At 38.3% G+C, this 115,343-nt stretch carries 103 protein-coding genes, 2 pseudogenes and 1 riboswitch (2 of these 106 running past the window's edge); of the genes and pseudogenes, 65 read left to right on the top strand and 40 right to left on the bottom strand.

From position 1 onward, the window contains the following. The 3 genes in view from H4J54_RS03395 to H4J54_RS03385 are tightly spaced (at most 11 nt apart) and all read left to right on the top strand, a layout consistent with a single transcriptional unit that may run on beyond the window. Positions 1 to 3,211: the 3' portion of an ATP-binding protein gene (locus H4J54_RS03395; RefSeq protein ID WP_182189546.1), read on the top strand. Its footprint begins 461 nt before the window's first position; the window shows 3,211 of its 3,672 coding nt (coding positions 462-3,672); its start codon lies beyond the left edge, outside the window; the stop codon is at positions 3,209 to 3,211. Further along, entirely contained in the window at positions 3,208 to 3,843 is a 636-nt protein-coding gene (locus H4J54_RS03390) for a condensin complex protein MksE (RefSeq protein ID WP_182189545.1), read from the top strand. Before H4J54_RS03395 ends, H4J54_RS03390 begins: the two co-directional genes overlap by 4 nt. Before the next feature lie 11 nt (positions 3,844 to 3,854). After that, positions 3,855 to 5,063 (top strand): hypothetical protein, encoded by a 1,209-nt coding sequence (locus tag H4J54_RS03385; RefSeq protein ID WP_182189544.1) that lies wholly within the window; start codon positions 3,855 to 3,857, stop codon positions 5,061 to 5,063. Between the two features lie 104 nt (positions 5,064 to 5,167). Here the strand turns inward: H4J54_RS03385 and H4J54_RS03380 are convergent, their stop codons facing one another. After that, a complete protein-coding gene (locus H4J54_RS03380) occupies positions 5,168 to 6,067 on the bottom strand; it encodes a LysR family transcriptional regulator (RefSeq protein WP_182189543.1) in 900 nt (299 codons plus the stop codon). 107 nt (positions 6,068 to 6,174) lie between these two features. Between H4J54_RS03380 and H4J54_RS03375 the strand changes: the two genes are divergently transcribed. The 15 genes and pseudogenes from H4J54_RS03375 to H4J54_RS19655 all read left to right on the top strand — a co-directional run. Then, a complete protein-coding gene (locus H4J54_RS03375; RefSeq protein WP_182189542.1) occupies positions 6,175 to 7,008 on the top strand; it encodes a CmcJ/NvfI family oxidoreductase in 834 nt (277 codons plus the stop codon). A gap of 193 nt (positions 7,009 to 7,201) precedes the next feature. Next, positions 7,202 to 7,453, top strand: a pseudogene (locus H4J54_RS03370) (alkene reductase); the annotation flags it as partial. Between the two features lie 195 nt (positions 7,454 to 7,648). Next, positions 7,649 to 8,818, top strand: coding sequence for an iron-containing alcohol dehydrogenase (locus H4J54_RS03365; protein WP_182189541.1), 1,170 nt, complete (start codon positions 7,649 to 7,651; stop codon positions 8,816 to 8,818). A gap of 152 nt (positions 8,819 to 8,970) precedes the next feature. Beyond that, entirely contained in the window at positions 8,971 to 10,302 is a 1,332-nt protein-coding gene (locus H4J54_RS03360; RefSeq protein ID WP_182189540.1) for an aldehyde dehydrogenase, read from the top strand. 35 nt (positions 10,303 to 10,337) lie between these two features. Continuing rightward, positions 10,338 to 11,123, top strand: a complete 786-nt coding sequence (locus tag H4J54_RS03355) for a 2OG-Fe(II) oxygenase (protein ID WP_182189539.1) — start codon at positions 10,338 to 10,340, stop codon at positions 11,121 to 11,123. 415 nt (positions 11,124 to 11,538) lie between these two features. Beyond that, positions 11,539 to 11,628: riboswitch (cyclic di-GMP riboswitch) on the top strand. A gap of 306 nt (positions 11,629 to 11,934) precedes the next feature. Beyond that, on the top strand, positions 11,935 to 13,494 hold the full coding sequence (locus H4J54_RS03350; protein ID WP_182189538.1) for a methyl-accepting chemotaxis protein: 1,560 nt from the start codon (positions 11,935 to 11,937) through the stop codon (positions 13,492 to 13,494). Positions 13,495 to 14,145: 651 nt separating this feature from the next. Continuing rightward, positions 14,146 to 14,517, top strand: a complete 372-nt coding sequence (locus tag H4J54_RS03345) for a hypothetical protein (protein WP_182189537.1) — start codon at positions 14,146 to 14,148, stop codon at positions 14,515 to 14,517. Between the two features lie 82 nt (positions 14,518 to 14,599). Next, positions 14,600 to 15,466 (top strand): hypothetical protein, encoded by an 867-nt coding sequence (locus H4J54_RS03340; protein WP_182189536.1) that lies wholly within the window; start codon positions 14,600 to 14,602, stop codon positions 15,464 to 15,466. After that, positions 15,447 to 15,890: a hypothetical protein gene (locus H4J54_RS03335; RefSeq protein ID WP_182189535.1), complete on the top strand. Its 444-nt coding sequence runs from the start codon at positions 15,447 to 15,449 to the stop codon at positions 15,888 to 15,890. Before H4J54_RS03340 ends, H4J54_RS03335 begins: the two co-directional genes overlap by 20 nt. Before the next feature lie 134 nt (positions 15,891 to 16,024). Beyond that, on the top strand, positions 16,025 to 16,480 hold the full coding sequence (locus H4J54_RS03330; RefSeq protein WP_182189534.1) for a hypothetical protein: 456 nt from the start codon (positions 16,025 to 16,027) through the stop codon (positions 16,478 to 16,480). 250 nt (positions 16,481 to 16,730) lie between these two features. Next, complete coding sequence (locus H4J54_RS03325; RefSeq protein WP_182189533.1) at positions 16,731 to 17,399, top strand: uracil-DNA glycosylase family protein; 669 nt, start codon at positions 16,731 to 16,733, stop codon at positions 17,397 to 17,399. A 208-nt stretch (positions 17,400 to 17,607) separates the two neighbouring features. Further along, on the top strand, positions 17,608 to 18,060 hold the full coding sequence (locus tag H4J54_RS03320) for a hypothetical protein (RefSeq protein ID WP_182189532.1): 453 nt from the start codon (positions 17,608 to 17,610) through the stop codon (positions 18,058 to 18,060). 427 nt (positions 18,061 to 18,487) lie between these two features. After that, positions 18,488 to 19,405, top strand: coding sequence for a hypothetical protein (locus tag H4J54_RS03315; protein WP_182189531.1), 918 nt, complete (start codon positions 18,488 to 18,490; stop codon positions 19,403 to 19,405). A 216-nt stretch (positions 19,406 to 19,621) separates the two neighbouring features. Further along, entirely contained in the window at positions 19,622 to 19,921 is a 300-nt protein-coding gene (locus H4J54_RS19660; RefSeq protein WP_182189530.1) for a hypothetical protein, read from the top strand. Continuing rightward, positions 19,840 to 20,124, top strand: a pseudogene (locus H4J54_RS19655) (methyl-accepting chemotaxis protein); the annotation flags it as partial. The gene H4J54_RS19660 and the pseudogene H4J54_RS19655, both read left to right, overlap by 82 nt. A gap of 84 nt (positions 20,125 to 20,208) precedes the next feature. Here H4J54_RS19655 and asnS read toward each other — a convergent pair. After that, positions 20,209 to 21,609: an asparagine--tRNA ligase gene (gene asnS / locus H4J54_RS03300; RefSeq protein WP_182189529.1), complete on the bottom strand. Its 1,401-nt coding sequence runs from the start codon at positions 21,607 to 21,609 to the stop codon at positions 20,209 to 20,211. A 139-nt stretch (positions 21,610 to 21,748) separates the two neighbouring features. Between asnS and H4J54_RS03295 the strand changes: the two genes are divergently transcribed. Further along, positions 21,749 to 22,117, top strand: a complete 369-nt coding sequence (locus tag H4J54_RS03295; protein ID WP_259367034.1) for a hypothetical protein — start codon at positions 21,749 to 21,751, stop codon at positions 22,115 to 22,117. Positions 22,118 to 22,157: 40 nt separating this feature from the next. Here the strand turns inward: H4J54_RS03295 and bioA are convergent, their stop codons facing one another. Further along, positions 22,158 to 23,462, bottom strand: a complete 1,305-nt coding sequence (gene bioA, locus H4J54_RS03290) for an adenosylmethionine--8-amino-7-oxononanoate transaminase (RefSeq protein WP_259367035.1) — start codon at positions 23,460 to 23,462, stop codon at positions 22,158 to 22,160. A gap of 99 nt (positions 23,463 to 23,561) precedes the next feature. On the opposite strand from bioA, the gene bioB reads away from it, so the two are divergent. The 6 genes from bioB (at position 23,562) to H4J54_RS03260 (ending at position 29,328) form a co-directional block, all read left to right on the top strand. Beyond that, complete coding sequence (gene bioB / locus H4J54_RS03285) at positions 23,562 to 24,689, top strand: biotin synthase BioB (protein ID WP_182189526.1); 1,128 nt, start codon at positions 23,562 to 23,564, stop codon at positions 24,687 to 24,689. A 5-nt stretch (positions 24,690 to 24,694) separates the two neighbouring features. Beyond that, positions 24,695 to 25,858, top strand: coding sequence for an 8-amino-7-oxononanoate synthase (locus H4J54_RS03280; protein WP_182189525.1), 1,164 nt, complete (start codon positions 24,695 to 24,697; stop codon positions 25,856 to 25,858). Next, positions 25,858 to 26,643, top strand: a complete 786-nt coding sequence (gene bioC / locus H4J54_RS03275) for a malonyl-ACP O-methyltransferase BioC (RefSeq protein WP_182189524.1) — start codon at positions 25,858 to 25,860, stop codon at positions 26,641 to 26,643. The genes H4J54_RS03280 and bioC overlap by 1 nt, the downstream gene beginning before the upstream one ends. Positions 26,644 to 26,727: 84 nt before the next feature. Further along, complete coding sequence (gene bioD / locus H4J54_RS03270) at positions 26,728 to 27,405, top strand: dethiobiotin synthase (protein WP_182189523.1); 678 nt, start codon at positions 26,728 to 26,730, stop codon at positions 27,403 to 27,405. A gap of 50 nt (positions 27,406 to 27,455) precedes the next feature. After that, the gene (locus tag H4J54_RS03265; protein WP_182189522.1) at positions 27,456 to 28,019 is read left to right on the top strand and encodes a YSC84-related protein; all 564 of its coding nucleotides are present in this window, start codon (positions 27,456 to 27,458) and stop codon (positions 28,017 to 28,019) included. An 817-nt stretch (positions 28,020 to 28,836) separates the two neighbouring features. After that, positions 28,837 to 29,328 carry a hypothetical protein gene (locus tag H4J54_RS03260; RefSeq protein ID WP_182189521.1) on the top strand — a complete coding sequence of 164 codons (492 nt, stop codon included), beginning with the start codon at positions 28,837 to 28,839 and terminating at the stop codon, positions 29,326 to 29,328. Positions 29,329 to 29,531: 203 nt separating this feature from the next. On the opposite strand, the gene H4J54_RS03255 is transcribed toward H4J54_RS03260, so the two are convergent. Next, positions 29,532 to 31,046: a diguanylate cyclase gene (locus H4J54_RS03255; protein ID WP_182189520.1), complete on the bottom strand. Its 1,515-nt coding sequence runs from the start codon at positions 31,044 to 31,046 to the stop codon at positions 29,532 to 29,534. 287 nt (positions 31,047 to 31,333) lie between these two features. On the opposite strand from H4J54_RS03255, the gene H4J54_RS03250 reads away from it, so the two are divergent. Further along, positions 31,334 to 32,035 (top strand): transposase, encoded by a 702-nt coding sequence (locus H4J54_RS03250; protein ID WP_182189519.1) that lies wholly within the window; start codon positions 31,334 to 31,336, stop codon positions 32,033 to 32,035. Positions 32,036 to 32,171: 136 nt separating this feature from the next. On the opposite strand, the gene H4J54_RS03245 is transcribed toward H4J54_RS03250, so the two are convergent. The 4 genes from H4J54_RS03245 to H4J54_RS03230 form a co-directional block, all read right to left on the bottom strand. Continuing rightward, on the bottom strand, positions 32,172 to 33,314 hold the full coding sequence (locus H4J54_RS03245) for an amidohydrolase (protein WP_182189518.1): 1,143 nt from the start codon (positions 33,312 to 33,314) through the stop codon (positions 32,172 to 32,174). A gap of 495 nt (positions 33,315 to 33,809) precedes the next feature. After that, positions 33,810 to 34,547: a dipeptidase PepE gene (gene pepE, locus H4J54_RS03240; RefSeq protein ID WP_404851886.1), complete on the bottom strand. Its 738-nt coding sequence runs from the start codon at positions 34,545 to 34,547 to the stop codon at positions 33,810 to 33,812. 138 nt (positions 34,548 to 34,685) lie between these two features. Beyond that, entirely contained in the window at positions 34,686 to 35,102 is a 417-nt protein-coding gene (locus tag H4J54_RS03235) for a type II toxin-antitoxin system HicB family antitoxin (protein ID WP_182189515.1), read from the bottom strand. Between the two features lie 859 nt (positions 35,103 to 35,961). Beyond that, positions 35,962 to 36,858 (bottom strand): hypothetical protein, encoded by an 897-nt coding sequence (locus H4J54_RS03230; RefSeq protein WP_182189513.1) that lies wholly within the window; start codon positions 36,856 to 36,858, stop codon positions 35,962 to 35,964. 229 nt (positions 36,859 to 37,087) lie between these two features. Here H4J54_RS03230 and H4J54_RS03225 point away from each other — a divergent pair, with 229 nt between their 5' ends. From H4J54_RS03225 to H4J54_RS03205, 5 genes are all read left to right on the top strand, one after another. Beyond that, positions 37,088 to 38,266, top strand: coding sequence for a tetratricopeptide repeat protein (locus H4J54_RS03225; RefSeq protein ID WP_182189511.1), 1,179 nt, complete (start codon positions 37,088 to 37,090; stop codon positions 38,264 to 38,266). A gap of 502 nt (positions 38,267 to 38,768) precedes the next feature. Beyond that, positions 38,769 to 39,326 (top strand): phosphoribosyltransferase, encoded by a 558-nt coding sequence (locus tag H4J54_RS03220; RefSeq protein ID WP_182189509.1) that lies wholly within the window; start codon positions 38,769 to 38,771, stop codon positions 39,324 to 39,326. Between the two features lie 196 nt (positions 39,327 to 39,522). Continuing rightward, positions 39,523 to 40,734, top strand: coding sequence for an alkaline phosphatase family protein (locus H4J54_RS03215; protein ID WP_182189507.1), 1,212 nt, complete (start codon positions 39,523 to 39,525; stop codon positions 40,732 to 40,734). A 90-nt stretch (positions 40,735 to 40,824) separates the two neighbouring features. Continuing rightward, the gene (locus H4J54_RS03210; RefSeq protein WP_182189505.1) at positions 40,825 to 41,280 is read left to right on the top strand and encodes a hypothetical protein; all 456 of its coding nucleotides are present in this window, start codon (positions 40,825 to 40,827) and stop codon (positions 41,278 to 41,280) included. A 124-nt stretch (positions 41,281 to 41,404) separates the two neighbouring features. After that, positions 41,405 to 42,619: an EAL and HDOD domain-containing protein gene (locus H4J54_RS03205; RefSeq protein WP_182189504.1), complete on the top strand. Its 1,215-nt coding sequence runs from the start codon at positions 41,405 to 41,407 to the stop codon at positions 42,617 to 42,619. A gap of 55 nt (positions 42,620 to 42,674) precedes the next feature. Here the strand turns inward: H4J54_RS03205 and yghU are convergent, their stop codons facing one another. Continuing rightward, positions 42,675 to 43,541: a glutathione-dependent disulfide-bond oxidoreductase gene (yghU, locus tag H4J54_RS03200; protein WP_182189502.1), complete on the bottom strand. Its 867-nt coding sequence runs from the start codon at positions 43,539 to 43,541 to the stop codon at positions 42,675 to 42,677. A 249-nt stretch (positions 43,542 to 43,790) separates the two neighbouring features. Between yghU and H4J54_RS03195 the strand changes: the two genes are divergently transcribed. Continuing rightward, positions 43,791 to 44,369: a hypothetical protein gene (locus H4J54_RS03195; protein ID WP_182189499.1), complete on the top strand. Its 579-nt coding sequence runs from the start codon at positions 43,791 to 43,793 to the stop codon at positions 44,367 to 44,369. A gap of 27 nt (positions 44,370 to 44,396) precedes the next feature. Here H4J54_RS03195 and H4J54_RS03190 read toward each other — a convergent pair whose 3' ends face one another. The 7 genes from H4J54_RS03190 to H4J54_RS03160 form a co-directional block, all read right to left on the bottom strand. Beyond that, positions 44,397 to 45,704: a site-specific integrase gene (locus H4J54_RS03190; RefSeq protein ID WP_182189497.1), complete on the bottom strand. Its 1,308-nt coding sequence runs from the start codon at positions 45,702 to 45,704 to the stop codon at positions 44,397 to 44,399. A 793-nt stretch (positions 45,705 to 46,497) separates the two neighbouring features. Then, the gene (locus tag H4J54_RS03185) at positions 46,498 to 47,058 is read right to left on the bottom strand and encodes a cold shock domain-containing protein (protein ID WP_182189494.1); all 561 of its coding nucleotides are present in this window, start codon (positions 47,056 to 47,058) and stop codon (positions 46,498 to 46,500) included. A 1,302-nt stretch (positions 47,059 to 48,360) separates the two neighbouring features. Beyond that, positions 48,361 to 49,290, bottom strand: coding sequence for a hypothetical protein (locus H4J54_RS03180; protein WP_182189493.1), 930 nt, complete (start codon positions 49,288 to 49,290; stop codon positions 48,361 to 48,363). A 471-nt stretch (positions 49,291 to 49,761) separates the two neighbouring features. Then, positions 49,762 to 49,998 carry a thioredoxin family protein gene (locus tag H4J54_RS03175; RefSeq protein ID WP_182189492.1) on the bottom strand — a complete coding sequence of 79 codons (237 nt, stop codon included), beginning with the start codon at positions 49,996 to 49,998 and terminating at the stop codon, positions 49,762 to 49,764. A 51-nt stretch (positions 49,999 to 50,049) separates the two neighbouring features. Then, positions 50,050 to 51,039 carry a permease gene (locus H4J54_RS03170; RefSeq protein ID WP_182189491.1) on the bottom strand — a complete coding sequence of 330 codons (990 nt, stop codon included), beginning with the start codon at positions 51,037 to 51,039 and terminating at the stop codon, positions 50,050 to 50,052. Between the two features lie 306 nt (positions 51,040 to 51,345). Further along, positions 51,346 to 51,966: a response regulator transcription factor gene (locus H4J54_RS03165; protein WP_182189488.1), complete on the bottom strand. Its 621-nt coding sequence runs from the start codon at positions 51,964 to 51,966 to the stop codon at positions 51,346 to 51,348. 1 nt (position 51,967) lies between these two features. Continuing rightward, positions 51,968 to 53,110 (bottom strand): sensor histidine kinase, encoded by a 1,143-nt coding sequence (locus tag H4J54_RS03160; RefSeq protein WP_182189485.1) that lies wholly within the window; start codon positions 53,108 to 53,110, stop codon positions 51,968 to 51,970. Positions 53,111 to 53,450: 340 nt separating this feature from the next. Here H4J54_RS03160 and H4J54_RS03155 point away from each other — a divergent pair, with 340 nt between their 5' ends. Genes H4J54_RS03155 through H4J54_RS03140 form a run of 4 tightly spaced genes read left to right on the top strand, consistent with a single transcriptional unit; the run spans position 53,451 to position 58,560 of the window. Then, a complete protein-coding gene (locus H4J54_RS03155) occupies positions 53,451 to 55,184 on the top strand; it encodes an alpha/beta fold hydrolase (protein ID WP_310650109.1) in 1,734 nt (577 codons plus the stop codon). Between the two features lie 19 nt (positions 55,185 to 55,203). Next, positions 55,204 to 55,968 (top strand): enoyl-ACP reductase FabI, encoded by a 765-nt coding sequence (gene fabI, locus H4J54_RS03150; RefSeq protein WP_182189483.1) that lies wholly within the window; start codon positions 55,204 to 55,206, stop codon positions 55,966 to 55,968. A gap of 13 nt (positions 55,969 to 55,981) precedes the next feature. Further along, a complete protein-coding gene (locus tag H4J54_RS03145; RefSeq protein WP_182189481.1) occupies positions 55,982 to 57,376 on the top strand; it encodes a bifunctional enoyl-CoA hydratase/phosphate acetyltransferase in 1,395 nt (464 codons plus the stop codon). After that, positions 57,373 to 58,560 (top strand): acetate/propionate family kinase, encoded by a 1,188-nt coding sequence (locus H4J54_RS03140; protein ID WP_182189478.1) that lies wholly within the window; start codon positions 57,373 to 57,375, stop codon positions 58,558 to 58,560. The genes H4J54_RS03145 and H4J54_RS03140 overlap by 4 nt, the downstream gene beginning before the upstream one ends. Before the next feature lie 5 nt (positions 58,561 to 58,565). Here the strand turns inward: H4J54_RS03140 and H4J54_RS03135 are convergent, their stop codons facing one another. After that, positions 58,566 to 59,093, bottom strand: coding sequence for a GNAT family N-acetyltransferase (locus H4J54_RS03135; RefSeq protein WP_182189476.1), 528 nt, complete (start codon positions 59,091 to 59,093; stop codon positions 58,566 to 58,568). A 299-nt stretch (positions 59,094 to 59,392) separates the two neighbouring features. On the opposite strand from H4J54_RS03135, the gene H4J54_RS03130 reads away from it, so the two are divergent. The 10 genes from H4J54_RS03130 to H4J54_RS03090 all read left to right on the top strand — a co-directional run bounded on the left by H4J54_RS03130 (position 59,393) and on the right by H4J54_RS03090 (position 65,660). Continuing rightward, positions 59,393 to 59,593 carry a hypothetical protein gene (locus H4J54_RS03130; protein WP_182189473.1) on the top strand — a complete coding sequence of 67 codons (201 nt, stop codon included), beginning with the start codon at positions 59,393 to 59,395 and terminating at the stop codon, positions 59,591 to 59,593. A gap of 230 nt (positions 59,594 to 59,823) precedes the next feature. Next, positions 59,824 to 59,955: a hypothetical protein gene (locus tag H4J54_RS19340; RefSeq protein WP_259367036.1), complete on the top strand. Its 132-nt coding sequence runs from the start codon at positions 59,824 to 59,826 to the stop codon at positions 59,953 to 59,955. 88 nt (positions 59,956 to 60,043) lie between these two features. After that, positions 60,044 to 60,151 carry an ATP-binding cassette domain-containing protein gene (locus H4J54_RS19650; protein WP_310650765.1) on the top strand — a complete coding sequence of 36 codons (108 nt, stop codon included), beginning with the start codon at positions 60,044 to 60,046 and terminating at the stop codon, positions 60,149 to 60,151. Between the two features lie 288 nt (positions 60,152 to 60,439). Next, on the top strand, positions 60,440 to 60,583 hold the full coding sequence (locus H4J54_RS03120; RefSeq protein ID WP_182189470.1) for a hypothetical protein: 144 nt from the start codon (positions 60,440 to 60,442) through the stop codon (positions 60,581 to 60,583). Positions 60,584 to 60,747: 164 nt separating this feature from the next. Beyond that, positions 60,748 to 61,203 (top strand): hypothetical protein, encoded by a 456-nt coding sequence (locus H4J54_RS03115; protein ID WP_182189468.1) that lies wholly within the window; start codon positions 60,748 to 60,750, stop codon positions 61,201 to 61,203. Positions 61,204 to 61,398: 195 nt separating this feature from the next. Then, on the top strand, positions 61,399 to 62,343 hold the full coding sequence (locus tag H4J54_RS03110) for a DnaJ C-terminal domain-containing protein (RefSeq protein ID WP_182189465.1): 945 nt from the start codon (positions 61,399 to 61,401) through the stop codon (positions 62,341 to 62,343). A 5-nt stretch (positions 62,344 to 62,348) separates the two neighbouring features. Continuing rightward, entirely contained in the window at positions 62,349 to 62,648 is a 300-nt protein-coding gene (locus H4J54_RS03105; RefSeq protein ID WP_182189463.1) for a chaperone modulator CbpM, read from the top strand. A 60-nt stretch (positions 62,649 to 62,708) separates the two neighbouring features. Continuing rightward, positions 62,709 to 63,170 (top strand): hypothetical protein, encoded by a 462-nt coding sequence (locus H4J54_RS03100; RefSeq protein WP_182189461.1) that lies wholly within the window; start codon positions 62,709 to 62,711, stop codon positions 63,168 to 63,170. A gap of 346 nt (positions 63,171 to 63,516) precedes the next feature. Then, positions 63,517 to 64,296 carry a zinc ribbon-containing protein gene (locus tag H4J54_RS03095; protein ID WP_182189458.1) on the top strand — a complete coding sequence of 260 codons (780 nt, stop codon included), beginning with the start codon at positions 63,517 to 63,519 and terminating at the stop codon, positions 64,294 to 64,296. Between the two features lie 503 nt (positions 64,297 to 64,799). Then, on the top strand, positions 64,800 to 65,660 hold the full coding sequence (locus tag H4J54_RS03090) for a cation diffusion facilitator family transporter (RefSeq protein WP_182189456.1): 861 nt from the start codon (positions 64,800 to 64,802) through the stop codon (positions 65,658 to 65,660). Here H4J54_RS03090 and H4J54_RS03085 read toward each other — a convergent pair. The 11 genes from H4J54_RS03085 to H4J54_RS03035 form a co-directional block, all read right to left on the bottom strand. Further along, a complete protein-coding gene (locus tag H4J54_RS03085; protein WP_182189454.1) occupies positions 65,651 to 68,104 on the bottom strand; it encodes a PAS domain S-box protein in 2,454 nt (817 codons plus the stop codon). The two genes, H4J54_RS03090 and H4J54_RS03085, sit on opposite strands and share 10 nt — an antisense overlap. 337 nt (positions 68,105 to 68,441) lie before the next feature. After that, on the bottom strand, positions 68,442 to 69,356 hold the full coding sequence (locus H4J54_RS03080; protein WP_182189452.1) for a F0F1 ATP synthase subunit gamma: 915 nt from the start codon (positions 69,354 to 69,356) through the stop codon (positions 68,442 to 68,444). A gap of 122 nt (positions 69,357 to 69,478) precedes the next feature. Continuing rightward, entirely contained in the window at positions 69,479 to 71,149 is a 1,671-nt protein-coding gene (locus H4J54_RS03075) for an alternate F1F0 ATPase, F1 subunit alpha (protein ID WP_182189450.1), read from the bottom strand. Beyond that, positions 71,133 to 72,083 (bottom strand): F0F1 ATP synthase subunit B, encoded by a 951-nt coding sequence (locus tag H4J54_RS03070; RefSeq protein ID WP_182189448.1) that lies wholly within the window; start codon positions 72,081 to 72,083, stop codon positions 71,133 to 71,135. The genes H4J54_RS03075 and H4J54_RS03070 overlap by 17 nt, the downstream gene beginning before the upstream one ends. A gap of 3 nt (positions 72,084 to 72,086) precedes the next feature. Next, positions 72,087 to 72,371 (bottom strand): F0F1 ATP synthase subunit C, encoded by a 285-nt coding sequence (locus H4J54_RS03065; protein WP_182137951.1) that lies wholly within the window; start codon positions 72,369 to 72,371, stop codon positions 72,087 to 72,089. A gap of 38 nt (positions 72,372 to 72,409) precedes the next feature. Beyond that, a complete protein-coding gene (locus H4J54_RS03060; protein WP_182189446.1) occupies positions 72,410 to 73,096 on the bottom strand; it encodes a F0F1 ATP synthase subunit A in 687 nt (228 codons plus the stop codon). Then, positions 73,093 to 73,461 carry an ATP synthase subunit I gene (locus H4J54_RS03055; protein WP_259367037.1) on the bottom strand — a complete coding sequence of 123 codons (369 nt, stop codon included), beginning with the start codon at positions 73,459 to 73,461 and terminating at the stop codon, positions 73,093 to 73,095. The genes H4J54_RS03060 and H4J54_RS03055 overlap by 4 nt, the downstream gene beginning before the upstream one ends. After that, positions 73,451 to 73,858, bottom strand: coding sequence for an AtpZ/AtpI family protein (locus H4J54_RS03050; RefSeq protein ID WP_182189441.1), 408 nt, complete (start codon positions 73,856 to 73,858; stop codon positions 73,451 to 73,453). Before H4J54_RS03050 ends, H4J54_RS03055 begins: the two co-directional genes overlap by 11 nt. 5 nt (positions 73,859 to 73,863) lie before the next feature. Continuing rightward, on the bottom strand, positions 73,864 to 74,271 hold the full coding sequence (locus H4J54_RS03045; RefSeq protein WP_182189439.1) for a F0F1 ATP synthase subunit epsilon: 408 nt from the start codon (positions 74,269 to 74,271) through the stop codon (positions 73,864 to 73,866). Then, positions 74,246 to 75,838 (bottom strand): F0F1 ATP synthase subunit beta, encoded by a 1,593-nt coding sequence (atpD, locus tag H4J54_RS03040; protein ID WP_182189438.1) that lies wholly within the window; start codon positions 75,836 to 75,838, stop codon positions 74,246 to 74,248. The genes H4J54_RS03045 and atpD overlap by 26 nt, the downstream gene beginning before the upstream one ends. A gap of 542 nt (positions 75,839 to 76,380) precedes the next feature. Next, positions 76,381 to 76,884 carry a hypothetical protein gene (locus H4J54_RS03035; protein WP_182189644.1) on the bottom strand — a complete coding sequence of 168 codons (504 nt, stop codon included), beginning with the start codon at positions 76,882 to 76,884 and terminating at the stop codon, positions 76,381 to 76,383. A 61-nt stretch (positions 76,885 to 76,945) separates the two neighbouring features. Here H4J54_RS03035 and cls point away from each other — a divergent pair, with 61 nt between their 5' ends. The 3 genes from cls to acnA all read left to right on the top strand — a co-directional run bounded on the left by cls (position 76,946) and on the right by acnA (position 82,191). Next, positions 76,946 to 78,400: a cardiolipin synthase gene (gene cls / locus H4J54_RS03030; RefSeq protein WP_182189437.1), complete on the top strand. Its 1,455-nt coding sequence runs from the start codon at positions 76,946 to 76,948 to the stop codon at positions 78,398 to 78,400. 54 nt (positions 78,401 to 78,454) lie between these two features. Continuing rightward, on the top strand, positions 78,455 to 79,207 hold the full coding sequence (locus H4J54_RS03025; RefSeq protein WP_182189436.1) for an endonuclease/exonuclease/phosphatase family protein: 753 nt from the start codon (positions 78,455 to 78,457) through the stop codon (positions 79,205 to 79,207). 245 nt (positions 79,208 to 79,452) lie between these two features. Beyond that, positions 79,453 to 82,191 carry an aconitate hydratase AcnA gene (acnA, locus tag H4J54_RS03020; RefSeq protein WP_182189435.1) on the top strand — a complete coding sequence of 913 codons (2,739 nt, stop codon included), beginning with the start codon at positions 79,453 to 79,455 and terminating at the stop codon, positions 82,189 to 82,191. A 285-nt stretch (positions 82,192 to 82,476) separates the two neighbouring features. On the opposite strand, the gene corA is transcribed toward acnA, so the two are convergent. After that, positions 82,477 to 83,697 (bottom strand): magnesium/cobalt transporter CorA, encoded by a 1,221-nt coding sequence (gene corA / locus H4J54_RS03015; protein WP_182189434.1) that lies wholly within the window; start codon positions 83,695 to 83,697, stop codon positions 82,477 to 82,479. 1,382 nt (positions 83,698 to 85,079) lie between these two features. Here corA and H4J54_RS03010 point away from each other — a divergent pair. The 5 genes from H4J54_RS03010 to H4J54_RS02990 all read left to right on the top strand — a co-directional run bounded on the left by H4J54_RS03010 (position 85,080) and on the right by H4J54_RS02990 (position 90,283). After that, positions 85,080 to 85,550 carry a c-type cytochrome gene (locus tag H4J54_RS03010; protein WP_182189432.1) on the top strand — a complete coding sequence of 157 codons (471 nt, stop codon included), beginning with the start codon at positions 85,080 to 85,082 and terminating at the stop codon, positions 85,548 to 85,550. Positions 85,551 to 85,568: 18 nt separating this feature from the next. Next, the gene (locus H4J54_RS03005) at positions 85,569 to 86,957 is read left to right on the top strand and encodes an MBL fold metallo-hydrolase RNA specificity domain-containing protein (RefSeq protein WP_182189431.1); all 1,389 of its coding nucleotides are present in this window, start codon (positions 85,569 to 85,571) and stop codon (positions 86,955 to 86,957) included. Positions 86,958 to 86,972: 15 nt separating this feature from the next. Then, on the top strand, positions 86,973 to 87,425 hold the full coding sequence (locus H4J54_RS03000; protein WP_182189430.1) for a universal stress protein: 453 nt from the start codon (positions 86,973 to 86,975) through the stop codon (positions 87,423 to 87,425). 395 nt (positions 87,426 to 87,820) lie between these two features. Further along, the gene (locus H4J54_RS02995; protein WP_182189429.1) at positions 87,821 to 89,350 is read left to right on the top strand and encodes a thymidine phosphorylase family protein; all 1,530 of its coding nucleotides are present in this window, start codon (positions 87,821 to 87,823) and stop codon (positions 89,348 to 89,350) included. Between the two features lie 21 nt (positions 89,351 to 89,371). Then, positions 89,372 to 90,283 carry a ribose-phosphate diphosphokinase gene (locus H4J54_RS02990; RefSeq protein WP_182189428.1) on the top strand — a complete coding sequence of 304 codons (912 nt, stop codon included), beginning with the start codon at positions 89,372 to 89,374 and terminating at the stop codon, positions 90,281 to 90,283. Between the two features lie 269 nt (positions 90,284 to 90,552). Here H4J54_RS02990 and H4J54_RS02985 read toward each other — a convergent pair whose 3' ends face one another. From H4J54_RS02985 to H4J54_RS02970, 4 genes are all read right to left on the bottom strand, one after another. Next, entirely contained in the window at positions 90,553 to 91,587 is a 1,035-nt protein-coding gene (locus tag H4J54_RS02985) for an endonuclease/exonuclease/phosphatase family protein (RefSeq protein ID WP_310650110.1), read from the bottom strand. A gap of 218 nt (positions 91,588 to 91,805) precedes the next feature. Beyond that, positions 91,806 to 92,387: a DUF3365 domain-containing protein gene (locus H4J54_RS02980; protein WP_182189426.1), complete on the bottom strand. Its 582-nt coding sequence runs from the start codon at positions 92,385 to 92,387 to the stop codon at positions 91,806 to 91,808. 111 nt (positions 92,388 to 92,498) lie between these two features. Continuing rightward, positions 92,499 to 93,272 carry a sulfite exporter TauE/SafE family protein gene (locus tag H4J54_RS02975; RefSeq protein ID WP_220464218.1) on the bottom strand — a complete coding sequence of 258 codons (774 nt, stop codon included), beginning with the start codon at positions 93,270 to 93,272 and terminating at the stop codon, positions 92,499 to 92,501. A gap of 6 nt (positions 93,273 to 93,278) precedes the next feature. Beyond that, a complete protein-coding gene (locus tag H4J54_RS02970) occupies positions 93,279 to 94,148 on the bottom strand; it encodes an MBL fold metallo-hydrolase (protein WP_182189424.1) in 870 nt (289 codons plus the stop codon). A gap of 292 nt (positions 94,149 to 94,440) precedes the next feature. Between H4J54_RS02970 and H4J54_RS02965 the strand changes: the two genes are divergently transcribed. Then, a complete protein-coding gene (locus tag H4J54_RS02965; protein ID WP_310650111.1) occupies positions 94,441 to 95,340 on the top strand; it encodes a DMT family transporter in 900 nt (299 codons plus the stop codon). 254 nt (positions 95,341 to 95,594) lie between these two features. Here H4J54_RS02965 and H4J54_RS02960 read toward each other — a convergent pair whose 3' ends face one another. The 7 genes from H4J54_RS02960 to H4J54_RS02930 all read right to left on the bottom strand — a co-directional run bounded on the left by H4J54_RS02960 (position 95,595) and on the right by H4J54_RS02930 (position 104,390). Further along, the gene (locus H4J54_RS02960) at positions 95,595 to 95,792 is read right to left on the bottom strand and encodes a CPXCG motif-containing cysteine-rich protein (RefSeq protein ID WP_182189421.1); all 198 of its coding nucleotides are present in this window, start codon (positions 95,790 to 95,792) and stop codon (positions 95,595 to 95,597) included. Between the two features lie 131 nt (positions 95,793 to 95,923). Further along, positions 95,924 to 97,759, bottom strand: coding sequence for a nitrilase-related carbon-nitrogen hydrolase (locus H4J54_RS02955; RefSeq protein ID WP_182189419.1), 1,836 nt, complete (start codon positions 97,757 to 97,759; stop codon positions 95,924 to 95,926). A gap of 383 nt (positions 97,760 to 98,142) precedes the next feature. After that, entirely contained in the window at positions 98,143 to 100,557 is a 2,415-nt protein-coding gene (locus tag H4J54_RS02950; protein ID WP_220464219.1) for an RND family transporter, read from the bottom strand. Next, positions 100,554 to 101,483, bottom strand: a complete 930-nt coding sequence (locus tag H4J54_RS02945; RefSeq protein WP_182189416.1) for a VacJ family lipoprotein — start codon at positions 101,481 to 101,483, stop codon at positions 100,554 to 100,556. Before H4J54_RS02945 ends, H4J54_RS02950 begins: the two co-directional genes overlap by 4 nt. Before the next feature lie 525 nt (positions 101,484 to 102,008). Continuing rightward, on the bottom strand, positions 102,009 to 102,500 hold the full coding sequence (locus tag H4J54_RS02940; protein WP_182189415.1) for a gamma-glutamylcyclotransferase family protein: 492 nt from the start codon (positions 102,498 to 102,500) through the stop codon (positions 102,009 to 102,011). A 307-nt stretch (positions 102,501 to 102,807) separates the two neighbouring features. Beyond that, positions 102,808 to 103,389: a carbonic anhydrase gene (locus H4J54_RS02935; RefSeq protein WP_182189414.1), complete on the bottom strand. Its 582-nt coding sequence runs from the start codon at positions 103,387 to 103,389 to the stop codon at positions 102,808 to 102,810. A 335-nt stretch (positions 103,390 to 103,724) separates the two neighbouring features. Then, positions 103,725 to 104,390 (bottom strand): DUF3047 domain-containing protein, encoded by a 666-nt coding sequence (locus tag H4J54_RS02930; RefSeq protein ID WP_182189413.1) that lies wholly within the window; start codon positions 104,388 to 104,390, stop codon positions 103,725 to 103,727. 343 nt (positions 104,391 to 104,733) lie between these two features. On the opposite strand from H4J54_RS02930, the gene H4J54_RS02925 reads away from it, so the two are divergent. From H4J54_RS02925 to H4J54_RS02880, 10 genes are all read left to right on the top strand, one after another. Further along, the gene (locus H4J54_RS02925) at positions 104,734 to 105,201 is read left to right on the top strand and encodes a hypothetical protein (RefSeq protein ID WP_182189412.1); all 468 of its coding nucleotides are present in this window, start codon (positions 104,734 to 104,736) and stop codon (positions 105,199 to 105,201) included. Beyond that, entirely contained in the window at positions 105,191 to 106,309 is a 1,119-nt protein-coding gene (locus tag H4J54_RS02920) for a PQQ-dependent sugar dehydrogenase (protein ID WP_182189411.1), read from the top strand. Before H4J54_RS02925 ends, H4J54_RS02920 begins: the two co-directional genes overlap by 11 nt. A 763-nt stretch (positions 106,310 to 107,072) precedes the next feature. After that, on the top strand, positions 107,073 to 107,675 hold the full coding sequence (locus H4J54_RS02915) for an ECF-type sigma factor (protein WP_182189410.1): 603 nt from the start codon (positions 107,073 to 107,075) through the stop codon (positions 107,673 to 107,675). Positions 107,676 to 107,709: 34 nt separating this feature from the next. Next, positions 107,710 to 110,529, top strand: coding sequence for a serine/threonine-protein kinase (locus tag H4J54_RS02910; protein WP_182189409.1), 2,820 nt, complete (start codon positions 107,710 to 107,712; stop codon positions 110,527 to 110,529). 271 nt (positions 110,530 to 110,800) lie between these two features. Next, a complete protein-coding gene (locus tag H4J54_RS02905) occupies positions 110,801 to 111,226 on the top strand; it encodes a hypothetical protein (protein ID WP_182189407.1) in 426 nt (141 codons plus the stop codon). A gap of 11 nt (positions 111,227 to 111,237) precedes the next feature. Then, positions 111,238 to 112,104 (top strand): hypothetical protein, encoded by an 867-nt coding sequence (locus tag H4J54_RS02900; RefSeq protein ID WP_182189405.1) that lies wholly within the window; start codon positions 111,238 to 111,240, stop codon positions 112,102 to 112,104. 10 nt (positions 112,105 to 112,114) lie between these two features. Further along, positions 112,115 to 112,489, top strand: coding sequence for a hypothetical protein (locus H4J54_RS02895; RefSeq protein WP_182189402.1), 375 nt, complete (start codon positions 112,115 to 112,117; stop codon positions 112,487 to 112,489). Positions 112,490 to 112,502: 13 nt separating this feature from the next. Continuing rightward, entirely contained in the window at positions 112,503 to 112,895 is a 393-nt protein-coding gene (locus H4J54_RS02890) for a hypothetical protein (RefSeq protein ID WP_182189400.1), read from the top strand. A gap of 105 nt (positions 112,896 to 113,000) precedes the next feature. Beyond that, positions 113,001 to 114,854, top strand: coding sequence for a hypothetical protein (locus H4J54_RS02885; protein WP_182189398.1), 1,854 nt, complete (start codon positions 113,001 to 113,003; stop codon positions 114,852 to 114,854). Between the two features lie 10 nt (positions 114,855 to 114,864). Next, a protein-coding gene (locus H4J54_RS02880; protein WP_182189396.1) for a S8 family serine peptidase crosses the window boundary here: on the top strand, positions 114,865 to 115,343 show its start. 1,642 nt of this gene lie beyond the right edge of the window; only the first 479 of its 2,121 coding nucleotides appear in the window; its start codon is at positions 114,865 to 114,867; its stop codon lies beyond the right edge, outside the window.

The raw sequence follows: 115,343 nt of genomic DNA, 5'->3' as shown, positions 1-115,343 counted from the left end.
TTCGCCATCACATTATCAAAAAATTATTCTTGGTACGGCAGTATTTAGTGACAAGGATCTGACAGAAGCAAAGCATAGGTTTTCTCTTGCCGCACCGGGCAAAAATTTATCAATGCTCAATACCGTGGTGGGTGCTGCATTAGAGCGCAACACGGACTTTAAACGTATTAAAGAACTGCTATCGTCTATTATGCTCAATGGCGGTAAAAATGAACTTGAGTTTACTATGGACGTAGCGAGTCTATCTATCTGGAAAACCGATTATAACGCGCTTCGGACTTATGATGATTTAGCCAGTAGCATATTACCCAAATTATCCAAATCTCTTTATACGGCAGAAAATTCTGAAGCCATCTTGGCTGAATATAAACATAACTTGTTAGCCTATACTGAACAATTCGATTATTCACTTAAAGCGCTAACGCTTGAGCTTGCGGCATTAAATACTGAAAACTCGACTGCAAACTTAAAAACTTCAGATGAAAAAAATAGCTTAGCCGATCAAATAAGTGAAAATAATCGTATAGTTGACGGCGCCAAAAGGCAAATAGAGACCATTGAAGCTGAAAAAATTTCCTGGGAAGATAAAGATGTTGGCAGCTTAAAAAGTGACTATGCCAATATTGATCATTATCAAGCACAACTTGACAATGCCAGTGTTGAAAAAGCAAATTTACTTGACGAAGCTCAAAACATTACCGCGAAATTCGACAAACTTAAATCTAAACGACAAGCACAGTTTTATAACTTAAAAGATCAACTGAGTAGCCAGCTTAGCGTCGCCAATGCTGAATATAGCGAGATTAGAGTAAAACAAAACAGGGTAATGAGCGAAGCGGGATATGATCTAAAAACTGCCATCTCAGAGAATGAAAATCAATTACAGCAACTTTCTGCCGATTATGAAAATAAACTCAGCCATTGTCATTTTAAATTACAAAGTGTTGACGTCAGTAAGGAAGCAAGGGCACAAATTAATTTAGCACAACAGGAATTGCAACGGGCAAACGAAGCGCTTAACGCAGACTCAAGGCAAGCAATCGACTTTGAGCGACAAGCGCAAAATAGTGCGATACAAACGGATAAAATACTGAGCGAAATGGCCGATACCGCCAACAAAATAAAAACTAAGGTATCAGCAAAAAATGACTTAGAGCACTTACTCAATCCGGCAAAAAATTCGCTGCATGAGTTCTTAGTGAACAATGTCGATGACTGGTCTGAAAGTATAGGTAAGTTTCTTGCACCAGCGGTATTAGCGTCAACCCATCTTAACCCTGATTTTAGCGCTGAAGGCTCAAAAAATAACTTCAAAGGCTTAACGCTAGATTGGGACCGTGTTTATAATGATTTTGCCAAAACAAGTGACACTATTAGCGCCGAAATTGAACAAATTGACCAGCATATTTTGCAATTAAATGAGACAAAAGAAAAACTGTCAGGCAAAGTTAAAGCCATTGCCAACGAGCAAAGTGCGCTGCAACAAGACCTTATTAAGATTAAAGCTAAAATAGCGTTAAAGCAGCAATTACTTGAATCTATTAATGCCAATATCAATCAGCTTAACATTGAACAAAAAAATGCCATTGAACAAGCCAAGTTAGTTTTAGAGACTGAAGCTAAAGCGCTTAACAATGCCCTGAGTAAACTGGGTCGAGAAAATAAAGACAAGCTAAGTCAGATTAATCAACAGCACTTAGACCGTATTCGAAGTTTACAAGAACAACATATGGGGCAAAATGTTGAACTAGAAGGTTATATCAAGCAGACAGAAGAAAAATCAAGCCAAAACACTACTGAATATAGCTTAGCGATTAGCCGCTTAGCCGCGGATGAAAAAAATCAATTAAATGATAAAAATATTGATACTGAATCGCTAAACAAACTTGATAATGAAATAGTCACGTTAGAAAAACAACTTAGCCGATTAAAAAATGCTCCAGGTATCATTAGTAGTTACAACGCTTTTATGAGCAACAGCTATAGCCAACTTGACAGCCTTAATGATAAATCATTTAAGGCTTCGCAAGGGGTAACAAACCTGACTCAATCACTTACTGAACTTACTGACAGGATTAAAGCCCGTAAAGCGGCTTTTATCCTCAACCGAGACGCGATTACGGTTAAGCTGTCAAAGGTTAGTCAACAGCACGAAATGGCCTTACGCTTAACCAACCGATTAGGCGAATTTGAGCAAGCTTTTGACACGGCACAACCCCATTCATTTGAAACCATTTGCGGTGAATTAGATAACATATTAAAAAGTCATCGTAAGGCATTAAAAAGCATTAAAGGTTATGCCGAACAAGTTATCTCCCAAATGAATATCCACTTGAATAGTGCGATAAAAAAATCCATCGATATGAAAAGTAATGCCTTGGAGATAGATCCTAATCTCAGGCTTATTTCAGATTATATTGTCAAAGAGTTACCCTTAGTCATTAATGAAGTACGTGATTTAATTATCGAGAATGCGGCGCTACGGGGGATGGAATTATCTGGTTTTTATGATCAGCTCAAACGTTATGAATCTGATATTAATGCTTTTAGCTTAAGAGTTAATAGCTACTTAGAGAAAAAAACTGTTTTTAGCGCCTTAGGTAAAATATCAATTAACCTGACACCTTTACTCGAATCTCACGAAGTATTTTCGGCCTTAAAATCATTTAAAAAAACCTATGAAGCTTGGAGTAAAAACAATCAACAAAGCCTACCTCCTGAAAGTTATGGCGTTGCTATGTCAGAAGTTTTGACGAAATTTACCCATAACAAATTGGTAGAGAGGCACTCTAATTTATACGATATTTCTTTTGAAGCGGTCGTCAACAATGAAAAAAAAATCGCGCGTTCAGGTAATGATTTAAAAGACATATCTTCTAATGGCATGAGTTACTTAATTCTGCTGGCGTTTACCACTTCATTAGGCTCTATGATCAAAGGGACACAAAATGTTGATATTTTATATGGCGTTGATGAATTAGGTGAAATCTCAGTTGAAAACGTCGACTCACTATTCGCGATGTTTGATAAAGAAAAAGATACCATTTTTACCGCTATTCCTAATGCAGATAATAACTTCATGGGGGTTTATCACAAGCGCTACTTTATTAATAAACCGAAAAATAGGTTTGAACAAATCACCGCTAACGATGATCCTTTGCTTAAAGCAATAAGTGCCGCACAAACCAGTGCAGTAGGTACCCCATCATGATTTTTGATGAAGTGTTCACAAACACAGTAGAGTCACTTTTAGCCGGTAAATTTATTTGCCCGATAACCTGTGCTACAAGTTACGACTTTCTAAGCTCAGATATCAACAGAGAGCGTGTACAGACTTACTTGTATCAAACCGGCAAAACATTATCTCATATCGACCACGAATTTTATTATGCCTCCTACGAGTCTATGACCCCGGATAGAAGGCGAGCGTCAAGAGCAGTATTTAAGCAAACTCAGCAAGAAATAAGGCCAGTGGTTGAGTTTCTAAGTTTAATGATGCGCGTGAGTAATGACGAACATTCACTCTATACCGGTGATGAAATTCACCTAGCTCAAATTGTCAGTAAAATTGAAAACGATAAATCACTGTTAAAATCATTAGACCGGATCATTATCCAGATAAAAGGTCAGTTAAAAGGCAGTGTTTTTGATAAAACCAAACAATTGATTAATAGCCTAGTTAAAACTGAAATTTTAAAGCAAATTGAACCCAAGATAGATATCTATCTTTGTACGGGTAAGCTTGCCTACTACATTAACTTGATGGAATTTATTATGACTTATCAAGCTGAGAAATTTGATGACATCGACTTAGATGAGCCAGCACAGGATGATTTGATATAATGTCGGGTGCCATGAAAAAAATGTTTCGTATGTTAGCAAAGCATGCGGCAACCATCGATACCATTATAACCGAGGGAGTACTTCCGCCTACTGAAGAAGCCCTGAAAGGTTTTGATGAACTTCACAATTATAATCTGGCTTTTGAAACCGCCTCAGGCAGTATAAGACTTAGCAGTGCCTTTCAAAATTTCTTAGAAAATGCGCTTAAAACAGAAAGAACACTGGCTATTAATTTGGATGTGGGTGGCTATTGGCGCAGTATTTTATTTAATATAAATCAATTAAACCACTCAAATACCCTGGGCGCTTACAGTGACAGCGATATGTATAAAAGACTGGTCATTGACGCTATCTATCAATTACTCGATGGTATAAACAACAACATACAAGAATTAAGAAACCGTATTGAAAATCAATTTGGTTATGTACATTCAATATCGGCAAAGCGTAAAGAAAACGAGCAAGCCATTGCAGAAGCAAGAACTCTTAGACAAGCGTTAAATATTATTGATGAAGCAGAACTATTGGAAAGGCCTATCACAGATTTACGACTGCGTTCCATTATTAATAACGACTTATTTGGTGGTAAACAAAGTGCGATTAAAGAACTCATTAATGCACTGACACTGATGCAAGCCTTGTTGATTGGCTTTAGAAAACTGGAAGGTAGAAGTAAACTTGTTAGGCAATTTAAACAATACTTCGACACAAAAACCGATCATGACTTTAGTGATCTTATCAGTGTTGAAGACATTAGCATGCCGCCAAACATCACCAACTTAGTTAAAGCAATGAACATCGATGTTTATCCTGACGAGTCGAGTTTACTAACCCGCAATGATTTAATCGATCTGGCACAATCGCTTAACTTAGAGGAAGGTGAACGCTTTAAAAAAGAAAGGGACAATAATTCTTCTCTTGATATGACACAAGACAATGTTGAAAAAGCAGTTGAAACACCCATAGGCGCAAAGTGGCTAGAAGATATACTGTTAGCGTTAATCAAAACACCAGGCGATAAAGTCTTAGTGAATAACATTTACCAACAACTACAACCTGAATGTAAACCGCAATTATTTTTAGATGCTATCTATACTGAAATTTTAAGATTACCCGCAGAAAAAAGTAAGTTTTTCATCTTTAAACCCCTGGGTAACTATTCAAAATCATTTAACGGTAACTTTGATATTAAAGATATTTCAATACACTTCAATCATTAACAAAATAAGGCTTCAGCATGCTTGTCGCCTAATTTACCAACACTATAAATCATAATTAATGAGTCAAGCTAATAGTATAGCGTCTTAAATTTCTGTTGATCTATTTATTCAGCAGAGCAGAAAATATTATCCAGTAAGCCCAATAACCACAGGTGTAACGGATTATTATTTGAGCGTTGATGCCAGGCAACAATAACGTCAAATTTTGGTGGGTTTTGTTCAATTTCTATCACGTCTAACTTAGGATCTGGTAATAGTCTCGATGGTAAAAATGCAATGGTGTTGGTCGCTTCAATAATGGTTGATGCAGCAGAGAAGCTAGGCACTGACATAAGTATATGTCTTTTTAATCCTTTTTTAGCAAACCAAGAGTCATGTGAGCCTTTTAAATTAGGTCTTGAAGGTGAGATAACAATTTGTGGCAGCTGCGCTAGTTCTAACAAGCTATATTTTTTCCCGCGATAAATTGAATTATTCCCTGTTACGCATACATGATGATCTTCAAATAAACGCTTGTTCGGGTAGTTGTCAGGAATAAACTCAGGAAAAGTAAACACAAGATCAAGCTCACCCGTCACCATCAGTTGATTTAAATTATCCGACTCAAAATCCCTGATGATCACTTTTAGGTTTGGCGCTAACGCATTCACTTGCGTTAATAACATGGGAAGAATGGTGACTAGAGCATAGTCCGATGAACTTATTTGTAATATTCCTGAAAGCTCAGCCGGGTTAAATTTTTCGCCGGTAATTAAGTTGTCGATATCCGCCAATATCTGATTTACCCGATGTTCCATCTTTTCTGCAACTTGCGTTGGAATTACGCCATTACTGGTGCGTATAAACATTTCATCATCAAAGGTATGTCTAATTTTTTTCAGTTGCTCACTAATCGCTTGTTGAGTTAAGCCCATAATATGAGCCACTTTTGACAAATTTCTTTCCTGAAGTAATAGCTGTAATACGCGCAGTTGTTTAATGTCTAGTCTATTAATACCACTCATTTTTGTATCTCTAACAAGTTTATATTGTTTTTATTTGTATTAAAGGAAGGTTAGCATACATCCCATCAAGTTAATTCGTTATTTACTGAACTTAATTGGACCTTATTATGCTATTGAATGCCGCAAATCAACATCAGCCGACCATTGCCGCTGAAATTAATTATATCAAGCCAAATATTGAAGCGATGTTTGATTTATCAACAGGAAAAAAAAGTGCCAACACACTTACCGAACAAGTGGATAAACGCGTGGTTAACATTGCGGATGCTCGTTTATTAACGAAAACTGCGACACTGAAAGAAGATGGTTTTGGTTTAGTTGCCAATAAATATCATGTGGCTGATTATTTTGATGACGCTGTGGTTAGCAGTGAACTTTATCCACAAATCGTCAAACACCTTATGCGCTTAACCAATGCCAGCAAAGGCGTGGTATTTGACCATACCATTCGTTCGGTTGAAGACAAGCTGCATCGCGCTGAAAAACGCTCTCCTATTCATACGGTACATAACGATTATGTCGCTAGCTCGGCACAAAATCGTTTAGATATTGAACTTGAAAAAAAGGGCTTAAAAGCGAGTGATTATCGTCGCTATCAATTTATTAATACTTGGATACCGTTAGTTGATGTGGTGTTAGACAGCCCACTTGCATTTGTGGATGCGCGCAGTATTACTTCAGAGCAATCACATTTACTTCAGGTTGCCTATCCTGATCGTGTTGGGGAAATTGAAGGTTTTAGTTATAACCCAAACAATCGTTGGTTTTATTTCTCTCGAATGACATCGAAAGAACAACTTAATTTTAAAGTATTTGATAGCGACGAAAGCAATGCAGTTAATCGAACTCCACATAGTGCTTTTTCACTGCCTTCGGTGGCTAAAAACGCGCAAAGTCGCGTCAGTATTGAGTTGAGAACTATTTTGTTATTCAACAAATAAATCAACTGAAATCATATTAACAATAGGCTGTGTGGAAATAACAAACTCTAGCCACGTACCTAGCAAATAGCACAAGAAATTTATAAATTAAGCACTTAGTGGTGCTAGTGATGTTGAAGAACAGTGACAGCATTGGAACTCATTTATTAATTACCGCTACGATTATATTAACTTTATTTTGGATTAGTAACGCATGACATTTTTACCTTTATTTAAAACAACAGAGCTTGGCCCTTATACCCTTAAGAATCGTATTGTTTTGCCACCATTAACACGTTCTAGAAGCTCTCAACCGGGAAATATTCCTAACCAGTTGATGGCTAATTACTATTCGCAACGTGCTGGCGCTGGCTTTATGGTCACTGAAGGCACTCAAATTGAACCAAGAGGGCAAGGTTATGCGTGGACACCCGGTATTCATAGTGCAGAGCAAATCAGAGCGTATTAAGAACGAATGGTCGTTAAACGACGTTGACCCAACAAGCATGTATGGCGGCACTGATAAAGGTTATACCGATTACCCTGTGTACGCTTTATAAGCCGTTTTTATAAAAGCGGGGCATGGATTAATGAGTCATTAACTGCTGGTTAAACTAACCCATTTATAAATTACTTTCTTGAAAAATTTTAGGATATAACAATGTTAAATTTCAGTTTTCAAAACCCAACCCGTATTCACTTTGGTGAAGGGCAAATTACCGCCATTTCACATGAGATCCCACTAGATGCAAGAGTTTTACTGGTTTATGGTGGTGGTTCAATTAAAAGTAATGGCGTATATCAACAAGTGAGTAATGCGCTTACAGAGCATACTTGGTTTGAATTTTCAGGTATCGAACCAAATCCAACCTATGACACTTTGATGCAAGCGCAAGCAATAATTAAAGCAGAGAGCATTGATTATTTACTCGCTGTTGGTGGCGGTTCAGTTGTTGATGGCGCTAAATTTATTGCCGCAGCTGCACTTTATGAAGGTAATAGTGAAGGTAATGACCCTTGGGATATTCTGGCGAAACAGCAAGCGTTGACAAAAGCATTGCCTATTGGCGCGGTATTAACGCTACCAGCTACCGGCTCTGAAAGTAACGGTAACTCTGTGGTAACACGTGATGGTAATAAGCTACCTTTCTCTAGTCCGTTAGTTCGTCCATTATTTGCTGTGTTAGACCCAAGTGTGACTTTGTCATTATCGGACCGTCAAATCAGCAATGGTGTGGTTGATGCTTTTATTCATACTATCGAGCAGTACTTAACTTACAGCGTAAATGGCAAGGTACAAGACCGTTTTAGTGAAGGTTTATTACAAACATTGATTGAAGAAGGACCAAAAGCGTTATCGCCAGCGACTAAAGGAGACTTAGCAGTTCGAGCTAATATCATGTGGTCGGCAACCATGGCGTTAAATGGTCTTATAGGAGCAGGTGTACCACAAGATTGGTCAACGCATATGATAGGTCATGAACTTACCGGTGCTTTTGGTATCGACCATGCGCGTACCCTCTCTATTGTATTGCCTGCGGTAATGAAAGTGCGTAAAGAGCAAAAACGTGAAAAGTTACTACAATATGCAGCACGCGTTTGGCAGATAACGGATGGTGATGACAACGCGCGTATCGATAAAGCGATTAGTTTAACTGAGGCATTTTTCGAAACAATGCAAGTACCCACACGTTTATCCCACGTTGATCTTGGTAGCAAAGATATCGACTTACTGATTGAACGATTAGAGCAACATGGTATGACGGCATTGGGCGAAAATGACGATATTACCTTAGCAATAAGCCGTGATATTTTAACTCAAGCATTGTAATGATTCATCATAATTAAGACAGGTATAAGTGGCGTGTGTATTACCTTAAAAGTTTCACACGCAGACTTTTTTAATACCTCTTAAAATTAGAACATAAAATTAGAACATAAAATTTAACAGATTACAGCTAATGTAATTTTAGGAAACCTTTCATGCCAACACTTACCTCCTATAACCCAATTAATCGATCGCCTTTGGGTGATGTACCTATTTGCGAGCCTGCAGATATTCCGGCTATCGTTCTACGTGCGAAGCAGGCGCAAAAATCTTGGGCAGCATTATCCCTTGATGAGCGTCAACAAATAGTCGTTCAGGCTTATGAGTGCCTTACTGCAATAGAAGATCAGTTAACATTATTGATCGGTAAAGAAATGGGTAAAGATCACCGTAGAGCAAGTTATGAAGTGGCTGGAACCGTTCAAAATGCCGCTTATTTTACCCAGGAAATAGCGCAAGCGCTAAAGACTGAATCAATGGGACCTAATGCTGAAATACAATATCGACCATTAGGCGTTGTTGCTGTGATCTCACCTTGGAATTATCCATTAGCTATGGCGAATAACTTGTTGTTGCCTGCACTCGTTGCTGGTAATAGTGTGGTATTAAAGCCGTCTGAAGAAACGCCTCTGGTTGCCGAGCTTTTTGTTAAAACGTTAAATAAAGTGTTACCTGAAGGTGTGTTACAAATCGCACAGGGTAATGCAGAAACCGGTAAGGCGTTAGTTAATAGCGAGATCAATATGGTCGCGTTCACCGGCTCATTAGCTGCAGGCAAACATATTATGGCCAGTGCGGCATCAGGACTAAAACGTTTAGTCATGGAGTTAGGAGGTAATGACCCTCTTATTGTAATGGCAAGTGCTGATATTGATGAGGCAGTTCAGTTTGCGGTGGCAAGCTCTTTTGAAAATACGGGGCAAATGTGTACCTCTACTGAGCGCATTTATGTTGATGAACGTATAGCTGATGAGTTTGAGCAAAAAGTCGTCGCTTTAGCTCGCCGATATCGAGCGGGTGCTTGGGATCAAAGCCATGCCAATATTGGACCTATGGTTAACCCTCAGCAGCATGAAAATGTACTCTCTCAACTAAAAGATGCTCATGTTAAAGGGGCAACATTCTTATTAGGAACGCATCATTATGAACTACCTTTTATACAGCCTACAGTCGTGACAAATATCACACCCGATATGCAGCTAGAGAAAGATGAAACCTTTGGTCCTGTTGTTGCCATAAGTCGTTTTAAGCAATTATCTGAAGCGGTTGAACGTGCCAATGCCAGTGCTTACGGCTTAGGTGCTGTGGTTTTTGGTGGCGCTGGAGCAGATAAAGTTGCGCAACAAATGGAAGCTGGCATGGTAGGAGTCAACCAAGGTGCTGGCGGCATTGGACCTTGGGTCGGTGCAAAACAAAGTGGTTTTGGTTTTCATGGTACTGCGGCTGGACATCGTCAGTTTGCGCAAGTACGCGTTATTAGTAAATAAGTCAGTAAATAAGTCAGTATTTAATGGAGTAAACAATGAATACAAAAAAAGATACAGTCGCCGATTTTTTTGTCGCTGCTTTAGAACCCGGTGCCGAGCATCTCGCTTTACCTGCATGGGGTAACCGCCATATGAATGCGGCACACTTAGATGAACATTATGACGTCAGTCATATTAAACGACACGAGTTGGATAAAGTGCCGGGTGCATTTCAGTTGTTAAATGTTTTGGCAAAAGATGAATGTAAACGATTGATCGCGATTAGTGAAGCGTTAGGTTATCTGCCCGATGCTGCGGTTTCTTTACCGCGCAGTGTTCGACATAACGACAGCTTGACTTGGATTGTTGATGAACAAACCGATGGGATTATTTGGCAACGCATCTCGCATTTAATGGATGACCGACAAGCTATTTTTTCTGGCAATAAAGCCTTGGGTATCAATGCGCGTTTTCGATTTTATCGTTATAACCCTGAGGATTATTTTAAACCGCATTCTGATGGTTCTTGGCCGGGTAGTCGTATTATTAATAATGAGCTAGTCGCTAATGCTTATCCTGACCGTTATAGCCAAATGAGCTTTTTAATACTATTAAGTGAAGGCTTCGAAGGTGGTGAAACACGTTTCATGGTCAATGCGGATGATCCTACTAAACCGACAACAGCGGGGGGTAAGGTTAGTCATGTTGATATTCGAACCCCTGCTGGCAGTATATTGTGCTTTCCGCATGGCATGCATCCTTTAAGTTACATACACAGTTCAGTGCCGATTAGTGAGGGAGTTAAATATATAATCCGTAGTGATGTTTTATTTGAGTTGTGAAGTCACATAGTTAATTTGGTCATCTACTAGCAAGTGGGGTAGCAGCTTAGAGAAGAACGTAGAGGGCTCAAACCCAAGGCTGCACCGCTGACTGCCGAACAAATATTAGCTAAAATGGGTAGCTGACCATTATACGCGTTAAGCGCAAGCTAGCTATTGGCCGCTCTTTAGGTCAACTGATCGCTAAAATTTAACATGAGGTTTGTAATGGTCAACTAACACTGGAAAGATTTTAAGCTATAAATTATTCCAGTTTCATTAAACCATTACAGCCCGCACTATCCTATCAAAATAAGAGTCGTTCAGAGCCAGTGAACTTACGATCAAAAACAATTATATATATCCATACAGCAAGTATTAAGCCAATAGTATTGACTTGCCTAGCAAGGAACAATAGAATTAATTTATTGTATGGTTTTAATAAGGGCAACGTCTACCTAAAACTTTAAAACGCAAAAAACTACCGGTCTAAAGCGTTTAACGTTATGGCAGCGGAGTTACCTAAACCGGCAAAGGTACCTGACAATACTAGTTTCTTGAACAAGACAATTCAAATTATCCACATTATTCAAATTATTCTGGAACCAACAATATATGCCATTTCATTGTATAAAATATCATGCCCTTGTGTTTTTTATCTTACTAGTGTCAACGCCAAATCATGCTGTGGTTAGTGACAAATTAACCCGCGCTATATAGTTCAGCTTAAGTCAGTCCCTCTGTTAAAATGTTCTTCACACCATGGTTAAATGTTTTAGGATCAGTTTGATTTTAAACCTTGATTGTTATCGATTTCCCAAGGATATTCACAATGAAAAAAATGATATTAATTACAGTTTGTATCATGTTTGCTATAGCAGCAGTAACGAGTATAACCGCGACCTATTTTATCTCAAATCAAGAGATAGATAATATTATCTTAAAAAAATCCCAAGCGCAGGCTGCTTTAATCGCAAACAATGTTGCGTATGTGTTGCGCACATCTTCGAAACCCTTGCATGATTTACAAGCATTAATGACCTCTCTCAAAGAACGGCCAGATATTTCCTACGCAGTGGTTATTGATAAAAACATTACAGCCATCGCACATAGCGATAAACAAAAATTAGGTAAAATTTATAAAGACAGTTATACCCTCGAGGGGGCAAGCAAAGGAAAGTCACAATTTTCGAAATGGTATGCAGAAATACAGCAAGTTTGGGTCTACGATATTATGGTTCCTGTTCATGTTGATGGTGAGCTCTTTGGTGCTTTTGATATAGGTATTCCTATCACAGAAGTAAGTGAAGCGGTTGAGGATATTATGTTGACTCTGTTGATCTCAATCCTAGTCATCTTTGTAATATGTGTATGCGTACTTGTTTTGTTATTGGCTAGATTTGTTAAACCACTTTCGGGCTTGCAAAAAGCATTACAAGACATCTCTAAAGGAGATGGTGATCTTACCGTTAGATTACCCGTACAAGGCTCAGATGAGATAGCCAAGATCGCTTCTGATTTTAATATATTTGTAAATAACATCAATAAGATAATTTCTAAAACAGTCCAAACAGGTATAGATTTAGCTCGCTCAGCGACAGAAATTCGCAGTCAATCTTTGCAAGCGCTATCAAGAGGTGAAGAGCAAAGTGGTCAATCTTTAGTCGTCGTAACCTCTATGTCTCAAATGATAGCGACTATTAATGACATATCTCACAATGCCACTAGTGCGGTAGATTCAGCACAAAAAGCGAATAACGGGATCCAGAGGGGGCGACAAACGCTACAAGAATCTATTATGACGATTAATAATCTTGGCGATGAGATGACAGATATGTCATTGGTGATCACCTCGCTAGCGAAAAAAACGCAGTCTATAGGTTCTATACTGGACGTTATTAGAAGCATTTCAGCACAAACTAATCTTCTTGCACTCAATGCTGCGATTGAGGCCGCTCGAGCAGGGGATGCTGGACGAGGGTTTAGTGTGGTGGCCGATGAAGTAAGAAGTCTTGCGAGTAAAACAGCATCGTCTACAGATGAAATCCAAACAATGATCGACCAGTTACAAAATGAAGCAAAAAATGCAGTAATTGCGATGGATAGTAGTAAGTCTCTCGCAGTCGACAGCGCTAAAACAACGCAAAATGCTCAGGAAATGCTTGACGATATATCAGAACAAGTATCAATGATACTTGATGTGAATACGCAAGTTGCAACCGCCACTGGCCAGCAGTCAAGTGTTGCCAATGAAATTAATGTCAATATGGATACCGTTGACAGCTCTGTTAAAGAAGGCTTAAATGCGAGCTATGAGTTAGAAAAAACCAGCAAACAATTAGAGGAGCTTGCGCTCGCTTTAGATCACCATGTTGGATCTTTCAAAATATAATATTACCCTCATGACCTACATGAAGCACGCTCTTACGCACGTATGAATGGATGCGTAAGAGCAGTGATTTAGCCCCTTTGTTATTTCAGTCCTAGTTGGTGTCTGTCCCTCAAAAATGGGCTTTTGCAATAGCACAGCTTAGTAAAAAACTCACTTCTATCAAAGAGTATTTCTTCAGGTATTCAAGGTAGGAGTTTGGGTATAACTATTCCGAAGTGTTAAGTCTCTTTAAAAGCTAATGTCTCGAATGTGCCTTCCTGACATTCCAGCTAAAAATCTTGCCATATATTTTCTAATGAATTAACTACTGCCTAAACGCTGTGACGCCCTGTTATATGGAAGTCAGTATGATTTTTCGAGGTGTGTTACTAAGACGTCTTATTAACACAGTATTTATTATAATAAACACTAAGAAAATCCACTTAACCATCTGAATTTAATGGTTTTTATTTATTTTTTTTGTTCAGGTTGTATTACTGAGAGGTCTTAGTAACACGCCTTAATATACATGTGATTTAGCATTACTAGTTTCTAATACTTTGAAAGTATGGGACATTAATGTTAATTTAATGTTATTTATGATGCGTATGTTACTAAGACGTATACATAATAAGTTGTTATATGCTTTTCTAACATTGGAGTATCATTTACATGGAATCTCATTTAAAAATTATAGAAGCTTTAGCTAACGGAATTGATCCGTTAACAGGTGAGGTACTTCCTAGTGATTCGCTTCATAATAACCCTGAAATAATAAGGTCTCTTTTTGCTATAATCGATCATATAAAGAGTTCTTCAATTAAACAGCCTAAAATAAAGAAAACGCTTGGGCAAAAGCGAGATGAAAATATTAAAAAAGGCTTACCTGAAAATGCAGGGCTACCTTGGAACGACGACCAACGAGATAATCTAACTGAGCAATTCAAATCTGACGTTTCTCGTGAAGAGCTCGCTGAATTGCATGGTCGTACAAAGGGAGCTATTACCTCAGAGCTTAAAAAACTTGGTCTAATTGAAGATTAACAAGCATATAACAAGCTGTTCAAGCGGGACAAATTACAGGGCGTTATACGCTAGGTGAAAATCAACCATATGGAGGTGCTCTTTGAAACCTGAGTTAAGTATTAAGCTGGATTACCTACAAGATCGTAAAAATCCGGCAGAAATATTCGATGCTATGTCTCTCTATATAAATGCATATAGAGACTTTGGGCAGCTGATGACCAATTCTATTGGTATTAAAGGCGACTTTGACTTTCAGTTAAACGCAATTGAGAGTGGTTCTACCTTAAGTAAACTATCTTCATTACCTGGCAAGTTAGATGCAATATTTGAAGCTGCATGCTACAAGTCAGGAAATAGTACTTTTGAAGAACTAATAAGTATCGATGAAACTGAAACCGAGCAACAAGTTGAGGAATTAGCCCTTAATATTGAAACCTCATTAGCTACTAATATCCCTAATCAAATTGCAGACCCTCATATAGATAGGCAAAATTTAGCTCATGTATTGAAAGCATTTTCTTCTGCAAATGAAAAAATAAAAAGTGGCGAAAGTGTTATTTTTAAATCATCAAATGATTCGCAAAAAGAATGTAGGATGAATACTAGTTGGCGATTTACTGGAAATCCTAAAGAGATGTTTCAAGGTTCTACTGAAAGTCATGATAGTAGGCTTAAGCTGATTGCAAAGATCTCGGTAAATGAGGGGAATTCTGTTTGGACATTTAGGTGCGAAAGGATTAAACAACCATTTTCAGCGAGAATAATCCATAAAGAATGGCTTGAAAAATATCAAAGAGGTTTAATCCAACCTGTTGGACCTAAAGATATTATGGATGCACATGTCTCTTATGACATATACACTCCTCCTAAAGGAAAGGGTGAGCCTGTAATTCGTAACGCCAAAATAAAAGAAGTAACTGAAATCAAAAGGAATACGGTTTATCAGCATGAACTCAGCTCTTTCTAAAAATCAGAGAAAAGTAATTTATGCTGATTTAAAAACAGAATTTCTATATATAGCTATTCCATTCTGCCTGCTAATTGGGGTGAAAAGTTATATGGGAGATTGGCGAGATATATTTATGGTTGCAGACTGGGCTCTAGCTTCATGTATTATTTTTGGTCAAATCACTTCAAAAGTATCTAAGGCTGTAGCGAACTCTAAATTAACTACAAGCCAAGAACATTTTGGCCTTTATACAGCTAAAAGGTTCTTTTTGGTTGTGATAGCATCAGCAGTATATTTCGGTATGTTGGTCTTGCCGAGCTTCAAGTTAGGGATATTTCAAATATTTTTATTCTTTGTTGCTAGCTATTTTCATTTTTCTGATGGCTTTACTACTGCGATGTTGCAAAAAGCGTATAACAAGCAAATCAACAAGGACACGTAACAGTTGGCTACGTTTCGCTTCGCTACACAATGATAGCCCACTATTACTTAGCCTGTTATTTGGGCGTTAAATTTACTCAAAAATTTAGCTCACTTAATAAGGTGAGTATTATGTTTACTAAAAGGATATTTAGGATGTTAAACAAAAGCTCTATTTTACTAATTTCAACTCTTTTAATTACTGGTGGTTGTGCCTCACCAGGTCCAATGCAAACTATGATGGGCCCAATGAAGACACCTGCTTTTGATCCTGTGATTTTAGATACGGTAAAGGATAGCTCAGAAAAAGTTCACTTTAAGGAGTGGACAACTATGTATGAAAATAAAGAGCTACAGCAGTGGGGTGTTTTTTTTATTACAGATAATGGTGCCTATATGGCTGAATGGGATGTTAGGGGTTATGAATATAATCTCAGATATAAACTTCCTGCCAAAGAACTTAATACTGTTTCAGATGATATGGTTGTTCGGGATATGTGGCCAGATTCAAACCTTTTAATTCTTAAAGACAAAAGTGGCCATGAAGTTGGTTTTGCATTAAATGGAAAAAATGCGGCACGTGCTATTCTCAAGGAAATCAGTGCTAAGTAAATATAAGTCACTTAAAAGGACAAGTAATACTCCTGCGTCGCTTAATTTTAACCAACTATCATTTGCCTCTTAGTGGGACGTTGAGGCTGTAGAATAACTAATCTAGCCAAAATCACTAATTTTTTGTGTTCCTGTATCACGCTGTAGACGATTTATTCGATATAGGTAATGCATTTGGTACCCCGATTTTTAGGGGGAATTCATAATAAACGAGTTATTCTACAAGCTCGTTAGACAGGGAGTAATATAGATGATTGAAAGATTCGTAGAAAAAATCCCTTCGAACCTTAAGAAAAGGTCTGGTTCTGTTTTCTATTCAGGTGTAGATGCTTTTACAGGAAATAAAGATCTTTATATATTAGGCCTAAACCCAGGTGGTTCGCCTGAAGAACAGTCCGATGAAACTGTAGATAGCAGCATTCAGCATATCATGGAAAATGAAACCAATAATTGGTCTGCTTATAGGGATCAATCATGGCAAGGAGCGAAGCCAGGGACTTGGAAAATGCAACCAAGAGTCCTCCACTTGCTTGATAATTTGAATCTTAATCCTGGTGAGGTTCCTTCTAGTAATGTTATTTTTGTTCGCTCAGCGCGTGAAAGTAATATCAGTAATGAAGTTAGTGATTTAATAGAGCAATGCTGGCCATTTCATTCTGCTGTAATAGAAGAATTAGGCCCAAAGGCAATTCTCTGTTTTGGTAAAACTGCTGGGCAGCATCTTAAAAAGAAACTTGGTGCTAATAAACTAATTGATGAATTTGTTGAGACAAATAATAGAAAATGGAAAAGTCAGACTTTTATTAATAATGATGGTGTAAAAGTTATAGTCGCAACTCATCCTAGTATTGCCGATTGGACCGCTCCTGATACAGACCCATCAAATATGATACGGCGAGTCATAGCAAGTAATGCCTAAAAATACCTGCAATATGACAGCTAAAACTGTCATATTTTTTCGTTGAGGTGGGCGTTCAGGCATTAGAGTAAGTAATTCAGCCAAAATCACTAAATTTTTGTGTTCCTGTATCGCGCTGTAGATGATTTACTCGATATAGGTAATGCACAATTCATCATAAACGAGTTATTCTACAAGCTCGTTATACATTCAAGGATAGATCGGCGTAATGAAAAATTGTTTTCTTTTATTATCGTTATTATTAGTGTCGTGCACAGATACTATAGGTGACCAAGTTATTGAGTCAGAATGCTTCCCTAGTTTTAAAGTAACTCCGTTAGACTTATTCTCATCATTACCTAATGATCAAGATGCTTTTGTTTGGCTATTAACTGGAGAAGGGAATGGCGATGACTATAAGATGGATAATGGAATTGTTGGTTACCTCATGCCTGAAAATATTACCATGTCCATGAAAAATATAGATAACAGTCATGAATTTACTGTTACAGGCAGAGTACTAAAAAACTGGCCTAATTGGGGGGAGTCTAATATCGGTGGAAGTAAAAGGGATATAAGTTTAGAGTTATCCGATGGTAAAAATAAATACCTGTTAATGGAAATGTTCATTAATCCAGAGCTTAAAGATAATCTTCCAGAGCGTTGTTCTTTTAGTACGTAGAATGTATAAACTGTTAAACAAGGACAAAAACAGTTGGTTGTTTTCAACATTTTAACCAACTATTTTATTGCCTGTTAACAAGGCGTCTAGCAGTGTTCTTATGACACGACCCGAGTGAGATACATAGGTAAAAAAACACACAGGACACACGCGGCTCAAAAAGCCTGAAAAGTTTAAAATGTGGAGTGGGAGTCCTCCAAAATGTCATGACTGGTGTCCTCCAATGTCATCAGCAAAATTTTTATCTTGTTGTTTATGAGTTGGTAATTTTTCATTACACTTATGGCGTTGACGAGGAAAAATTAAAAATTAAAATAAAGGTGATTTGTCCTCAGCTCTCCTAAATTTCTTGATTTTGTTAAATATTGATTGCATGAGCGGTTTGATTTGAGGCATTCTAGGCTAAAAAATACATAAGGGAGGTATAGTGAAAACACTGATAGTTGTAATTTTATGGGTACTTTCGCCTTTGGCAATAGCATCAATTCCTCCCTATGATGCAAATGATGACATTCATCACGCTTGCAAAAAATCACCTACTCTCTGTTTAGAAAAAATAAGTAAACATTTAAATAATACCTCACCCAAAAGCCGCGTCTGGTTTGAATACAAGCTGTATCAAATGGAATCGCTATTTCAATTGGTTCGCATGGCCGAATTAAAAGAGCAAACAGCTCCTTGGGTTGATCGGGACGATGTGCCACTTAAGTTCAAAATCAAGGTTTATATCTATTATGCGAAGGCGGTCTGGGCGGAAGGGCAAAAAGAACGGGCACATCACTACTTAAATAGCGCGATAGAGACATTGTCTTTGGTGCATCAAACTTTGTCAGACCCTATGTTGGTTGTTCAAATAGCAAATGCTCTGAATAGTTTAGGAGAATATCAACAAGGCTATGACATGTTGCAGGCGCTAGATAAGCAATATTTAAAACGTAACAATGCGCTATTTAAACTGGAACTGTATGAAAATATTGGTCATTTTTCATTATCTTTGGGGAAATTGGACGAGCATATTTTGTATCGCAAAAAATCTGTATTTTGGGCCAAGTTAAACTCCAATCAACAACGACTTGCTGTTGCAATCTACAATTTGGCGCGCGCTCATCAAAAAATCCAAGCTTATCCTCAGGCGATCGAATACTTTGATCAAGCCGAAAAAATTGCGCACTCTGTGTCAGATCATTATGTAGTGGAAATGACAAAATATCGCAAGGTTGAAATGGCATTAGAGCGTGGTGATATCAGCCAAGCCAAACACTATTTTCAATTAGTTGATGTAAATGTTATTGGGGCTGATTTTTCTGCTCAGTTAAGTGAGATGTTGATAAAAATAAATCAGTAGTATGCCAGTAAAAATTTAACTAATTACAGTACAGTCCCTAGAATAAAAAGTTCACATGATAAGGAAAAATAAAATTAAGGCCGTTATTGTTAGTTCATTGCTGGCAGCGGTTCCTAGTATCCATGCGTCAGAAATACCCCCCTTATTGCTAAGGATTATAAAGAATATTTAGCTCCACTTTGGGATTATTTTCTTAGAAACCCTGAACTATCTTTGATGGAACATCAGACGGCTAAACGACTGGCAGAAGAAATTCGCTCCGTGGGGTTTGAAGTAACGGAAGGTGTTGGTGGTACGGGTATTGTCGGTATTATGACAAATGGACCCGGTCCTATGATCATGGTGCGTGCAGAGATGGGCGGTTTGCCTGTTAAAGAACTGTCAGGTTTACCTAATGCTTCCACTATTATGATGAAAGACTGGAATGGCGAATCGTTATTGCACTCAATGCTGCGATTGAGGCCGCTCGAGCAGGGGATGCTGGACGAGGGTTTAGTGTGGTGGCCGATGAAGTAAGAAGTCTTGCGAGTAAAACAGCATCGTCTACAGATGAAATCCAAACAATGATCGACCAGTTACAAAATGCTCAGGAAATGCTTGACGATATATCAGAACAAGTATCAATGATACTTGATGTGAATACACAAGTTGCAACCGCCACTGGCCAGCAGTCAAGTGTTGCCAATGAAATTAATGTCAATATGGATACCGTCGACAGTCTATAGGTAGTGGGTATGGCTGATAAGTTGACTGTAATAAAAAAACCCTCAATTGAGGGTTTTTTAGTTTTGCATGATACTAACTTAGAAAGCCGCGTTATTAGGCGTTCTTGGGAAAGGGATCACGTCACGCACGTTTTGCATGCCCGTTGCATAAACGACCAAACGCTCAAAACCTAAACCAAAGCCTGAATGTGGCACTGTGCCGTAACGACGTAAATCACGATACCAGCTGTAATCTGCTGGATCTAAATTCATTTCCGCTAAGCGTTTGTCTAACACATCTAAACGTTCTTCACGTTGGCTACCACCAATGATTTCGCCAATACCGGGTGCTAAAATATCCATAGCCGCAACGGTTTTGCCATCGTCATTTAAACGCATGTAGAATGACTTAATGTCTTTCGGATAGTTTTGTAACACTACCGGACCATTAAAATGCTCTTCAGCTAAATAACGTTCGTGCTCTGAGTTTAAATCAACGCCCCAAGCCACTTTGTTTTCAAACTTCTTACCACAGTTTTCTAAAATGGTAATCGCGTCAGTGTAATCTAAACGCACAAAGTCGTTGTTGATCACTGAGTTTAAACGCTCTACTACCGTTTTATCGACACGTTGTTCAAAGAAAGCCATATCGTCTGCGCGTTCATCAAGCACGGCTTGAAAAACATACTTCAACATTTCTTCAGCAAGATCAGCGGCATCAGAAAGATCGGCGAAAGCAATTTCGGGCTCGATCATCCAAAATTCAGCTAAATGGCGAGTCGTATTTGAATTTTCAGCACGGAATGTTGGGCCAAAGGTATACACTTTAGACAGCGCACAACAATAAGTTTCAACATTTAACTGACCTGAAACGGTTAGGAAAGTTTCTTTACCAAAAAAGTCTTGGTTGTAATCCACTTTGCCTTGATCATTTAACGGTAAGTTTTCCATATCAAGCGTACTAACACGGAACATTTCACCCGCGCCTTCACAGTCACTACCGGTAATTAATGGTGTGCTGATCCAAAAGTAACCTTTGCTATGTAAAAAACGATGTACTGCTTGTGCCAAGGTATTGCGCACACGTGCTACTGCGCCACCTATATTAGTACGTGGACGTAAATGTGCTTGTTCACGTAAAAACTCGATACTATGGCGCTTTGCTGCCATTGGGTAGGTATCAGGGTCTTCAACAAGGCCTAACACTTCTACCTGTTCTGCTTGGAGCTCAAACGACTGACCTTTACCTGGAGATTCAACTAAAATACCGGTAACTTTTACTGCAGCACCTGTAGTAAGTTTTAATATATCAGTCTGATAATTATCCAAATTGCTCGGAGCAATTGCTTGAATAGCGTCAAAACATGAACCATCATGTACCGCTAAAAATGAAATACCTGCTTTTGAATCACGACGTGTGCGGATCCAACCATGGATAGTAATTGATTCATTAACAGGATATTTTCCTGCCAAGATATCAGTAATGGCAATGACTGACATTTACAAACCTCTTTTTTGTCAAAAATGTACTCAAATTTTAAGGGGTGCTATGTTACCTTGCTTGTAAGGTTTAACAAGTAAAAATTTTTAAATCGGGTCTTTATAAAAAAATAACGTGAAATTAGGGATGAAAAGCGGTATGAAGTATGAAATATCGGGCAAAGAGCGCAGGAATGCGGCTGATTTATGGACTTATGCGTTAAGAGTATTGGCTATCCTTGGTTGGAGCTTGTTTGTTTGCGCTATCATTGTTTCTTATTATGCGGCACCTGATATCGACTATGGCATTTTGCGTTACCATAATATTGAAATTAGAAAGCTTTGGCTGACACCACTGACCGGCTATTTATATATTGTTTTATTGCTAAGTGCCTTAAGTAGTTATTTTTGTTTAATCATTAATAATTACCGTAGCCGGCGTAAAAACGATGGTAAGTATTTTAATATTTTATTATTACTTGTGATTACCATCGCCTGGGTCAGCTTTATATGGCTACAACTTTATTAAGTCGCCAACCTTATTTTCTAGCGCAGCGCTAACAAGGGGGTTAGTTGCGCTTAAAACACTTATCTTCATCTAATACGGTACTAATGGCATTGATCAGTAAACTGAGTTGTGTTTTATCGCTAATAAATGGCGGCATAATATAGATAAGTTGTCCAAAAGGACGTATCCATACGCCCAACTCAACAAAGCGCTTTTGAATCTCGGCCATGTCAACATGCTCAGTGCTTTGAACTACCCCTATAGCGCCTAACACTCTTATATCCTGAACCCTTTGATGATTTTTTAAAGGTAATAATTTTTGCTTAAAAACCTGCTCAATATCAGCTACTTGTTGTTGCCACTGATTACGTTTCAATATTTTAAGGTTGGCGTTAGCAAGGGCACAAGCTAGCGGGTTACCCATAAAGGTAGGTCCGTGCATAAAGCAGCCCGCTTCACCATGACTAATAGTATTGGCCACTTCATCAGTGCATAAGGTGGCTGCCAGTGTCATGTAGCCACCGGTGAGGGTTTTACCTAGACAGATAATATCAGGACTAATATCTGCCCATTCACAGGCAAATAACTTGCCAGTACGGCCTAAGCCTGTGGCAATTTCATCAGCAATCATTAAAACATGATATTGATCACAAAGTTTGCGGCAGGTTCTTAAATAGTTAGGATGATATAAACGCATGCCACCCGCACCTTGGACTATTGGCTCGATAATAAAGGCCGCTATTTGCTGATGATGTTGTGCAAACATGACGGTTAACGCTTCAACGTCAGTAGCATTCCATGCTTGATCAAAGCGAGTTTTTGGCGCGGGAGCAAATAAATTCTTCATTAACACAGGTTCAAACAACTGGTGCATGCCATTAACGGGGTCGCATACTGACATAGCGGCAAAGGTATCACCGTGATAACCATTTCTAACAGTGAGTATTTTATGCTTTTCAGGCTTATTTTTACTGTGCCAATACTGTATCGACATTTTTAACGCCACTTCAACTGACACCGAACCACTGTCACTTAAAAAGACTTTATTTAAGCCCTCAGGTGTTAGCTCAATGAGTGTTTTGGCAAGTTCAATCGCCGGTTCGTGGGTTAAACCACCAAACATCACATGGGCAAATTTTTCAGTTTGCTTTATTAAGGCCTGATTTAATTCGGGGTGATTATAACCGTGCAGTACTGACCACCACGACGACATACCATCAACAAGTTTCTCACCACTGGCCAAGGTAATATGAACGCCCTCGGCAGACTCGACCAGATAAGAAGGTAATGGCTTCGACATAGAAGTATAAGGATGCCAAACGTGGTTTTTATCAAATTCAAGGCTTTCTGTTTGTTTAGTGTTCATATGTAAAGTTAACTTAGTTGATTTGGTTGACATGTTTGAGTTGATGCATAGACTACCGATTAATATTAATAGATGCAATTGACAAACGAGTGAATAACTATGACACAGCAAACATCAGCGGTAAGTGAATCTAGCTCAAATACCACCGTTAATACCGCCGTTAATACCCCAGTTAATAATACCAACCAAGGTAACAGTGAAGTACGCCATAACTGGCAAGCAGAACAAGTTAAAGCACTGTTTGACATGCCATTTAATGATTTGATGTTTAAAGCGCAAGTTATTCATCGCGAAAATTTTAATCCCAATGAAGTACAAGTGAGTACTTTGTTGTCGATTAAAACCGGCGCATGCCCAGAAGATTGTAAATATTGCTCTCAAAGTGCCCGTTATAAAACTGACATTGATAAAGAACGCTTGATGGAAGTGAGTAAAGTGCTTGAAGCGGCACAAGTGGCGAAAGATCAAGGTTCAACACGTTTTTGTATGGGCGCTGGCTGGCGTAACCCAAAGGCAAGAGATATGCCTTCAGTGGTCGAAATGGTTAAAGGTGTAAAAGCACTGGGACTTGAAACCTGTATGACACTCGGCATGTTATCTGCAGAGCAAGCCGGTGAGTTACAAGGTGCAGGCTTGGACTACTACAACCATAACTTAGACACCTCACCAGAGCATTATAATCAAATTATCACGACACGTACTTTTCAAGACAGGTTAGACACTTTATCTAATGTACGAAGTTCAGGCATGAAGGTCTGTAGTGGTGGCATAGTGGGTTTAGGCGAAGAAAGTAAAGACCGGGCGTCATTATTGGCACAATTAGCTAACCTTTCACCGCAACCGGAAAGTGTGCCGATTAATATGTTGGTAAAAATTGAAGGCACGCCGTTATCTGATGTAGCAGACTTAGATCATTTTGAATTTGTTCGCTGTATTGCCGTGGCACGCATCATGATGCCAAAAAGCCATGTGCGTTTATCCGCAGGGCGCGACGCGATGAATGAACAAATGCAAGCCCTGTGCTTTTTAGCGGGCGCGAATTCAATATTCTACGGTTGTAAATTATTAACCACAGGTAATCCTGAAGCCAATAAAGATATGATGTTATTTAACCGCTTAGGTATTAATACTGAAACCATTGCCAGTTCAGCAGCAGACGAAGCAAAAATGAATACCGCTGTGGTTGATCAAAAAAATAGCGATCTATTTTATAACGCGGTTAATTAATATTTATGGCGTTTGATTACTTAACGACAACTATTGCCGAGCAAAAACAGCGCGCACGTTATCGTGTGCGTCAGTGTGTTGCTGAGCAAAATGGCCGTTATGTTAACATTGACCATAAAAGTTACTTAAACTTTTCCTCAAATGACTATCTGGGTTTAAATCATCATCCAAAAATTAACCAAGCATTGCAAGCTGGCGCCGAGCGATTCGGTACTTGTGCGAGTGGCTCAAGTTTAATCACAGGTTACTCTTATGCCCATCAAGCACTAGAAAACGATATTTGTGATTGGCTTAATAAAGCTAAATGTTTGTTGTTTGCCAGTGGGTTTTCCGCTAATAACGCGCTTATGCAGGCCTTGGGTCATAAAAGCTGTGAGCTGTATTTAGATAAACTCAGTCACGCGTCATTAATTGATGGTGCGCTATCAAGTGACGCTAAAGTAAAACGCTTTTTACATAATGATACTGAGCAATTACAAAGTTTTTTAAGGCGAGGTCAAGCGAAGGCTAATGATGACGGTAAAGATTTAAACCAAGTTATTGTCTCAGAAGGTGTTTTTAGTATGGACGGCGATCAGGCTGACGTAACTCATTTAGCGAAAATAGCCCAACAACATAACGCTTTATTATATCTAGACGACGCACATAGTATGGGTGTTGTCGGTGATAAAGGCCAAGGTAGCAGTAGTATCGCAGCCCCTGATATTGTGATGGCCACCTTTGGTAAAAGTATTGCCACGAGCGGCGCTTTTGTGGCTTGTGACGAATTACTGGCTGATTATTTAGTGAACTTTTCGCGCCATTATATTTATTCCACTGCGATATCACCTGCTTTAGCTTGGGCAACAAAAAAGAGTATTGAAATTATTCAAACGGAACATTGGCGTCGTGAAAAAATTGTCGAATTAAGTCAATTACTCGCCTCAAAATTAAGCCATAAGGTTCAACTGATTAACAATGCCTCATCAATTCACGCCATCGTTATTGGTGATGAAATTACCACACTTGATGTTTGTCAAAAACTTCGAGATAAGGGTATTTGGCTCAGTGCTATTCGTCCACCGACGGTTCCAAAAAACAGCTCAAGGTTACGCGTAACCGTAACATCGAGTCATGAAATTAAAGATATCAATTACTTAGCTAATTGTATTAACGAGGTTGTAGCATAATGTCTGAAAAGACTAACCGTTTTAAAATAGCGAGATCTTTTGGCTCGGCCACGACTTCTTATGATGTTTCAGCACGTTTACAACGCTATTGTGGCAAGCATTTAATGCCATTGTTACCTAATAGCCATGATATAACTGCCTTAGATTTGGGCGCAGGCACAGGTTTTTTTACTGAGCTGCTATCAAGCCGTTACCGACAAGTGATTGGTTTAGATGTATCGAAAAAAATGCTGCACTTTGCCAAAGATAATCGCCATAAGCGTATTCATTGGCTTGAAGCTGACGCTTACAAAATACCCTTGCAAGATAACAGCATTGACTTTGTCTATTCAAACCTAATGATCCAATGGTGTGATCCGCTAGACCCAGTGTTAAATGAAATAATACGGGTGTTAAAACCTGGTGGTTCATTTGCTTTTAGTACCCTAGTTGACGGGACTTTATTTGAATTAAAGTCTGCTTGGGCGCACGTTGACAATGACCAACACGTAATTGATTTTCAAATAGAAAGTGAAATTATTGCGTTATTTGATGGCGCGGATCGAAAACTATTGCACGCTAAGCAGCAGGATATTGTTTTAGCGTATGAAAATGTTTTACATTTAGCTCATGAATTGAAAAGCCTTGGCGCTAATCATCTGCCTAAAAAGCAGGGCAAAGGACTTGCGGGTAAAGATAAATGGCAACAAATGACCCAAAACTATCAAGAGTTTTTGCAACCCAATGGTACATATCCAGCTACTTATAAAGTTTTATCTGGGCTAGTGGTTAAATTAAAGGACTGAGCTTTGTCTCTGTTCTTTGTGTCTTATTAAGCCTAAGAATAGCCCATCATAAAAACAATGATTGAATTTTAAGAGTGACCTATTATGTTAAAGCTATTTGTTACCGCCACCGATACAGACGCAGGTAAAACCTACGCAGCCCAAGCGCTTGTTCATGCCTTAGTGGCCAATAATAAAAAGGTGGCGGTCTATAAACCGATTTCGGCGGGTTGCGAGCGCATTAATCATCAGTTAGTTAATAACGATGCTTTGTTATTGCTAAAACAATCTAATTGCCAACAAGTGATTTCTCAGGTTAACCCGATCGCTTTTGAACAAGCTATTGCACCACATATAGCCGCAGCCCAGCTGCAACAAGCTATTCGCTTAACCGATATTCAACGTGGCTATGAACAAGTTACCGCTTTAGCTGCTGATGTGGTTATTTGTGAAGGCGCGGGTGGCTGGCGTTTACCGCTAGGGCAAGGACAATATTTATCAGCGTTTGTACAAGCAAGTTGTCAATATGTTGTACTTGTGGTGAATATGAAGCTAGGCTGCTTAAACCATGCAGTATTAACCTATCAGTCAATTGTAGCCGATGGCCTAAACTGTGTGGGCTGGATAGCCAACTGTCCAGAAAGTATGCCTTATTTAGCGGAAAATATTAGTGAGTTGACTACACTACTACCCATACCTAAATTGGCAGAGTTACCTTTTGAATTAGATATAACTAAAGCAGCGCAGCGAATAGATATTAGGCTATTAACCTCACTGATTTAACATCTAGCATAAGGTTAAGTGATATAAACTTGAAATAAAGAGGATAAAAAATGTTATCGATTAAAAGCTTAACCTGTCTCATTCTTTGCTTTACCTTAGTGGCGTGCGCATCCATGGGGACAGGTAGTAAAATGGAAAAGCAGCAAGAGATACTTACCATGAAAGATAGTGTTTTAACCCAGCTTTTTGCTAATAAACCCGACACGCGTGCACAAATAAACGCGGCTCCGGGTTACGCGGTATTTTCTAATGCCAATGTGAATTTGTTACTGATCGCAGCAGGTACAGGTTATGGCGTCGTAAAAGATATGAAAACAAGTAAATATATTTATATGAATATGGCTGAAGGAGGCGTTGGCTTAGGACTTGGCGTGAAGGACTACCGTATCGTAATGGTTTTTCATACCAATGAGGCAATGAACAACTTTGTTAATACCGGTTGGACCTTTGGTGGCAATGCGGATGCCGCCGCAAAAGCAGGCAATAAGGGTGCATCAGTTGAAGGTGAATTATATTATGGTGATGTTACCGTATACACTTTCACCGAAAATGGTTTAGCACTACAAGCTACGATTAAAGGAACTAAGTTCTGGAAGGATAGTGAGCTAAATTAAAATGATTTAGTGTATTCGCTTAGTACATTTTTTTGACCCTGTAACAAAATCTGTTACAGGGTCATTTTTTTTGTCTCATGTAGCTGGCAAACCTAATAGGTTGGTATCATCTGATTGATTCAACTACCTCAGTTAAGCAATCCCAAAAACTGCACTTTCATTCTAGACTCAAGTCGGCCACCGTAAATATAAACCCATGATTACCTTGTTTGGAGTGTGCGTTTTACATTGGCCTATTTATTATCACTGCGATTTTTCCACCTTATTGTGTTCATTTACTATTGGTTAGTTTTGCAATAAGAAAAAACAGCTATCACCGAATTTGGCCAACAACATATAGCATAAAAAGCTAAAACACTGATATTCAGACCAATAAAAAGCATTTTGGCAGTAATCACAAATGCGTTAATTATTTTTCTTATCAGAACAGTTTGATTAATGATTGCGTAGACTGATTGCATTGGAAAGAAGTGAGCATAAGTTTTTGGCAACGCTATACTTAAATTTAAACTGGGTTATGGTTAAAAACCAATGAAAAAATTAAATAAGTTAATGGTGATTCAACTGTAAGAGAAATAACGCAATATCAGTTAAAAGCAACACCACTTAAAACAATAAACGAACTTTGATGTAGAAGTAGTAAATTATCACAAAGTTTCAGGACTTTGATTAGTTATTAATAACTAACAATGTGAGGAAAGCAGTAAGTAGTAAAACTTTAAGAGTGTTCACTAGCGTTATTTGAATAATAACGTTAAGCATAATCTAAATTTGGTGTAAAAATTTAGTACTACAACAATGAAAAAAGGACGAATTCATGAAAACAGTAATTAAAGCAATAGTTATAGCCAGTGTATTGGCTTCACCAGTATTTGCCTATGATAATCATAAAGCTGAAATGAAAGATGAAGGTAAGATGATGGGCGGCATGATGGGAATGATGAATCATGACCAAATGATTAAAATGCATCAACATATGCAAGAGATGCAATCATTAATGGCAAAGATTAAAAAAGAAACGGATCCAAATAAACATCTAGATATGATGGAGCAACACATGAAAATGATGGAGCAACACATGGAGATGATGCCAAAAGACATGCATATGATGAATGGTAAAGCTGGCATGATGGGAGATAAAGGGGGCATGACACAAATGAACAAGAGTAAAGAAATGAGTATGGAAAAACGTATGGGCATGATGGAAAATCACATGAACATGATGCAAATGATGATGGAGCAAATGATGAATCATAATGCAGAGGAGGGTAAATCACATGAATATGATGAAAGTGATGATGAAAAATAGTGCAGTGTGTAGTCGCTCAAACTTTATCTGATGTTTTTGAATATCAGAGCTTAACTAAATCTGACCGGCAGCAATAAGCTCAAAGTTGCCGTTGACTGTCGTTCTATTAAAAGGCCGTTCATGCATCAGGAAGGTGATTAGGTATCTAGGTCAACCAACAATTGCTGAATCTTTCCATTGGGCTTCCTGCGCCTGCGATTCAGTTATCCCTCAATTCTGTTTCGCCCGTTTTCCTTAGCCTTGTAGAGAGCGTCATCCGCTTTTCGAATCACGACTGCAAGGTCATCTTCAATGGATGACGGGCAGGCGATCCCACCGCTGATGCTCAGTCTTATATCTTCTCCGTTATTGCCCTTAAGGTCCAGTGCCTCAACCGTTTCTCGGATGCGATCTACAGAAATACGGGCCTGTTCGAGACTGGTTTCAGGCATCATCAGGATGAACTCTTCACCTCCGAAACGTGCGACGATATCGGTAGGTCGTATCTGCCCTGAAATCACACCTGACAAGGCCTTGAGCACCTCGTCGCCTTTGTCATGGCCCCAAGTGTCGTTTACGGTTTTGAAATGGTCGATATCAACAATTGATAGTACATAGGGGCGATTGTATCGTTTGGCCTGCTCTACAATGTTATCGGCAAACTCGAAGAATGCGCGGCGGTTTTTGAGTCCGGTGAGAAAATCACTGCGAGCCAAGGATTCAGCTTTTGCCTTTGCATCGGCCAGAGCGTTTGTCCACAGCCTGTAAAACTGGAAACTGAGGAGAACCACGAGCAGCAGAGTTGCGCTCATCACCCAGTAGAAAGCTCGATTGGATTGGAGCGTTTCTTCAAATGCCTTAGTTAGCTGTATAATTTCCCCGCTTTCAATAGCGGTTTGAAAAAGGCTCTGATTCAATTGCAGCGTCAGGTAACAGAACAGCAGGATACTCGCGACCACGATTCCGAGTAACACAATGATGTCCCGCTTGGCCATTTTTACGTTGGTTGGTGCCCAGACTCTGTTCATCTTCAGTCTTTCAATAATCGGAAAGACGAAGAAGAGAATCGGTCCAACGAGCAGGACCTGAGTTACGAACCCGTTGAGCCACCAATCATACCAGTTGTCGATAAGTTGAACGGTACTCAACTCGACCGAGTTGGTGTGGCTCCAGATAAAGGAACCGGCCGCAGAAAAGACGGCACTGAGCAGACCTATGATGGCGAAGAAGAGAATCGGCCCTACTCGGCGCAGAGATAGCTGAACGGGCAGGGCACGATAGACTATGGTGTAAACTGCAAGAGTAATTGGGTTTGTGCATGCGAATAGGATTGCCCACTGAACCGGCATATGGGAAACGAGGGCAACAGTCAGTGTAGCGAGATAGGAAGGGATCGCACCCCACGAAAACCCCCAGAGCAGGACCCAGAGTAGGCAGAGCGGCAATGGTAGAAATAGAGTGAAAGCCAGGTCACCGACTTGAAAACCGAAAATGGTATCGTAGGCGACATAGTTGGCTGCACACCACCATCCGAAACTCACACAGAAGATGCAGGTAAGAATCCAGGCCATTGAGATGAGAAGAATCTCACGTCTATCGCCACAGGTAAGAAGGAGGCGAAGATTGATCGGCCGGTACAATCCCGGAGAATCCGGGGTAAACAGTAAAATAGGCCTTCGTGGTTGTTCAGGCAATTCAAGCAGACCTGCAGCCGACTGGCTATCAAGTTCTTTCGCCATTATTCCTCCGCAGCTAACAATATTAATAAGACGTAAACGCCCGTGTTTAAACAGGGGCGTTTGCGTATATATTTTTTAACTATCATAGCCATATAGGTTAAGTTATTACAACGTAATTTTTCCGATAACCGAGTTTTGATGTTGCGAAAACACGAGCAACTCAGCGCTATTACCAACAATACCCCCATTAAACTGGGGTCAGGGTCAACTTAACTTAAAATTCTAAATTCTAAATCCTGGGCTATGGGCTATACTTTAATTTAGTCAATTTACATGGATGTAAACAAATGGCCAGATTGCCCCGGGTCAGCCCGGTAAATATTCCTCAACACATTATCCAACGCGGAAATAATCGCCAAATATGCTTTGCCAGTGAGCAAGATTTCGCAAGTTATGTAAGCTGGTTAAAAGAATATTCTAAAAAATATTTGGTCGATATTCACGCCTGGGTATTGATGACTAATCACGTGCATATACTGTGTACTCCTCACATGAGCAATAGTATCAGCTTGATGATGCAATCTTTAGGCAGGCAGTATGTGCGTTATTTTAATTGTTGCCATGGACGTACAGGAACACTGTGGGAAGGCCGCTATAAGTCTTGCCTGGTACAAGTCGAAGATTACCTTTTGCAGCTCTATCGATATATAGAGCTTAACCCCGTTAGAGCAAACATGATTGAAGACCCTGCTGACTATCATTGGTCAAGCTATCAGATTAATGGCCTTGGAAAAGATTCTGAGTTATGTACACCACACCCAATATATCTTGCGCTGCATAGCAATGCCATACAACGCCAGGCGGTTTATCGCGCCTTATTTACATCCCACGTAGAAGATAAATTACTTGCAGATATTCGCGTCAATTCAAACAAGGGAATGGCCATTGGTAATGATCAATTCAAGCAAGAGATCGAAGCCTTAACAGGCAGAAGAATGAGAGAACAAAAAATGGGTCGCCCAGTCCACCCGCAGAAAAAAAGAAGCTAACTGGGTTGTAGGAGTTAAGTCGACCCTGACCCCAGTTTTAAGAGATCGAAGCCTTAACAGGCAGAAGAATGAGAGAACAAAAAATGGGTCGCCCAGTTCACCCGCAGAAAAAAAGAAGCTAACTGGGTTGTAGGAGTTAAGTCGACCCTGACCCCAGTTTTATATTAAAACAGTGTTCTGCGATTTTAATAAAATAACGACTGCCAGTTTCAATGAGTTGATCTGGAAAATCATAGTCTGAATTATGTAATGCTGGAGTGTCCTCACCTGCACCTAATCCAAATAATGCGCCACAATACAGTTTGGTAAACTGACCAAAGTCTTCTGACCAAGGAAAGGGATGTGGTGTGAGGTGAACAGGTTCTTCACTCAAAGCGCTGGTAATAATTTCCACTGCCGCTTCATGATTGACAGTTGCATCAAAAACATCTTCACTTTCAATTGAATAAGCTAGCTTGTGCTGTATTGCTAGCTCTATGACTTTGTCATTGACAATATCGACTAAGCGTTTCATTTCATTATTATGTTCACTGCGCAGCGTGACATATATTTCGGCATCAGAGGGTGAGGTGCCGAAGGATTTTTCGCCTAATTTGACGCCAACAACAGTTGCAAAAGTAAAGTCACTTTGGCTGTTAATTAACATTGGCAATTGCTCAAATAACGGCAGTAACTGATAAACAGCTTTAATTGGACTGTTTCCTGTTTCCGGTTGTGCTGCGTGAGCTGTTTTCCCCGTTAAGCGGATAATCACCCCACGGGATGCACAACAGATTGTGCCGGTTTTGATCAATACTCCGCCCATTGGATATTTAGGGACATTGTGTAACGCAAATACAAAATCTGGCTTAAATTGCTGTGCAATTTTATCTTCGAGTACTTTTTTTGCCCCTTCACCCGTTTCCTCTGCTGGTTGGAACAATAAGATCAACCGGCCATTTTCCAGCCTGTTTTTGGCATAATACTGAGCAACTGCAGCCAGTATTGCCATATGGCCATCATGGCCACATTTATGGGATATTCCTGCCGTTATTGAGCGATAATCAAAAGTATTAGTTTCAGTAATGGCTAGGGCATCGAGTTCACATCGTAACATTACCGTGTTCCCTGTTGCCCCGTCACCAAAACAAACCGCGACACCTGTACCACCAATACCGGTAATAATGTGATCGGGTGCCAATGGTGTTAAATATTCAACTAAACGAGCCGCAGTGCCGACCTCGCTATTAGAAAGTTCAGGGTGCTGATGTAACTTTTGTCTTAACTTTATGCAATTCATTATTTGACTCCGAATATTTTGTTTGGTGAATGTGTAAATCTTGTTTGATCTGAGGGGCTAGCATGTATAAGCCAATGATGGTCAATAAACAAAATTTCTCAGGATTGTGCCGACTTTTGCACTATTCAGTTGGTTCCATTTTGGAACATACAGTCATTTGCACTTTTGTAAGTCTGCTATTAGCACACAGAGACATCCTTCTAGGGGCTTTTAGTACCTGACGTATATCGGCAAAGGTGGCTTTTCCGTCTGTCAGTCTTGATCAAAACCTATAAAGCCAAAGCTATTAATTCAAGTTTGAACTAATACAGCTTAGAGTCTCTAAAAAGACAATCTATTCCGACAAATAACCACTGTGGCAGCCGCTTTGTAGTGGCCAAATAAATTATGCCACTACAGCGAAAATTTCTGCTAGCTTCAACTTAGTAAGTTATCTTTGAATATCACATTCATCACTTATATAACTTGCCCACTTCAATATAACTTATATCAAGTTTATAAAAGATAATCTAAGTTGTCTTCAGTCGTGATAATAGTTTTTTTACCTGCCCTAAATAAAAATCCATTAACTGCAGTTGCTGAGCCTTTTATATCAGATAAGCCCGATACTAACTTAATGGTATTTTGCTTAATATCTAACGCGGTTCCTTCGACAATCGCAACAATGGCTGTATCCGTATTTAGCACCATAAATTCGGCTAAACGTTGTGCACGAGTTTCGCCATTATGACCCGGAGGATTATAGTCGGTATAATGTGGATTCAGCTGAAAATCAACCAGTTGCAGAGCATTAAAACTTTCAGGTTCAATAATTGGCATATCATTTGTCGTGCGAATAGAAAGTCCCGCAATATTTGAACCTGCACTCCAGCCTATGTAAGGCGTGCCTTGTGCTACTTTGCTTTGAATGACTTTAATTAACTTGTTTTGATATAACTGATGCAATAAATTAAAAGTATTGCCACCACCAACCGCTATTGCTGGCGCGGCATTAATGGCGCTGACGGGGTCAGCATACTGATGAATACCGGTAACTTTAATGCCTAGCTCAGTTAATGCATTTTGCACCATTGCCGTGTAGTCATCGTAATTGACTGTCACACCGGCATAAGGAATAAATAATAATTCAGTAACTCCCGTAAGCTTGGCCTTTATTAAGGCCAATGCATGTTGTAAGTAGCTTGTATCACCAACACGAGAGCTACTTAGTAGTAGTAAGTTTGCATTTTCAATAGTCAATTTTTTAGCCTTTTAAATTCATTAAGTGGTATCATGTCATTTGATTTATAAGGAGAATTTTAACCATTATTGGTTTTTATACTCAATATAACTCAGCCAGAATAACGACCTCAAACGTTAGTTTGAAGTCGTTTAATTGTGTTTAGTATTAACTAACTCTGTTAAACAAGCCATGGCAATAAAACCAGAACGTGTTTTGTAATTTGAAGATTTAGCCACCCGATCATCAATTTGTTTTATTAATAGTTCAGGTAAGGTTACATTGATTTTATGGCTTTTCCCCATGTAGGGGACAATGTCAAAATCAAGTATGGCCCAAATAGGTGAGGCGGCTGTAGACAACAACATATGCTCGTCAATAGTTTTTGCCTGAGGCACTTTTTCGCCGTATTCAACCAATATGCTTAAGTGTGAAATCATGGCGGCATTTAATAATAAAAAGCCTTCATCTATGGTCGCTGCTTTTACCTGACAACCCGGTAAATCAACAACTGAAAGCCGGTAATTTTTATCATCGTTATTGCGTAAAACCAAGACTGGATATTTCATAGCTTTGTCCTTTATCTTATCTATACCAAGCATAACCCCAAGACCTCCATCTGTAAATGCACAGATAACCCTAAGGGTTACCATGAATAAGCGAGCCATAACCCTGATAACCCCCTGTGACCACTACGAGACAACCCTGGTAACTCCAGAGTTTTAAGGTGTGATTATTTACTTACCTTAATATTGTTTATTAACCGAGTTTATATTTTTTATCATAGGTTTTTTCATTATGTTTTTAATAAAACCTGATATTTAAAAAAAGGTTATTTATAGAGTTATTGGATGTAAGAATGTCGTGAAATAACTTGAGCGCGAATGAATAATTTTACTGCTGAGTCGTTAGTGTCGGGATTTTATGACATTTATCTTTGCTGTTTTGGTCAATTTTAGCTTGAATTAGCACAGGGTAACATCATTATAAGAGGCTAAAAACTGACTAATAAAGTTGACGATTAAAAAAGCTATATAGAAGCTTGTTTATGGTGTTTGAACCAGAGCATTATCCAATCAAATTTAGCGTTTAATCCTGGTAGGTAGCGAGAAATTTAGTTTTACATTTAGAAGAATCACATAAATAGATGAAAAATTTTTTATTTTGTCAGGCTATTAAGGCAATCACTGACCCAATGAACTCTTTTGCTAGCTGAGTTATTGGCCCTGTTTTAATTATGCGGAGTGAGCAACTACCCATATTTCTTAGCCATAGTTTTCAAAACTAAAATGTCCCGAAGCGCGTCTTAAGTGTTTTTGAAAACCTAGCTCAAGTAATACATCTCGTGTGTCATGCACCATGGCGGAATTACCACATAAAGAGAAAATACTCGCTCATTTTTAATGCTTAAAGTTGAGCAATAAAAGCTTAAAACTTATGTTTTTCGACATCATTAAGGTTTATTTCGTAGGCGTTCCTGCCAATACCGAAAAACTCTTCGTCAGTAAAAACAATAACCTCTTCATTAAGAAAGGTTATCGCTTCTTTTTGCGTAACAATACCTAAATCAATGCGATACCTATCACCAGAGAAAAAATCATCACCTTGCCAATTTTCAAACAGCCAAATGCGTTGCGAGTCCAGTAGTACCAGTTTGTTCTTGCTCGGACTTAAAGCCGCTGACGTTATCCAACAGAGTTTTTCGGCAATAGTGCAGGTTTTAAATTTACTTATTTTTTCTGCATCATAATTAGCCGCATGATCGCCAATTTTATATAAGCTAGTTATACCATTAAAAGGTACGGTACGGTTTTTGGTAAATAAATAAAGGTACTTTTTATAAAAAACAAAAGCTTCAACATCAAATACCATTTCATCGGCTTTAGGGGGAAAACTGGTATGTTCAGGGTATTTAAATTTAATAATTTCTGCTTGCGTTGTTTCACCTTTTATATCGATAGGGTTTTCAATTTTATATATGGTTAACCATTTACGCAGATTATGATTATTACCAAAGTCGCCTAAAAAGAAATGACCAAAATCGTCTTGGGTCATATCCTCCCAGTCAATATTTTTAGCGTTAGTGATGGTAATTGCTCTATCAATACCACCCGTTTTATTTAGCTGGTATAACTTTGCCTGGTCGCCACCATCATTAATTGCCCAAAGTTTATTGTGTTTATCAAACTCAATACCTGATATTTCGTTTAGTTGAGCGTCAATGGTGGCATATTTGTTCTTATATAACTGATAGCTAGTGGTAGCTATGATTATGATAACGGCAATAGCACTACCGGTAAAAAATCCGGCCAGTGTTTTTTTCATAAATGTGAAACCAATAAAATTTAGCAAGTTAATTAAACCGCAGCATAGCAGGGAATAAAAAAAAATACTTGTCCATTTGTAGGCAGGGCTTTGCAGTGGCACTCAATGTAGCAATGATAGCGATTAATAAAGTGTAAATTTTTATTAATCTAGGGTAAAAAACCGCCCGAATAACATAATAAGTAATATGCTTAACGTATATCTGAGTTGATATTGTCTTGGAGTATAGATGAAACAACGACTAATATTCTGCGGTATAGGCATAACATTTATCTTATTAACTGGCTGCCAGTCGGGTAATAGATTACAAAACTATTATCTTGGCGATATCCAAGCTAGTGAATTTTTAGATGATAAATTTATCGGCTATAAAAATATTTTAATAGAAACTGAAACTGAAATATTTGCCTTAAGTACCGAGATGAAAGTCATGGCAAAAAGTATGAGTTTAGAGCGTGATGCCCGGCAAAAAGCGACCAAACTACTGCAGCATTTCTTTAGTCCTGAAGACATCAATTTAGCTTATGAATCTGGTGCTAATGTTATTGCTGCCCAAGCATTTAAAAACCAAGCGGCTAATTGTTTATCATTAACTATTATGGCTTATGCGATAGCGCAAGAGGCGAAGCTAAGCGTTGCATTTCAACGTGTTGATGTGCCTGAATACTGGGTGCGTAATGGTCGTGTTAATATGCTTACGGGTCATATTAATCTCACTGTTTTGGACGAAAAATTCCCTGATAAAAGGCTAGTTTTTCAGCGCACAGGTATTGAAATTGATTTCGACCCTTTTGTAAATAAAATGCCCTTTGAAAAACATAAAATAAATAAAAACACCGTGCTAGCAATGTTTTACAATAATAAAGCCGCTACTGCCATGGTTAATGGTGATTATATTACTGCTTATGCTTATTTAAAAAAAGCCACTCAAGTCGATCCTCTTTTTTCTTCAGCGTGGGGTAACTTAGGTATTTTATATCGTTTTAATGGTTATCAGCAAAGTGCGATTGACACTTACCGATACGCGATAAGTTTAAACCATCATAATTTAACCTCGATGGCTAATTTGAGTATGTTATTACATGCCAAGGGGTCGTATGAAGAAGCGAAACGACTAGACAGCTACATTATACGCAAGCGAGCAAATAACCCTTATTATTATGCGTTACTCGGTGATGAAAAATTTTATCAAGGCGCTTATAAAGAGGCATTAAATCATTATAAAAAGGCGATAAAACTTAATAAAAATATCCATGAATTTTATTTTGGTTTAGCAAAAGTTTACTATATGTTGGATGAGGTAGGAAAGGCGAAAACTTACATCAAAAAAGCCATGGCAAAAAATAATTTCGCTCAACTCGATAAGCAATACTTAGTGAAGTTAACTATTTTAAATCAAAACTATTGAGTCTTGATATTAATATAATAACCTTGGCTTTACGTTATATATAACTTTGGCTTTATTGTTATACCAATTTCATTAATTAGGTGGTCTACTTTATACGCAGGAAAAATGGCCAAATATAAGGCATTTATTTAATCACTAGTTGTTCTAATTATTAAATAAATAACGCAGTAGTGGGTTATTTTAACCAGTAAAAATGATCAGATAATTAGTGAGATTGGTATTATCAGGGTATTTTCAGTTTGTGCTTTACCAGGCTTAGTTGCTATTGAAATACAGTAGCGAGTTTACTGTATGGATGTTACTGACTACATTTATGTTTGTTTTTTATCATGCAGGTAGCTGAAAAAAACCTTTTTTTTATTATCGCCTTTGCTTTTATCTTTCTTAAAATGAGCTTTGTGGCTCAAAATATATAAATAATTCAACGGGGCTACTCAGCCTAGCAAAAAACACGTTATAATGTCGCTCAGTCAAAAATTAATTAAATGAGGTTAGCTCATCAATGGAAAAGCGATTTATAACAGCGCAAGAGTTGCTTGAAGATTCATTTCGTGTTGCTGCGAAAGCTTTTGAAGACGGTTTCAGACCACAATTTATTGTTGGAATTTGGCGTGGTGGTGCACCTATTGGCATTGCAGTACAAGAATACTTTGACTTTAAACAAGTAGAAACTGACCATATAGCGGTTCGCACGTCTTCTTATTACGGTATAAATCAACAAAGCAAAGAAATTAAAGTGCACGGTTTACATTATATTATTGAAAATGCTAATGCCGATGATGGTCTGTTAATTGTTGATGATGTTTTCGATTCTGGTCGAAGTATTGCAGCTTTAATAGCTCAAATGAAAAAGTTAACCCGTAATAATATGCCAAAAGATGTCAGAATCGCATGTCCTTGGTATAAACCCACAAATTCTAAAGTGGATTTAGTGCCTGATTATTATGTTCATGAATCAACAGAATGGTTAGTTTTTCCACATGAGTTATCAGGTTTAACACCTGATGAAATAGCCCATGGTAAAAAAGATTTGGTCAATATTTTAGACTTATTCGAATAGCGTTATTTTATCAGTTAAAACAACTAACATACGGTCTTCACCTGTGTTGGTTGTTATATCAACGAAATAGCCAGAGTGAAACATTCATTCGTCTAGCGTAAAGACAAAAAGCTTAAGCTACCCGCTTGTAAAAAATTTGTTATTACCTTATCTTACACAGTCTAAAATTAAAGCGAACTTAATCTGGTTGTGTCGAATGAATCTAAAAGCATTAATACTTTTGGGCTGTTTTTTTTCCTCTGTTAGTTGGGCTAAAACGCCGCTGGTGCTATTGTCTATCGATGGTTTTGCTCAGCGTTACATAGCACAATATCAACCTAAAAATTTAATGTCGCTCATGCAGCAAGGCACTAGTGCCAAAGCTTTGTTACCGATTTATCCTAGTAAAACCTTTCCAAATCACTTAAGTATTATCACCGGTCGTTATCCCATAAATCATGGCATTGTGCATAATACCTTTTATCATCGAGATATTGATAAAGACTATAAATTGGGCGATGGAAAAAACGATGCCCGCTGGTTAACTGCCAAGCCACTTTGGCATATTAATGAAATGCAGGGCAATAAATCGGCGGTTTATTTCTGGCCAGAATCTGAGACAGCCATAGATAATAAAACGGCTAGTTATTATTATCCTTATAAGCATTCTACCCCGAATAAAAAAAGGCTTGAGCAAATACTCGCATGGTTACGCCTACCTGAATCCGAACGACCAAATTTTATCGCGGGTTATTTTGCCAGTGTCGATGATGCGGGTCATAAATTTGGTGAAAACTCGCCACAACTTATTGATGCAATAAGCAAACTTGATGCTTTACTTGGAGATTTTGTCCAACAAATTAATCAGGAATTTAAGGGTAAAGTTAATGTAGTGATCGTTTCAGATCATGGCATGACTAAAGTTAATAAACACCATGTTATAAAATGGCAGGAAAATATTATAGAGGGTGTAAAAGCCATTAATGGCTCCACGCAATTATATTTGTATAGCGATAACGAGATTAAATTACAGCAAAGTGTTCAGCTATTTAATCATGCCCAAGCCAATGCTCAAACCGAAAACAAACAAGCCCAATACCGTGTCTACCAATATATTGACTTTCCAGCCCATTGGCATTTAAACCGAAAAACAGCGGTAGTACCTAATGTTATTATTGAAGCTTTGCCATCCTATGTTTTTAGTCAAGGTAAGGCGAATATCACAGCAGAAACACATGGTTACGATCCCAAGTCATCTCAAGAGCTTGAGGCTATTTTTATCGCAACGGGACCTGCATTTAGCAAAAACAAGCAAATTGCAGCGTTTGAGAACATACATGTATTACCTATTATTACCCGAGCATTAGGGCTAAAAGATGTCGATAATATTGACGGTAGCTATCAAGTAGCTGAGCAAATAGTTGAATAGCCTTACCAGTGATGCAAGCTCAGAACTTAGTTAAGCTAATCGGTTTATTTTGCTCAGTAAGCCAGGCTCAAGCTAAATTAAAAGGCAGAAATGGCGATATATAAATTTACTGTGGTAAAAGGGCATCAAGTTGCATCAGGTCGTGCAAATGACCCTCGATTTCCTCTAGGCACTGTCGGCGCACAGTTACCATTTTTTCAAGCGCTGGGCTTGGATCTTAACGGATATTATCTCGCCACAATAAATGCTCAATTTAACTGCCATGCAATTGTCCTGAATTTTTATGATCACTATTTTAAGCAAGTAAAATGGCATGAAAATATGCCCGCAGAAAACTTCAAGTTTTGTCGATGTCATATTTTAGCCAACTCCACCTCTTATCCTGCGCTAATTTATCAACCGCAACTTGATACTAAAATAGAGCATTTTCAGCCAATAAATCAACTTGAATTACTCGCGCCATTCATTGACAACCTTGATTACGGTGATGTGATCAGCTTAGATATTTCCAACGCTAAGGTTACTTTATTTGACGTTTACCCATAGTGTATTTGGTTGCACTTACTACATAGCCGATAAAAATTAAAAACTTAGGTGTTTTTTAAATAACTTTTAATAGGATAGAAAATAAGCTATGTTTTATTAACCATCAGTCTTTAGTCATCCGCCTATGCAAATAAACTATATTGCCCGTCAAGCTATACTAGACAAAAATAATCAAACGTTTGGTTACGAACTTTTATTTAGAGCTAGTCCAGAGAATAAATTCCCCGAAATAGATCAAGATATTGCCAGTTCTAAATTGATCATACAAAATCATTTCCAGAGTGACATTCAATCAGTTAGTTTAGGTAAATTAGCCTTTATAAATTTTACTGAAAAATGCCTGATCAATAAATATCCACTGATGTTCAACAAAGACAGTATTGTCATTGAATTAGTGGGGCATAAGTCAGCCACTGATCGGCTGTTAAAAATCGTCAAGTACTATCATGACCAAGGTTATAAAGTCGCTTTAACTGAATATGACCTTGATGAAAAGTGGGATGTGTTATTCCCCTATCTTGCGATGATAAAAATCGATATAGAAATAACTAACGCTAAACGTATACGGCCCGTTTTGGATAGAATCCAAGCTTTTGATATCAAGTTGATTGCTGAAAAGGTTGAAACCAATTATCAGTTACAATCGTTGGCAGAAATTGGCTTTAGTTATTACCAAGGCTTTTTCTATCACGAGCCCGAGATTATTACAGGGCAAACGTTAGCACCCATTAGATCGCAAATGCTGCACTTGATCAGTGAAACCTTTAATAAGCCGATAAACTTTAACCGTATAGCGGAAATAATTGGTCACGATGTTAATTTAACGATTGGTTTACTTAAATTAGTTAATAATGTAGCAACGGGCACACGGGTAGAAATAACCTCGTTAAAACAAGCTGCAGCTTACTTAGGTGAAGACAAACTTAAAGAGTTTATTACGATTCTTGCGTTATCAAAACTAACAACTGAAAAACACAGTGAAATTTCAAAACAATCTTTGATAACCGCTAAATTAATGGCAAAACTTGCCAATGAAAGTATATTCATTGCAGTGAGAGATTTTGCCTTTATTACCGGTCTATTAAGTGCAATAGAGGTGATTTTGAGCATGCCAATGAATGAAATTTTAAAAACTATGCCCTTAGCGAAACCGATTGAAGATGCGCTAGTAAATCACACTGGGTTATTAGGAAAACTGTTAGATTTAACCACGAATTACATTACCGGTAAGGGTGAAAATATTCAGCCATTAGCTGAGTTATATAGACTTGACGCAAACTTTATCCACAAAGAATTTGTACATGCCAGTAACTGGTGTAAGTCTTTAGGTTTATCCTAGTGTTGGTACGTGATGATAAAAGAGCGCATGGTTAATACGCTCTTTGGTTTTTAAACTATTCTTTGGCGAGTTTATCTTGCGTACGTTCTAAAAAGTCGCTGGCATCATGTCGTTCATGTAACTGGCTTGATAGCTCTCCCCAAGTTTTATTTACCATAACACCACGTTTTACTGCAGGTCGCTGATTTATTTCTTCTGCCCAACGCATAAGATGTTTATAAGAGGATAAATCTAGGAATTCGGCGGCATCATATAATCGATTTAAAGCAAGTGCACCATACCAAGGCCAAATAGCAATGTCGGCAATGGTATATTCATCACCACATAAATAATGATTGTTTTCAAGATGCTTGTCGAGTACATCGAGTTGACGTTTTACTTCCATAGAAAATCTATCAATACAATATTCTATTTTATCAGGGGCGTAAGCATAAAAATGGCCAAAGCCACCGCCAAGATAAGGCGCACTACCCATTTGCCAAAATAGCCAAGACATACATTCAGCACGTTTGTTGTCATTGGATAAAAAGGCATTAAACTTTTCAGCTAAGTGAAATAAAATAGAACCAGATTCAAATAAGCGAATTGATTGCTCATTACTTTTATCTAACAAGGCAGGTATTTTTGAGTTTGGATTAATTTCAACAAAGCCACTACCGAATTGATCTCCTTTGCTAATATCAATTAGAAAGGCATCGTATTGTGCTTCCTTACCTAAGGCCAGTAACTCCTCAAACATAATGGTGACTTTAACGCCATTGGGTGTTGCAAGGGAATATAACTGAAAAGGGTGCTTACCTTGTTCTAATACTTTATCGTGTGTTGATCCAGAAATAGGGCGGTTAATGCTTGCCCAATTACCACCATTGCTAGTATTCCATTGCCATACTTTGGGTGGGATATATGAATTTTCGTCACTCATGCCTGCTCCAATATTTATAAAATTTTACGATGGGTACGTTATGCTTAAAGTTAATAACATACTAGTGTATTTATCAAAATTTTATATTGATTGCGACCAATGAAATAATAACCAGGTGTAAGAGATTTTCAGGGTGAAAATTTGATTAATTAAATGCTTTTCAATATATTCGCTATATAAACAAAGCACTAAAAAGTCACTATTAACTAGTGATATAGTGTTCAATATTTTCTAATGGGTAAAGTTAGCGTGCAGATAAAAATCATCAAAAATATTTTTTTGTTAAGCCTGAGTTATATTTGTTTAATTGGCTGCACAAACATTGTTGAACATAAAACATCGGTATCTAAAGGTGAAAACCTCATTACGCCTTATTCTGGATTTTTAGCTGGTTGGCATGTTTCGATTGAAAATAAAGAAAATTACCATGCTAGCATGTGGCAACATCCCATTCATGGCTTTAAAGATGCTTACGTTATCAGTGTTACTGCACCAAAACATAAAAAAATAGCTTATTTTCGCCAAGTTATAGACCAACCTGGTTATGACGCCTGTGTAGAGTTTACAACACTAACATTAGAATCTTTGCCTAATGAGCTATATCCAAGCGAGATATGGCAGACAAATTGTAAGAAAAAAAATGGCAGTGAAGCCAAAATATTGCATCTGATGTTACTAGGAAAAGACAGCTTTTATCATGTCCAAAAAATTTGGCAAGATAACTTTATCAGTAGTGAGATCGAACAATGGCAAAGCCGGTTTAAACAAATTTACCTTTGTGACAGCAGGGCAACTGTCACTGTTTGCCCTGATGTTTATTCGTTATAAGTTGTTTTGATATTTTAGAGCACGCGATTAATCAACTTTTCGGCGTTTACCACTTTCAGCACGTTTTTTGTTTTCGGTTTGGACATAAACGGTATCTGTGGTTGCCATGCTAGCATGACCAAGATCTTCTGAAAGATCTTTTAGGGCGCGACCCCTTTCAATTTCCATACTCGCACCTGTATGCCTCAACCAGTGGGTAGAAGCTTCTTTAAGTTTTAGGGCTCTGTTTTCACCTTCTACTTGCTTCATGTTTTGATAAGCCAAGTCAAAAACTTCTTGCACAATACGTCTTAAATGACGAGTACTCATGCCTCCTTGGCCCCGTATTTTTTCAACTAAAACGGTATTTTCACCATTAGCAGGGAGTTGAGAAAGTCCGCGAGACAATCGATACCGGCTTAGAAAACTCATAAAGTCGGGTGGTACTGTGGTATCACGAAGCTTACGGCCTTTACCAAACACTTTAAACCACCAGTTTTCATCTTCATCTTGCCAAAAATGCCCCATAATAGGTGACCAAAATTCACGATCACTAAGCTCTGAGACCCTTAGGAATAGGGTTTTTAATGCGGCAATCACGAATAAGTTTCGCTCATAAGACTGGTTTTCGTCTGCCATATCAGTGGCAGTATCTAGCAAATATTGCCACTGACTATTGGTTAAGCGTTTAACTTCTTTAACTTGTACGTCATTAATGAAATGTTTGCAGTCTTTTTTAGCAATTTGTGCAGGGTTGCCGTAGCAAAGTTCTTCAGCCATTAAATAGTTGTAGAAAACGATAATAGCGGTAAATGTAGAGGTTAATGTTTGTTGAGAAGGACGATATTTCTTCTTATCAACATCTTTAATAACTTGGCTTTTTGCTGCTTGAATCTTAAAGGGTTGCCAATGCTCATTAATGACAAAATAGCCGTTAGTTAATTTGAAGCGTTCTTGGTTACTGGTACCAATCCAGGTTACGGGCGGTTTCCAACAAAAATCAGCATATTGTAAGATGTCAGTTTTTCTTAATCTGTCTATGGGGGTTTTGTTTATAAAGAAACTCCATAGCAGAAACTTTTCAATTTCATTGCGAAAACGATCGTAAGTATGGGCAGATTTATTTCGACCTGTGTAGGCTAAAAAATCTTTTCCCCAATGCCAATGTTCTAACCACCATACTTGAGGTCCAGATTCTATCTCAGACACAGCAATAGACTTAGCGTCTAATTCAGAGTCCAATGCAATATCAGGTGTTAATAAAGTTTTAACGCTTGGATAATCTTCAAAGGTAAATTCACATAACTCAGGGTAAGTTGGAAATAATGGTTCGGGACAAGTTTTCAATGCAGACATTAGCTGGCTCAAAATAATCGATAAATACTATGTGAAGCCACTATAAATGAACTACCCCACTATGTCCAATATTATAGAGTATCGGACATAGTGGGGTGCATGGAGGGCAGTACTATTGCCCTGTAATCACCTGTTAATCCAAACATACTTATGGATCCTTCCAGTCAATGCTTGCAAACGTCTTCACATATATTTAGTGGCCTGCTTTAACATTTTATGTAAAACGGATTTACCAATATAACGCTGGCTCACATTTGAATTAGCGTCTTTGTATTCCAAATAATAACTACCACTATTTCTGAGCGTGCGCTACGTGCATGAAATGTTTTATTGTGAGGCTTACCTCATTACTTTTCACGTAGCGTCACGTTTAATTATGTAATTTGATTCAATTTAAAACTGTTTTTAATCTCTCAATGGTATGGCTCCATTTCGGTGTTATAGGTTTACAAACAGAGTTTTGATTACCAAATAAGCCTATTTCACTAAACGCTGTTTTGATTGATTTCGTGTTATGCCATTTTACCGCTACCCAGTATTCAGCATTGTTTCATCTAAAGCTTCAAATGATAAGTCATATATTGCGTCAAAAACCTCTGTATTTGCACTCGCCCAAGCAACAGAAAATAACACCTTTTCATGCTTCTTGGTTACGTTAATTTGTTACGTTAATTTTCGCATTATTGTACTGAACTTTTCATCACCTTTAATTAGACGCATTGGTTGATCCATTTTTTATATTACAAAATACGGTAACTAACCTTGGTGTTGTTCCTTCTTATCCATGATGAGACTAAAACCGTGAGTCATTTTCACAAGGAATGCCGTCTCTATCACCATCCATTTTTGTGTTTGGACAGTAATTAATAAAGTACACGGCTTCTGCGCGAGATGTCATTTGGCTGCAATGCTGCCTGCCGTCACACGAAAATTGTGAGTTGGTATTAGACAAAGTGCTTTCTAATAAGGAATTACTTGGTCTTGAAATATTTGGAGTTTGCTTTGTGGGCTTATTTGAAGGTGCTAACCCTAATCGTTGAAATGCAAAAGCACCAATCCCTATGACCATAAGTATTAATATAAGCTTACTTTTAGGCGCTGAGGTATTTCTATCAATACGAGGTTTATGCCTTTGTATCGCTTTAGCGGCTACACCTTCAATACGACAGTTAATCGCTTTGGTTTTACCGTTATGTTTTTCTACTTCAAAGTAGATGAAATCACCTATTTTAGGCTTCCTGCTCATGTTCTTTAATGAAGAGATATGAATAAACGTATCTTGAGTAAGGTCACTCGATCGAATGAAGCCAAATCCTTTATCATCTTTCCACCTTTTTAACTGTCCTTTGTGCATCACGGCTCCATTGCAGATGTTGTTTTAATCAGGTATTAATTTACTAATATAATATCTCATTATAACAGATACTTAGGTAGTTCACGTTGAAAAAATTTCATTTAGAATCATGCTTTGAAACATAAGTTATGCCAGGAAGCATCATCTCTGCTGAGTTTGTCACCTTAATGTTTAGATAATATCAGTGATAAACCCTGATGCTTTGCTTCAGATATTGTTCTTTTTGCATTTAATTGAAAGACTTTTACTTTGTTCGTTTGGTGATAAATGCATCCAAACAGCGCTTACAAGGATGATGTGGAAAGTTTTCTCTATGATTTTTTAAGATTTGGTAACGAGTTATCTAACCACTGAATTGAACTAAATCACCAATATAGGACTTACCCAATATCTAGAACAGTTTTACATTGATTAAAGTTAATCGTTTTAACCAATGTACTATGGACAGCATCAAATAACACAGACTGGTATGGTGAATGCAACGATACTGAGACCTTATAAATATCGTTTAGAGTTATAATTAAATATTCATTTGAAGACAAGCACATAAAATCTGCATTACTGAACGCCACACTAAATATGGCACTAAGCGCCCTTTCTAAGCTAGATTCATGACATAAGTATTCTGATGACTTATTGGGTCAAGTATTGTGTAATTTATCTTCGTAGAAAGCGAGAGACATCTTATTAATAGCAATGTTAAAACCTATAATTTTTATCAGAAACATCATCTATGTACGCATCCATTTTACTCTTTGAGCATTTACTAAAGAAAAATTCACTTTCTGTACGTGATGTCATTTCGCTATTGTAAGGGATATATCGATCAATATTTACCTAAATAACTCATTTACATGCCTTATAGCTCTTGACAATAGTATGGATATTATAAAAAAGTATACTTTTAAACCTAAGCCGAAAGACATGGTAAAAGAATAAGCGCTTGCTGAACCACCGCACTTAACCAATAAGGTTATGCCTAACTAATAGACCTAGTATTTTTCATTTCCTCAGTAATTATTCGCGTGAACCGACGTTGAAACAAACTCAGTAGAGATGCGTGTTGAACTTACCCTTCCCTTCTTTTCGGCTTAGGTTTAAATTCGAGTTGCCTTAATTACACTTACTGATTTAAAACTATGAAATCCGTGTTGTGTATTGATTCTATTTGTTTTTATAACTAGTTGGTCACGGTATTTGAGGAGCGTTACGTTTAAAAATATATTATTTTGTTCTAACCGTTATATGAGCAATAAATTATTAGTACTTAATAACCAGAGTAAGTTGTTAAGTACTAATAATTTATTGCTCATGATATAAGTAAACCGGCACTGACTTAAGAATAGGCTTTTCTTCAATCACCACTTTAAACGAGCTACGGGTATTTTTATTTTCTTTAATTTTATAGCGAACTTCAACATCGACATCTTTGACATCACCCTCACACAATAGATAAATAGGTGATGAAATTTTTTGTGTCAAAATACTTTTTTCTGATTCACTGCCATCTTTATGCTTTACTATTACCGGCTCTTTTAGTTTGAAGTTACCATCCATCGAGCTGTAATGTTTGTCGTAATATAACGCGAAGCTTTTAAGATGTTTATATTTCTCCAAAGTCTCTCGGTCATATTTAGCTTGCTCTGAAGTAAATTGAGATAACAAGGCTTTAACATCTTCGTATGTTTTACGATAGTTTGGCCTTTGCCAAGTGCCACTGTATGAAATTCGGCTATATTGTTCTTTATGTACATTCAAACGACGTTTAACTTGTTTAATATTGGCTCTAGGTCTGCCAATAGCGCGCAATAATTCTTTATTCATCGGTGCCCAATTACCATCAACTTTTGTTCTAGCGTCAACGGTTGACGCTAGTAACTCACCAATAAGATGCTTTGTTTCATTAATATCAATAATGGTTTCTTCACATTCTGTTGGCAATGCAATCACCGCGTGAAAAGTTTCCGTACTACCTGGTAACGCAAAAGAACTGGGTGCATCGTTATACTCTAAAGCGAGGACTTTTTGTAAGGCAGTCACTATTTTATATTGTTCTGAAAACCCCTGCTCTTTTTCGTTGAACCTTTGTTCTTCTATAAATAATAATCGGCCATTAAATTTGCAATAATTTACAAAAGTTTTTTGTGCTAAATCTAAAGTAGCAAAATAGCTTTTAAGGCTTTGACCTATTTCATCATAACGTTGTTCAAAGCTGATTTTTTGTTTTGTCATGGTAACTTGAGATTGGCTAAAGAAAGATTAAAATGATTCTACCAAAACATACTGTATAAATAAACAGTATGTGGGTAAAAGTTAACACTGGCTAAGATAATAAATTAATCTGACGTCTGCAGAGACAAAAAATAGTCTAACCAGTCTTAAAAATTAGACTGCAATAGCTAAGAAGAAAAACTCGCTATTGATTACAAAGGCATACTACCGAAAGACAACTAATCTGACTCAAAAGTTAACATTGATTCCGCTGATAATTCAGTTGATCGTTTATAAAAACATCAAAATATTAACTGGCTTACTATTTTGTGCATAGCTGACACTCACTTTAAAACAGCTTAGTTATTTATAAAAGCTGCTGAACGCCAGGTGCCTAGACACATATAACTGTCGAGTAGAAACTTAACATCCATGTTCATAGCTCAGTATTGTTTACCGTAAAAAATACTGAGCTATGCAATGTCACCTGCACTATTTTTGTAACCATAATTCAATATCTTGACGATGGGGAATAGAGCCACTGTGCACGTTTATTTCATCAATAATTATGGCCGGTGTACTCATTACGCCATAGGCCATAATTATTTCGGGATCAGTCACTTTATTTATTTGGATATCAATATTAAGTTCACTGGCTATTTTTGAAATTATTTCTACTGTTTTAATACACTTAGCACAACCCGTACCTAGTACTTTTATTTCTTTCATTAGCATTTCCTATTTAATGTAGACCTAAAATAAAGCGTTAAAATTTAACGCTTAAATAAACGGAGTTAGAAAATTAAAAATCCAACCAATTAATGTAAATGCGATAAGTAATAGCATAAAAAGCACGGCCAATAAGCGCCACTGCATCACTTGCTTTAATAAAATAAACTCGGGGAAACTTGCCGCAACAGTACTCATACAAAAGGCCAGTGTGGTACCAATAGGCAACCCTTGCTTAATTAAACCTTCCATAACAGGAATAACACCAGTGGCATTAGAATATAAAGGTATACCAAGTAATACCGCAGCGGGAACCGACCACCACTGACCATCACCTAAATGTGCTTGAATCCAACCGTCAGGCACAAAACCATGTAAAGCAGATCCTAAGCCCACACCTATGATGACCCATTTCCATACCCGAGAAAATATTTCTAACATTTCTTGTTTGGCAAAAACATGTCTTTCTTTTAGGGATAATGCTGCTGGTCGTTTGGCTTTCTCTGTAGAAGCGTTTTTGCCTTGTGCTAAAGCTTTTGCAGCAAAAGATTGCAACCAACGTTCAGCTTTGATGGCATCAAGAAAAACACCGCCTAAAATACCTACCGACATACCCACAACAACGTAAAGCACCGTAAACTTCCAGCCTAATAAACTCAGTAACAATAATACGGCGACTTCATTAATCAGCGGTGATGTAATGAGGAATGACATGGTTATGCCCACAGGAATACCCGCAGAAGTAAAACCTAAAAATACCGGAATGCTTGAACAAGAGCAAAAGGGTGTTATTGCGCCAAAACTTGAGCCTAATAAATAACCGACACATTTATGTTTACCTGCTAAATAATCACGAACACGCTCTACATTCATTGAGGCTCTTAACAAGGCAATAGCGTAAATCATCACGAGCAACAAAAAAAATATCTTAGTGGTATCTTCAATAAAAAAATGCAATGCGTCGCCTAACTTGGTTGCTTTTGACAGACCGAATATATCAACAACTAACCACGAGGCTAGATCTGTAAAGACTTGAAACATAAACGTTCCCCATTGATTTACCTATAACTACAAACTAAAACAGGTAGTAAAGTTTATTCTATAAAGATAGATATGAAGTGCTAAAACTAAAACATCTGGTAGCAATAAATTTATCTAGCACAAAAAAGTTAATGCCCTGCTAAGAGAAAATGATGAAATAATAACTTAGGGCCTTTAAACAAATGATGACCTCAACAAATCGCCATTAACAATAGAATCATGACCAAGCAAAAGCCAAGCACAATTTTTTTGAAATATACTCTTTCTACTTCATGTAGTTATCTTGATAAAAAACAAGGTGACAAGTTAAATTAGTGTTGATATTTCTTCTTGTAGTTTAAAGCGTACCAGTTCTGCTAAAGTTTTTACCTCAAGCTTTTTCATGACTTGTGAGCGGTGTACTTCAACTGTCCTTTCACTTATGCCAAGGTCATGGGCAATAACTTTGTTCATTTCACCTTTTGCCACACGCTCAAAGATTTGCCGTTCGCGTTCAGAAAGTAAGGCGAGTTTACTTAGTGTAATACTAAGATCATCTTGTTGCTTACTCCTACTGGCATCAATCAAAAGGGCTTGATTAATTCTGTCGAGTAGGTCTTGCTCCCTAAAGGGCTTGCGAATAAAGTCGATCGCGCCTTGGCGCATAGCCTCAACTGCCATAGGAATATCGCCATGACCGGTAATAAAAATGATGGGCAGCGCAGCGCCACAGTTGTTCAGTTTTTTTTGTAAGTCTAAGCCGGTCATACGTGGCATGCGTATATCTAGAATAAGACAACCGCGCATTGTTTTGTCGTAGTCATCTAAAAAATCAGCCGCATTACTGTATGATTTAACTGATTGCCCAGTGGTTTCTAACAGCAGGCTTAAGCCTTCTCGAATCCCTTCATCGTCGTCAACAACATACACTATTTGTTCTACTGGCATATTAGCTGTCTCGCTTAGTGGTAGGCAAAGTAAAATAAAAGGTCGCACCACCATTTTTATTATTAAAAAATTTAATCAATCCGTTATGTGCCTCTATAATCGCTCGGCTGATCACTAAACCCATGCCTATGCCCGTTTCTTTGGTGGTTGAAAAAGCTTTAAATAAACTGTTTCCAGCTTGCTCTGATATTCCATCGCCACTGTCAGTAACCGCAATTTCTAATTCATTACGGTTATTCATCTTAGCTTTTAAGAAAATTTCATCACCATTACGACAATTAATCACACTCATAGCCTGCATGCCATTGCGCAACAAGTTTAATATAACCTGTTGAATTTGCAATACATCGATCGTAACCATAGGCAGTTTTCTTGCAATAATTAACTCTATTTTAATATCATAAAAGCGAGCTTCAGCTTGAGCCAGTTGAGCAACCTCAGTGATTAAATCATAGCAGCCTACCAATTTTTTCACCCGATTATGTGGCTTAGCCATTGACTGTATACGCTCAATAATTACACCAGCACGCTGCGCATGTTGACTTAATTTATCAAACACCTCGGGTACACGTTCGTATTGACCACAAGCCAGCAAGCGTTTTCCTGCTTGTGCAAATAAAGAGATTGCCGCAAGTGGCTGATTAATTTCGTGGGCAATGCCAGACGCCATTTCTCCCAGTGCATTTAAGCGAGCCACATGCGCCAATTTTTCTGTCTGCAAACGAGCACTATCTTCAGCAATGCGTTGTTGATAAATGTCATTCGAAACCCCCTCAATACGCACCTCATTGGCATCCATAATAAAACGATAAGTCGTTCCCGGTAATTGTTGAAACAAGGTTGTTAAATACTTGGCTTTGTTTTTTAATTGCTGAGTTCTAATGCTGTTCATCAATGCTTGATAGACAAATAGCCCAGACAATATACTCAGTAACAAGCTAATCGTTAAATGACTATTGAATTGACTACCTTGGGCAAAGCTTAACGTAAAAAGAGAATACCCTTCCCCGCTGCCATTCAGCCAAGTGGCATATTGAATGGCCATCACACCAAGCCCAGTTAATATAGCCAGCCACAAAGCAACCGGCTGCGATAAATTTTGCAGAAAAACAGAAGCTTGTATAAGGCGTGGCTCAGTCTTCATAGGCTCTGAATGAACTTGAAAATGAAATCAGTATATTGAATTTTAAACCCTGAGCCAATTGTGGTTATCCACATGTGCGTGTGGCAATCACCAATTGTTAAGAGAAGTTATTCGCTGATAAATTATGGATACTTATTAAATTATTGAGCATGTTCGAGTTAACTGCTGAGTGCATGTTCGAGTTAACTGCTGAGTGCATGTTCGAGTTAACTGCTGAGTGCATGTTCGACAAACACCATTAATTCAGCTGGGCTAAACAAGCCGCTACAAGCTAATAAAAGGCCACTTGACCCAATAAACTGCAGTAATTGCCGGTGACTACATATTTAAGGAATATAAAGTGAAAAAAGAAAATTCGCAATATGACGCTATGGATAAAACGCTACATGCCGCCATGTCTAAATTGACCTCAGGGTTATCACCAAGCGCACTCATGGCCGCCTATGCTGATTGGGCTGTGCACTTAGCGTTATCGCCAGGTAAACAAGCTCATCTTATGGAAAAAGCGACTAGGAAGTCTACTCGACTCGCCGGCTATCTTAGCGAGTGCACAACACAGAAATGTCAAAATCCGCCTTGCATAGAACCTTTACCCTTCGATAAACGTTTTAGCGACCCTACTTGGCAAACGTGGCCATTTAATCTGTTATCCCAGTCGTTTTTACTTAACCAGCAGTGGTGGTCAAATGCAACAACCGATGTGAACGGTGTCACTCAACAGCATGAGAATGTGGTTGAGTTTGCCACTCGGCAAATGTTGGATGTATTTTCACCGTCAAATTACTTGCTTACCAATCCGCAATTACTGGAACAAACTAAACAAGAAGGTGGCCAAAATTTAGTCCGGGGTATGCAAAACCTGATGGACGACATGCAACGCAATATGGGTAATAAAAAACCTGTGGGTACGGAAGAATATGCGGTTGGCAAAAATCTTGCTGTTACGCCGGGTAAGGTAGTTTATCGCAACCACTTAATTGAATTAATTCAATATGCTCCCGTAACAGAGCAGGTTCGTCCAGAGCCTATTCTAATCGTGCCGGCATGGATCATGAAATACTACATTCTTGATTTATCAGCTCAAAACTCGCTAGTAAAATACTTAACCGAGCAAGGGTTTACCGTGTTTATGGTCTCATGGAAAAACCCAGACCAAGACGACCGTGATTTAGGCATGGCTGATTACCGCCAGTATGGCGTTATGGATGCCATTGACACCATAGGTAAAATTACCGGTAAAGCGAAAATCCATGGTATTGGTTATTGCTTAGGCGGTACATTACTTTCAATAGCTGCAGCTGCCATGTCTAGAGACGGAGACGATAGAATTCAATCACTTTCATTATTAGCCACTCAAGTCGATTTTTCAGAAGCCGGTGAATTAATGTTATTCATTAATGAAAGCCAGGTTAGCTTTTTAGAAGACATGATGTGGGAACAAGGCTATTTAGACGCTAAGCAAATGTCGGGCGCTTTTCAATTACTGCGCTCAAATGACTTAATTTGGTCGCGCATGGTACATGATTATTTAATGGGTAAACGCACGCCGGTTAACGACTTAATGGCGTGGAATTCCGACACCACGCGTATGCCGTATAAAATGCATTCACATTACTTACGTAAGCTATTTTTAGATAATGACCTGACTGAAGGCCGCTATCTTGTAGATGATAAACCCATTTCTATTTCTGATATCCGCGCTCCTGCATTTGTTGTTGGCACGCAAAAAGACCATGTGGCCCCTTGGCAGTCAGTTTATAAATTTCATTTATTGAGTGATACTGACGTTACCTTTTTGTTAACCAGCGGTGGTCATAATGCCGGCATAGTGAGCGAGCCTGGGCATCCACGTAGAAGTTACCAAATAGGTACCACTAAGAAAGATGCTAAATATACTGACCCAAACAGCTGGGAAGCTAAACAAGTACATCATGAGGGTTCATGGTGGCCAGAGTTAACAAAGTGGCTGCATAACCATTCCAGTAAATTAACTGCCCCGCCTACCATGGGCGCGCCCAACAAAAAACTTAGTGTACTTTGTGATGCTCCTGGCACTTATATATTGCAAAACTAAAAGCTTGAGGAAAAGCAAGATGAAGATACTCGAAGGAAAACGAGGGTTAGTGGTAGGTATTGCCAATGAGCAATCTATCGCAGCGGGCTGTGCTAAGGCATTTTCACTAGCAGGTGCAAAACTTGCTATCACCTATCTTAATGAAAAAAGTAAGGCCTATGTCGAACCTGTGGCAACAGAGGTTAACGCCGAAATGTTGTTACCACTGGATGTACAAGATGACAGCCAACTTGAGGCTGTTTTTCAGCGTATCGCTACAACGTGGGGCGAGTTAGATTTTATTTTACATTCAATTGCCTATTGTCCAAAAGACGACTTACATGGACGGGTTACTGATTGTTCTCGAATAGGCTTTTCTCAAGCGATGGATATTTCTTGCCATTCGTTTATTCGTATGGCCCGTCAAGCAGAACCTTTAATGAAAAATGGCGGCTGCTTACTCACAGTTAGTTACTATGGCGCAGAAAAAGTGGTCGAAAATTACAATATTATGGGGCCAGTAAAAGCAGCGTTGGAATCGTCGGTACGTTATTTAGCGGCCGAACTTGGCCCAGCAGGTATTCGAGTTAATGCGCTTTCTCCGGGCCCATTACAAACACGCGCAGCCTCTGGTATCGCTTTTTTTGATGAACTTATCAATGACGCAAGAGCCCGAGCACCCATGCGCCAACTAGTCACTATCGAAGACGTAGGCAACGTAGCTACCAGCCTTGTTAGTGACGCGGCTAAAAGTGTTACCGGCAATATTACCTTTGTTGATGCCGGTTATCACTTATTGGCTTAAACGAGGAAATGTCATGGAATATATTGAAAACAAGACCTTTGATGAAATAGCTGTCGGCGACATAGCAGAACTAACTCGGGTACTTAAACCGCAAGATATTGAATTGTTTGCCGTTATGTCAGGCGACGTTAACCCTGCCCATGTTGACCTAGAATATGCAAAAGCGGATATTTTCCATAAAGTGATCGCCCATGGTATGTGGGGTGGTGCGCTTATATCAGCCGTATTGGGGACGCAATTACCGGGTCCAGGCACCATTTATTTAAATCAATCTTTAAGTTTTCGTCATCCGGTTAGCATTGGTGACAAGGTATTGGTACGCGTGACAGTGAAAGAAAAAATTGCTGACAAAAAACAGGTATTGCTTAAATGTGAATGCCTAAATCAGGACGGCGAGTGCGTTATCATAGGCGAAGCTAGGGTTATAGCGCCGAACGAGAAAGTACGCCGACCCAGAGTGATATTACCTGAAGTGCATTTACATGAGCACGGGGCGCATTATCAGAAATTACTTGAATCAACCAAAGACATTGCCCCCATTAGAGTGGCAGTAGTGCACCCTTGCGATGAAATATCCTTGCTCGGGGCCATTGAGGCAAAACGCCAAGGTGTTATTGAGCCCATTTTGATCGGCCCTAAAGATAAAATTATTGCCGTAGCAAGGGAGGCTGGATGCAGTTTGGCTGGCATAAAATTGATTGATGCACCACACAGTCATGGTGCAGCGGAAATTGCGGTTGAAGAAGTGCGAAAAAATAATCTTGATGCCATCATGAAAGGTAAATTGCATACCGATGAATTAATGCAAGCTATATTACATAAGAGCAAGGGCTTACGCACTGAACGCAGAATGAGTCATATATTTGCATTAGACGTACCCACTTACCATAAACCACTATTTATTACCGATGCCGCCATCAATATTGCTCCCGATCTAAACGCCAAGCGTGACATTGTACAAAACGCTATCGATTTACTGCATACTTTAGGCATAACCCTTCCTAAAGTAGCGATTTTATCTGCGGTTGAAACGGTTAATTCAAAAATACTTTCAACCCTAGACGCCGCTGGATTATGCAAAATGGCTGATCGCAAGCAAATAACGGGCGGTATCATCGATGGACCCTTGGCATTTGACAACGCTATTTCAAAATCTGCTGCGGCGGCTAAAGAGCTAGTATCAGAGGTTGCCGGTGACGCCGACATTTTAGTAGCACCCGACTTAGAAGCCGGCAACATGATCGCTAAACAACTGATATATTTAGCGGGTGCAGAATCTGCCGGTATTGTACTTGGCGCTACAGTACCCATAATTTTAACCAGTCGGGCCGACGGAACGCTTTCACGACTTGCCTCTTGTGTGTTAGCCCAGCGCTATGTCGATTATACTAAGAAGACTATTTTATGAACGATGCGGTACTGGTTATTAACGCAGGGTCGTCGAGCATCAAGTTTGCGCTTCATAGCTTTGCCATACCTAATTCGCAGGCTTTACTCAGTGGTAAAGTCGTCAATATTGGTCAAAGTCCGAGACTTTATGCCGTAGACGCTAAAGGCAGTGATTTAACCGACAACGACCTTACTGCATTTAATGATCAAACGACACATGAGGCGCTAATACAGTGGCTGCTTGAATGGCTTAATCAGCATAACCAAGGTTATAAAATTAAAGCTGTTGGTCATCGTGTAGTACATGGTGGTCGCGACTTTTTAACGCCAACAAAACTTACGGTTAGTGTGGTTGAACGCTTAAAAAAACTGATCCCACTGGCACCACTGCATCAAGGGCATAACCTTGCCGCTATTGAAGCCATTTTTAATTGGGCCCCTGAGTTACCCCAAGTCGCTTGTTTTGATACCAGTTTTCATTCGACACAAGCCACGCTTGCACAACTGTTTGCCCTACCGCGCGAATATAGCGATAAAGGCATTATTCGTTATGGATTTCATGGTCTTTCTTATCAGTATATTGCCAGCTGTTTGCCACAATATTTGGGCACACTTGCCAATGGACGCGTTATTGTCGCTCATCTAGGCAACGGCGCGAGTATGTGCGCCTTAAAGCAAAGACAAAGCGTAGCAACAACTATGGGCTTTACAGCGCTTGATGGTCTAATGATGGGCCAACGTTGCGGAAGCCTTGATGCCGGTGTTGTTATCCACCTTTTACGCCATTATAAAATGAGTGTAGAAGACGTAGAACACATGCTCTATAAAGAGTCTGGACTACTGGGGGTTTCGGGTATTAGCAGTAACATGCAAGTACTAGAACAAAGTAACGACCCACAGGCAAAACAAGCCATTGACTTGTTTTGTTATCGCGCCGCTCGCGAGCTTGCTGCTCTGGTTAGCACCATAAGTGGCATTGATGCCCTTGTGTTTACTGCCGGTATTGGCGAAAATTCAGCCCCCATACGCGCACAAATTTGTCAGCACTTAACTTGGCTTGGGGTTACTTTAGATGCAAGTAAGAACCGTCAGCATAAAAGCGTGATTAGCCAAGATGACTCGAGTGTTAAGGTGCTGGTAATACCAACAAACGAAGAAGTTATTATCGCCCTAGCGACCCAAGAATTACTCAAGGGTCGCTAAACGCCTTACTTCAACAGCAATGAATACAGGATCAAAGTCGTATCTTCTGGATGAACTTTAGCAGACATCCCCAGATGTTTAGCTAATTTTCGTATGCGATTATTACTGCTGAGTTCAATTGAAAAAAGACGTTTTATATTATTCGCCTTTGCATGCTCAAACAACGAATGCAATAACACAGTTGCAATATCCTCATAGGGGTAATCATCTGCAACAGTTATTGCCATTTCACTTTCGCCTGGCACTTTGTCAGCGGCGTAGCGACACATACCAATTTCTTTTTCGCCTTCTTCAGTGTTAATAGTCGCGATATAAGCCATGGTATCTACATAGTCGATATTACTCAGCACGTTCAACATTGAAGGCGATAATTCTTTTAAACCTTCAAAAAAGCGTTCGTATTTTGTTTGCATTGATAGCTTTTTTACAAAGGATGCTTCTAAGTGCTTGTCTTCAGGAGTGATGGGCCGGATGGTGATATCAAGATCGCCAATAGTCACTTTTTTATGATCGCTGGTCAGTTTTTCAGTCATGCTAAATCCTCTTGATGCAAACTTAATTGTTTATGGTGATTGTAAGTAATGATAGAAGAATTTTCTTACTTAGCCATTGGGGAATTCCCTCTAACACACTGTGGTTTGTACTTATACCAATGGGGATTTCCTATACTGATGATTTTTATTGTTTTTTTCTTATATTACGCAGGCATTATTTCTTATTTAAGACAAGATTCTTACATCTACAGTGATGACTTAGCTGCCCAGTGGGATCAAGTGGACAGTCACTAAGGGGAAGCCACATTCAAATATCGGACATCCCCAATATATGCTAGTTGCCACCGATTCGATATAACAAGCATAAACACAACCTTGAGCAAGTTAATACAGGCGTGCGCGGGGTTGCTTATATTCGCTTGTCAGCAACTAAAGGGAAACAACCCTCTGCTTGTAAAGGGAAACAACCCTCTGCTTGGCCGGTATTTTTACAAAAATCACCTGATGATATTAATCCTGCCGAACAAAGTCGTCAGTAGAGGACACATTAAGTGAGTAAAATAATGCAAACGGTAACGCGTATCCAAAGCGTTACTCATCGCTATCATAATACGCTAGCGTTTGACGATATTAGGTTAACTATTTCTGCTGGCATTTGGCAACTTATTGCGTCTATCAGGGTACGACCGCCCAACCATGAGTGTATTAGTCTCTACCGCCTATATGGATGAAGCTGAAGGTTTTGTTAATTGCGATGGATGCCTGACCTGTGCTTGATACCGGTACGCCACAGGAAATAAAAGCTAAAACCCATACCAAAGATCTAGAAAGCGCATTTGTGCGTTTATTACCGCAAGAAAAAAGGGCTAACCATAGTAAATTGATTATCCCCCCCCTTTAAAAAAAGTAACGCGTCACCTGCAATTATAGCTAAAAATTTAACCTGACTTTTTGGCGACTTTACCGTAGTAAATGATGTCAGTTTTGAAATACAAGCCGGAGAGATTTTTGGTTTCTTAGGTTCAAATGGTTGTGGTAAAACTACAATCATGAAAATGCTCACAGGCTTGCTGTCGGTTAGCAGTGGTGAGGCCTAAATGTTTGGTAAAGCGGTCAATGCAAACGATATGCAAACACGTACAACGCGTTGGCTTTATGTCACAGGCTTTTTCATTGTATGGCGAATTAACCGTAGCGCAAAAGATGACCTTACATGCGCGTTGGTTTCACCTAGCCCCAGCTCAAGCAGCACAGAGAATTAACACACTCATTATTAGGCACTTCTGCCTACCTTTTTGCCGCTGCTGCCATCGGTATGTTTTTAGGGACTATTGCACACACCATGGCACAATTTGCACTTTTGGTTATTACCTTCAAGACACTATATGGAGTTCTCTCAAGCCGTAGTTTTTCGTGGTGCCGGCATTAATTTAGTCTGGCCACAATTGATTATTCTTATTGCGCTTGGTGCGGCATTTTTTATCGCCAGCCTTGCCATGTTTGGACGTTCTTTAAAAAGCATGACATAGCAAGGTCAAGCACGTACCTATTATCGTTATCCTAAATGTTTTGTATTCTTGCCCTTTTTTAGCAAAATAAAGCCTAACAGTGAGAAACTTGATCACTATCAAAGTTTATTAGCTCACTTATATGATAAAAAAGACCATAACTAGGCTTAACCAAAGAGAACATTATGCGATTTGAAAGCGCCAGAGATGCACTTAAACATGCGAAAGAATTTCATCAGAAATTAGTTGTTTTTTATCAAAAATTAGCCAAAGATGAAAATATACCAAGAACACAGTTATTGTTGGAATATATGATCAGTGAAGAAAAAAAATTAGCTGAATCATTAGCCCATTATGAAAAAAACACGCCATCGGGTGTTTTAGATACTTGGCTACAATATGCCAATGATCAAGAAATTTTAAAACTGCCAATAGTCAAAAACCATCCATCAACACAATCGATGGATGATATTTTAGAATTATCCATGAAAATGAGTGATGAACTCATAGCAGTATACCAAGTAGTAGCAGAGCAAGTTGACGAGCATAAGGTCAAAGACATTTTCAATAACTTAGCTGACATGCAATGGCAAAAACAAAAACGCATATCAATGAATTTTGATAGGTTTATGGATATCTAGCATACATGAGCAGGCCACGAGTTTTCTCTCTAAAGAGGCAATACACAATAACTTTGCCTTAGCATGAAAAATAGCGATACCTGCTACTGACAACTATTCGTTATCTTGATTTGTATCAAAATTTCGCCTTCAAAAAAGCGTAAAGTGGTGCTTCTAGCCAGATAAAGTCAATAAAATTTGGGGCACGGTCAATCAATGAAATTTAAAGATTACTACAAGATTCTAGGCTTGGCTGAAAATGCTGATCTAAAGGAAATCAAAACAGTCTATCGTAAGTTGGCCGTTAAATATCATCCTGATAAGAACCCTGAGCCCGGGGCAGAAGAAAAGTTTAAAGAAGTAGCTGAAGCCTACGAAGTATTAAAAAATGAGGGAAGAAGAGCCGAGTACGATAAAATGAGACGCTATGGCTCAGGTTCATCAGAGGGTTTTGATGTACCACCCGACTGGCAATCTTCGAGCGGTAACAATCAATATCAGTCAAACGAAAATGATGGTTTTTCTGACTTTTTTAATTCCTTTTTTGCTGACCGAGCCAAGTCTAGAAGACACTCACAAGCTCATAGCGAGGATCTATTTAAAGGCCAAGATTTTGAAATGGAATTACCAGTTTTTTTAGAAGAAAGTGTTTCAGGTGTCACTAAACCCATTGAATATCATGTCCCTGCATCCACCAATGGTCAACTCACCAAAATCAAGAAATCGCTTAATGTGAAAGTGCCTAAAGGTGTTAAAGATAGTGAGCGCATAAGGTTAAAAGGCCAAGGCGCACCAGGCAGTAACCATAAGTTAAACGGGGATTTGTATCTGATTATTAGATTGGTGCCGCATCCATTATTTGATGTACAAGGCTCAAACTTATTATTAAACGTGCCACTGACGCCTTGGGAAGCTGCGCTGGGTATTAAACTTGAAATACCGACACTTGATGGCAAAGTTAAGCTCAACATTCCCGCTAACTGCCAGAGTGGTCAGAAACTACGAGTAAAAGGCAAAGGACTCAATAGTAAGTCCGGTCAGGGTGACCTGATTACCGTCATCAAAATTGTAATTCCGCCATCAACTACCGATGAAACAAAACAGTTATGGCAACAACTTGCTGAAGTAGAAAAGTATAACCCCAGAACAGAGTGGAGTTAGCCAAAATGACAGATATAAGCTTACATATTTCAGTCAATGAATTGTGTGAAATAGCCGGAATTGAAAAATGCATCATAATAGAAATGGTTGAATACGGCATTGCTGCACCTATATCAGACAGTCAAGATTCAGAATGGATTTTCGATTTGGAGAGTGCTCATTGGCTCAAAAAAGCCATTAAATTGAACCAACAACTTTTAATTGACTGGGTCGCCATTAGCTTAGTCATAGATTTAATGAAAGAGAAAAAAAAGCTCGAACAGGAAAATAAGCTTTTAAAAGCTAGACTGAACCGAATCGATTAGTTTAATTTAAATCACTCTATAAAATTAGTCAATAACTGAGTGTTAATGGAGTTTATAACTATGAATAAATCAAACGTTTTTTGGTCTGCGGGCATTGTCGTTGCCATGAGTTTAACCCTAGCGGGTTGCAGCAGTAAATTTGCAGAGTCTATGCGTAAGATAACCTACCCTCCAGGTTTTAAATACACTGAACCCGCTGAGCTTAGATCTGACATGGCTAGATTATCGCAGCAAATGCTATTACTCGATAAAGCACTGATTAAGGGTTATGAACCCACTCAAGATGGTGCGAAGGACCAGCGCCAGCAAGTACTAAAAGCATTACAAAACATGGGAAGGACTGCCGCTAAATTAATGACAGGAGAGGCGGGAGGAAATCACCCGTTTATGCAAGATCACATGCAAGACTTTGTCGCTGCAATTGACCAAGCAAGATCCGCTGCCGCTCTGCAAGAGCCAAATTATTATTTTGCAGGTAAAGTTTCTGGTGGCTGTACCAATTGTCACAAAATAAATCGATAATTCTTTTGCCGATATCAGCCTAACGACAATAGGAAATCAAACGAGAAAATAACCATTGGCCATTGCATAACAATTATAGCCACGCGTTATTTTCACTGTATTAATCTGTTATACCGACAGTCTTGCTGTAATTGTTGCACTTCAAACTTGATACTAAGGTTTAGATATCAGCTCTCCCCTTTATTTGTAGACTGCCGGTAACTAAACAAGAGATACCTTTTGGCTAAGTCCATTAACCGCGTTAAGTAGTTTCCACAATTCATTAAGTATAATACCGAATAGTATATAACGCGGGTTTGAGTAATTATCATATTAATTTATAGTCAATTTTTAAAGGTAACTCACCATGAAAAAAAATGAGCAAAAAACAGAATTACAAGTCAGTTATAAAGCAATGGTAGATGCCATCGAAGACTTTGTGATAACAGAAGGTAAAACTTTGCAGCAGGCCTTTCATGCCGCAGAAGAGAAGCTCAAAGATGCCAAAGAAATTAGTAAAGATAAAATTGAGCAAGCTAGCAAAGACTTAAAAGATAACTTTCGAATGTTAGGTGAAGCTTTCGAAGGTGCAGGTGAAGCCTATAAAGAGCAAATAAAGTTGGAGCTGGCTTTTGTAAATTCTTCAATTTGGGACAAGTTACAAAGTATCGCTAATTCAAATACAGTAGAGTTAATGGCGTTTACCAAGAGTCTTAGAGAACAAGCACAAACTATCATCACAGAGCATCATCTAGCGGCGCACCAAGAACACAGTCAATGGGACTCTGAACATGCTTTATGGCTAGATGAGATAAAGTATTGGACAAAAGAGCAGCAAAAAGCGTTGACTAAACTAGTAGCCATAGAAAAAACCATGCAGCAACAAACATCAATATTGATGGAGCATACTCAGGCCATTCAAGCTCAAGCTAAAGTTGCTCATGAACACGAAAAAATCATGAAAAATGCTGAAGATAATTTCAGTAACGCGAGTAAAGCCAAGGAGACAAACACAGCCCCAATGCATCAACACGAGCGGAAGGTACACACACAACAACAAGCATTACATCATAAATTAAAAACTCATCATTTTAAAATAATGGCGATGATCAATATGCTTTATAAAGAAATACATAAAGCAGACTAAAGATGAAATTACCATGAACTAGGCGGGTAAATATATCCCTAATACACAAAGATATTATAGCGCTGAAGCACGTTTTTTAGTCGTGTCGATTCAGCATGCTCCATTTTCTTGACCCTCAAGATACAGCATATCAATGGCGCATTACTACACAGGTTTTTTTGCCAACATAATAATCTATGCCATAGACTTTTTAGACTAGTTATTAATTTACTCAACATCTAGCTCTAAAACGTTAGCCTTAGGTTTTCTGCCTATTTTTGCAAAATTTTGTAGTCTTTAGCTGTTTGTAATCTACCTATGGTAGAGGCTTATCAGCTGAAAAATCGATGGATGATATTATCAATTACAAAAAGTAAATAATTCTTCATGGCATACCGCTGGGCTTAAGTTTAGCTGATGATAAAGTGAAGTTAAGTTTTAAATCACAATCTGTATACAAACCGAATATCAATAAATTTTGACAGTTTTATGGATATCTAACCTAGCTTAAAAGTTGGTGAACTTTGAACATTAAAAAAGTATTAATTATTGAAGGTGTGGTTAACTTATTATTGATGGTGATCAAATTAGGTGTTGGCTTTTCTACCTACTCAACAGCAATATTAGCTGATGCACTCCACTCATTAACCGATATGGCAAACAATATTGTTGCCTGGTTTGCGGTCAATCAATCTGAGCAACCGCCTGATGAAGATCATCAATATGGTCATAAAAAATTTGTGCCTTTAGCGATATTTTTTCTAGCGACTTTGCTCAGTGTTGTTGCCATTGAGGTTATTGTTCAAGCCGCTAGCCGCTTTGGTGAGCCCGTGTTAAATAGCTCGATTGGCTTAGGGGTAATGTTTATTGTTTTAGGGCTTAATACCAGCCTTACTTTGTGGGAGTCTTTTTGGGCAAAAAAATTAAATTCTACTTTATTACAGGCAGATGCGAGTCACACATTAAGTGATGTACTGACTTCTATTACCGTTATCATTGGCTGGCAATTAGCAGCACGCGGATACTATTGGCTTGATACAGTTTTTGCTATTGCCGTTGCTTTTATTATTATGTTTTTGGCCTACAAGCTCTTTGTACAATCCATTCCAATACTGGTTGATAAAAGCCTGTTAAACCAAGCTAAAATTGCGCGCACAGTAACCGAGCTCCCCGAAGTAAAATCAGTTAAATTGGTACGTACCCGTAATGATGGCGAGGCTAATTTTGCTGATATCACCATTAAAGTTGACTTGAACCTTTCTTTAGCTACCTCACATGAGCTTGCAGATAAAATCGAACGCCTTTTAGCAACGCAGTTTAACATTGTCGATACCACTGTTCATATTGAACCCGCTCTTGATGAGGATAAACAAACTCAAGATTGAAAATAACTTGCATTGGTCGAACTATCCTCAATTAAACAGCCATTCTCAACAAGGGGTAGCATAAAGTAAAACACCGAGCCCACAGGAATATTTTTAGTATAATGTATCGTCCCGCCGTGCTCTTCAATAATACTTTTTGAAATAGAAAGCCCGATACCCACGCCATTCTTTTTTGTTGAAGAAAATGCTGAAAACAACTTATCTAGCATACTGCTAGACAAACCACATCCGCTATCAACAACTGATATTTTAATGCTCTCAATAGCGGTTAATTGAGTCGTGACTTCAATCACACTGCCATTTTTAAAATCGATAGACTGCATAGCTTCCATGCCATTGCGCAATAAATTTAACAACACTTGCTGTATTTGTACGAGATCAACCAATACAATTAATTTTTCGCTACTGTGGCTTATTTTAATATTGATATCACGCATACGTGCATCGTGTTCGGCTAATTTTGCTACTTCTTCAATGAGCTTATGGCAATCAAGAAATTCTTTTTGTCTTGCTCCCTGCTTTGTCATGATTTGCATCCGCTCAAGCACTGCACTGGCTCGGTGTGAATGTTGATTCAGCTTTTCGAATATCTCTGGCAATCTTTCGAACTTACCGCTATTACACAGACTTTTACCCGATTGAGAAAATAATGAAATAGCGGTTAACGGCTGATTGACCTCGTGGGCAATACCAGCCGCTATTTCCCCTAATGAATTCAATCTATCGGCATGAGCCATTTGTTCAATGTGCATGCGTCTTTGATCTTCAATAACCCGTTGCTGAGTAATATCTCTGATTAGACCAACAAACATTCTGTCTTCATGGCATTGAATATCATTTATTGAAAGATGAATGGGAAATACACTGCCATCCTTGCGCTTGGCGTCTAGCTCTCGTCCAAGGCCAATAATACTGCTTTGGTTGGTACGTATGTAGTCGGTTAAATATTGATCATGGTGATTTGCATAAGCGCTCGGCATCAAAAGTTTTACATTGATATTTTTCACTTCATCAAAGGTATAGCCAAACATGCGTTGCGCAGCGTTATTAAAGCTTTTTATATCGCCTTTATGATCTATGGTAATCACAGCTTCAACCACTGAATTTACAATAGCATCAGAAAATTTATGACTGCGTATAAGGGCTTTATCCGTGTTTTTAATCTCGGTAATATCTGTGATATAACCCTCGAGGACAGTTTCATTGTTTAACAGTGAGGTAAACGCTTCGCCTTTTTCCCATACGATACGCACCGACTTATTTTTGCATATTATGCGGTATTCAAATTCGTAAAATTTTTTCTCACTGACCGCTTGCCTAATAATTTCATATACCCGCTGGTAATCGTCGGGGTGTACAACCCTGCGCCATAAAATGCGATGAGACTCAAAGTCCTGCTTAGCGTAACCCGTTAATACCTCACAACCTTCACTGACTAGCATCATGGGTCCGTTGGGTTTGTCATAAGCTTGGTATGCCATGCCAGGTAGGTTTTTTAATAAATGTCCTACTTTGTTGCGCTCATCTATGATGATTTTAGTTTTATTTCTTGCCGTAAACGCTGTGTATGTCGCCAAGGTAGCAAATATACTCAGCAAAACACCCAGCAAAAATAAAGTGCCTATCATCCCATAATGTGAGCGACTTAAAAATTCGGCTGTGGGTACTATGTCAATTTCCCAAATCTGCTGCTGAAATTTAAAACTTGCTTGGCTACGCCAATGGCTAGTATTTATTGTGGGGGTTGTTTGGTCTGAATATATCTTTTGGCCGTCAATGTAGAGTGAAAAATGATGTTCCATCAGCAAATACGAAGGCAGAATTACACTTATATAATCGTCGAACAAAAGTAAGCTACTAATAAAGCCTGCCAATGGTTCATTTAATGACTTATCATCAAATATTGGCGTGTATATTCCGATCGCCCCGCCACGAATTGAACTCCATGGCATAGTGATAACGGACTCACCCTTTGCTTGTGCTTTAAATGCGGCAGATAAAGTATCAGGGTTAAGCGCCAAGTTGATGTTTTGGTTCGTGACGTTTAGCTTTGTTTTGTTACCCTCAAATGACTTGACTCTGCCAATATGGTAGTTGTTACCAATCCAAGCAATGACTTGATAACCACCGCGCGTATCATATAAATTTTTGCTAATGGTGTGCCAGTCGTCATCTGTTATAGTTGAAGTAAGTCGAGATGACTTGGCAAATTCTGTTAGGGTTATTATACGGTTTTTTAAGTCGTCTTTAAGTAACGAAGCTATACCATTAGCCGTACTCTGCGACAAACGATTAATGTGTGCACGGCCTTGCGATTCTATAGAAACAACCATGAAGGCAATTAAACAAGCCGCCAAAATCCCAGTAATAATTGAATAAAAAAGAATGCTTTGTTGTGGTGACAAGGATATTCTCCCAGTCTTATCATTTTGTTCATAATCCATATAAACTCAATCTTCCTTAATTTTGACGACTCATTGCCATGATGCCCTCGTTACCCAGCAAATAATAATCCTAAACATTCACTTTGCAATATAAGCATTAAATGAATAATAGCTTGCTTTATAGCTATTTAAATTAATCATCCACCACGCTAATTCAGTATTTAAAATAACAGTTTTAATGCTCACAAGAGAAGATAGCACCGCAGTAACAGACTTTTAGTCTTCTATATTTATTGATCTATATTTAGTTTTTTTTAACTGTGTTAAGGATAGTCGGTATCTCACTTTGTTAGCACTGGTGATTTGGTCTGGGTTTTTACTGTCTTAATGCATTATTTTAATCACTATCACTCAAGGCTTCAAAACCAGAGACCACATCAAATAACTCTTCATCTATATCGCTTTGGCGTAGGCGATGAAAGCTTAGGTTCAAATCATTCTGTTGTTCCTCGATATTTTTTTCTGCTCGTTGCATAGCCGCAAGACGACTAGCATTTTCGCTTGCCAATGACTCTGCGCACGCTCTGAATAAGCTAACAAAAAGGTATTCACGTACCAATGCTCTTAGGGTTTTATCTCGTTCAGGTAGCACTTCAGGTAGATTATTCGTCGGCCACTTAATATCAGTAAAATTTTTTTGTAAGCTTTCACTCAAGGGTAATAACTGTTGACTAACTGGCTTATAAATAGAGTCGACTTGAGGACTATGATGAAAGAGATAAACTTGATCTATTGTGCCTAATTCACGCTGCGCTTCAATGTCAGTCAATATGTCACCTACCAATGCCGTTATAGCATTAATTGAATTGGGGAGTATAAAGTCGTCTTTAAGTGTGACTTTATTTTCAGCCCAATGGGTATCAGCTAAACGCGACTTTATACGTTCTCCTACAGCCCAAACAACTTTATGCCCTATTTTATGCGCTGATATTGTTGCCAAAGTGCTAGTAACAAATTCTGCCATCACTTCATTAAATTGACCCACTAGCCCCTGATCTGAGCCAAACACGATCACGCCCACACCCAGCCTTTCTTGTTGATGGCTGATTTTTATAACATTAGGCGAGTTGTGTCGTTGAAAACAAGCTATCAACCCAAGTTGCACGGTACGATAATAATCATCAAGTGAGTACACAGCATGCTCATATTGGCTAATACTTGAAGATGCCATAGCCTTCATAGTACTTACCACAGACTTGAGTTCTTCTGTACTGGTGATTTTTCGCCGTAGACTAGCAACACTGTCGGTCATGTTTTATTGCTCATAAATAATCACTTATCCTTCGCTCTGCATCGTTGATCCCTTATAGTTATTCACTAATAGATAGTTATTCACTGATAAAGCCACGTTAATTAAAACTGCGCTAAGCAATGTTACTTTAGCTTTTCATCATTGGGTAAGTCATTAGCTGAATTATTCGGCAAGTCACTTGGCGAATCACTACTTGAATCACTACTTGAATCACTACTTGAATTACTGGCCGTATTACTGGGCCTATCACTTGGAAAAAATGTCAGCAAGGCATCGCGCGCAAGCTCAATAATACTCGTTCTATCTTCCTTACTTAATGTTTTAACACTTTGTAATCGCTCTGTTATCTCAACAGGAATTTCAGCCGCTGAAACGCGGACCAGATGTTCGGCAGCAGACATATCTGTTAGTGGAATGTCATCAAATAATTTAGCGGTCAAAGCGAGCAGAACAGAGATTTGTTCAACCATAGAAACAGGACTGAATTCCGACTGTTTCAGGCAGGCACGAATGCGCCGACCATGTTCGATAATTTTTAGTGTGCTGTCATCGAGTTTAGCGCCAAAGCGGGCAAAGGTTTCAAGCTCTTCAAATTGTGCATAAGCCAGCTTTAGGTTAGCTGTTACAGCACGGTAGGCAGCGTTTTGTGCCTTACCGCCAACACGTGATACAGATTTTCCTACATCAACCGCCGGCAAAACACCCAGTTCGAACAGCGATGGTGAGAGATAAATTTGGCCATCGGTAATAGAAATAAGATTGGTTGGAATGTAAGCAGAAATATCCTGCGCTTCGGTTTCAATAATAGGCAATGCAGTTAAAGAGCCTCCACCAAGCTCTTCACGTAAATGCGTTGCGCGTTCCAGTAAGCGAGAGTGAATATAAAAAATATCCCCCGGGAATGCCTCGCGACCAGGCGGGCGCCGCAACAATAAAGACAGTTCGCGATAGGCACGCGCATGATGGGTCAAATCGTCATAAACAATCAAAACATCGCGGCCCTTTTGCATAAAATACTCGGCGATGCTTGTTGCCGAATAAGGGGCAATATAGGCAAGTCCCGGCGGCTCATTACCTTCAGTAACCACCACTATCGTATAGGCTAACGCACCTTTTTCGCGTAACCTTGCAATAACTTTAGCCACACCTGAAGCACGCTGGCCAATGGCACAATACACGCAGATTACGTTCTGATCTTTCTGATTTAAAATAGTATCAAGGGCAATCGCTGTTTTACCCGTCTGGCGGTCACCCAAAATCAATTCCCGCTGACCGCGCCCAACAGGCACAAGGGCATCAATAACTTTGATACCCGTTTGCAAGGGTACGCTAACCGGTGCGCGATCCATAATAGGCGCAGATGGTCGTTCCACAGGAAGGCGCATGCTAGTCAGTAATTTTCCCTTAGAGTCTAGCGGTTCACCAATCGGATTAATAATACGACCGATCAGTGCATCGCCCACAGGTACATCAACCACATTACCTCTGCGCTCAACTTCATCACCCACCTGCAAATGCCAATAATCACCAAGTAGCACAACACCGATTTCATTTTCATCAACATTAAAGGCAATACCAGAGATACCACCTGGAAAGCTAAGTAACTCTTCAAAACCTACGTTAGGCAAACCTGAAACTATGGCAATGCCCGTTGTGATGCGGATAATATTACCGACTTCTTTGGCCTGAAATGGTGGCGTAAAAGCTGCCCGTGCTTTTGCCATGCTTGAAAAAACATCATCAAAGGTTGTTTGTAACAAGTTTGCTTTTATAAAATCAACCTCGGATTTCATCACAGCCCTTTTCAGTTTTATTGCTGGCTTTTGCATCAGTAATACCAGTAGTTTCGTTTTGACTCTTTGCTTTATCATTGATTTGGCTATTATCTAAGGTATTGCCTAAGCTATTACCCTCACTATTACTTTGCGCTTTGCTTTCAACATGAACTAAGCTTTGTAGTATTTGATCAAGCCCCTTAGCCAAGGAGGTAAGGTAGTCACTGATACTCCAGGCTACTTTTTGGCCATTCGCACTGATTTCAATACCACTAACGACGGTTGAATCGATGACAAATGCAAAGGCTATTGCATCGTTATCGTCATAGCCAAGAGTATGTTTAATCGTGCTTTCAATCAGCGCACGCTGTTCTTCTGTTAAAGTAAAGCCTGTACGCACGACCAATGGGGTTTTATTGGCTGGCATCAATGGTTGAAATGCCAACGTAAAGGCTGCCTTTTCTTCAGCGCTGATTGTTTGAAAACGTTGAATAAACACTAAAACTATTTGTTCTTCTAAGCTTGCTTGTGCTAAATCATTAAGTACCTTGCGAACAATGTTAAACACCTCTTCACCTGCACGCTGGCTAAGAGCATCTTGCAAACTTAGTTGCTCATTTTTAACTGCAAGCTGTAGTTTTACACGTAAGTCGTCTGATTCTTGTCTAATCTCGTCGAGCAAACGGGCGCGCTCAGTTTTTACCTCAGCGCTAAGCTGATTGGTGCGCGTTGTCTGTTGGGCATCAAACACAGCATTTTTATGCACAAACTCATTACGCTGCTGCTCGGCTTCAACGCTTTTTTTATCCGCATCAGCAAGCGCGCTAGCAATGCGCTTTTCACGAGCGTCAATCGCATTGAGAATAGGTCGATATAAAAAGCGCTTTAATAACCACGCGAGTATCAGAAAGTTGATGACTTGCGCAAGCACGGTAAACCAATCAATAAGCATAATTTATGGCCCTACCACCTGAGCAGCAAGCACATAATTCCAAAATGGATTGGCGAACAACAAAATCATCGAAACCACAAAACAATAGATGGCTGTAGATTCGATCATTGCCAAACCAACAAATAATGTCCGGGTGATGGTTGCCGATGCATCGGGCTGCTGAGCCAAAGAAGACAGCGCAACCGCCACTGCCTTACCTTCAGCGAGCGACGGGCCGACAACACCAATAGCAATAGTAATCCCAGCAGTGATAATAGATACCACCGCAATTATAGTCATGCTGTCCATAAGTTCTCCAAAATTAAGCCTAGTTGTTTATGCATTGTCTAACTGCCATTGGCGGTAGGTTTTATTGTGCTAGTAGCCGCAGCGATATAGACAGTGGCTAAAATAAAAAATATATAAGCTTGCACAATACCCGTGAGCAAGCCAAGTAAGGTCATCACGATTGGAAACAAAAAAGGCGTAATACTGACAAGAATAGCGATGATCATTGCACCGCTCATCATGTTGCCAAAAAGACGTACGGCCAGAGCCAGCGTACGAGAGATTTCACTGATAATGTTAAAAGGTAGCATGATAAAAGTTGGTTTAGTATAAGAAGCAAGGTAGCTAGCTAGGCCTTGTTCTTGAATACCGTATAGTGGCACCGCGATAAACACACATAGCGCCAGCGCCGCTGTAGTAGACAGTGAACCTGTCGCGGGTTCAAAACCTGGAAAGACAGTCCCCAAGGCAGAAATGGCAATAAATAAGAACAGTGAACCGAGAAAAGCTAAGTAACGGTGAGGGTGCTTTAAGCCAACGTCTTCGATTTGTTTACTGATATTAATAACCACGACTTCAAGTATATTTTGCCAGCGTGATCGATGTAAATTGCTGGTTAGCTTACGGGTAATTAGCATCGAGCTCAGTACCAACACCAAGATCACCGCCCAAGTGGAAACTATAGTAGCGTTGAGTTTTATAAACCCCAGTTGCCAGAAAATGATTTGATCTGGGCTAAGATTCATAAATTACGGCCATAGGCTGTTTGCTTTTGTACTGGCTCTGACGGCTTGTTTTTTCTCAGGTTTTTTTGAGGTTTTTTGTGAATACTTTTTTCAGTACTGTTGTCAGAGTATCGCGTTGCCAAAAAGCGCACCACCATAAAACCGACTAAGCCAGCCACCAAGCGTAGCCAGTTGTCACCAAGGATTAAATAAAAACCCACAATGACCGTACTGGTTCGAAACAACAGGCTAAAGACAAATAACAGCGCAACATATTGACTTGAGCCAAGCTGACGCACAGTCCACCAAAGCCCTGCAAAATAAAAGACGCCAAGCATTGCCCCCACTAGCAAGGCGAGTAATCCCTCTAGGGTATTAATCATCATTATTATCATCCTCGTCTCGGTGAATTTCTTTATATTCCTTATCGACCCAGCGCCAAGCAGTAAAACAGCCTAGGCATAAACCAATAATGAGTAAGGTTAATGTCCAAGAGTTTTGGCTTGGATAATGCTTATCTAACCAAATGCCTAATGCGGCGCTAAGTAAGGTTGGTATCGCCACCGACCAACCCACTAGCCCCATCATGCCTAGGCCAGACCACACGGTTTGATTAACATGTCGCTGCGCTTTAAGTTTTCGTGCGGCCATATCACCAACCTGTTGACTAAACTTAGTGTCACGGTGCTTAGCTTGAGATATTTTAGTGTTAGCTAACTTAACCTCAGCCAATTGCGCTGCATTTAACCTAGCCTTAGGTTTGGGTATGGGTTTATCAGGCATCACAATTACCGCTCTTGCTTAAAGGTCACTAGGCGACGTATAAAACCACTTTCAATTTTTACCAGTACCGAGCGCAACTTTTGCTCTTGTTCGTCAAGCTTTATAAATTCTTGCTCTATGGCCTCACGTAACTCAGTCAGTGCTATGCCAGAAATAGCATTACGCACTGAAATCAGCACATCAAAACCTGTCTTAACCAATATACCTTCATCAACGGCAATGTAGACTTCATCAGCGCCTTGGGTTTCAAAGACTAATATTCCTGCAGATAGTGCGATAACACAGTCAAGTCGGTGCGGTAAAATGCCAAATGCACCCTCGTTTGTCACCGCAATAATACGCATGACTTGGGCTTGCTCAATAAACACCTTATAGGGTAATAAAACCTTAAGCTTCATCTGTGCTGCTTGCATCCACCCCCTCCTTTGCCATATTTTCTTTATTCTCTGCAGTTTGATCATCGGGTGCTAGTGGTTTAACTTTTTCACTAGCCTCACTAATCGCCCCAATCATATACAGCGCATTTTCTGGTGTATCTTTAAACTCGTCTTGGAGTATGCGTTCGCAACCATCTAAAGCATCACTCAAACTAACTAACTTACCCGACATACTAGTGAACTGCTCTGTAGTAAAAAAAGGCTGAGTGAGAAAACGTTCCAGACGACGAGCACGACCCACCACATTATGATCCTCGGTTGACAGCTGTTCCATGCCAAGCATGGCAATAATATCTTTAAGATCTGCGTATTGCGCCAAGGTACTGCGTATTTTTTGTGCTAAGTCATAGTGTCGCTGACCAATAATGCCAGGGGTAGCCATTTTTGAATTGGATTGTAACGGATCAATAGCTGGATATAGCCCTTCACTGGCACGTTTACGCGATAACACAATTGAGGCAGATAAGTGCGAAAATGTATGCACTGCAGCAGGGTCAGTAAAATCATCTGCGGGGACATATACCGCTTGAATTGAGGTGATCGCTCCACTGCCAGTATTGGCAATACGCTCTTCTAGTTGTGACAACTCGGTACCCATGGTCGGCTGATAACCAAGTCGAGCGGGCATATGCCCCATCAAACCAGACACTTCCATACCCGCCTGAATAAAGCGAAATATATTATCAATCAGTAACAGAACATCACGGTGTTCATCATCACGAAAGTACTCTGCCATGGTTAACGCCGCATGACCCACCCGAAAACGCGCTCCTGGTGGCTCATTCATCTGGCCGAACACCATCACCATGTTGTCTAAAACGCCAGCCGCTTTCATCTCTCGGTAGAGTTCTTCACCTTCTCTACAGCGTTCACCAATACCACAAAAAATACTGACCCCAGCATGTTGTCCAACCATGTTGTGAATCATTTCTGTCAGCAATACCGTTTTGCCAACACCCGCACCACCGAACAAGCCAGCTTTACCACCGCGCTCAAGGGGCATTAAGACATCAATTACCTTGATACCGGTCTCAAACACTTCACTTTTAGTCGCGCGTTTGTCTAGGCTTGGTGGCACATTGTGAACTGAACGCCACTGCACCTCGTTCGGTGGTGCTTCGCGATCAATCACGTTACCAAAAACATCAAACATACGAGACAAAATACCTTTACCTACTAAGGCCTGTAACGGCGCTCCCGTGTCTTGTACTAACATGCCACGAGCTAAACCTTGGGTAGGTGTTAGGGCAATACCCCGCACGCGACGGGTATCGAGTTGTGAAAAAACTTCGATTGAAATTTGATTATTTTCGCCCGCATGCAACAAGGAACGTATGGGGGGAAGTTGATCCGTAAATGCTATATCTACTACACTGCCTCGCACAGCTATCACACGCCCCGTATTTTTAATCGCGGTGGCTGGCTTTTTTGGGCCATAGTTTTGATCATGGCTCTGGTCAGCGTTTTGGTCATTTTTTTTCTCTGACTTTTGCTCGACCACGTTTATACCCGTACTCTGTGAGGTTTTATTTTTACTGTTCATAAAGCGCTACAGCATTTTTATTAGGCTGGTTAACATCCAAAAGGTGTATGTTATCGCTATACTCAAGTGAGTCAAACTTGTGATTAAAACAACCATAGAGCCGCTGATAAGGCGAACCCCAACCGAAATACCCGCGCTTGTAATATGGTTGAATCATATTGATCTCCTGATAACAAATTTCCATACAGATAACGGCTTACTCAACAGCTGTCTGTTAATACTAAGTACTTAATGAAATTATTATAGGGTAGTATTTGCGATAGTTCTTTGCGTTAGCTCAATAAAAGCTGCACTAAGTTAATTGGGTAGGTTAACCAACTGTTTTACAAGTTTATTGTTTTATACTCATCAAACTAAGTAAGCTTTTGAAATGTTCTCATACGCCATAAAACGGTTAATAACCCTGGCAATACCTTAGCAATAACAACATCATTTACATTGCCGTTAGGCCACTATCGCGCAAGCAAGTGCGCCGTTGTTAAACATTTATCTTGATGGCTTATGTTGAAATACAGTTGAATTATTAATGAATTTATTGGCGTTTAATAAAAGATAAAAGGCTTTTTATTGGCTTTCATTCGAATCCAATTTAAGGAATACCTCACCGACTTACGTGAAATAATGGCTTGTTCAAGCTTATTTTTACCTGGAAACGGCATCAAGCTCAGCCCCATCAACATGGTGAGTAGACCTTGACCCGGTAAAACTAACATCACCAGCCCACAGATTAACAAGAATAGCCCAACCATAATTTTCACTATGTTGATCATTAAGCTTACGCTGCGATTTATGGGTGTTAAGCGCGAAGTTTCACTCGTATCATCAGCAGAGCTATTTTTATGAGCTATATTTTTATGAGCTATGTTTTCATGGCTTAAGTTGTTGCGGACAAAGTATCGTGAATCCATTTGTGTAATGACATAACTTATTATGATGAAATAAACAATTGCAGCGGCTGTCGTTAAAAACAGGGTTAAGAGCATAAAATTAGCATCAAAAGTTGCCATTAAATAGCTTACCACTTGGTTATAATATTCTTTAAGCACTTTGGTTTTCCGTGATTAATTAAACAGCTGATTTAGCAGCGTATTATTTGAGTTGGTCTTTATGCAAATATTTGAAGAATTGGTTCAATGGCTCAGCACCCACTGGGTAACCATCATAGTTATTTTCCATATTAGCTTATCTTTTATAACATCGATACATGTACTTCTGTTCAAAGAAAACGAACGCACATCACTGGCTTGGATTGGTCTTGTCATACTTTCGCCTGTTATCGGCAGCCTATTTTATTGGTTGTTTGGCATAAATCGTATCCAGCGTTTAGCACAAAAAAAACACCCACCAACACTTAAGCAAGACTTCTGCTCAACAGAAAAAACTATTAAATTTCACCAGTTACCTAAAAGTTGGCATTCAGCCATTATTGCGGCTCATACTATTCACCCCGTTAATTACCTTGCTAATAACAGCGTTGAGCCTCTGATTAATGGCGATACAGCTTACCCAAGCATGATCCAATCTATTGATGATGCTAAGTATTATATTGTTTTATCGAGTTATATATTTACTTACGATTCACTGGGTCGCCAATTTGTTAACGCTTTAGCTCGAGCGCAACAACGAGGTGTAACGGTAAATGTTTTACTGGACGGTATTGGTATTGGCTATAGCTGGCTGAAAGTAGATCGTGACTTAAAAAAAATGGGGGTAAAAACGGCTCGTTTCTTACCCGCTATTTCCCTTACCAGCTTTCGTTTTATTAACTTAAGAAATCACCGAAAAACACTATGTATAGATGGTGAAGTGGCCTACATGGGGGGCATAAACATCAATAAAAATAATATCATTAAAGCGGCAATACACCCCATTGATGATATTCACTTTAAAGTCACCGGTCCAGTGATTGACCAGATTAGTCAGGTATTCATCGAAGATTGGTTTTTTGCCACCGGCGATCACATTAATTTTCCCTACTGGCAGCCAAGCACTGCTGAGCAAAAAAATAGTCATTCTGTTGTTGCTCGAGTCATACAAGATGGGCCAGATGAACACCATAACAGAGTCAGGTGGGCATTAATTAATGCCTTAGTTTGCGCAAATAAGAGTGTAAAAATAATGACACCTTATTTTATCCCTGACCAAACATTAATGACGTCTCTTCACGCCGCCGCATTGCGTGGCGTGTCAATCGAAATTATTGTGCCTGAGCACAGCGACGTTGCTTTTGTAGACTGGGTAATGGCAGCAAATTTCTCAAGAATAATAAAACACGGTATAAAGATATACCAAAATCAAAGGCCTTTTGACCACAGTAAAATTGTGATCATTGATGACATTTGGTCATTTATCGGCTCCAGCAACTGGGACGCCAGAAGTCTGGAGCTGAACTTTGAAATCAACCTAGAATGCTATGATGTGAATCTCAATGCAAAACTGACCGCCTTTTTTGCCTTAAAAAAGCAGAATGCTACACCCGTTATTGCAAGCGAATTTAATGATTTGCCAATCTACAAAAAAATTCGCAACAACTTATTTCGTTTGTTTTCGCCTTATTTGTAGCTAGAACCAAACCAAAGCCTAATGATCGTAAGTTATATTAAAGAGGGTTTTTTCATGATTAAAGGTCGATATAAGAAAGTGGAGTCACTGAAAATTATGGGCCGCGCTTCGAAGCAGGTATTGGGACCAAACATAGAGGTATTGATGTGGAATGTTTTTAAATGCAAAAAAAAAGGCTGGCAAGACGATTTTATAACACTAATGCGCGAAAAAGATTTAATTCTCTTGCAGGAAGCTATTATCAACTCGCCCTTCGACAGCCATTTTAAAGCCTCTTTGCAGCATCAGTGGATTATGGCGCGTAGTTTTAAAAACATAAAAACCAACATAGAAACGGGTGTTAAAACCGGATCGACTGTTGCAGCAAAAACACATTATTATTCAGTGTCTGAGCACAGCGAACCCATTTCTAAAACAAAAAAAATGTTATTAGCAAGCATATATCCATTACATACCCTTGAGCAGTCTTTGCTGGTGGTCAATGCCCATATTATCAACTTTGTTTCTTTCGAAAAATTCAAATCACACTTAGATCAAGTATTTAACACGCTTGAACATCATAACGGACCGATATTAATGGCCGGCGATTTTAATACCTGGAATAGTAAAAGATTGAAATATTTTAATCAGCTCACCAGGTTATTTTCGTTAAATGAAGTCAAAATGAAGCGTCATCCAAGACTAAAGCATTTATTTCAGCACCTTGACCATATTTACTGTCGCGGATTAACCGTTGTCGATGCACACGTACATACACATATTCACTCTTCTGATCACTACCCTATCAGCTTGTCGTTACGGACCTAAAATCCAACGGCAATAAAATAATCACTCTTGTAGAGGTTATATTATAAATCATATTTGACTGCTCAAGTCTCACGGCTTAGCATTTGAGTGGCTAATTTGCTCCCCCTGCCTTTGCTCATACTGTGATGTTCAGACCTGTTTTATGACTTATCCATTACATTTTTAGTCTAATATTGTTACTGTGTATTTACTAATGTGATGCGTTATACCAATCGAACTAATGCTTTTAAATGGAGATAACTACTATGACCAAGTCGATACAATGTTTGAAGCAACTTGAAATTAACGGTGAAGTTTGCAACTACCACAGTTTTGATGGTTTGGCAGATAAGTATGATCTTTCACGTTTGCCTTTTGCCGCTAAAATTCTCTTGGAAAATTTATTGCGTCATGCAGATAGTGACTTTGTCCAGCAAGCGGATATTGAAACCTTAGCCAAATGGGATGTAGACAACTGGCAAGATACCGAAATTGCCTTTGTACCTTCCCGTGTTATTTTGCAAGACTTTACTGGCGTACCAGCTGTGGTTGATTTGGCGGCTATGCGTGATGCTATCGTAAAAATGGGTGGCAAAGCAGAAAGAATTAATCCGTTAAATCCGGTAGAACTGGTGATTGACCATTCGGTGATGGTAGACGTATTCGGTCAAGCCGATGCGATGCAACAAAACACCGCCATTGAATTTCAACGTAATCGTGAACGTTATCAGTTTTTGCGCTGGGGCCAGCAAAGTTTTGATAACTTTAAAGTCGTCCCCCCAGGGCGCGGTATTGTCCATCAGGTTAATCTGGAATATTTAGCCAGAGTGGTATTCAAAAAATCAGATGAAGATAATTTACTTTATCCAGATACTTTGGTTGGTACCGATTCACATACCACCATGATTAATGGTTTAGGTGTATTGGGTTGGGGAGTTGGCGGCATAGAGGCTGAAGCAGCCATGTTAGGGCAACCCGTCACCATGTTATTACCAAAAATAGTCGGTTTTGAATTAACGGGCAAATTACCTGCAGGTACTACAGCCACTGATTTAGTCTTGACCGTGACCGAACAGTTACGTGCTGCCGGCGTGGTAGGTAAGTTTGTCGAGTTTTTTGGTGCCGGCGTGAACGAACTGACCTTGGCCGACAGAGCCACTATTGCCAATATGGCGCCCGAGTATGGCGCGACTTGTGGTATTTTTCCTATTGATCATCAAACAACAGACTATTTGCAATTAACTGGCCGTGACAGCGAGCATATTGATCGTATTGAGACTTATTTAAAAGTGATGGATATGTGGGGTACTGAATCTCAACAGAATGCGGTTTATCACAGCCGATTATCGTTAAAACTAGATGATGTTGTGCCTTCTATTGCGGGTCCAAAACGTCCACAGGACAGAATTTCATTAGACCAAGCTGGCCTTGCTTATCGTGACTGGTTGGCTTTACAAAATGGTATCAAACAAGTTGATTCCAACCAAAGTGAAAGTGGTTTTGAAAGCGAAGGCGGACAACCGTCGGTAATGCTACCTGCCAGTGATGCAGATTCAGGCGTACCTTGTCAGTATGGTGATGAAAATTTTGCATTAAAACATGGATCAGTGGTGATTGCGGCAATTACTAGCTGTACTAACACCTCGAATCCATCGGTATTAATTGCCGCAGGTTTGTTAGCTAGAAATGCCAGACAAAAGGGATTAGATGTTAAACCTTGGGTGAAAACCAGTTTTGCACCCGGTTCACAAGTGGTCACCGACTATCTGTTAAAATCAGGCTTAAATGAAGACTTAGATGCCCTTGGTTTTCAGCTAGTGGGATATGGCTGTACTACTTGTATTGGTAATTCAGGTCCCCTACCCAGAGAAATTAGCGAAGCTATTCATCAAGGTGACTTGTCTGTTACCTCTGTTTTATCGGGCAATCGTAACTTTGAAGGACGCATTCACCCCGAAGTACAAGCCAATTATTTGGCCTCGCCGCCGCTAGTGGTTGCCTACGCATTGGCCGGTAATATGAAGATAGATATTACGACTGAATCTTTGGGTAATGATACTTCAGGTAAGCCGGTTTATTTGCATGACATCTGGCCAGATAGTCAGGAAATTAAGCAAGTGATAGAAAAAGTGATTGACAGTTCGATGTTTATCTCACGTTATGCTGATGTTTATAGCGGTAATAAAGACTGGCAAGCACTGGATATAGTAGAAAGCCAAAAATATGATTGGCCAGATTCTACTTACGTCAAACTACCGCCATTTTTTGACAATATTACCGCTAAAATACCGGATATTAACCCGATTGAAAATGCCCGATGCTTGTTAAAATTGGGCGATAGTGTCACCACAGATCATATATCACCTGCCGGTTCAATTGCGTTAGATAGTCCAGCGGCCGCATATTTACAAAGTGCTGGAGTATCGCCTAAAGATTTTAATTCTTATGGTTCTAGACGCGGAAATCATGAAGTGATGATGCGCGGTACTTTTGCTAATGTGCGTTTACGTAATTTATTAGCGCCAGGCACCGAAGGCTGTTGGACTCGACTAATGCCATCGGGTGAAAAGATGAGTGTCTTTGATGCTGCCATGCAATACCAACAACAAAAAGTTGCTTCGATTGTACTCGCTGGAAAAGAGTATGGTACGGGCAGCTCTCGTGACTGGGCCGCTAAAGGGCCAGCCTTATTGGGCGTTAAAGCGGTTATCGCACAAAGTTATGAACGTATTCATCGCTCTAACTTAGTCGGCATGGGGATTTTACCATTGCAGTTTATGCCTGGTGATAGTGCCGAGTCATTAAAGCTCACAGGGGAAGAGCAATTCAATATTCCAGCCGTGAGTGCGGGACAAAAAACAGTGAAAGTGTCGCTCACAGCTCAAGATGGCAGTAAACACTCTTTTGATGCGAATATTCGCATTGATACACCAAACGAATTTAGTTATTACCAACATGGGGGCATATTACATTATGTGCTACGTAATTTAGCCGCCTCTGACTAGCCTTATGACGGTTTCGCGATAGATAAAAGATAGGCCATATTTTATTGGTCTGTCTTATAATTGGTCTGTCTGATAATTGGCGCAGGTGTTGTTGTTTAACCCTCTGCGCTTTTTTAGCTATTTCAGCCTAAATAATGTCACCGATTAACCACTACTAAATTTATCTGCTGCCTTTTTCTTGTGAATCTACTTACAACTGATATTTTTATGCAAGAAACGAGATTTTAATTTTGCTTTTTTATATAGCTTAGCTTTATGAATAAATGGTATTGGCGTTAACCTAAGCTAATTTTTGCCAATCCAGCCTTTGTGCCAAAAATAAAATAGCATAGCGATGGTAAGCAAGATAAAAACACACCATATTGCTGGATAAGCCCAGCGCCAAGTTAATTCCGGCATATACTCAAAATTCATCCCGTAAACACCCACGATAAAGGTTAATGGAATAAACACTGAGGCCATAATAGTTAACACCTTCATGATTTCATTCATACGATTTGACACGGCAGACATGTATAAATCGGTCAGGCCACTAGCCATCTCACGATAGGACTCTATAATCTCGACAATTTGAATTGTGTGCTCATAGACATCACGCAAATAAGGTTTGGTGGCATCAGTGATGCGTCCATCCTCCTCACGATAGAGTTGATCAACAACTTCTCGCATCGGCCAAACAATACGTCGTAAAAGGGCAAGTTGCTGTTTAACACTATGGATGCTGTGCAAAACTTCCACTGAGGGGTTATTCAGCGTGACCTGTTCAAGCTCTTCAAGCACATCACCATATTGCTCGAGCACCGGAAAACAATGATCAACAATGGCATCAAGTAGTGCATAGAGCAGATAATCTGTGCCATTTTTACGAATGCGCACGTTATCTTTTTGTAATCGGTCACGGATAGGTTGCCAGACATCACCCTTTTTTTCCTGAAAGGTGATCAAGACATTATCATAAAGAAAAAGACTGACTTGCTCAGAATCTAGTTCCTTACTCCTTGCTATATTATTGATATTGCTAGGTCCGGCTTGAATCAGTTGCATTATACGCAATACTACAAACAGATGATCATCGAATAGCTCGACTCTAGGACGTTGAGGAATATGCATAACGTCTTCTGCCGCTAGCGTGTGAAACTCAAAATGTTGCCGAAATTGATTAATGACATAAGGGTGCGGTGGACTGATGTTGATCCATCTGACAGTTACCCAGTCAAGCAGTGGCTTAGCAAGAAATTCATCAAGATCAGTAACATTACCGGTTTCAAGTTGACTAGCACAATAATCGATATAATGAATACAAATGCTGTCAGGTGCAGGGGCAGTAGAAGCATCGGCAATATGTTCAATACCAGGTAAGGCTCCTGGTTTAACTCGGTGCTGGCGATTTTTCGTCCTGACACCAGACAGACCCAACGAAGAACCAAGTAAATTAATACCTTTGTTGGGCTTACCGATAACAACCTTAGCCGTGCTACTTTTACTATTACGTGCTTTTTTAGCCATATTCATCCCTTATATCTCTTGAAATAATCAATCCGGATCAAAAAAGGCTAGTACGGACTTTGCAAAATGCACTCAAGGCGTACAGACTTTACACGCACCAACCCATAACTATAACTATAATTTATAAGAATAAACTTGCAGCGATAAATAAAACAATAAAGCCAATTTAATTTCCTCATCTGTCCCAGGGGTTTTCGATCATATTTTATACCTCATTAAATAGTTGATACAAAATTCCTGCACTGAGTAAATATTCTGTATCAATATTTAAATGTTTAAAAACCGCTAAGTACTAACAGGTTTAGTAATATTAGCCAACATCTACGCTGATGCTAATTTAGCCACTAATAAACTGGCCAGGGCTTTGACTTATTCGATTATTCTGCTAAACAACAGCATTTACTCACACCTGTTGTTTATTAATGCAAATATATTGCCTGTGTCATTACTTCTGTTCGCTGTAAGGTATAGCTTTATAGTTACGCGTTACCAATATAAAAAATAAGTCTTTGTTTTTAAGTGAAATTAAAAAAATACCTTGATTGCTATTATTCTGAGATAAAAATAAAAACCTGCTACATTTAATTTTTAGTCACACGACAATAGCTATATTATGTCTATAATACTCACCTTTATTTTGCTGAAACATTGCTCATTCTTGTGTTGTCACTGTCTTTGACTAGCTTTAATAATCAGATGAACTTAACCCTGAAACCTAGCTCAACATAGATCATCTCTGTAATACAACATTGAAATACCATCATTATAGTTATAAGCTGACAAAAACCTATCGAAAACCACCAAATAAGACATGAGTGAACAGCCAAATCAACACTATTTTTTCATCTATTTATCTAAATTTGCACTCGCTCTTGTCAGTACCTCCTCAATATTAGGGTTAACTACCTACCAATTAAGCCAATATTGATCTTAATCAATATTGGGCCTTATAAACTAGTGCTACCTGAGGAACTAGCTGCCAAGCTAAATACCATTAGATTATTAAGTGATCTGTAGCCGATGTTTCTGTAGACAATATTAATGGGACAAACTGTGAGTGGTATTTTCACAATACGCTAGTTTATATTGTGCGGTAATAGCAGCATATATTTACTGCTTGAGTGGGCCGCTGAGTAGGCTATACCTAAGTAATTAGGCGTAATACTTTGCTATAGAAAAAGAAACTATAGGTTTTATTATCAAACGTTAAAGGCGTGATATTAACGATGACAGTATTTCAAATGCTCTAGAAAAAGTCAGTTCAAAAGTGCAGCCCTTATTTTCCCATTACTTATTAAATAAGGGCTTAAATAAGTGATTGAATTAATAGTGGAATTAATGAGTGGTTTAGCTAAACCGGCCAAAAAAATTAAGGATTAATAATGAAATATACCCTGCTTACTTTACTTATCATTGCGTCGTTAACACTACTGAGTTGTAGTAAAGGCGTTGATTCACCAAAAGGATTTAGTTTACCTAAAGGCAATATTGACTCAGGAAAAAAAGTATTTTTAAAGTTTAAATGTTCAGCTTGCCACACACTTAACAAGGTTAAAGATCTTGAGATTGCAGAGACAAAGGTTGAAAAACATCCAACTATTGCCATTACTATTGGTGGGAATAAAACCAAAATAGTCACTTACGCAGAATTAGTGACCTCGGTTATCAATCCTTCGCATAAATTTGCTAGCCCATATATGCCAGCAGCAAAAGCTGCCGATGGACAATCAAATATGAAGATCTTTAATGATGTTATGACCGTTACTGAACTTATTGATTTAGTCTCTTTTTTACAGCCCAATTATCAACTAGTACCTTATCAACACACCAAATATCAATACTATCCACATTAATGATTACGGGAGTTTTAAATGAATATTAAATTTTTTGGTGCTACCAGAGAAGTTACTGGTTCGTGCTATTTGATACAAGTTAATCATAAAAACATATTACTCGAATGTGGCATGTTACAAGGCTCTAAAAATCATGAGCGACACAATCATGACCCCTTCCCGTTTGATGTTGCTCAACTTGATGCCGTAATTGTTAGCCACGCTCATCTTGATCACACAGGGCGTTTACCCATGCTAATAAAAGAAGGTTATCATGGCAATATATACACCCATAGTGCGACCGCAGATCTAGCTGAAATTATGCTGGTTGATTCTGGTTATATCCATGAAAAAGAAGCACGATGGGAAAACAAAAAACGTGAACGTAAAGGCTTAGCATTAATAGAACCACTTTACACCACTGAAGAAGCGACCAGAACACTACAATATTTTCAAGGCCTTAGCTATGATAAAGAACTAGAAATTTGTTCAGGCGTTAAACTCACCCTCAGAGATGCAGGCCACATTATTGGTTCAGCTATTGTTGAATTAACGCTGACTGAAAATGGCGAAAGTAAAAAAGTTGTTTTTAGTGGTGATTTAGGTCATAAAAACGCCCCTATTTTGCGTGATCCTTTTCAAGTTAAATATGCTGATCTCGTGATAATGGAAAGCACTTATGGAGACCGACTCCATCGCAGTTGGGCGGATACTTGGCAAGAAATGGGCGATATTATTGCCCATGCTAAAAGCAGCAAAGGCAATATATTAATTCCAGCTTTTACTGTTGGTAGAACGCAAGAGTTACTCTATGAATTTAAACAACACTTTGACGCCTGGCAACTGGCTGACTGGCAAATTTTTCTCGATAGCCCTATGGGGATAAAAGCAACCAAAGTCTATGCCAAACACAGGGAAATTTATGATAAAAAAGCGACCGATGTTGAAGAAAATAATCAGGGTATATTTGATTTACCTAACCTGCACATGTCAGAAACAACTGAATACTCAATGATGATCAATCAAATAAACTCAGGTGCAATCATTATTGCCGGTAGTGGTATGTGCACAGGAGGCCGAATTAAACACCATTTTAAACATAACATTTGGCGGAAAAATGCCCACGTGATTATTGTTGGCTTTCAAGCCAAAGGCACCTTAGGCCGGTCACTTGTTGACGGAACTGAAAATATTAATTTATGGGGTGAAAAGGTACAAGTTAATGCCCAAATTCACACCGTTGGAGGTTTTTCAGCCCATGCCGACCAACAAGGATTATTAGAATGGTATCAAGGCTTTGAAAATACACCGCCCGTAGTGCTGGTGCATGGCGAAGAAGAAGCCATGAGCGTATTAGCACAAAAATTAAAACATCAATACCAAGCTAATGTCGTGCAAGCTAGCTATAAGCAAAATATTATTATCTAAACAAGGGAGAAATTTATGTATAAGCACATTTTATTTGCTACAGAGCTAAATGAAACTAAAAGTTATATTGAAGATAAGGTCGAAAAATTACAGCAGCTGACTCAAGCTAAACTGAGTATTATCCACGTGGTAGAGCCAATAGCTAACATTTACTATAGTGGTATGTATGGCGTTGTGCCTAACCTTGACGCTTCAGACAGTGTTAGTGCAACAAAAGTATTTCAAGACCGCGCCAAAGAGGCCCTACAACCTTTGGTTAAAAGGCTTAATATTGCTGAGAAAAACCTGCATATACCCGTAGGACAAACAAGTGAGGAAATATTAGCCTTTGCTGAGCAGCATAAAGTAGATTTGATTATAACCGGCAGTCATGGCGTGCATGGTTTACGATTATTATTAGGCTCCACCGCAAATTCCCTTTTACACGGCGCAAAATGTGATGTACTCGCTGTACGTTTTGATGAATAACCTTATCAAAACAGTGCGTTCGGGGCCCAAAAATAAGTATAGCTTTTACATGATCTAAACATTAATTAAATACTGGGTTTATAAAGCGGCAAAACTAGTTTTGCCGCTTTATCACTGCCCAGTCACCAAAACACATAAACAGCCAAACAGTTTTAATTCACTATATTTTAACCTGAGCCAACTCGTTGATCACCATGGCTTTTTATAAGTTGGAATTTATGCCTTCAGGTTAAGCCTTTTAATAGCCCAAATTAAATATTAAATCAAGATGATGAGGTAAAACCCAACTTACAAAAACCGATTACAAAACAATACTAAATAAAGTATGAAGAGGGTTACATCCTTAGTAAAGCTCGGCCCTAACCATTATCTTAGTGAGAAGGACTTTTCACCTTATGTTAAAACTAAAAGCTGTTGCCATTGACACCTTTAAAGAAAATGTTGCCTACTTGCATCGCGATTGCCCACTCTATCGCACCGAGGGTTTTCAGGCGTTAATGAAGATAGAAATTTACATAGCGGGCAATGGTGGTCCGGTGCTTGCGGTATTAAACATTGTTGATGACTGCACTATTGTTGATATTAATGAGCTTGGTTTAAGTATTCAAGCTTTTAAACAATTAGGCAAAGAACAGGGTATTGACGTAAGAATTGCGCCAGCTAAGCCACCCATATCACTTAAAGCCGTACATCGTAAAATTGCCGGTGAATCGTTAAAAAAAGATGAGTTTCACCTTATTTGCCAAGATATTTTAGAAAACCGTTATTCCAAAATGGAAATTGCCGCATTTTTAGTCGCCTGTAGCCATAATGGCTTAGAGCGACAAGAAGTGTTTTTTTTAACAAAAGCTATGGTGGATACCGGCGAAGTTTTAAACTGGGGTGAAAACATAGTTGTTGATAAACATTGTATAGGCGGTATACCTGGTAATCGTACGACTATGATAGTGATGCCAATTGTCGCGGCACACGGTATGTTAATGCCTAAAACGTCTAGCCGAGCCATTACCTCACCTGCGGGTACCGCCGACACCATGGAAGTGTTAGCTAACGTAGAGCTTTCTATTGAAGAAATGAAAAAGGTAGTACACCAACATCGTGCCATGTTGACCTGGGGTGGCACAGCAAGACTAGCACCTGTTGATGATATTTTAATTTCGGTTGAACGCCCTTTATCAATGGACTCAACCGGACAGCTGGTTGCCTCTATTTTATCTAAAAAAATAGCCGCGGGTTCAACACATCTGCTCATTGATATACCTGTAGGTCCATCTGCTAAAATTCACAATAACCAAGCGGCGTTAGCCCTAAGGAAATTATTTGAATATATTGGCGACCTCTTTGGTTTACATATCGATGTAGTGATCAGTGATGGTTCTCAACCGATCGGCAATGGTGTAGGCCCTGCATTAGAGGCAAGAGATGTCCAACAAGTGTTAACTAACCACAAAAATGCACCCAGTGATTTACGTGAAAAATCGCTACGTTTAGCCGGTAGGATTTTAGAGTTTGACCCCGATGTAAGAGGTGGACAAGGTTACAATATTGCCCGAGACATTTTGGAATCGGGCCGAGCCTTTGAAAAAATGCAAGCCATTATCCTTGCACAAGGAGCACAACCCAAAAAACAAGGTAAAGCCCCATTAGAATATGCCATGCTCGCAAGTAAAAGTGGCTATATTAGCGCTATAAACAACTTAAATATTGCCCATATAGCGAGTTTAGCGGGTGCCCCTATAGAGAAAAACGCCGGTGTTGATCTGATTAAAAAAGTAGCCGATAAAGTCAAAAAAGGTGACACACTCTTTATTATCTATGCCAGTTTTAAAAGTGATTTTGAATTTTCGACACAATTTGCCCATGAGAACAATGCTTATGTGATAGCGAAAAATCCCCCCTCAACAGACGACAACTATTTTATTTAATATCAGTCCTTAGGAGCAACAATGACCTTAATACTAGGCTTTGATGATTATTTGTTACCTGCTCAGCAGCTAGCTAAAAGTTTATCGGCGGCGTTTAAGCAGGTAGAGTTACACCAATTTCCTGATGGTGAAACCAAGGTAACTTTGCCAACAACCCTGCCAAAGCATATTATTATTTGCCGAACATTAAATAACCCCAATGCAAAGATTACTGAACTGATCATCACGGCAGCAGCCGCCAGAAACCAAGGCGTTAAGCACATCACCTTAGTAGCACCCTACTTATGCTATATGCGGCAAGATATGGCTTTTAATCCCGGAGAAGCTGTTAGTCAAAAAATTATGGGTAACTTGCTTGCCGCTTATTTTGATAGCGTAATCACTATCGACCCACACTTACACCGTATCAATAACCTAAGTGAAGCCATTCCCATTACTCAAGCCTGCGCTTTGCATGCTACGGGTGCTATGTCACAGTTTTTACAACAACATTTTAGTCAACCTGTCCTTATTGGCCCTGATGAAGAGTCTGAGCAGTGGGTAAAAGCTATCGCTCAACCGCACCAATGGCCTTATGTGATTGCGAAAAAAGCGCGTTTTGGTGATAAAAACGTTGCGGTCAGCTTGAACACACAGGATAAAAATAACATTAAAGCCGTAAGCTTAAGCAACCGAGACGTGATCATTGTCGATGACATTGCCAGCACAGGAAAAACCCTAGAACAAGCCGTTAAACAAATACAACAACAATCCCCTATGAGTATTTCAATCATAGTCACTCATGCCTTTTTTGTTGATAACGCCTTAACAAGGCTTAAGGATATGGGTGTGACAAATATTTGGAGTTCAGACAGCGTATTACATAGCACTAATGCCTTTAGTATTATAGATACCCTAGCAAGGCAGTTAAAAAAGATGAATATAACAGACTAAAGCCAACCGACATTAAACCTACATAGTACTAGGGGGATAACATCACCTTGGGCAATGCTTTGCAGCTAGGAATTTATTCCGTTAACCGCTAAACAAAGACAAAACCCAATAAGCAAAAGCCAAACAAACAAGTAAGCAAAAACTGTCAGCTATTGTATTCTGTTAACTGAAAGCTGATAGCTGAAAGCTATCAGCTTTCAGCTATCGATTAAAACCTAAGGCACTAAAGTCCAACTTAGAAAAGACTGACAAGTGAGTCCTATCAAACCTTATGATCTTAACGTTAATGTCACTAACACAATACCATGATCGGTACTTTCGCCATCACGTTCAAAAATAGGATTAATTAAATGTCGATCATATGTGTGATAGTCACTGACTTGATAAAGACTGTCGTGATAACCGGCATCAAATTCACAGGAAAATAAAAGGTAATCGAGTACCGAGCTGCCAGCACCAAAGTAATGAGTCGGGGTACGCGTTACCTTTTCTGCTTGACTAGCGGGTTTATTTTCATAGCTGTCATTAGTTTGTGCTACTTGGAATAAATCCCAAGCGTCGTTTAAACAATATTTGGCCAGATAAGCATCACGGTCAATCGCAGAAACAAAGCGTAAGGTGTTCGTGAGTAAATGACTTAACACGCCATCAGCTAAGCTATTATTAAAGTCACCCATTAATATCATAGGGTAAGCAGTTGCCTCTCGTCGTTCAATCATATCAATCATTAATAAGGTTGCTTCGCTACCACGCTGTATAGTGGAACCCCAACCGCCCGCTACTTGTGCTTTTAAGCTATCAATAATGGTTTTTTCTGCTGAGCGTTTTTTATCTTGCTCATCAACTTCAAGCATTGAACGTTTAGATTTAAAGTGCACCACATAACAGTCACAGTGACCCATATGAGGTACTTCAATTGTTGCTCTGATGACTTTACGACTAAAAGAAAAGTCGTTAGCTAAACCTAAACCTTCGGCAAGTTCAGTGTTTGGTTTTACCGCATTAACTTCAACAATAGGATAACGTGAAGCTATGGCGACAACAGGACGTTGGTAAATAAAATCATCTATGACCCGCGGTTGATCAACTACGGCGAAATAAGTATAGCCCTGCCCAGTGACTAATGCTTTTAACGACTCTGTACTAAAAACCTCCTGAAAACCAATAATATCTGGCTGATGTTCAGCCAAATAATCAGCCACCCATTTTTGCTTTTTTTGCCATTGCTCTGCGCTATAAATTCGCTCAAAATCATAAAAAGCATTAGGGGGTTCAAGGTAATTGAACAAATTAAAAGTAGCCACTTTAAGTTCGGTATTGGTTTCTGATATAGATACAGCTTCAGAGGAAAATTGCTGATTTATTGCTTTTTTATCTGCTTGGTGGATAATATTAACTCTAAGAAAAAGATGATAAATAATTATACCCTATCGTTTCTTAAAATTATTAACTTAAAAACCAGCAAAATAAATTAGCCCAACTTTTATCTTACTGGTTTATCAAACTAGTATGGTAAAAATACCTAAAGCTTTATTTTCTGTAAGGTAAATGCGCCGCGAATATCACCCAACTTGAAACCTGTGGCTTGATCGTTTGGATATAACGCGTTGACTTTACTACTTACGTCATCAGCTAACTTACTGCCATGGCATGCTAGACATAAGCCACCCGTAGGTATTGCCTTCATATAACGCAAAACAGTTTTCTCACCTACTTGCACTACCTCAGAATGCTCCATGGTATTTATATCTTCTCCTGCCGCTTTGCGTATTTCAAACTGGCGTAAAATAGTTGTTTCCCAAACATCAGGTGCATTGCTTTTATTTCGCACTTTCAGTGAAGTTCGAGCGATATCCCATGCTGACAAGGCAGAATTTTTTTCAGCAATAGGTTCGGCTTGTGTATTACACACCTCTAGTGCTTTGATAGGACCGGCTGATTTCATCGTCGTGATTAAGACAGATTTTAAATCGCTGCCAAAAGCCTTTACCAAAGAACGCGCTTGCTGAATATCTTGCATAGGCAGGGTTTCCTCGGCATTAACAAGTAATGGTGACATGACTAAAACGCTGGTTAATAACAGATTAATACTGATTAATTTCATATACTTCTCCATTGTTATGGTCTGCTACTGTTTATAAATAAAATCTAGATTAATTTCCTGTACTTTTGTCATAAATCATCTTGTTTTCTGCACCTGGAATTAAACCAAGTATTAAAAAAAGCCACTAATTGAGTGAATTAATATAGACACACTGGTGATTAATAAAAATATAGCAAAAAATTTCTTTAGTTTTTCTTGAGGTGCATTGGTTGCTAGTTTTTGACCAAATAAACTACTAACTGAACCAATAAGGGCAAAAATAACAATAACTTGCCAGTTTAATTTTAAATCTATCTGTGTTGACATAGAAAAGTATTTAATAAAACCTGTTAAAGACTGCAGCGTGATTATGGCTAGACTCGTTGCCACGGCATAGACCATATTCATCCGAGTAAATGCAAGTAATGCTGGAACAATAAGAAAACCGCCCCCTACGCCAACCAATCCGGTAATACTGCCAACAATAGCGCCGATAAAAACCAATCTAAGCACAACATTATAGTTCAGTGTTTTATCAGGAGCGTTAACCTTACCTTTGAGCATTGAAAATGCCGCTAGCAGCATAATCACCGCGAACAGACTTAGCTGTTCACTACCTGATAAGTAAATAGAAAGCCCGGCTGCAAGATAGCTAAATAACATACTCGGCAAACCAAACTGCAACACAACCGGCCAATGGATCATTTTATTTTGTTGGAATTTTACTGCCCCAGAAAACGCAATTAGACCTACAATAGCGAGTGAGCTTGCAATAGCGGTTTTTTCATCTTGGCCAACAATATAAGTCAACGCAGGCACAGTCAATATCGAACCACCTGAGCCTAGCAAGCCCAAACTCAGGCCAATCAGTATCGCAACAAAAATAATAAGCATAAGTTCGATCATGGTTGATTACTTAAAAGCATTTATAGGTAGCGTTAAATACTGCAAGCCATTATCTGCGGCTTTCGGAAAGTGCCCTGCTCGAATATTGATTTGCACAGAGGGTAAAATCAGTTTTGGCATCGCCAAGGTCATATCTCTTTTATTTCTAAAGGCGACATACTCTTGCGCTGAAACATGGCTATTAATATGAATATTTTTCAACTTTTGCTCAGCGACACTGCTTTGCCAAACATACTTGTCTCTGCCCTCAGCTTTATAATCATGTCCGATGAAAATACAGGTATTGTCTGGCAGCGAAAATATTTTTTGAATGGAGTGATATAAGGTTTCAGCATCACCACCGGGGAAATCACACCGAGCGGTGCCATAGTCAGGCATAAATAAAGTATCGCCAACAAAAACGTTGTTATCAATAAGGTAACTTACACAAGCTGGTGTGTGTCCAGGGGTATGTAATACCTTAATGGTGAAACGGCCTAATTCAAGTACATCACCTTCATGAAGAAGTTGATCAAACTGTTGTCCGTCAGTGCAAAATTCAGCTTCAAAATTAAAAATAGGCTTGAATATCTTTTGTACATCAACAATATGTTTACCGATGGCGATTTTACCAGCTAAATTTTTTTGCAGGTATGACGCAGCTGTTAAATGGTCTGCATGGGCGTGTGTTTCTAAAATCCACAAGCACTGCCATTTTTTTTCTGTGACAAAATCAATAATTTCATCAGCTAACGCCGTTGATGTCGCGCCTGATGACATATCAAAACCTAATACCGAATCAATAATCACACATTGCTTTGCGATACTGTCTGCTACTAGGTAAGTGGCCGTATTCGTTATTTCATCAAAAAAACACTTTATGGTTAAGTCTGTCATTTTAATCTCTATTGAATGGGTATTTAGGTTTTAGACGTTCAAATAAAGGTTAGAACGAAATCAACAAGACAGCTACTATCTAGATTTAATACTGTCAATTTTGTTAGCGGTGATATCAGTTACCTCACCACTACATTAGCACAACCTATATTAGGTATCACTAATGTAAAGTGATTAATTGTAGCAATGGTTAATCACACTACATTAGTGATAAAGTACTTATCTGTATTGGTGGAACTAACCATATTTTATCTACCAGTAATATGGCATTACTTTCTGAAAAGGTATTTTCTTGAATACAAACCTTGTAAAAATGATTGTCAGTACCGTTTTCGCTCTTTTAGCTTTTGCCGCTAATTCAGTGCTATGTCGCTTAGCATTGGGTGAAAATACCATTGACGCCGCAAGCTTTACGGTTGTAAGACTGGTGTCGGGTATTATTATATTGTTAGCGTTAATCAAGGTAACCAGTAAAGCAAAGCCAGAAAAAATAGAGAGTCAGTCGAAGGGAAGTTGGCTAGCCGCCAGTATGTTATTTATTTACGCAGTAAGTTTTTCCTATGGTTATATCTCATTAGATACCGGCACTGGAGCACTTATTTTATTTGGTGCAGTACAAATAACCATGATTATTACCAGCGTAATTTCCGGTAATAAGTTGCATTTATCAGAATGGTTAGGCTTAAGTATTGCCTTTGGCGGCTTTGCCTATTTAGTTATTCCTAGTTTGACCACGCCGTCATTGCTAGGCTTCATGCTGATGAGCATGTCAGGTATGGCTTGGGCCTTCTATACCTTGATAGGACGAAAATCTAAAAATGCGCTTAGCGATACCGCTCATAACTTCCTTAGAACCTCACCTTTTGTTTTGGCCCTGATAATTTTTGGCTTTAATAACGCATACATCACCTCGACAGGATTTTTGCTCGCAGTATTGTCTGGCGCTATTGCCTCTGGCATCGGATATTTTGTCTGGTATATCGCACTGACAACACTGTCAGTCACTCAAGCGGCGGCTGTTCAGTTATTGGTGCCAATAATTGCTGCTATGGGTGGTGTTATATTTACCCGTGAATTGATCTCCCTGCGCTTAATTGAGTCATCAATCTTGGTACTTGGTGGTATTTTAACGGTAATACTCGGTAGGTACTATTTTGTGCACTTGCCTGCAAAAAAAGCAGCAAAACTATAATATAAACGTGGACGGTTTTACCCTATTTCCGAGCAAGATATAAAAGTTATTTTTCATTCAGGGTAATAGCCTAACTTAAGCAAAAAATTAAACCATAACCTAAAGCCAAATTTATACCCGAACTTAAATCCAAACTTAAACCAAAAGAGCACTGACATCTATGATGTAAATTTAATTAGCTATTGATATAAAAATTATCAATAGCTAAAAACCGCTGGCGATTGGCGTCACCTATCTAGGTTTTTCTGTCTTAATTAAAACGCTTCATCTTCACTATAAACACGAACGCTAAGATCACCGTCCATACTGCTAGTCACCAAAAAATTTATTGGCTTACAACATACTTGGCAATCTTCAATGTATTGCTGTTCCATGTCGGATGAGTCGATGAGCACTTTAATTGTTTCACCACAATAAGGACACCCTATTGACTGCTGAGTTAATTCATTCAATTTTACCTTCTCCAAAATTTTTATAACAAGATAGCGAACAAGCATAATTACTCATATTAATAACTTCATAATAGGCTAACTAAACTGTTTTTTTGTTTTTTAACTAAATAGTTGTTTAGTCAATTTTATTTTTATAACCTAAGTAATGGATAAATAACAGCTTTGGTGATTTTACCATGCTGATACTTAACCAAAGGTTGGTTGATATAGCCATTAAATTTATCTGACTGCCAGGGATTTAATAAGCCTGACTCTGCCGGTACATTAGCAATTAATCCTGTGGATTTTTTCTGTTTTACTTTTTTTTTGTTTGAACTGCTACCCTTAGCTGTATCACGGTTCTTACCAGAAGCATCAGCAGAAGAATCGGCAGGAACAGGGTCGGCAAAGCTTTTCTCGCGACTGGCCGCAACAATACAAATTTTATGTTCAGCGGCGTAAGATAACAAGCTAAATTCAACCTCACTTGCTTCTTGAATATCGAACGGGACAAGTAACACCTGAATATTTTTTAAAGCCGCCAGCTTAACCATTTCAGGTATATTCGCGTCATCACCGGTTAGCATAGCAAGCTTAATCACACCTTGCTCTAACGGCAACTCTATAATTTTCAGCTCACTTCCTAATGCTGTCCATTGATATCTTTGACAAAAATGTAGCTGTTGTTGTGTTGCAAATATCCCCTGTTCGCTTATTAGCACAGCATGATGCGCTCCATCAATAACTAAACTCGTACACACATATTGCAAAGGTCTTAACACAGCACTGATTTGTTTAATGAGCTCAGTACACAAACAGGCCACTTGAGCGAGTTGCTCAGTGTTATTAGAGATTGTTTTATCTGCGATAAAAAATAATTCGGGTAGTTGAATAATGTCACTAAGGTTGTTTTCAATGTAATGACAAACATCTTCAATAGCTTGCTCGTTAGACTTATAGGTGGCAAATATCGCAACATTAGCCGTTTCTGGCACGGTATCATTGAGTGTGGTTTCAGTTGCTTGTTGCAGGGCTAGTTTTTGCTGTTGATAAAGTTCAGGTCGTCGTTGTTTTATAAGCTTGGTACCATCAGGACGCAATTTGTTGCTCAACCCTACCCTAGCTAAGTCGATATCAGCAAAAACAAACCCTTCTTCATTGTGATCTAGCTTTGCTAACACCTTGCCCTTAGGAGAGACTATTTGGCTATGGCCAACGCCCATGGGCTGCTTTTCAGCCCTTGAATTTTGACTTGAAAAATCGTCACTTTCTGCTGGAGCATATATTTGTGCTTGCCCTTGTGAGTGCCCTTTTGAGTGTTCTTGTAAACATTGTTGTGATGGCTCTTGCTGCCACAGCGAACCAATTTTATTTGCTGTGGCGACAAAGAGATTATTTTCAACTGCTCGAGCAAAGTCATGTAACTGGCTTTGATCTAATGCAAATGAACTCTGCGAATTACATAATAATTGCCCGCCGCCTAAGGCAAGCGCGCGTGATGGTTCAAAGCTAATACCATCGCTACCGGCTAACAGTCCAAGTTGTCCAAAAGGGCTTGTTACAATGCCAGAAACTTTATTGGTGCTAATAAAAAAATCATTTTCTTGGGCTGTCAGCACCTGTTTATCCGCTTGATGAATTAGCTCTCCGAGCGCTGAAAACAAGCAGGAGGTAACACTAATATTTGATTTGATCGCCGGGTTTTGGTGATCGCGTGTTAGGTCTTGGCGAAGTGTTACGCTAAGCATAATATAACAGTGATGCTTTTTCGCTTGCTGTGCTATCTGTTGTAAAAAACTACCATCAAGTGCTAAAGCTTGATGCCAAGCTTGGTTATGGTCGACGTACGAAGACTGAGTATTACAAAATTCAGGCAAAACGATTAACGATGGTTGGCACACCGCCGCCTGATTTATCATGCGAACACAGCTTGCTAGGTTTTCTTGAACATTTAAAGCGGTGGCAAACTGAGATACGGTGACGCGCATGATTTATATTTTCCAGATAACTAGGGGATTTTTTAATTGAGTAAGGTCACAACATGACACTTTATCCGTGAGATTATATCATTTACATTAAGTTTGTGACCTTATTGTTCGCAGGAAAAACAGCTCAAGTGAGTAATAACTTTATAAAAGTGGACTAAATATGAGCAATACACTCAAATTTATAGTCATTTAGCGACCATAAACTATCGGGGTAAAAGAGAGACTAAAGCTAACAACCTAGTAACAGCTACCCTTAGTACCTTTAACAGGGTTGTGAATAGGCTTATGAATAGGCAAAAAAAAGCTCATTGATATCAATGAGCTTTTAGAGCTTTTGTTACCCGCTTAAAGCAATAAAACACGACACTAACAATACAGTGCTCTTATGTTAGGGCTTGTTCAGCTTGCTTAACTTTGCTTTTAACTAGATATTTTTTCAATAATACCGGTAGTATTGTTATGTCAGTCACCAAGGCAATAACCATCGCAATACTGGTTAATAAACCGAACAACATACTGGGTACAAAATCAGAAAACACCAAGGTACCAAAACCAATAACAATCACTGTAGTGGTATATATTAAGGCATAACCCACTGATAAATTAGTCCGCTTAACCCAAGCTTCACTACTTGCTTGCCCGAGTTTTATTTCTGCTAAAGATCGATGGACATAATGAATGGTATCGTCCATTGAAATACCCATAGCAACGGCAGCAATGGTAATAGTCATTAAATCTAATGGAATCGAAAAAATGCCTAATATGCCCATAATCACTGAGGTGGTAATTAAATTAGGTATAATGGCAATCAAGGCCACTTTAAATGATGAAAAAATAATCATCAGTGTTATTGCCATAGCGCCGTAAACAATCAGTATGGTCAGTATTTGCGAATCCAGTAAACGCGACAATATATCTTGATAGAGGATAAACAACCCCGTTAGCGTATACTGCTGTTTGTCGATGCCCAAGGCTAATAATTCCTGATGAATATCGGCCAACAAATCAGCTCTATTTAAGCCCTCAGTGCTGTCTTGCACTCGCATTGAAATACGTATTTGATTGTCTTTTTCTGAAAAATAAGCCCCAAATAACGCTTGTTGTAACTTAGGGTCTAAACTTTTATAAAGCGCGGTAAGTTCATATTCTGTTAGCGGTTTACCGTTGACCACTTGGGCAATTTTAGTAAAATCTGCGATCGAGGTTATGGCACCAATGGCTTGCTGTTTTGCTAGCATATTTTGCATCGCTGTGACCGTTTGCACCGTACTGGCTGAAATAACTAAACCTGATTTAATTTGATCATCAGGAATATCAAATAACACGTCAAACGGTGTTGAACCGCCAAATTGTTGATCGATAAAAGTTAATTCTTTTCGAACGTCGGTTGATTCACTAAAGTAATTTAAAAAACTATTTTCTGCGGTTAATTTTAAGCAGCCCCACAGGCCAATAGCAGTGACTAGCAGCGAGATAAAAACAATTTTTTTAGGTTGGTTGTTAACAAAATTGGCACTTGCTTTCATACCACGCTCAATTTGGTGGTGCTGTTTTACAAAGTCTTGTTTATTAAATATTGCCAATAATAATGCGGGGAAAAAAACTAAACTCACAATAAAGCTGACTAACATAGCAACAACCATCATCCAACCGAAACTAATCACCGGCTGAACACCACTAAATATCAGCGAGCCAAAACCAATAGCTGTGGTTAATCCGGCATAGAAACAAGGTTTAATTTTTTGTTTAATAGTTGAAAATACTAGTTTTTTATGTGACCAGTCACTATTTTCAGTCACGAGTTCTTGATAATGAACAATCAGATGAATGATCATAGCTAATGACAAAATTATTTGCAGAGCAAAGACGTTAGCGGAAATAACCGTGACTTTAAAATCAAGTGCGGCTAATAAACCTATGGTCATCACCACACTGGCTGTACAACAAACAATGGGTAATATTACCCAACTTAATTGTCTAAACAAAAACCACAACAGCACAATAACCACCAAGATGATTAATGAACCAAAAAGTACTAAGTCATTCTCAATAATTTGAATTAACTCATAAGACAGTAAGTTATTACCACCGAGGTAAAAATCGCCATCTTTTTTATAAGGTAATAAAATAGCGCGAATTTTTTCAATTTCATCACTACGGGTTTGTTCAAATTTTTTATTGTAGGCTTGTTGTTGCTGTTTTAACGCTTCAAGGGCATTAAGCTCTTGTTTAGTTAGATCTCTGGTTAATAAATGACGTTTTATATCGATAATATCATGATTAATTTGCGCTACTTTTTGCTCTGACTTAAAAACTACCTGTAACGACAGCGCGGTTTGATCTTCGTTAACCAATAAGCCCTCATATAATGGGTGTTTTTTTAGACTTAGCGATAAGGTGTTTTCATCAAACTTTTGCTTTTGCCACGTTAAATTCTCAACTTCAGCAGAAAATGTTTTCGCTGAAGAAAAAATAGGCACATTAACAATACTTTTTACCTGTTTAACGCGAGGAATGGCTTCTATTTCATTACCAATAGTCGCAATGGAATTAAGAATAGCTGCTGAAAATAACTGACCCTTATGTGGTTTGAAGGCAATTAATATAAACTCTTCAGAGCCATAACGTTGTTCAGAAAGCTGGGTTAGAATGTAATGCTTATTATTATCAACCAACAAAGTATCAGCCGATGCATCTATTTCAAAATGCTTTGCCTCCCAAGCTAATGCGGCGGTCAATAACGTAAAAACAAGACAAACAACATAAGCCCACATAGTCGAATTTTGTTTAAACATCATTCTTCTACTACTGGGTTAATAGTATTCACCGGCATGGTTGTTGACTGTTTTTGCTGTTCAGTTTTAAAAATTTCTTTTCGACGTTCTTGACCGTCACGCTGTAAGTTTTGCATATATAAATTACGCACAAACTCATAAGGGTTTTCAACCTTGGCCAAAACATCAGGATATTTAGCTAAAATAGCGGTTTGCGCTTGTATGCCATCAACAAACAATAACTGCTGGGCCAGTGTGTCGTCATTAATATAATTAAGAGGATGTGCAAAGTAGTTAAAAGTTAATGACGCCGTGTCACGCAAATCAGACGGACCAAGCAAAGGTAAAACAAGATAAGCGCCATGCCCTACGCCATAGATGGCAAGGGTATCACCAAAAGTGGTTTTATTGCGCTCAAATTCCATCAAACTATTAGCGGGATCAAATAAGCCAAGTAAGCCCAGGGTGGTATTTATCAGCACACGAGTGATACTTTTACCCGACGCTGAAAATTCACCTTGTAGTAAGTGGTTAACCGCATAAAGTGGCTCACGTAAATTATAAAAGAAGTTCCGTATACTGGTGTCAACCGGCTTAGGCACAAGGTTTTCATAACCCTTCGCTAATGGACTTAATACGTGACGATAAACCGTATCATTAAATTTAAAAATAGGCTCGTTGATAAAACGCAATGAATCTTCCGGTGCCTGATAGCTGACTACACTGGGTAAATTTTGCTCAGCGGCTATTTCATAAGGACCTTTGATCGGTTGTTCACTATTGACTGATTTTTTACTAATAATTGATTTTTCAGCTAAGTTATTGCTTGAAGACGAACAACCTACGGCTATTGATAACGTTAATATTATTAATAGATAGTGCAGTATGCTTTTATGAATTTTGTTGTTCTGGGCTAAAGTAGGACTTACGTTTTTTTTTATTATTATCATTATTAATTCTCTTCAACGTTTTAATGCATTGCTCATTAAACAGAAATGGCACCCAACAAATTTACTCTTATTTTTGCACAATTGCTTTAATTAAAAATTGCCGATCTAACCATAACTAAAATTTTTGCCAGCCCTTCCATAAAAGCGCTTTGATTAATTATGTTAACCATGACAGCGTTAACATGACTTAAATAGTTTAGAAAAGAGATAGGAACAGCAACTTCTACGCTAACTATCACTAAAATTGGCTAGTTATTTATTATTAAATAATCATTTTATTATCGATAGCGGCTATCTAACTTAAAATTATTTCAGCTATTAAGCAGGTTTAGCGCTACTAGACAATATAGCTCGACCAAGCTTAAGGCTGTATTTTACAAATAATAGGCAAAAAAAACCGCGACTTGTTAAAGTAGCGGTTTATTAGTATATAACGATGAAATGTGACGAGAAGTAATAGTTCGCAAAAATTGTCTAGTACGACAACGTGTAGTGAACTACTACAGGCCCTTATTTAATTTTTTGTTAACTGTACATTGCACGTTGCTCTGCGTCTCGAGTTTTATCCGGGTCTTCTAAACACACAATAGACTCAATTACAGCAAGGTAGTCAGCCGGCAGTTTAGTTTCCTTTGCTCCGATAATGACGTGATTGAGGTACCAAGAATAAGGTTTTAATGCGTCGTCTATATTAATTGCACAGTATATTAAGGCGTCGAAGACTTCACCTAAGTCATTTTGTACAAAAACTATTTTTTCATCGTATCCATACCCTAAGCTTTCAGCGCGATCTAAAATTGTTTTTTCAGCTCTGTTTATCTCAAACAGAGCGCCAATAACTGTGTCTTCGGTATTATTTGTTTGAAAAGAATCACACTTTCCAGAGCCATCAGTACCACTCATGTTAAAGCGTAATTGGTGGTTTTTAAGCGTTACTGTTTCAAGCCTTTTGGCACTTGGTACCCGCTCTTGAAGTCTTAAAATCGACATGTTTGAACCGTATGCAAAATACTTCATTAATTCTCCTGTGCAGTTAATAACACATTTACTTGTAGTGCATGTGGGGTTAAGTTTTCTGTGCTGTTAAAGTACAGCGTTTTGTTATACCCGTTTCATTAATTATCTGGCCTACTTTATACGCAGGAAAACAACCAAATGAATGTAAGGCATTTATTTTAATAACGCGTTGCTCAGGATAATAGGCTCTTAAATTGTCTAATAAACTGCATCTATGCAGCGTTACTTATTAAATAAATAACGCCATAGTCGGTTGTTTTAATCTGGTAAAATAGCAATAAAATCAATAAGATTGATATTAATTATTTTAACTTGCCTTTCCAGCTTCTGTGGCTTCAAGAACCTCATTAAGGTTGCCCGTTTTACAGTCATAAATATAACCATAAATGGGAATATCACTGGGCACCATTGAATTACTTCTGATCCTTTGAACGTCTTCCAAAACACTTTTGTCTTGATCACTAATGGTGAGCCAATTAATGTACTTGCCATCAGTTGTACCGCCACCGGCTTTACTGTCATGCCAGCCAGAAGCATCAACACTTGAGGTTTTAAGGCTACTCGAAAGTAAATCGGCCATTATTTCAGTTGAAAATGTTTCCATGCCACAATCAGTATGATGGATAACAAACCATTCTTTTGTGCCTAGTAATTTATAAGAAATCACTAATGAACGAATAGCATCATCGCTTGCTCTGCCGCCTGCGTTACGAATGACATGTGCATCACCTTCAGCAAGACCTGCATATTTAGCTGGATCCAAGCGTGCATCCATACAGGTCAAAATGGCAAACTGCCTACCAGGAGGCATTGCCAAATCACCTTTATCTCCAAATGCAGCAACATAATCAGCATTGGCGGATTTTACTTCATCTACAATTTTACTCATCTTATTCTCCTTTGGTAAACCGTTTATATTACGCTTGTTTCCACTGCGGCAATAAGGGAAACAAGTGTTGGTCACAAAAATTTCATCGTTTGAGATCTACATAGCTATATTTCTGATAACCTCCACCTAATATACTCTTAGTGCGGTTAAAAGGTTTACACCAGCAATGACGTTTAAAGGTTATTTACTGCAGCTAAGTTCGTATAGCTATGCTCGTATTTACTTATGTCTATAAAAAACATTAGGTTAACTTAAGTGGATAGAAAGCATTGCCTAAAACTGCATAGTAAAATAAGGGTTAACTAATTATTTTTAAATTAATTATTAGCCAATAATTACTTGGTGCTAAAGACAATATCACCATAATAAGACTCTGCTTTTTTGCCACTATTATCGGTGTCTGTCATAATAGCTATAATGTCTATGTAGTTATAAGCTTTTAGGTTTGCTTCTTCACTACCTTGATCACCAAATGTATCAATTAAATCTTGGTATACATTACGCTTTTCTTCGTACCATTTACCGGTTTGAGATTCCTTCCCTTGGACAGACATCATTTTGACACTTGAACCCGCAAAGGGATTATCCCAAACTAAACCTTTATCTTGATTACTCGACCACACATAGTTTAAGGATTTGGTCTTCCAAACCATAAAGCCACCATCGATTACAACGTAAACTCTAGCGACGAAGTCATCCCCACTTTTACTACGTTCGTTTAACCCATGTAAGGTTTTTTCTACTAACCAACTCCAGTTTATGTAAGGCGTTATAGTAAGATCAATTTTATTTTCCAACACCAATCCAGACGCAGAACTCTGACTGAGGGCTTGCAGTGCCAAGCGTCCTTGATGCTGGTTTATAGTGTAAATAGATTTGCCAGAGAATACTTTAGCTTCCCACAGTGCAATACCGTTATTATTTAATGAGGTTAAATTGGTAAACGATTTAGCATTAAAACAAGTTATTACGCTAAACAGTAAAATAATCCATCCAAGCATATAATTTTCCTATATCGCCACTGAGTTGTATAACTAACGGGTAGAATAACCCGTTGGTATTTTTATTTGTTCATAGTAACACTTTAGCGGCATTGAACTTTTTAACAATCAATACCATTTACGTTTTGATCATTTTAATTTTTCTATCATTGGGGTTCAATCATGGCTGGCTGTTTTATTTATTTTATACAGCAAAAGTGCCCTTAAAATAATATCTAGGTAACTTAACGTCATCATTCTAAAATTTTTTATAATAATATTATATTAAGCTTATAAAAAATGTATATTTAACAGCTTACTTAATATTGTGTACCTATTTACTGAACTCAACAAAGGTCAATTTATGTTAAAAACCATCGTACTCTTTATTTGTACTAGCTTAACGGCCACCCTGCTTGTTTGTATTGTGTCGACACAAATAGTATTAGCCGACGTGCAATCATTTGGGCTTAGCATACCTTGGGCGGTTCGTTTAGATGCCACCATTAAAGACATACTCGGACTAGCTCCAGTGCTGTATTTATTGATTTCAATTGGCTTTTTTATTGGTTTTATTTTGGCTAAATATGCCCACCAATTTATCGGTGGCAATAGAATGGCTTGGTATATTGCCTCTGGATGTACTACCTTTCCTCTGACGATGTATCTTATTCAATATATTATGGGCTTAACAATAATTGCTTCTACACGAACTCCACTAGGGCTATTTTTAACCACTTGCTGTTGTATATTTTCTGCATGGCTTTTCGCCCTCCTAACATCGCGCACAAAAATTCAGCTAATAACTCAAGGTAATCAAAATGATAAGTAATCATCATATATTTAAAAAACTTAGCATCAGTTTATGTTTACTTCTTGCTAGTACTATTATTTATGCAGAAACACAAACTCAAGAATATAAAGTATCAACTGTCGTTGAAAACTTGAAGTTTCCTTGGTCAATTGCCTTCTTACCTAACGATGATATGTTAGTGACAGAGCGCGGAGGAAGCCTAAGAGTTATCAGAGATGGTAAATTACTTGAGCAGAAAATCTCTGGCTTGCCTGATATTTATGTTGATGGCCCCGCGGGACTATTTGATATTGTTTTAGATCCTAACTTTGCAACAAACAAAAAACTTTATATATCTTACAGTGGTGGCACAGCAAGCAACAACTTTGTTCAAGTGATCAGCGCCACATTACAAAACATGTCACTGCAACAATCTAAAGTGATATTTACGGGCTCTAGTAGAAATACTCCCCATCATCATGGCGCTAGAATGGCCTTTCTTCCTGATGGCACACTACTGATAACCGCGGGTGATGGTTTTAATTTTCGTGAAGAAGCACAATCCCTTAATAGCATGTTAGGAAAAGTACTTAGAATTAACACCGATGGTACTATTCCTAAAGACAATCCATTTGTCGGTCAAAAAAATGCAAAATCTGAAATATACAGCTATGGCCATCGTAACCCGCAAGCAATATTAGTCAGCAAAACTAAAAAAGTTTGGCTGCATGAACATGGGCCTAAAGGGGGTGATGAATTAAATTTAATTAAATCAGGTCTTAATTATGGCTGGCCAGCCATTACTTATGGCGTAGATTATTCAGGTGCCTTAATATCTCCTTTTACTGAAGCAAAAGGAATGGAGCAACCCATTACCTATTGGGTGCCTTCTATAGCACCGGCTGGCATGACAGAATATCAAGGTAATATTTTCCCCCAATGGCAAGGTGATTTATTTGTTGCTGCTCTAGCAGGAAAAAGTGTCCGACGCTTAAAGTTAGAAGACAATAAAGTGGTAGAACAAGAAACCATGTTAGCTGAGCGAAAACAAAGGATCCGTGATATTAGAACTGGCCCTGACGGCTATATTTATATTCTAACTGATAGCCCTCAAGGAGAGTTATTAAAGTTATCCCCTAATTTATAAACATAATGAAAATATCACCCCACTCTGATTAACAAAGAAACGGTTTAAATTACTTGTTAATACCAGAGCAGAGGAAAATATAGCCTGGGAGATAGGGAGTTCAAGCCTACTCGAAAGATTGGCACTGTAAACCCTAGGTTGTTGTAGATCACTAAATTCTAGACGAAAAAAACCGCTAATCTTTCGCTTAGCGGTTTTTTATAGTTTGGCGGTGAGATAGTAATTTGAACCGTATCCTTTCAATTTTTTAAAACTGTAAGTTGTTATTTTTTTAGTGACTAACAGTAAAAATAAAACCAAATCTTGCAATTACTGAATACAATTGACCTCATATAACCCCAGTAGTTTTGTGAACCTAAACATACAGGAAATACCAGTCTATTATGTACTTTATAAAGTACGAAAAGTCTCATAGCTTCAGCAATAAACCCAAGTAACTGTATTGCTTTAATTGATAATTTTTATCAATATTTTTTGGGTATAATTTTATCTACTAATATGCAAAGCAATATATCTGGATTGACAGACATTTTATTAAACCTAATTCAAATACTGCTAAAGATGGACGATAGTGAACTTGAAATGCATAAAGGTAAACAGTCATTCAAATCAGTTTAAGCGCATATAAATATTACTGTATATAAAGCCATTTTTAACAAGGGCAAAGAAAAACACACCAAAAAGCCTAAATAAAATAAATTTTTATTTTATATGACAATCATTTACCATGAGTTTATTAAAATTTAACATATTGAATAATTGAATGGATTCAACAACTACTAGTGCCAATGAAGTCTGTATTACTGACATTATAATAAAATGGGAACAAGGCGACAATAAAGCCAAAAATGCACTTTATACGTTCGCCTATCAGCAATTTAAAAGTATCGTGAGAAAAGTTAAGTCGAAAAATTTTCAAGATGAAAGCTCTAATTCAATAGCACCATTGGCTATTGCCGCCAATACCACTTCATTAGTTCATGATGCTTTTATCAAAATGTCTCAACACAGAAATATTGATATTAATTCTAGACAAACTTTTTATAGGTTATTTGCTCAAACCGTTTATTCAATATTAGTCGATCAAGTCAGAAAAATTCTCACTAAAAAAAGAAGCCAAGATCCAAGCCTCTTGATAAATAGCGAGATTAATTGGCTAGAAGCTGAAAAGTTGGTGGAATTAGAATCAGAGTTAAAACATCTAGCAAAGCAATATGACAGACAAGTCACTATATTTTTGTATAAATATGTATGTATTATGCCGCTTTCAGAGGTTGCCGATATTTTACAAATTTCAGCTTCAACGGTAGATAAAGATCTGAGCTTTATTAAAAGTCTTCTTACTCACAACCTCTCACAACATTAATTCAAATAAAAATAATAAGAATAAGAATAATACAATGAATAATTTATACCAAGAATTCAGTCAGTTAATGACGCTAGATAAAGACCAGCAAGATAAGTATTTCGATAAAATTAAAATTCAAACAGAGCTTTATACAACACTTAAATCTATGTTGAAAAATAATAACGCTAATTACACCAATGTATTTAATAATGGCATTGAATTAACGCGAGAACATGCAACCGATCAGCTAAATATTAATGACACTATTGGCAAGTACAAAATATCATCCTTAATTGGACAAGGCGGTATGGGCAATGTTTATTTAGCAAATAGAATTGACGGAGAATATGAACAACAAGTCGCAATAAAAACAATTCCTTTGGCGTTATTAGGCGATATTTCAGCACAAGTGATCAACTATGAAGCTCAAGCCTTAGCACAGTTAAATCATCCAAATATTGTACCTATTATTGATGCAGGAAGGTCTGATGAAGGTTATGTCTATATTGTTATGCAGTATATCCAAGGATTAACCTTATCTGAATATATTCAAAGTAACTCACTAAACCAACAACAAAAATTAAATTTATTTATAAAGCTATTAGATGCGGTTATCCATGCTCATGAAAATCAAGTTTTACACCGAGATTTAAAACCAGAAAATATTATAATAGATGAAAATGGTGACCTCTTTCTGCTCGATTTTGGTATTTCAAAATTAATTGGAGAGAAACATGACGATAATATTCAAGCTTACTTAAATGCTTTGTCATATCAATATGCATCTCCTGAACAAAAACAAGGTAAAGCCATTACAACCGCCTCTGATATATATAGCTTAGGTAAAATAATAGCCACATTATTTATTAATTCATCTACACCAGCGATTAGTGCCATTGTTACAAAATCTACTGATGATATTACCGATAATAGATATGCGACTGTTGCAGAATTAAAGCAAGAGATTCAATATTACTTAAACAACCAACCCATTTTAGCTATTCAAAGTGTATCTTATAATTCAAAATTATGGTTTAAGCGTAATTCATTAGCTTTTGCCGCTGCAATAATTGTCATTGCAGGTATTAGCATAGGTAGTTGGCAAGTATATCAATCAAATGTTGAAGCGAATCAACAGGCTATTTTAGCAAATCAAAACCTTCAGTTAGCTGAAACTATGCTTGAACAAGTTGATGTTAGATTATCTACAGAAACAGAGCGACAACAAGCCTTAGTTGATGCAGCTAAAACAATTAATATTAAATTATTGCCACAAAAGCAGGCGGTGAGGTTTACAAAATCACTAGCTGACTCCTATAAAGCGATTGGTAATTACGATGCCTATCAAATTTACGCACAACAACTATTTGATCAAACAAAAGACAATGGTTCGTTCATCATAGAACATCTCATTGCCACAAAAATGTTAATTGAATTAGATGTAATATATCAGCGTTTTACTCAAGCTAAACAAAGACTATCGGCATTGGCACTACAAGTTAAAAGCTTAGAGAATAAGCAAGCCCCCGCATTAATAGAGTTATTGGATTGGGAAATGAAGACCCTTGACCAATTTTTAGTTAATGATGCTTTAGCGATATATAAAGCAATAAAACCGCATTTATCCGCCATAAATATTAGCCAAACCTTAAATATCAGCCTGTTTGAAATGCATGAGTTGGTTCAAGCTAAAAAATATAAATTAGCCATAGCATCATCGTTAAATTCATTGGCAATAGCTAAAAATAATATTAAAGAAATTCCTATCAGATATTGGGTTAGGCATTTAATCGCTTGGGATACCATCCAAAATGAATATGATGAACCTTCTGATTATTCAATATTTGAAGAAAAAGTGTTAAATGGACTAGGTGACATGGAAGTTCTTTTAGATAAAAACCACCCCATTGTTACCTCTTTAGCCTTAACAGTACTTAACCGACTTTCAGCTAGAGAAAATAAAGCGTTATTTACTTTATCTGAGCATTTTAAAGATATAAAACTTGATGATTTAGCCCCTCTTTATCAAATTACAAAAGGGATTAATGATCTAAATTATTTTATTGATAATGGTCAACATGCAAAAGCTTATGATTTACTAAAAAAATTATATAAGAAAATACCCTTAGCATCAGCAGACTCAATCCCCTTGTATCAAGTGTTTTCTTATTTTGTTTACGATTTTGGTCAGTACGAATTAATGTTCAACAATCATGTAAAAATGATCAAACTAGCAGAAGCTAATAATTATCTTTCATCGTCTTCATATTATAACTCTGAGCTATGTTCACACCTAGCTAAACGTTTACCTCAAAAGATGGAAAAAGCATGTGAAAATGCTGTATTACAAGCAACAGAGATCTATGGTGATGATGGATTTTGGACTTGGGAAGCTAAAATGTCTCAATTTAATTTATATCGCTATAACAACCAACCTGAGTTAGCGAAACAAAGATACAAAGCGTTAGATGCTGCTAAAAATAAATTTGATGGCACTTGGTATTTAACTTTTTTGGGCACAGCAATACGCTATCAGCTACAGATGAAAGAAGTGAGTACTGCAAGAGAGTTGTTGGATATTTATAATACAGAAGTAAGTAAATTAACTCGCTCCTATGGGTTAAGTACTCGACTTTATAATGCCCATGTTCTTAATGCTGAAAATAAAATTGGCCTAGCAAAAGAAGCCCTCACCTATGACATATCAAGGTTTTGTGACCAATGGCCATACAATCATTCTGCATTAGTTGAATTAAGGCGATTTAGAAAAGAGCTACACTTTGAACCATATGATCAATGTCCAAACGCTGTAAAATGGGATGATGTCGTTAAGGATGAAGCGATTATTAATAAAATTTATGCTGCAGAGTAAATAACACCACAGTTTTAGCTCATAAATCAAAAGTGCAAAGTTACTAATACCTTTGCACTTTATTCAAAAAAAATCATTTCAAATAAATTACGTTTTATTATTTAAAAAACGTACCTTCTATAAAATCAATACAACTCATATAGTTAATCAACGATATAGCTCTTAATGCAGTCAATAGCTTTAAATTTGGTATTTCAAAAAATTAATTCGCATTAATTGAAAAATAATAAGCAATAACAAAAAATACAATACATTTTTAATGGATGAAAATATGAAAAAAATAATAGTATGCTTTTTACTTCTTGCCTCGTCACTTACTTACGCACAAACACCTTCAATACTGCCAGATATAGTTAAACTTCAAGGTCCTTACAGTATTTCAATGGAATTAGTACAAAAAAGTGATGTTCACTTATATATTCCTGATGGTGGTGTGGCAACAATATCTCTAGAAGGAGACGATGTTTTTGATACTGCGACAGATAACACGAATTACATCAGTGCTGTAATACATAAAAGTGGCAAAGCCGTATTGGTTAAAAGTGATGCAAATGGTGGCTACTCATATTCAATAGGCTTAGTCACTAAATGCGGCAAAGCAGTATCAGTGACTATTCACGGATTACCAGCATCAACTAAACCTAAAACAGTAAAACCTAAGTTATTCATTACTTCTGCTAATTGTGAATCATCATAAGGATATGAAAAATGAAAGGTCAAATATTACATATAAGTGAAAGCACTTTAATAATAAGAGCTGAAAACGATCAAAAGCTTGAAGTGTCCATCAGTGAAATAAAATCAGAAATAACACCACATGTTGGTGATACTGTTGATTTCGATATTATTGAAGAAAAAGCAGTAAATATATTTATCTTGAGACAAACAGCGTCTTTAGATGAACATCTCAATAGTGCTAAAGAGATGGCAGGAAATTTATTTTCAAAAGCAAAGGGGCAGCTCAATGAGGAGAATGCTCAAAAAGCCAAAAATCTTGCTTCTCAAGCAACCAATAAAGCTAAGGAGTCTTTGAAAAACATTGATTACTCAAAAGCGACTAATGCAATAAAAAACATCAAATTACCCACTAATACAGGCACAGCTAAACTACACAATAAATTTGCCTTTTTAATCGTTGTGCTAATTTTCATCTCAATGGTATTGCCCTTAGTAGACATAGGTTTTGGCAGTAGCCAGTCCTATTTTCAACTTGTTGAAAGTAATTCACTAATGGTGATATTCCTTCTACTATCTGCCGTTAGCTTAGTGCTAGGGTTACCAAGATTAATCACTCGTAGTGTATCCATCATTTTTTTAATTATCGCCTCAATGCCTGTTTATGACGGTATTAATGCCCTTAATGATATGGGCATGTTTTCATCTAGAAGAAGATCTAATTTGGATGGCCTAGACCCATTTTTTGACATAATTCAAATAGGCATGCCATTACTTGTTATTTCAATAGTGATCTTTACCATTTTGCAAATGCTTCCGTTTTACCAAGTCAGTAATAAATTTAAACCTCAAGCTGAAGTACCTTTAGATAAGTCTTCAGAGCAAGCCATCACAGAATAAGGATATTAAAATGAAAATTAAAACAGCAAAAATTACAACAATTGCATCACTGGTAGCGTTAGTTACCGCTTGTGGTAGTGATATTAAAACAATGGCAGAAATAAACACGATGTCACCAGCAGAAGTCGCCACCTTCACTTGTAATACCATTAAAGAAGCCAATTTAGAACAAGCAAAAATATTTTTTGAAAAAAGCCAATATGCCGATTTCGAAAAAGAATCTAAAAAAGAAGCGGATACTTGGGCACAAAATACTACAAGCATGAACTGTACAGTCAAAAGTAGTAAAGAAACTAAAAGTTATACTCGCTTCAAGTTTATTAAAGGCATTGACAGCGTAAAAGTTAAGAAAATTGATGGAAATTACATTGTATTACTTGGGTAAAAGGGAACTAATAATGAAAAAAATCAATAATATTATAGCGATATCAATTGCAGCGTTATTGCTAAGTGCCTGTAGCAACCCACAGGATGATGCAGTCACCATCGCTAGTAAAGTCTGCAAAAATATAAAGCGTGGTTATTTCGCTGAAATGGATAAATACGCATTAAAAAGTGTGTATGAAGATCAGATGGATGAAAACGTTCCAAGCTTTGGGAGAAGTTTACTCAGAACTATAAGAAAAGAGTACAACTGCGAAATCAGAGAAGTTAAAGCTAATGATGACGAAAGCACCTTTAAAGTTTATTTTGTTAAATTTCCTAAATTAACTATTCAAGAAACAGAGAATGGTTTTAAAGCGATAAAAATTGGCTCTGAATTATCAAATTTAAAGTTCAAGTTTGAATAACTCCTTTATTGAACTAATAACTACCAACCCTTTCTTTAACAATGAGTTAGTGGCACAATAACCATAACACTAGGACATTAACATACTCAAAAGGACTTTTTATCTATGCAAAAAACTTTAAAAAACCTCACCATTATTTCCACCCTCGCTATTCTATCCGCATGTGGTGGCGGAGGTGGAGACGCTGACAGCTCACCAACAATTACACTGTCATCTTCAAATATTGATCTTAATGAAAGATCATCAACAACAATTAATGTTAATACCTCAGCGGCTGAAAATAACACAGTAACCGTTACAGCGAGTTCTGATAATGGGGTGTTAACAGCTTCTTATGCGAATGGTGTACTCACATTAACCGCCAGTGAAGTAGAATTTAACACGGCTATTACAGTTACTCTTGTAGCCGTAGATAGTAAGTCAGCATCATCAACAAGAATATTAACGGTCAATGTTAAAGATTTACCAAACCAAGCGCCAGAGCTTTCTTGGGTTGGTGAGCAGCAACATATTGATCTGAATGAAAGGTCATTAACAACAATTGATGTTACTACCTCAGATGCTGAAAATGACACAGTAACCGTTACAGCAAGTTCTGATAATGAGGTATTAACAGCTTCTTATGCGGATGGTGTACTCACATTAACCGCCAGTGAAGTAGCATTAAACACGGCTATTACCGTTACTGTTGAAGCAATAGATAGTAAGTCAGCATCATCAACAAAAATATTAACGGTCAATGTTAAAGATTTACCAAACCTAGCGCCAGAGCTATCTTGGATTGGTGAGCAACCACGGAAACAAATGGCTGAAAGAACACAGTTATCAATACCGTTTGATGTTACTGACACTGACACTGATCTTTCAGAGTTGATTTTTGATGTTACTTTTGACTTAGTGGATGGCTATCAAGAGGAAGATAATATGCCAACTTTTGAAGTTGATTTGGAAAATAAACTTTTAATTTTAACTGCAAAGATAAGTGATGATACTACATCTGAATTATTGGGTGAGTTCAGTGTATTTGATGGTGAAACGAAAAAGTCAATTAATCTAAATATTCACTTGTCTGTAAATAAAGCGCTTACCTATTTGAAATTTAATAAGCTTTATATTGTTGAGGGTGGCTCTAGTATTGATGCAGTATATCATATAGTAGCTGGCGACTCAGATAAATTCATTATAGGTGATGTTTATTTTGATGATAATGCTGATAAAGAAGAAAACCTATTAAGTTGGTCGCTTGATAAAGATAATAGAACGCTAACGGTTCATGCTGATGTTGGCGCTATTGGTAAAGATATCGCACTCAAAGTTCAATATACAGACAAAGATATGTTTAATGATGATGGAGAAAGACTTTATAATAGCAGTACGGTCAATTTTCATATTAAAGAGGTGATAACTCAAAACGAAATTGATTTGATGGCTAAATTTGAAGCATTCAAAAGAAATATTGAGTTATCAGCAGAGTATGAAGGAGTTTCTGATTTTTTATTAGATTACTTACTTATCAATCAAAAGATTTCAAAAGAAGAATACAATGATATTCAAGATAATGCATATCACTTTAGATCCACCTATCCCACTATTGTTAATAGGCATGAGCGTACAATTAAAGATAAAATTTTAACTACAAATTTCTATGCTGACCCTGCAAATTCACAGCCAGTGATTGATGATTTTAATAATATGATGGCTCAAGCAGAAACGACTTATGCCAGAGAAATTGTTGATTTTATAAATGACAGTATATTAAATAGAGTTGATGGTATTAGCGTATTACTACCTAGGATTGATTTTACTGATTCTTACAGCTATACCAATGGTGAGCTTGTTTCTAGACTAGTGGGTAAAGATGAATTTGGAGTATATGTAGACGACCAATGGGTATTTAATGACACCTATTCTTTCCTAAGAGCATCATCTGCAATTACATTAAACGATAGTCGTTTATAAGGACTTACCTATGAAAAAATTAATGTTAAGTGCAGTAATTCTTACGTCATTATCTTCCCCTTTAATGGCAGATGAATACTTTACAAAAGCTAAGTCAATTGATAATTTACAAAAAAAATCTATTCAAAAGTTATCAGAATATAGCATTATTGTTAAGTGGAAAAATATTTCTAACTACAATAATCTTCTTCAAACACCAGAAAGCAAGCGTGTTGATAAAAGATCTGATCTTAATAAATATCAAAAACACTCTTATAAAGAAAGTATTAATGTTGTGTCAGGTGATCGTGATGCTGGCATTAATGTTTTAGCTAATGTATATAGCGAAACAAATCTCTTGCTAAAACATATTAGATCATCTTCAAAAGGTGTTGATTTATTTAAGGTACAAACGAATAAAAAATATAAAGAAGTTTATAGTATTTTAATGACCACAGGTTTGTTTCAGTATATTAGTGAGAATAAAATAATAAAAACTAATAATACTTA

Source organism: Colwellia sp. MB3u-8 (genome assembly GCF_014076985.1).
GTDB lineage: Bacteria > Pseudomonadota > Gammaproteobacteria > Enterobacterales > Alteromonadaceae > Cognaticolwellia.
Note: the sequence above shows the minus strand (reverse complement) of the source record. Positions and strands in the feature narration are given on the sequence as shown.

Bases quoted from the DNA above. Each gene is read 5' to 3' on its own strand.
- asnS (WP_182189529.1), bottom strand. From the start codon at position 21,609: ATGTCAGTCATTGCCATTACTGATATCTTGGCAGGAAAATATCCTGTT.
- bioD (WP_182189523.1), top strand. From the start codon at position 26,728: ATGTTAAAGCTATTTGTTACCGCCACCGATACAGACGCAGGTAAAACC.
- H4J54_RS02950 (WP_220464219.1), bottom strand. From the start codon at position 100,557: ATGATGTTTAAACAAAATTCGACTATGTGGGCTTATGTTGTTTGTCTT.
- H4J54_RS03245 (WP_182189518.1), bottom strand. From the start codon at position 33,314: ATGAATTGCATAAAGTTAAGACAAAAGTTACATCAGCACCCTGAACTT.
- H4J54_RS03380 (WP_182189543.1), bottom strand. From the start codon at position 6,067: ATGAGTGGTATTAATAGACTAGACATTAAACAACTGCGCGTATTACAG.
- H4J54_RS03390 (WP_182189545.1), top strand. From the start codon at position 3,208: ATGATTTTTGATGAAGTGTTCACAAACACAGTAGAGTCACTTTTAGCC.
- yghU (WP_182189502.1), bottom strand. From the start codon at position 43,541: ATGAGTGACGAAAATTCATATATCCCACCCAAAGTATGGCAATGGAAT.
- H4J54_RS03260 (WP_182189521.1), top strand. From the start codon at position 28,837: ATGAAAACAGTAATTAAAGCAATAGTTATAGCCAGTGTATTGGCTTCA.
- fabI (WP_182189483.1), top strand. From the start codon at position 55,204: ATGAAGATACTCGAAGGAAAACGAGGGTTAGTGGTAGGTATTGCCAAT.
- H4J54_RS03010 (WP_182189432.1), top strand. From the start codon at position 85,080: ATGAAATATACCCTGCTTACTTTACTTATCATTGCGTCGTTAACACTA.
- H4J54_RS02910 (WP_182189409.1), top strand. From the start codon at position 107,710: ATGAATAATTTATACCAAGAATTCAGTCAGTTAATGACGCTAGATAAA.
- H4J54_RS03375 (WP_182189542.1), top strand. From the start codon at position 6,175: ATGCTATTGAATGCCGCAAATCAACATCAGCCGACCATTGCCGCTGAA.
- H4J54_RS02885 (WP_182189398.1), top strand. From the start codon at position 113,001: ATGCAAAAAACTTTAAAAAACCTCACCATTATTTCCACCCTCGCTATT.
- H4J54_RS02945 (WP_182189416.1), bottom strand. From the start codon at position 101,483: ATGATAATAATAAAAAAAAACGTAAGTCCTACTTTAGCCCAGAACAAC.
- H4J54_RS02905 (WP_182189407.1), top strand. From the start codon at position 110,801: ATGAAAAAAATAATAGTATGCTTTTTACTTCTTGCCTCGTCACTTACT.
- H4J54_RS02955 (WP_182189419.1), bottom strand. From the start codon at position 97,759: ATGCGCGTCACCGTATCTCAGTTTGCCACCGCTTTAAATGTTCAAGAA.
- H4J54_RS02925 (WP_182189412.1), top strand. From the start codon at position 104,734: ATGTTAAAAACCATCGTACTCTTTATTTGTACTAGCTTAACGGCCACC.
- H4J54_RS03295 (WP_259367034.1), top strand. From the start codon at position 21,749: ATGAAGTATGAAATATCGGGCAAAGAGCGCAGGAATGCGGCTGATTTA.
- H4J54_RS03135 (WP_182189476.1), bottom strand. From the start codon at position 59,093: ATGACTGAAAAACTGACCAGCGATCATAAAAAAGTGACTATTGGCGAT.
- acnA (WP_182189435.1), top strand. From the start codon at position 79,453: ATGACCAAGTCGATACAATGTTTGAAGCAACTTGAAATTAACGGTGAA.
- H4J54_RS03165 (WP_182189488.1), bottom strand. From the start codon at position 51,966: ATGCCAGTAGAACAAATAGTGTATGTTGTTGACGACGATGAAGGGATT.
- H4J54_RS03005 (WP_182189431.1), top strand. From the start codon at position 85,569: ATGAATATTAAATTTTTTGGTGCTACCAGAGAAGTTACTGGTTCGTGC.
- H4J54_RS03350 (WP_182189538.1), top strand. From the start codon at position 11,935: ATGAAAAAAATGATATTAATTACAGTTTGTATCATGTTTGCTATAGCA.
- H4J54_RS03330 (WP_182189534.1), top strand. From the start codon at position 16,025: ATGTTAAACAAAAGCTCTATTTTACTAATTTCAACTCTTTTAATTACT.
- H4J54_RS03235 (WP_182189515.1), bottom strand. From the start codon at position 35,102: ATGAAATATCCAGTCTTGGTTTTACGCAATAACGATGATAAAAATTAC.
- H4J54_RS03110 (WP_182189465.1), top strand. From the start codon at position 61,399: ATGAAATTTAAAGATTACTACAAGATTCTAGGCTTGGCTGAAAATGCT.
- H4J54_RS03205 (WP_182189504.1), top strand. From the start codon at position 41,405: ATGCAAATAAACTATATTGCCCGTCAAGCTATACTAGACAAAAATAAT.
- H4J54_RS03160 (WP_182189485.1), bottom strand. From the start codon at position 53,110: ATGAAGACTGAGCCACGCCTTATACAAGCTTCTGTTTTTCTGCAAAAT.
- H4J54_RS02890 (WP_182189400.1), top strand. From the start codon at position 112,503: ATGAAAAAAATCAATAATATTATAGCGATATCAATTGCAGCGTTATTG.
- bioB (WP_182189526.1), top strand. From the start codon at position 23,562: ATGACACAGCAAACATCAGCGGTAAGTGAATCTAGCTCAAATACCACC.
- H4J54_RS03385 (WP_182189544.1), top strand. From the start codon at position 3,855: ATGAAAAAAATGTTTCGTATGTTAGCAAAGCATGCGGCAACCATCGAT.
- H4J54_RS03105 (WP_182189463.1), top strand. From the start codon at position 62,349: ATGACAGATATAAGCTTACATATTTCAGTCAATGAATTGTGTGAAATA.
- H4J54_RS03050 (WP_182189441.1), bottom strand. From the start codon at position 73,858: ATGCCTGATAAACCCATACCCAAACCTAAGGCTAGGTTAAATGCAGCG.
- H4J54_RS02900 (WP_182189405.1), top strand. From the start codon at position 111,238: ATGAAAGGTCAAATATTACATATAAGTGAAAGCACTTTAATAATAAGA.
- H4J54_RS03250 (WP_182189519.1), top strand. From the start codon at position 31,334: ATGGCCAGATTGCCCCGGGTCAGCCCGGTAAATATTCCTCAACACATT.
- atpD (WP_182189438.1), bottom strand. From the start codon at position 75,838: ATGAACAGTAAAAATAAAACCTCACAGAGTACGGGTATAAACGTGGTC.
- cls (WP_182189437.1), top strand. From the start codon at position 76,946: ATGCAAATATTTGAAGAATTGGTTCAATGGCTCAGCACCCACTGGGTA.
- bioA (WP_259367035.1), bottom strand. From the start codon at position 23,462: ATGAACACTAAACAAACAGAAAGCCTTGAATTTGATAAAAACCACGTT.
- H4J54_RS03055 (WP_259367037.1), bottom strand. From the start codon at position 73,461: ATGATGATTAATACCCTAGAGGGATTACTCGCCTTGCTAGTGGGGGCA.
- H4J54_RS02930 (WP_182189413.1), bottom strand. From the start codon at position 104,390: ATGCTTGGATGGATTATTTTACTGTTTAGCGTAATAACTTGTTTTAAT.
- H4J54_RS02975 (WP_220464218.1), bottom strand. From the start codon at position 93,272: ATGATCGAACTTATGCTTATTATTTTTGTTGCGATACTGATTGGCCTG.
- H4J54_RS03320 (WP_182189532.1), top strand. From the start codon at position 17,608: ATGAAAAATTGTTTTCTTTTATTATCGTTATTATTAGTGTCGTGCACA.
- H4J54_RS03215 (WP_182189507.1), top strand. From the start codon at position 39,523: ATGAATCTAAAAGCATTAATACTTTTGGGCTGTTTTTTTTCCTCTGTT.
- H4J54_RS02935 (WP_182189414.1), bottom strand. From the start codon at position 103,389: ATGAGTAAAATTGTAGATGAAGTAAAATCCGCCAATGCTGATTATGTT.
- H4J54_RS03255 (WP_182189520.1), bottom strand. From the start codon at position 31,046: ATGGCGAAAGAACTTGATAGCCAGTCGGCTGCAGGTCTGCTTGAATTG.
- H4J54_RS02940 (WP_182189415.1), bottom strand. From the start codon at position 102,500: ATGAAGTATTTTGCATACGGTTCAAACATGTCGATTTTAAGACTTCAA.
- H4J54_RS03045 (WP_182189439.1), bottom strand. From the start codon at position 74,271: ATGCAAGCAGCACAGATGAAGCTTAAGGTTTTATTACCCTATAAGGTG.
- H4J54_RS03120 (WP_182189470.1), top strand. From the start codon at position 60,440: ATGGAGTTCTCTCAAGCCGTAGTTTTTCGTGGTGCCGGCATTAATTTA.
- H4J54_RS03265 (WP_182189522.1), top strand. From the start codon at position 27,456: ATGTTATCGATTAAAAGCTTAACCTGTCTCATTCTTTGCTTTACCTTA.
- H4J54_RS03230 (WP_182189513.1), bottom strand. From the start codon at position 36,858: ATGAAAAAAACACTGGCCGGATTTTTTACCGGTAGTGCTATTGCCGTT.
- H4J54_RS03220 (WP_182189509.1), top strand. From the start codon at position 38,769: ATGGAAAAGCGATTTATAACAGCGCAAGAGTTGCTTGAAGATTCATTT.
- H4J54_RS02970 (WP_182189424.1), bottom strand. From the start codon at position 94,148: ATGACAGACTTAACCATAAAGTGTTTTTTTGATGAAATAACGAATACG.
- H4J54_RS03185 (WP_182189494.1), bottom strand. From the start codon at position 47,058: ATGCACAAAGGACAGTTAAAAAGGTGGAAAGATGATAAAGGATTTGGC.
- H4J54_RS03060 (WP_182189446.1), bottom strand. From the start codon at position 73,096: ATGAATCTTAGCCCAGATCAAATCATTTTCTGGCAACTGGGGTTTATA.
- H4J54_RS03115 (WP_182189468.1), top strand. From the start codon at position 60,748: ATGCGATTTGAAAGCGCCAGAGATGCACTTAAACATGCGAAAGAATTT.
- H4J54_RS03075 (WP_182189450.1), bottom strand. From the start codon at position 71,149: ATGAAATCCGAGGTTGATTTTATAAAAGCAAACTTGTTACAAACAACC.
- H4J54_RS02995 (WP_182189429.1), top strand. From the start codon at position 87,821: ATGTTAAAACTAAAAGCTGTTGCCATTGACACCTTTAAAGAAAATGTT.
- H4J54_RS03145 (WP_182189481.1), top strand. From the start codon at position 55,982: ATGGAATATATTGAAAACAAGACCTTTGATGAAATAGCTGTCGGCGAC.
- H4J54_RS03180 (WP_182189493.1), bottom strand. From the start codon at position 49,290: ATGACAAAACAAAAAATCAGCTTTGAACAACGTTATGATGAAATAGGT.
- H4J54_RS03280 (WP_182189525.1), top strand. From the start codon at position 24,695: ATGGCGTTTGATTACTTAACGACAACTATTGCCGAGCAAAAACAGCGC.
- H4J54_RS03080 (WP_182189452.1), bottom strand. From the start codon at position 69,356: ATGACCGACAGTGTTGCTAGTCTACGGCGAAAAATCACCAGTACAGAA.
- H4J54_RS03170 (WP_182189491.1), bottom strand. From the start codon at position 51,039: ATGTTTCAAGTCTTTACAGATCTAGCCTCGTGGTTAGTTGTTGATATA.
- H4J54_RS03335 (WP_182189535.1), top strand. From the start codon at position 15,447: ATGAACTCAGCTCTTTCTAAAAATCAGAGAAAAGTAATTTATGCTGAT.
- H4J54_RS03360 (WP_182189540.1), top strand. From the start codon at position 8,971: ATGCCAACACTTACCTCCTATAACCCAATTAATCGATCGCCTTTGGGT.
- corA (WP_182189434.1), bottom strand. From the start codon at position 83,697: ATGGCTAAAAAAGCACGTAATAGTAAAAGTAGCACGGCTAAGGTTGTT.
- H4J54_RS03365 (WP_182189541.1), top strand. From the start codon at position 7,649: ATGTTAAATTTCAGTTTTCAAAACCCAACCCGTATTCACTTTGGTGAA.
- H4J54_RS02915 (WP_182189410.1), top strand. From the start codon at position 107,073: ATGGATTCAACAACTACTAGTGCCAATGAAGTCTGTATTACTGACATT.
- H4J54_RS03175 (WP_182189492.1), bottom strand. From the start codon at position 49,998: ATGAAAGAAATAAAAGTACTAGGTACGGGTTGTGCTAAGTGTATTAAA.
- H4J54_RS02895 (WP_182189402.1), top strand. From the start codon at position 112,115: ATGAAAATTAAAACAGCAAAAATTACAACAATTGCATCACTGGTAGCG.
- H4J54_RS03070 (WP_182189448.1), bottom strand. From the start codon at position 72,083: ATGCTTATTGATTGGTTTACCGTGCTTGCGCAAGTCATCAACTTTCTG.
- H4J54_RS03095 (WP_182189458.1), top strand. From the start codon at position 63,517: ATGAAAAAAAATGAGCAAAAAACAGAATTACAAGTCAGTTATAAAGCA.
- H4J54_RS03190 (WP_182189497.1), bottom strand. From the start codon at position 45,704: ATGTCTGCATTGAAAACTTGTCCCGAACCATTATTTCCAACTTACCCT.
- H4J54_RS02990 (WP_182189428.1), top strand. From the start codon at position 89,372: ATGACCTTAATACTAGGCTTTGATGATTATTTGTTACCTGCTCAGCAG.
- H4J54_RS03345 (WP_182189537.1), top strand. From the start codon at position 14,146: ATGGAATCTCATTTAAAAATTATAGAAGCTTTAGCTAACGGAATTGAT.
- H4J54_RS03140 (WP_182189478.1), top strand. From the start codon at position 57,373: ATGAACGATGCGGTACTGGTTATTAACGCAGGGTCGTCGAGCATCAAG.
- H4J54_RS03325 (WP_182189533.1), top strand. From the start codon at position 16,731: ATGATTGAAAGATTCGTAGAAAAAATCCCTTCGAACCTTAAGAAAAGG.
- H4J54_RS03065 (WP_182137951.1), bottom strand. From the start codon at position 72,371: ATGGACAGCATGACTATAATTGCGGTGGTATCTATTATCACTGCTGGG.
- H4J54_RS03085 (WP_182189454.1), bottom strand. From the start codon at position 68,104: ATGGATTATGAACAAAATGATAAGACTGGGAGAATATCCTTGTCACCA.
- H4J54_RS03100 (WP_182189461.1), top strand. From the start codon at position 62,709: ATGAATAAATCAAACGTTTTTTGGTCTGCGGGCATTGTCGTTGCCATG.
- H4J54_RS03025 (WP_182189436.1), top strand. From the start codon at position 78,455: ATGATTAAAGGTCGATATAAGAAAGTGGAGTCACTGAAAATTATGGGC.
- H4J54_RS03000 (WP_182189430.1), top strand. From the start codon at position 86,973: ATGTATAAGCACATTTTATTTGCTACAGAGCTAAATGAAACTAAAAGT.
- bioC (WP_182189524.1), top strand. From the start codon at position 25,858: ATGTCTGAAAAGACTAACCGTTTTAAAATAGCGAGATCTTTTGGCTCG.
- H4J54_RS03210 (WP_182189505.1), top strand. From the start codon at position 40,825: ATGGCGATATATAAATTTACTGTGGTAAAAGGGCATCAAGTTGCATCA.
- H4J54_RS02980 (WP_182189426.1), bottom strand. From the start codon at position 92,387: ATGAAATTAATCAGTATTAATCTGTTATTAACCAGCGTTTTAGTCATG.
- H4J54_RS03225 (WP_182189511.1), top strand. From the start codon at position 37,088: ATGAAACAACGACTAATATTCTGCGGTATAGGCATAACATTTATCTTA.
- H4J54_RS19660 (WP_182189530.1), top strand. From the start codon at position 19,622: ATGGAACATCAGACGGCTAAACGACTGGCAGAAGAAATTCGCTCCGTG.
- H4J54_RS03355 (WP_182189539.1), top strand. From the start codon at position 10,338: ATGAATACAAAAAAAGATACAGTCGCCGATTTTTTTGTCGCTGCTTTA.
- H4J54_RS02920 (WP_182189411.1), top strand. From the start codon at position 105,191: ATGATAAGTAATCATCATATATTTAAAAAACTTAGCATCAGTTTATGT.